We start from the raw sequence: 89,072 nt of genomic DNA, 5'->3' as shown, positions 1-89,072 counted from the left end.
GCCTGCCCAAGACCCGCTCCGGCAAGATCATGCGCCGCATCCTGCGCAAGATCGCGGAAAACGACTACGGCGCACTCGGCGACACATCCACACTCGCAGAACCAGCCGTCGTCGACGACCTCATCGAAAACAGAATGAACAAGGAGTGAGGCCCGCGCGGCACCATGCAGGGCCGCGATAAAATTAAAGCGCGACCGCCCCGGCGGTCGCGTTTCCTTTCGGATAACAGCTCATTCGGAAGACACCGCCAGCCAACCGTTCGAAACGCCTGGCGGATCGTTTACAATAGGTGAACACACGCATTTATGTCCGGATACTCGTTTCCACCCTCAACCCGGTCTTAGCCTCCGTTAATCAGCACCTCAGAATTTCCTTCCAATTCTAGCGGCATGGCTGCGAAACTGCAGAACATATGCTAAACATGATCTGGTGGGGGCGCGCTGGACGGAGCAGTGGAAATGCAACTCTCAGGCCTCTCTTTCACGAGTGCGCCGCAGGTGATGGGCCAGACACGCGGCCTGCCCGCCGTCGAGGACAAGACGGTGGATGTTCAGAAGATCAAGCCAATCCTCGACGCACGCCAACCGGAGACCCAGCTCGGGTCCCCGCAACCGCCCTCATCGTTCTGGAACACCGCGCAGGGCAAACCCGATCCGCGCAACCATAACGCGCCGCCGTCGATCATGCAGATCAAGATCAGCCAGATGCTGAACGATCAGGCGACGGAACATGCGGCCGGGCAGCCGGACGAGACGACGGAGGACACGCCGGAAGAAGCTGTCGCCGCCACCGGCGCCGCCCGACCCGCGCCCGAAGCCGCGAAGGCCAATGCCTCCGAGCACGCGATCCTGCCGTTCCCGAACCGGGAACCCGAAAAAGGCGAGGAGACCTCGCTCATGCTGCCGCAGATGCCCGAGCCGCCCGCAAGACCCGCACCCCGGGAGATCGAGGTCAAGGAGGCGCGGCCCAGCCAGGCGCAGGCGGGTTACGGCGACGCGGCCAGCATGTCGCGCAAAGACGTCTTCAGCACCTTGCCGTAGTTGTTCTTCGGCAGTTCCTCGACAGCGAAGTAGGCTTTGGGCCGCTTGAACCGCGCGATGCGGTCCAGGCAATGTGCGTCCAGCGCGGCCACGTCCAGCGCGCCGCGGCTGACCACGAAGGCCACCACGTCTTCGCCCCATTCAGGATGCGGTCGCCCCAGAACGGCGACCTCAAGCACGTCCTCATGTTCCAGCAATGCCTCCTCGACCTCGCGCGGGTAGATGTTTGTGCCTCCGGAAATGATCAGGTCCTTCGAGCGGTCCTTCAGCGTGACGTAACCGTCCGCGTCCATGCTGCCCAGGTCGCCGGTGCACAGCCATCCATCCCTGAGCGTCTTCGCCGTGGCCTCCGGGTTCTGCCAGTAGCCCGGCATGACCACGTCGCCGCGCACGAGGATTTCACCGATTTCGCCCGGTTCGGAAGCGCCGTCGATGCGCACCTCCACCGCGGATTGCGCCCGCCCGACAGAACCTAGGCGCGACCGCCAGTCCGGGTGGCTCCGGTCGCTTACCTCTCCCTTGGTCAGCGCGGTGATGCCCATCGGGCATTCGCCCTGCCCGTAGATCTGTGCGAAAACCGGACCGAAGGTTTCGGTCGCGTCGAGGATGTCGGACAGGTACATCGGCCCGCCGGCGTAGACGATCGTCTTCAGCCCCTCGCCGCGGCGGTCCGCCTCGCGCGCGTGGCGGGTCAGGCGCTGGACCATCGTCGGCGCCATGAACATGTGAGCCCGTCCGAAATGCGCCGCCAGATCGAGGGTTTCTCCCGCATTGAAGCCGCCCGAGGCCGGGAAGACGTGACGCGCGCCGGCACGGACATGCATCAGGCTATAAAGCCCGGCACCGTGGCTGAGGGGCGCCGCGTAGATCGTCGCATCCCGGCCTCCACCCGTTCGAGATCGGCCTGATAGCTCAGCGACAAGGTCATCAGCATCCGGTGGGTGATCATCACGCCCTTGGGGCGGCCCGTGGTGCCGGAGGTGTAGAACAGCCAGGCAAGGTCATCCGGCGCGCGGGCCACTGTCGGCAGAGGCGTGGCAAAGAGTGCGTCCCACTCCGGCGATCCGGCCGCCACGACGGGCACCCCGGTCACATCGGTCAGCGCCCCGGCCAGCGAAGACGTGGCCAGCGCAAGGCAGGTGCCGGAGTTCTCCATGATCCAGGCTGCCTCTCGCGCGTGGAGCTTGGCGTTGATCGGCACCACGACAGCGCCCGCGCGCCAGACGGCGAAGAGCCCCACGAGGTACTGCGGGGTGTTCTTCATGAAGATCGCCACGCGGTCGCCCGGAGCCACGCCACGCGCCGCCAGACCGCCAGCCAGCGCCGCCACCGCCGACTCGAAGCTGCCGTAGTCCGAAACGCAGTCCGTGCCGTCGAAAAGCGCGCCGCGCCCGGGGTCCCCGGCGGCGGCCCGGGTCAGCCATTCCGCTAAGTTCATGCCCGATCCTCCCTGCCCCTGATCCAAACATTAAGCGCCGAGCCGCGCAATCTGCGCCGGCGTCGCTTTTCACCGCCGCAAACCTCACCTATAAGCGCTGACAGCCTGCGCGGACCAAAGGCGCGGGCGCCATCGGCATTGGCAGCGGCAAGAGCACGGCACGAGGACGGCATGAGCAAGAACACCCACGAGACAGACGTGGCCTTCATCAAGGCCCTGGCGGAGGTCCTTCAGGAAAACGACCTGACCGAGCTGGAAGTCAAACGGGAGTACGGCGAGGACGACAGCCTGAACGTCCGCGTGTCGCGCGCGGCACCGGCGGTGACCTACGCAGCCCCGGCCCCCGCCGCGGCCCCTGCACCGGCAGCCGCCGCAGCGCCCGCAGCACCTGCCGCCGCGGCGGAACTGCCGGAAGACCCGGCGGCGCATCCCGGCGCGGTGACCTCTCCCATGGTCGGCACGGTCTACATGCAGCCCGAACCGGGCGCGCCGTCGTTCATCTCGGTGGGCGCGCAGGTCAAGGAAGGCGATACGCTCCTGATCGTCGAAGCGATGAAGACCATGAACCACATCCCGGCTCCCCGCGCCGGCACCGTCAAGCGCATCCTCGTCGAGGACGGCGCACCCGTGGAATACGGCGCCCCGCTGGTCATCCTCGAATAAACCCAAGAGGAACAGCATGTTCGACAAGATACTCATCGCCAACCGCGGCGAGATTGCGCTCCGCGTCATCCGGGCCTGCCGCGAGATGGGCATTCCCTCCGTCGCCGTGCACTCCACCGCGGATGCCGACGCGATGCACGTCCGTATGGCAGATGAAACCATCTGCATCGGTCCCGCTCCGTCGCCCGACAGCTACCTGTCGATCCCGGCGATCATCTCGGCCTGCGAAGTGACCGGCGCCACGGCGATTCACCCAGGCTATGGTTTCCTTTCCGAGAACGCCCGCTTCGTGCAGATCGTCGAAGACCACGACCTGACCTTCATCGGGCCATCGGCGCAGCACATCTCGATGATGGGCGACAAGATCACCGCCAAGGACACCGCGAAGGCGCTGGGGATTCCCTGCGTGCCCGGGTCCGCGGGCGGCGTGCCCACGGTCGACGACGCCAAGAAGATCGGGGCGGAGTTCGGCTATCCGGTCATCATCAAGGCCACCGCCGGCGGCGGCGGTCGCGGCATGAAGGTCGCGGCGGACGAGACGCAGATGGAGCGGGCCTACCAGACAGCGCGGGCAGAGGCGAAAGCCGCCTTCGGCAACGACGAGGTCTACATCGAGAAATACCTGCAGAAGCCGCGCCACATCGAGATCCAGGTGTTCGGCGACGGTCAGGGCGGCGGTGTCCACCTTGGCGAACGCGACTGTTCGCTGCAGCGCCGTCACCAGAAGGTCTTTGAAGAGGCCCCCGGCCCCTGCATCACCCCCGAAGAGCGTGCGCGGATCGGCAAGATCTGCGCCGACGCGATCTCGGAAATGGGCTATCGCGGCGCGGGCACAATCGAGTTCCTCTACGAGGACGGCGAGTTCTACTTCATCGAGATGAACACGCGTCTGCAGGTGGAGCACCCGGTGACGGAGGCGATCTTCGGTGTCGACCTCGTGCGAGAACAGATCCGCGTCGCCGCCGGTGAGAAGCTGTCCTTCACCCAGGACGAACTGAAGATCAACGGCCACGCCATCGAAGTCCGGATCAACGCGGAGAAACTGCCGGAATTCCGGCCCTCGCCCGGGACGATCTCGCACTTCCATGCGCCCGGCGGGCTTGGCGTGCGGATGGATTCCGCGCTCTATGACGGCTACCGCATCCCGCCCTACTACGACAGCCTGATCGGCAAGTTGATCGTGCATGGCCGCGACCGGCCCGAGGCTCTGGCCCGGCTGAACCGCGCGCTGGGTGAGCTGATCGTCGACGGCGTCGACACCACGGTGCCGCTGTTCCACGCGCTGCTGCGGGAAAAGGACATCCACACCGGCGCCTACAACATCCACTGGCTGGAGAAGTGGCTGGAGTCCGGCGGTCTGAAGTGATCGCATGACACGAGAGGCCGCCCCCGGGGCGGCCTTTTTGCTTGAAGCCGACTGCTGCCCGCGCAGTCCCCGTTGCCGCCAACACCCGTTTGCCGCGCCCCCGGCGATCCGTTACCGTCGGAGGCACACCTCGTCGCTTGCCCGCGGATCATGACCGTCACACCGGACCTCCTGTTGCACGCCTATCGTTCCGGCATCTTCCCGATGGCCGAACGCCACGACGATCCGGAGATCTTCTGGGTCGATCCCCGCCGTCGGGGTGTCTTGCCGATCCGGCAGTTCCACATCTCGCGCAGCCTCGCCAAACGCCTGAAACGGGAAGATTATTCCGTGACGCTGAACGCCTGCTTCGGCGGGGTGATCGACGGCTGCGCCGACCGGTCGGAGACCTGGATCAACACCGAAATCCGCCTGCTTTACGAAGAGCTGTTCGACATGGGCCATGCCCATTCGCTGGAGGTCTGGTCGCGGGGGGCGCTGGTGGGCGGCGTCTATGGCGTGTCGGTGGGCGGAGCCTTCTGCGGCGAAAGCATGTTCTCGCGGATCACCGACGCCTCCAAGATCGCGCTGGCCTGGCTGACCGACCTTCTGGGCCGGACGGGCTATACCCTGTTCGACACGCAGTTCCTGACGCCGCACCTCGCGACGCTCGGCGCGACAGAGATCACCCGGTCCGAGTACCGGCACCTGCTGGCCCGGGCGCTGATGGAGGACGCAGACCTGACGCGGGCGCCGCTGGCCTCAAGCGGCGCGGAGGTTGTGGCGCGCAACGCGGCCAACCGGGCGGAGCGGAACGTTTCCTGAAGCGGAGGGCAGCCCCCTGCCCGTCACTCCGTCGTGCAGCGCAGGACCCATACGTCGTAACGCGGGTGGTCGAGCGGGAAGAGCGCAGGCGACGAGGCCACCATCCACCCTTCGAACACCGGCTGGGCGACGCCCGCCTCGCGGATGGTGAGGAAGGCATAGGCATTGCCGGACGGGTCGCCGACCGGATAGCGGCATTCGCGCAGCACAACCTCCAGGAGGCCCATGACGTGGCTTTCGCCGTTGCGCAGGGTGAAGTCCGCCACCTTGGCGTTCAGCTTGTCGAGGCCGCGCAGAACGGCACCTGTGCCGGCATTGACCTCTTCCTGTGCCTGCGCCGCGCCGCCGAGGCACAGCGCCGCCAGTGCGGCCGCCAGAAAGGCGTTCCGGAATGTCATTCTTCGTTCCCTCCGCCGACGTACTTCAGCAGCAGCGACAGCAGGCTGACGGAGCCCTGGGTGTCGAGGATCTCGTCCCCGGCGGCAAAGAAGAACGGCGAGCCGCCCGGCGAGATTTCCACGTAGTTGCCGCCAAGCAGCCCTTCGGACGCGATGATGATCGCGCTGTCGTCGGGGATCTGGATGCCGTCCTCGACCGTCACCACCGTGTCGGCGCGGTAGGTCGTCGGATTGAGGGCGATGTCGGTGACGGTTCCCACCTTCACCCCGGCCAGCCGGACGTCGGTGCCGACGGTCACGCCCTCGATCGAACGGAAAGAGGCGGTCAGGTCATAGCCCGTACCGCCAAGCGAATAGCCCGTGCTCTGGATCGTGTAGACGCCGAAGGCCAGCGCGCCGGCCAGAACCGCCGCGCCCAGCGTGACTTCGCCGGCGGAATGACTCATTCCGGGCTCCAGGCCTCGTAATCCTGACGCTCCGCAGGATGGGCCTGGCGGATGGAGCCCTGGGGCGCATAGGCCAGCGCGGTGCCGGTCAGGTTCTCGATATGGGACTTTTCCCACGGCTTGTGCGGCAGCGGCTTTTCGCTGGGCAGGTCGTCGAAGGTGTAATGCAGCCAGCCGTGCCAGTCGGGCGACACGCGGGAAGCCTCGGCCTCGCCGTTGAAGATCACCCAGCGCTTGCCGTCGGCGCCGGTATAGAAGGCATTGCCTTGCTCGTCCTCGCCGACCTTCGTGCCCTTGCGCGCCGTGTACATCAAGGTGTTCAGGGTTGCGCCGTTCCACCAGGTGACCGCGCGCAGAAGGGTTTTGAGAATGCCCATGGACGACTCCTTCGACGTTTCAATCGCTTGTATGGCGAAACACGGGGCCAAGGTCCAGTGGCCCGGGTGACGCAGATGGCCCCTGTCTTCACCCATTTGCCAAAAATCGCTGGTGTGGCGGGGTCACCGTGGCACAGTTGGCGAAAAGATCATCGCATACGTTGCACCTCAAGCGAGCAGCCATGACCGAAATGACCCACGCGGCCGTCTGCAAGGGCGTCAAAGTGCCATCGTCTCCGTTCCTGACCGAGACGCGCATCAAGCGGATGGCAGAGGCGCGCTACGAGGGCGAGGAGATCGCCGGTGCCCTGGCCGTTGTGCGCGAAGGCGACCGTGTGCTGGAGATGGGCGCTGGCCTTGGCGTCGTGGGGGCGGTGACCGCGCTGAACGCAAGACCAGAGGCGGTGCTGTCGTTCGAGGCCAATCCCAGCCTCGTGCCGCATATCGAGAAGCTCTATGCGCTGAACGGGCTGGAAGACCGGATCGAGGTCCGCAACCAGCTGGTGATTTCCGCCCCCGACCGGCCGGAGAGCATGACGTTCCATGTCCGCAACTCCTTCCTCGGCTCATCGCTGATCGACCGCGAGGGGCGCCAGACGCGCCCGGTGGAGGTGCCGACCGTCGCCTTCGACAAGGTCCGGGAGGAGTTCCGGCCCTCTGTCCTGATCATGGACATCGAGGGCGGAGAGCTGGATTTCCTCAGCCATGCCAACCTTGACGGCATCCGTGCCTTGGTGATCGAGTTTCACCCCGACCTTTACGGCACCAGGGGCACCAAGCAGTGCAAGGACGCGCTGCGGGCGGCAGGTTTCGCGAAGGTCGAGGAGAAGTCGACGCGCTTTGTCTGGACCTGCATCCGCAAGGTGCGCCTGTCGCCGCCGCAACCGACCGAAGGGTGGTCGCGGGAAAGCGTGACTCTGGAAGGGCCGGTGGTCGTGCCGCCTGTCGCGCGCAGCCACGTGCAGGAAACGGGTGTGCTGACGCGCGAGGGTCTGCCCGTCCAACATGCCGGGCTGTGGCGGGGCCAGCGGCTGCTGACCGTGCCGCCCGCGATGCCGGAGGGCGCGGTGGAGCGCCTGCCGGGCAAATGGCTGTGGGGCGGGGTGCTGTGGCGCTACTTCCCGCATTTCATCACCGAGAGTGTCACCCGCCTCTGGGCGCTTGAGGGGATGGACCAGTCGGACTTCGACGGCATCCTGTTCGTGCCGAAGAACCCCGGCAACGACGACCCGGCGCCCGGCTTCCATCGGGCCTTCCTCGACCTGATGGGCACAAGCCTCGAGATCCGGGAAGCGCGCGTGGCGCTCAGACCGGACGAACTGGTGGTGCCGGGACAAGGGTTCGGGCTGGGCGAGATCAGCAAGGGCACGCCGGAGTTCCGTGCGGCGATGGCCGCGCGGTTCGCCAAGAAGGTGAAGGCAGAGGGCCCGGAGAAGCTTTACATCAGCCGCTCACGGCTTGGGCCGCAGCGCGGTGCCCTGCTGGGCGAGGCCGCGCTGGAGGCCCTGCTGGAGGCGGAAGGCTACACGATCTTCCACCCGCAGGAACACAGCCTAGAAGTGCAGATCGCGCACTACCGCGCCGCGAAACAGGTCATCGCGGCGGAAGGGTCGTCGCTGCACCTGTTTGCTTTTGCGGGCCGGCCGGATGCGCAGGTCGCGATGATCCTGCGGCGCAAGTCGAAGGCGACGCAGCATATCTCGACCCATATAGAGGGGTTCACCGGGGTGAAGCCGCTCTGGATCGACCATCTGCGCCGCACATGGGGCCGCATGGATACGCCGCGCAAGCGTCTGCATATCGGAGAGCCGGACTTTGCCGCGATCCAGAAGGACCTGATCGCCGGCGGGTTCATCGGCCAAGGGGACGCCTGGACGCAGCCGCCTGAGGAAGAGATGCAGGCGCTGCTTGGCCCCGACTACCAACTGGTCGACGAGGCCATGAGGATCGCAAGCTGAGGCCGCTCAGGCGAGCGCGGTCAGCTCGATCTCGATCCGGTACTTCGGGTCGATCAGGTTGCACTCGACCATCGTCGCCGCGGGCGGGTTGTCCCCGAACACCTCGGCGAGGATCGGCCAGCAGGGTTCGAACTCTGCCGCGTCGGGCAGGTAGTAGTTGACGCGCACCGCCTTGTCGAAGCCCGACCCGGCCTCTGCCAGCGCCTTGCCGATCACGTCCAGCGCCGCGCGGCATTGTTCGGTGACGGTGTCGCCCTGCCCCACGGTGCCGGCGACATGCACGAAGCCCCCGGCCACCACGGCCCGGCAATACCCGATCTTGGCCTCGAACGGGCCGCCGGAATGAATACGTCTGATGGTCACTTTGTTCTCCAGGAAAAGTGGTGGTCTCACGAAAGAGGGCGGGGAACCCCCCGCCCTTTGAAACATGTCCTGCCTGCCGAAACCTCAGCCCGCAGACGCGCCTTCCTTCTTCTGGTCGGCGTAGATCATCAGCGGCTTGGCGTCGGAGTTGACCGCCTCCTCGTTCACGACGACCTCCGTCACCTCTTCCATGCCCGGCAGTTCGAACATGGTGTCGAGCAGGATGCCTTCGAGGATGGAGCGCAGCCCCCGCGCGCCCGTCTTGCGCTGGATCGCCTTCTTGGCGATGGCGGACAGCGCATCGTCGGTGAAGGTCAGGTCGGTGTCTTCCATCTCGAACAGGCGCTGGTACTGCTTGACCAGTGCGTTCTTCGGCTGGGTCAGGATGGTGACAAGCGCGTCCTCGTCCAGGTCTTCCAGCGTCGCCACGACGGGCAGACGGCCGACGAATTCCGGGATCAGGCCGAACTTGAGCAGATCCTCGGGCTCCAGCGACTTGAAGGTTTCGCCGATGCCCTGCTCGCTGTCGTCACGCACGTCGGCGCCGAAGCCCATGGCCGATCCCTTGCCGCGCTGCTTGATGATGCGGTCGAGACCGGCAAAGGCACCGCCGCAGATGAACAGGATGTTGGTGGTGTCCACCTGCAGGAATTCCTGCTGCGGATGCTTGCGCCCGCCCTGCGGCGGAACGGAGGCCACTGTGCCTTCCATCAGCTTCAGAAGTGCCTGCTGCACGCCCTCGCCCGACACGTCGCGGGTTATGGACGGATTCTCCGACTTGCGGGTGATCTTGTCGACCTCGTCGATGTAGACGATGCCGCGCTGCGCCCGCTCGACGTTGTATTCCGAGGACTGAAGCAGCTTGAGGATGATGTTCTCCACGTCCTCGCCCACGTAACCGGCTTCGGTCAGCGTGGTGGCGTCGGCCATGGTGAAGGGCACGTCGAGGATGCGCGCCAGCGTCTGTGCCAGCAGCGTCTTGCCGCAGCCCGTGGGGCCGATCAGCAGGATGTTCGACTTCGCCAGTTCGATGTCGGAGGACTTCTGCGAATGGTTGAGTCGCTTGTAGTGGTTGTGAACCGCAACCGAGAGGACGCGCTTCGCCTTCATCTGGCCGATCACGTAGTCGTCCAGCACTTCGCAGATCTCACGGGGGGTGGGCACGCCGTCGGCCGACTTGAGGCCGGCGCCCTTCGTCTCTTCCCGGATGATATCCATGCACAGTTCGACACATTCATCGCAGATGAAGACGGTGGGACCTGCGATCAGTTTGCGCACCTCGTGCTGGCTCTTCCCGCAGAAGCTGCAGTAGAGCGTGTTCTTGCTGTCACCACCTGTATTCGTCGCCATGCTCTGAACCTTTCCCGGGTTTCCCGGTCTTCATCGTCCGCGGAGGGTCGCCGTATGCGGCCCGGACAAGCGTCTTGCGTCAATGTCCGGACAGCTTAGGCCACCCCTCCCGGCGCGACAATCCGAAATTTCGCCCCATGCCTAACGGCAACGGGACCATGCAGATCAACTGTCTGATTCTTCACCTTCGGGCACGCGGGACGTGACGATCTCGTCTATAAGGCCCCATTCCTTGGCCTTTTCGGCGTCCATGAAGTTGTCACGCTCAAGCGCGGCCTCCACCGCCTCGTAGGTCTGGCCGGTGTGCCTCACGTAGATTTCATTGAGGCGGCGCTTCAGTTTGATCGTTTCCTCGGCGTGGATCATGATGTCCGTCGCCTGGCCCTGGTAGCCACCGGAGGGCTGGTGCACCATGATGCGCGAGTTCGGCAGCGAGAAACGCATGCCCGCGGCACCGGCGGTCAGCAGGAGCGACCCCATGGATGCGGCCTGGCCGACCACGAGGGTGGAGACCTTCGGCTTGATGTACTGCATCGTGTCGTAGATCGACAGGCCGGAGGTCACGACACCGCCCGGCGAGTTGATGTACATCGAAATCTCTTTCGACGGGTTCTCTGCCTCGAGGTGGAGGAGCTGCGCCACCACCAGCGACGACATGCCGTCATGCACCGGGCCGTTCAGGAACACGATGCGTTCCTTCAGCAGGCGCGAGAAGATGTCGTATGCGCGTTCGCCGCGGCTGGTCTGTTCGACAACCATGGGAACGAGGTTCATGTAGGTTTCAACTGGGTCTCTCATCTCGGGCCTGCCTGCTGCTGCGTCATTTGAGTGTCGTATCGTCGAGGTGTTACCTGAGTCTTAGTATCGGGGTAGAGGGGCTGCAAGTGGCGGCGGGTATGTATGGCATCACGCTTGAAGCGCGGTCGCCGCCCCCTACCCTTCCGCCCGTGACCGATCATACCTTCCATCCCTCGCGTGAGGCGGCCCTTGCCGCGCTGTCGGAATTCGTGCCGCGGGCCGGCCGGACCTATGCCGAGGGCCGCAACTTCGACCATGGCCCCGGACGGCGAGACGCCGTGTCGCAGCTTTCGCCCTACCTGCGCCACCGGCTGATCACGGAGGAGGACGTGCTGCGCGCCGTGCTGGACAGGCACACGCCCGATGCGGCGTCGAGGTTCGTGACGGAAGTGTTCTGGCGCACCTATTGGAAAGGCTGGCTTGAAATGCGTCCGTCCGTCTGGACTGCCTATCGCGCCGGTCTGAGGCGGCGGTGGAACGACGTGCAGACGCAATCAGGTCTGCGCGGACGGTGGGAGGATGCCTGCGCGGGCGAGACAGGGATCGACTGCTTCGACGCCTGGGCGCGGGAACTGGCGGAGACGGGCTATCTGCACAACCACGCCCGCATGTGGTTCGCGTCGATCTGGATCTTCACGCTCGGCCTGCCGTGGGAGCTCGGCGCCGATTTCTTCCTGCGCCACCTGCTGGACGGCGATCCGGCCTCCAACACCCTGTCATGGCGCTGGGTGGCCGGGCTGCAGACGCGCGGCAAGCACTACGTCGCCACGGCGGAGAACATCGCCGAATACACCGGCGGACGCTTCCGCCCCGCACCCGGCGAATTGAACGAGGATGCGGCATCGCTCGACGGCCAGCTCCACCCTGATCCCATTGCGGCACCGGAGAGATCACGGATCGACCTGCGGGACTACTCCGCGCTGATCCTGCACATCGACGACCTGTCGCCGGACTGGCTGCTGGACGACGGTCTGACGCCGCTCGTGACCTTTGTCCTTGCCCCGCCGGAGGACGCGACACCGCTGAGGATGTCGGACCGGGTTCAGGACTTCCGCCGCGCAGCACTGGACTCGACGTGCGGGCGCCTGTCGTCCCGCCTTGGCCGCGTCGTGCCCTGTGCGGATGCCGGTGCTTTGAAGACCGCCGTCGCCGATCTGGGCGCGGCGCGGGCGGTGACACCCCATGCGCCCGTCGGGCCGGTGGCGGAGGCGCTGGCCGAAGTGCCCGCCGAACGCGCGCTCAGGCCTTACGATGCGCGGGCCTGGCCCCATGCGACCGCCGGTTTCTTCAAGTTCCGCAAGCACATCTCCGCGCTTCTGGCGGCCACGCGGGGGATCGAGGTCGTCTGACCGCCCCGGGTTGCTTCACATGCCGATCCGGCGCGGATCGACACAGACATGCGCCGCGCACTCCATCTCCAGCGTCACGTGCACAAGCCCGTGGTCGCGGCGCAGCGCGTCCTTGACCTGCGCCTTGATGGCATCCGCCCGGGACCATGCGCCCCTTTCGATGACGACATGGGCCATCAGGGCTGTCTGCTTCTCGTCGATCTGCCAGAGGTGCGCGCCGTGGACCTCCGTCACGCCGACGATCCCCTCGGCGCTTTTCAGGACGTCTTCGGGCGCCATGCGGGGTGGCGTGCCCATCATCAGGATGCGGATCACGCCACCGATCTCGCTGGCCGCGAGCCACAGGATGTAGGCGGCAATCCCCAGCGTCACCAGCGGGTCCACCCAGGTCCAGCCGAAGAGCAGGATCAGCGTACCTGCAAGGATCACCGCCACCGACCCCAGCGCGTCTGCGAGGTTGTGCAGGAAGGCGGCCCTGATGTTGACGCTGTCCTGCGCCATCTTGAAGGTCAGCCAAGCGGTCACGAGGTCCACGACCAGCGCCACCCCCGCGATGACGACAACCAGCCAGCCGGTCACCGGCTCTGGATTGAAGAAGCGCAGGACGGCCTCGTAAAGCAGGTAGAGGCCGATCACGATCAGCGTCGTCAGGTTGATGAGCGCCGCGACGACCTCTGCCCGGCCGTAGCCGAAGGTCATGTCGTCGTCGGCAGGACGCCGGGCGATCCGGCGCGCCCAGACGGCGATCAGGAGGCTCGCCGCGTCAGAGAAGTTGTGCAGTGCATCGGCGATCATCGCCAGCGAACCGGACACCAGCCCCCCGACGATCTGCGCGAAGGTCAGGAGCACGTTGACCCCGACCGCCGCCGCCATGCGACGATCCCCGGTCAACTGCTCCGGCGTGATGTGGTGGTGATGGCCGTGACCGTGTTCATGGTCGTGGTGCGCGTGATCGTGTGGCATGGCCGCAGATGGCGCCCGCGTGGCGCCGAGGTCAAGGGGAGGCTGACGGATTGGAGGGTGGGGCCAGGAAAACGTGAACGGTGTCGTCCGGATGTGGGCGTTTCGGAGCGCGGCGCCGGGTCCGAGATCCCGGACATACTGGGAGTTTAAGGCAGGCGTGCAGAGGTCTTGGTGCCCATTTTCACGCCTTGTCCGGCAGGACTGTCCTGAGACACTGGCAAGATTGGGGCGCATACGTTGGCGTCGAAATCCTGCTTTTCGTCTCAGTGGGCCACCGCGATCCGGGCGGGCAAGACTTTGGAATATTGAGATTATTGGCTGCACGGCGGTGGAATTTGTCGTTTGACGCCGTTGCGGTCAGACTCTGCCATAAGAAAAAAGGGCTGGCCCCGCATGGGGGCCAGACACCAGAAGGCTGTCATCTACAGCCAATTCGTTTCTCCCGGCGGCTTACGGATGCGCCTTGAGGTACTCGATCACCGCGTCGATTTCCTCGGCCTTGCGCAGACCGGCAAAGGCCATCTTGGTGCCTTTGACGTAGTCGCGCGGCTTGGCGAGGAAGGCGTGCAGCGCCTCGTTGTCCCAGACGCCGTCCATGCCGTCCATTGCCCCGGAGTAGCTGAAGCCGTCGACAGAAGCGATGTCGCGGTCGACCACGCCGTTCAGGACAGGGCCGGTCTTGTTCTGGGCGCCCTCGCCGACCTGGTGGCAGGCCTGGCACTTCTTGAAGACCCGCTCGCCCGCGGCGACCAGTTCGGGATCGAGCGCCGCGTCTTCTGCAGGCGCGTCACCCTCGGCCGCAGCTTCCTCGACAACTGCCTCTTCGGCGGGCGCCTCGGTCTCTTCGGGCACGGACGCGGTGTCTGCCTCCGGCTGGGCTGTGGCGGCGGCGTTGGAGTTGTTCATCTCCTCCGACGCCTCGTCGCCGCCCTGGTCGGGCGTCACGTCGAGAACCGTGGCGCGCATGGTGATCTCCACCGGGCTGTCCTTGCAGTTTTCCATGCAGGGCTCGGTCCGCCACTGGCTGTACTCGGTCTCTGCCCGGTCATCGACGATGAAGCCGTCGGCGTTGGGCATCTCGACCTCGCCCCATGTCTCGCGCGACAGCTCGAACTCGTCGTCGATGATGTCGTTGGAGTAGAGGATATAGGCCACGATGGCATAGACCTCGTCATCCGACAGCGACTGCGCGTTGCCGAAGGGCATGGAGCGATGGACGTAGTCCCAGACGGTCGAAAGGTACGGCCAGTAGGAGCCCACGGTCTTCAGCGGATCGTCGTCCGCCAGCGTGCCGTCCCCGCCCGCCAGCTTGGGCCAGTTGCCGACACCTTCCGCGAAGGAGCCGTGGCAGACCGCGCAGTTGTCCTCGAACAGAGGCTCGCCGTCGGAGGCATTGCCCGACCCGTCCGGCAGGTCGGAGCCGTCGGGGTGCACGTCGACGTTCCACGCGGCGACCTCTTCGGGCAGGGCTTCGCGGCCCAGACCGAAACGGGTGCCGGTGCGCGCCTCGTCCGCCTGCGCGCTGGCCACGAACAGACCGTCTGCCGGGGCGGCCTCTGCCTGCTGTGCCGGGGCCTCGGGCTCGGGGATCGGGGCGGGCAGCGCCGCCAGCATCGGCGGGTTCTTCGGCTGCGGTGCGACGTTGCGGTCGGCGAAGTTGTAGGCCGCCGTCAGCATCACCACGAGACCGACAGCAGTGCCGCCATAGAGTTTAAGAGACTTCGACATTTTCCGCCTCCCCGTTGGCTTTCACGTGCCAGGTCTGGATACAGTTGTTGTGGTAGATCGAGTTCAGGCCGCGCACCTCGCGCAGTTGCGCCTTGGTCGGCTGCACGTAGCCCGTCTCATCGATGGCGCGGGACTGGAGCAGCCACTCCTCCCCGTTCCAGGTAGTGTCGAGGTAGAAGCGCACCAGCGCCTTGTCGTCGCCGGGGTTGGCCAGACGCGCGGTTTCCCACGTCATGCCGCCGTCCTTCGAAACATCGACGCGGGAGATCTTGCCATGGCCGGACCATGCCATGCCTGTGATGACCACCGGGCCATGGCCGTGCTTGATCGGCGCCTGCGGGCTGGGCGAGGTCACGACGGACTTGGCGTCCATGACCCAGGTCCACTTGCGCGAGGTGCCGTCCGCCAGCGTGTCCGTGTACTTGGAGGTCTCCTCGCGGCTTTCGACGGGGGCGTCCATGACCTCGATCCGGCGGAGCCATTTGACCCACATGTTGCCTTCCCAGCCGGGAACGACGAGGCGCGCAGGGTAGCCGTGTTCCTTGCGGAGCGCCTCACCGTTGGCCTTGAAGGCCACCAGCACGTCGTCCATCGCCTTTTCCATCGGGATGGAGCGGCCGTTGGAGGAAGCGTCGGCACCTTCGACGTAGACCCACTTGTCCTTGAAGTCGCCTGCCGCGTCGAGGCCGGCCTCGGCCAGCAGCGTGCGCAGCGGGACGCCGGAATATTCCATGTTGTGGATCATGCCGTGGGTGAACTGCGCGCCGTTCAACTGCGCGCCCGCCCATTCCATGCCGGTGTTCGCGGCGCATTCGCAGAAATAGACGTGGTTCTCGCGCGGGAAGCGTTCGAGATCGTCGTAGGTGAAGACCAAGGGCTTGTCGACGAGGCCATTGATCATCAGGCGGTAGTCGTCCTTCGCCAGCTCGATCGCGCCGGAGTGGTGCCGTTCGAAGGCGCAGCCCGCAGGGGTGATCGTGCCGTCGAGCGCATGGATCGGCGTGAAGTTGATCGAGGAGATCGTGTCGGCGGTCAGCCATTCCACGTTGCGGCGGATGACATCATTCTCGAACCGGATCGGCAGACCGTAGGGCGTGGCATCGACACCGTCGCCAAGGCCGGTCGCCCAGTCCTGCACCTCTGTGATCAGCGGATCGGGGTCCGCCGCCTTTGCAGCCGTTGCGACCACGGCCCCTGCCCCCAGCGCCGCGGCGCTGGTCAGGAACTGCCGGCGCGACGGCGCGGTCTTTTCCTTGCTCATGGCATACTCCTTACGGATCATGTCATTCATCTATGTGAATGAATTGGGAGGAAAATCGGCGGGCACGCAGGCCCGCCGAAGGGGATGTCAGGCGCCGATGACCTCGACGCTGTTGTTGGGATCGAGCTTGATGGTGCCCTGCTTGCGGATGTGGCTTTCGACCACGTCCCAGATCTGCGGCCCCTCCGTGCCCTCGTTGACCGAGGCCCAGCCGGCGACGATGTAGGTCTTGGCCGGGTCGATGGCTTCGCCGGTCTTCATCAGCATCATCTCGGAGATGCGCTCGCCCTGCGGTTTGGCGATGTCGATCCGGTAGGCCAGGCCACCGATCCGCACCATGTCGCCGCCCTGCTGGTAATACGGGTCCGGGTTGAAGATGTTGTCGGCCACGTCCTCGAGGATCACCTTGATGAACTCGCCGGTCATCTCGGAGCGGTACGCCTCCCCGTAGTTCATCGAGGTGACGTTCCAGATGTCCTCGCGCGTGATGTTGTCGCCCGGGATCAGCGACGGTCCCCAGCGGACGCCCGGCGACATGGCGATGTCGGCCTCGCGCTCGGAAATAAGCGCGTTGCAGATCAGGTCGTCCCAGGTGCCGTTGAAGTTGCCGCGGCGATAGAGAAGTTCGTCGGTGGTGCCGATGACCTCTTCCAGTTCTGCCTTGAAGGGCGCGCGCTGCTCGTCGATCAGGGCCGCCATCTCGGCATCGGGTTCGATCACGTCCGAGAAGATCGGGATCAGCTTGTGACGGAAGCCCATCATCCGGCCGTCGCGCACGTCGAGGTCGACGCGGGAGACGAACTTGCCGTTGGAGCCGGAGGCGATGATGATCGTCTCGCCCACCAGCACCGGTTCCGGCAGCGCGTCATGTGTGTGGCCGGACAGGATCACGTCGATGCCGGTGACAATGGAGGCCATCTTCTTGTCCACGTCGAAGCCGTTGTGCGACAGGCAGACCACCAGCTCGGCGCCCTGTGCGCGCACCTCGTCCACCATGGCCTGCATGTTCTCGTCGCGGATGCCGAAGGAGAACTCCGGGAACATCCAGCGCGGGTTGGCGATGGGCATGTAGGGGAAGGCCTGACCGATGACGGCGATCTTCACGCCGCCCCGCTCGAAGAACTTGTAGGGCGGGAAAAGATCCGGCAGCGGTTCGTCCCATTCGGCGTCGAAGATGTTCTGGCCGAGCGCCGCGAAGGGCAGGCTTTCCACCAGCTCCTGAACGCGCTCGGAGCCCAGCGTGAATTCCCAGTGGAAGGTCATGGCGTCGGGCTTCAGCCCGTTCATGACGTTGACCATGTCCTGCCCCTCGGTTTGGTAGCAGGTGTAGGAACCGTGCCAGGTGTCGCCGCCGTCCAGCAGCAGCGCATCCGGACGCGCCGCGCGGATCGAGTTCACCACCGTGGCGACGCGGTCGAGACCGCCGACCTTGCCATAAGCCTGCGCAAGCGCAGAGAAGTCACCGGACGACAGCGCGTAATGGGAGGGAGAGCCGTCTTCGATGCCATAGAGCTTGCGGAAATCGGCGCCGGTGACGTGGGGCACCTCCCCGCGGTTCGGACCGACGCCGATGTTGATGGAGGGTTCACGGAAATAGATCGGCTTCAACTGCGCATGGATGTCGGTGACGTGGATCAGGCTGACGTTGCCGAAGGTGTCGAATTGCAGAAGCTGATCCTGGGTGAGGATCTGCTGTGCGGCCAGCCGGGACCAGTTGCCGAAGCCGGAGGCGCCGACCAGAGCCGAAGCCGCCATGGACACTTGCAGGAAATCGCGTCTTGAGATCATGGGGGAGGGTCTTTCTCTCATGACACACATGCGCATGTGTGAATAGGTTTATCAAGGGAAACCCCGCGCGTCGACCGACGCACGGGGTCAGGGTCATCAGTTGCGGACGGCCGGCCCTTCGACGGAAAGACCGTTGCCGCGCGATTTGACGTAAAGCTCCAGCGCGATGAATTCCGGCGAACCTTCGCTGTAGGTTTCGGCGCGGGTGTCGCGGATGCAGCCCTTGAAACGGTTGTGAATGCCGTTCAGCTTGGCGTTCTTCAGACGGTACGTCGGGAAACCGTTGACCTGGCCCTGGCTCAGGTGGTCGGCGCGGATGTAGTTGCCGTAGTTCTCTTCGTGGCAGGACGCGCAGGACAGGTCCAGGATGCCGGTCCGGGTGTAGTAGAGCTCCTTGCCCTTCTCCCAGTACTCGGCGGCCGGACCGTCGATGGCGACCTGCACGGGCGTGCCACGACCGACGGAGGTGATCAGCGCCTCCATGGAGACGGCATCGCCCGAGTCGTACTTCCACGCCTCGGCGCCCATGCGGTTCACCCGGCAGTCGTTCACCTGCATCTGGATGGTGCGCAGTTCGCCGGCTTCCTCGTTGAACTTCGGATAGGTCGGCCCGACCATCGCCATGCTTTCCGCCGGATCGCCGTGGCAGTCCGCGCAGGACTTGCCCTCGGACCCTTCGGCGGTGTTCCACATGTCGGTGGCCTGATCGACGAAGATCATGCCCGGGTTGTCGAAGTCGTCGGTTTCGAGTTGCTGGGTCTCGTCCGAACGGAAGTGCCAGCCCGAGATCACCTCGTCGAAGACTTCTTCGAGATGCTCCGGGGCTGGCGCCTTGGTCGTCATCTCGAGCTCACCGTTGATGGTGAGGGTATCGTCATCCGCGCCGCCCGCGAAGGCCGCCGGAGCGATCAGCAGTGCGGCCACGGCCGTCAATGCCTTGAATTTCATCACGTTCCCTCCCTGTTGACACCCCTGCCCCGTGACATGTCACAGGGCAGGGCCGTGGATCAGCCGATGGCGATCTTCTTGGACTCTTCGTAGACGGAGCCGTCGTCATCGTACCAGGTGAACTTGAACTCGCCCGCCGCCGGAACGGTCGCATCGAATTCGAAGTAGGGGTTGGTCGAGATCGCCGGCGCCAGAACGACGTCGATCACGTTCTGGTCTCCGAAGTCACAGGTAAAGCGCCAGATGATCGAGCGCGGGATGGGGTTGCCGTCGCCGTCCTTGCGCTGGCCCGATTCCATCGGGTGCGAGATCAGCGTCTTGATGGTGATAACTTCACCCTCGGACGCGCTGCTCGGGACTTTGACGCGGGGTTTAACACCGTCTGCCATTTGTCTGTCTCCTGAAAAAAAGGGGTTAGCCGCCGCAGCCGCCGATGGTGACCTTCACGGTCTTAGAGGCCGTCTGGAAGGAGCCGTCTTCCATCTTGGCGATCGCGGTCACGTCCTGCGTGCCGGCCAGGCGGATACGGGTCGACGCGACGCGGGACCCGGCCAGCGGGCCGAAACGGAAGGCGGCGACACCCGGGGTCGGGTTGCCCATGGCGAAGATCCGCACCTCGACGGCACCGGGCGCGTCGATAGAGACCGGAACGGTGTTGCCGTTCTCGGCGATCTCGGGGGCGGTCAGGTTCAGCTCGCCCTCGGCGGCGGTTGCGCCGGCAAGGAATTCTTCCGCGGAGCCGACCATCTCGGCATCGGCGGCGGCCTGAGCAAAGGCGCTGACGGGCAGCAGGGCTGCCGCGGCGGCACCGGCGCTCAGCGCCAGGGTTTCACGTCGCGTGAAGTCCATGTGATTTCTCCTATACTCGAGGTCAGCTGTCCTGAAGCGTCATCAGGAAGGCGACCACGTCCTCGATTTCCTGCGCCGAGAGGATCGGTTCGATCTCGCCCTGCGCGGCCTTACCGGTGTAACCGTCACCCGGACGGGTGAAGCCACTGGTCTTGTAGAAGGCCGGCATGACCGTGCCTTCGAACGTCATCTTCGGGTTGGCGACGATGCCGCGCAGCTCCGCTTCGGTGCGGTAGCCGCCAACGCCGTTCAGCGGCGGGCCGACTTCGCCATGGAACGGCGCATCCTCAAGCGCCGTCACCGCGTGGCAGGCGACGCAGTTGCCCTTGCCACGGTTGATCATCAGTTCCCGGCCCTTCGCCGCGTCACCCGGCGTTCCGGTCAGGGATGCCTCCACGGCACCGTATTCGTCGTAGGTCACGCTGTCGGGGGCCACGGTGTCCGCGAAAGCGGTCCCCGCCACCAGCACCGCGGCTGCCGTGATTGCTGTAAGCCTCATGTTCCCTCCCTAGGCTTTCGAGCCCGTACAAGGGCTCTACCTCGTATTGGCTGGTGTATACCGTAGGCCACCGGCCCCACACCACGCAACAACAAATTCACACTTATGAATTAATGCAGTCCTTGACAGTGGGGGCATTCCGCGCGGTGGCGGTTCAATTCCTTGATAAGTAAGGACTTTCGGCCATTCAACCTGTGGAGCGGCGATTTCCGGGGCGCCCACGCCGGGTAAATTCAATGCAGCCACGCCCGTCGAATGACCCGGATTGCTCAACCCTGGGGCCATCCGACGGCCCGTTTGTGCGGTACCGCGTACCTTCATGACGAAAGAATGTTGCCCGAAGGCGCAAACGATTCGCCCGGTCGATGCGCGGCGGCAAACCCCGACTTCAGTCGGTCATGCCGTTCGCGCGTTCCTGGATCCGGCGCGCGTGGTAGCGCTGGAAGTCCTCGCCCGTCTCGGCCTCCATCTCGTAGCGCTTCTCGGCCACCCAGGTGAACATGTCTATCGACGTGCCCTTGCCGAAGGCGCCCGGCATGACGGCCACGGCGGCGTCGATGGCGGACTGGCCCTCGGGGACCTCTTCCGGCAAAAAGACGATGTTCGGCGTGAACAGCACGCGCCACTTCCGGGCCATCTGCTTCTCGGAGAGCGCCTCGCCGTCGAGGTCGGTCACTTCGGTATCGCCATGCAGGTTCATCTGAACGACGAAGTAATTGTCGTCGATGTACTCCGACACCTCAGGGTCCGAGAACACCTCCTCGTGCATCTTCTGGCAATAGATGCAGCCGCGCTGCTCGAAGAAGATGACGAGGCGCTTGCCCTCGTCATTGGCCTCGGCCAGGTCGTCCCGCAGGTCCTTGAAGGTGTCGCGCATCCACGGCTGCTTGTGCAGCCCGTCGTCGCCCACCTCCTGCGCCAGCGCCGGCAGAGCCAGCGCGATGCCAAGCGCCGCACCGATCCATGCTTTCATTTCACGTCCTCCCAGACAGCGCGCCCGCGGGTCGAGGCCCGCAACAGGCGCATTCGACACAAGGTTCAGCTCAGCGACGTCCAGCCCGGGAATGTCTCGATCATCCACTGAGCGATCAGGTTCACCGTATCGGTCGCGATGAGAATGGCAAACAGGATCAGCATGACACCCATCACCTTCTCGACATATTGCAGCTTGCTGCGGTGGCGGGCGGTCCACTTCAGGAACGGGCCCGAGAACAGCGCAGCGATCACGAAAGGCGCGGTCATGCCGATGCCGTAGACCAGCAGCAAGAGCCCGCCGCGCCAGATGTCCCCCATTCCTGAGGCGATCATCAGGATCGAGGCCAGCGCAGGCCCGACGCAGGGTGTCCAGCCGAAGCCGAAGGCCAGCCCCATCACATACGCCCCCATTAGCGTCGTGGGTTCCGCGGTGCTTTCGACCCGGGCCTCCCGGTACAGCAGGCCGATCCGGATCACGCCGAGGAAATGCAGGCCGAAGACGAACAGGATCGCGGCGGCCACATAGGACAGCGGCTGCCTCCAGTCGGCGAAAGCCTGACCGACCGCCGTAGCGCCCATGCCCAACAGCACGAAGATCGTCGTGACGCCCGCCGCGAAGAACACGGCGGACACGATCAGGCGCTTTTGCGCGCCCGGCGGAATGCCGGCGTCGGCGCGAAGTTCAGCCATGCTGATTCCCGCCATGTAGCACAGGTAGAAAGGCACCATCGGAAGGATGCAGGGCGTAAAAAAGCTCAAAAGCCCGGCAAGCGCTGCACCGGCAAAGCTGATATCAAGCACAACCCACACCTTTCCTTGAAAAATTCACATATTCAGATTACGTTGTCCGTAAAGAGTTCGTCAATCGGTGGATCATGTCCTTTCGTCACCTTTTCATGGCAGCCTGTGTCGCCGTGCCGCTTTCGGGCGGCGCGGCGTTTGCCGAAGACTACAGGCTCGTCATGGTCGAGCAGCCGGGCTGCGCCTATTGCGCCGCCTGGGACGACGAGATCGCACCGGCCTATCCCAATACGGCAGAAGGACAATTTGCGCCACTGGTGCGCGCCGACCTGCGCGAAGGACCGCCCGAGGGCGTCACCTACGAACGGCGCGTGAACTTCACGCCGACCTTCATCCTCGTCGAGGACGGGGCCGAGATTGCCCGGCTCGAAGGCTACGTCGGGCAGGATTTTTTCTGGCCCGTGCTTGCGCAGCTGCTTGAGTCGCACACCGAGTTTACGCAACCTACTAATTGACCAGAAAGAGTCAGGAACAGGCATGGGACTACCTGTATTACGAGACGACCTGAGTGACAGCGAACTCGACGCCATCGTCGAGAAGGCAAACGCCGCGTCTGCCTTTCTGAAGGCCATCAGCCACGAGGGCCGGCTGATGATCCTGTGTCACCTCGTCTCCGGCGAGAAGTCGGTGACGGAACTGGAGGAACTGCTGTCCGCACGGCAGGCAGCGGTCAGCCAGCAACTGTCGCGGCTGCGTCTTGAGGGGCTCGTGGTTCCGCGCCGCGACGGCAAGGCGATCTACTACCGGCTGGCGGACGACAAGCCGCGCAAGATGCTTGAAACGGTCTACGAGTTGTTCTGCGGCGACGACGCAGACTGACGGCCCGACCGATGCCGCGCCGCCGCGTGGCATTTTCTTGCGAGGGCGCAGGCGGGTCCGCATAGTCGGATGATCACGTCAGGTCGGGAGGAGGACTCTGGCATGTTGGAACTTTTGGGCGAGCACCAGTTGGTCGCTCTGATCGGGCTTGGCAGCGGCATTCTGCTGGGCCTTGCAGCCCGGCTTGGACGCTTCTGCACGCTCGGCGCCATCGAGGACGCCCTGTATGGCGGCTCGACCGTGCGCCTGCGCATGTGGGGCATCGCCATAGGCCTTGCGATCATGGGCAGCTTCGCCCTCATGGCCTCGGGCCTGCTGGTCGAGAGCGAAACCTATTACCTGTCGATCCGCTGGATGCCGCTCGCCTCTATCGTGGGCGGCTTGGTCTTCGGCTACGGCATGGCGCTGTCGGGCAATTGCGGTTACGGCGCCATCGCCCGGCTGGGCGGCGGCGACCTGCGCAGCTTCGTCATCGTGCTGGTCATGGGCGTCAGCACCTTCGTCGTGCTGTCCGGCCCGCTCGCGCCCTTGCGCGGCATGCTGTTCCCCCAGGTGCCCGTCACCACCGAGGTCCCGCCGGGCATCGCACATCAGCTTGCCGCCATGTCCGGCCTGTCGGTGCCGGTCATCGGCATGACGATCGGCGCGCTGATCATGATCGGCTCGGGCGCGGCCCGCGCAGTGTGGCAGAAACCGTCTCGCGTCCTGTGGTCCGCGGCGGTAGGGCTCGCGGTCATCCTGGCCTGGGCCGGAACGTCCTGGGTGGCGCACCGCGGGTTCGAGGCGCTGCCCGTCGTCTCCCACAGCTTCGCGGCCCCGCTGGGCGACACGATCCTGTGGTGGATGACCGGCTCTGCCCGGCCCCTGTCGTTCGCGGTGGGATCGGTCGCCGGGGTCTGGGCGGGCGCCTTCATCGGGTCGCTGATCAAGGGGCATTTCCGCTGGGAAGCCTGCGAGGATCCGCGGGAACTGCGCCGCCAGATCTTCGGGGCGGCGCTGATGGGCGGCGGCGCCGTCGTGGCGCTCGGCTGTTCCATCGGTCAGGGGCTGTCGGCCTTCTCCGTTCTCGCCTTCTCGGCGCCGGTCACCTTCGCGTCGATCTTTGCGGGTGCCGCCTTCGGGCTGCGCCAGCTTATCGTAGGGTTCCAGCCCGCCGAATGACTTGTCCGGCGGGATGGCAACGACAGGTCAGTCGAAATCCCGTAGCCGCGCCACGTACCGGGCGAGCGTGTCGATCTCAAGGTTGATGCGGTCGCCGACGGCGGTCATTCCCCAGGTCGTGACTTCCTTGGTGTGTGGGATGAAGTTGATCCCGAAGGTCGTGCCGTCCACTTCGTTCACCGTCAGGGAGGTGCCGTTCAGAGCCACCGATCCTTTCGGCGCAATGAAACGGGCCAGCGCCTCGGGCGCGTCGAAGGTGACGCGCGTACTATCGCCCTCGTCCTGCATGCCCACCACGGTCGCGACCCCGTCCACGTGGCCCGACACGATATGCCCGCCCAGTTCGTCCCCGACCTTCAGCGCGCGCTCGAGGTTGATCTTGCTGCCCTCGGTCCAGCCATCGTTGCCGCCGATGTTCGTCTTCGACAGCGTCTCGGCGCTGATGTCGACCTCGAACCAGTCCGGGCCCAGCCCGATCACCGTCAGGCAGACACCGTTGCAGGCGATCGAGGCGCCCATGTCGATGGAGGCGGTCTTGTACCTGGTGCCGATCCGTGCGCGAAGATCGCCGCGGCGCTCCAGCGCGCGCACTTCGCCAACATCCGTGATGATCCCCGTGAACATGCTGCCTCCGCCGGATTCGTGAGTTTACAAAGCCTTAATTTCGCCGAACTCTTTGAATAGTTTGGCAACAAAGGCATCACATATACGGAAGGTCTCCACAAGGTCGGTTGGCACGCGACAGGGACGTTCGAAGGGCACGCATGGGCGATATGGCGAAGATCAGCAAGGGCAGCGGCGACCAGAGGGTCTTTCTGTTCCTTCAGGGACCGCACGGGCCATTCTTCCACCGGCTGGCCCAGATGCTGCGCAAGACCGGCGCGAAGGTCTGGCGTGTCGGTTTCAACGCCGGGGACCGGGCCTTCTGGTTCCATCCGAAGACCTTCCTGCCCTTCCGCGGCACGCAGGACCAGTGGCGGGCCTGGCTGATCGACCTCCTGCACGAAAAGAGAGTCACCGACCTCGTGCTGTACGGCGACGTGCGCCGCATCCATGCCGAGGCGGTGGAGGAAGCGCGCCGCCGCGGCATCACCGTGCACGTCTTCGAAGAAGGCTACATGCGCCCCTACTGGGTGACGTATGAACGCGGCGGCTCCAACGGGCACTCACGGCTGATGGACATGACCGTCGCGGACATGCGCCGCGCGCTGGAGAAGTCGGACATGGAGGCCCCCCTGCCCCCGGCGCATTGGGGCGACATGCGGCAGCACATTTTCTACGGTGCGCTCTATCATTGGTTCGTGATGTTCCGGAACGGCGATTTCCGCAACTTCCAGCCGCACCGCTCCCTGACGGTCTTCCAGGAATTCCTGCTTTACCTCCAGCGCCTGACCTTGATGCCGCTCACCTGGGCGGACCGCGTCATCGCCACGCTGCGCATCCGACAGGGCGGATTCCCCTACCACCTGTGCCTGATGCAGCTGGAGCATGACTCCAGCTTCCAGAAACACTCCCCCTTCACCACGATGCCCGATTTCCTCGGGATGGTGATCGAGGGCTTCGCGTCGGGCGCCCCCGGCCACCACCACCTCGTGTTCAAGGCGCATCCGCTGGAAGACGACCGTGCCGGTGTGCGCAAGGCGATCCGCGCGGCCGCGAAGCGCCACGGCGTGGGCGACCGGGTCCATTACGTGCGCGGCGGCAAGCTGGCGCAGCTGCTGAACGATGCGCGCACCGCCGTTACCGTGAACTCTACGGCTGCACAGCAGGTGTTGTGGCGCGGCATTCCGCTCAAGGTGTTCGGCGATGCGGTCTATGCCAAGCCGGAGTTCGTCTCCACCCAGCCACTGCCCGAGTTCTTTGCCCTGCCCTCCCGGCCCGATAACAAGGCCTACAAGGACTACCGCCGCTATCTTCTTGAAACCTCGCAACTTCCCGGCGGTTTCTATTCGGCCCGCGGGCGGCGGCAATTGCTGCGGCAAGTGGTCGACATGATGTTGGCCGGGGACGATCCTTACGACGCCTTCGAACGCGGAACCGCGGCCCCAAGGCAACAGTTGCGCGTGGTGCACTGACCCGACCGGTCCGCAAAGCTGGATTTCTTCGTCAGCAGCCTCTAACCTGTGGAAAAATCGGGGACCACAAAGGTCACCCATATAAAACCGAGGCAGACTTCAGGTCGAGGAGACCGAGCAGTGAAAAGTACCCCCTCCCGGTGGGCGAGGAGCGTCGCCATGCTGGCCGCGGTGTCGATTCTGGCATCCTGCGGCCTTCCGCGCGTTGGCCCGAACAAACGCGAAATCTTTGCAGGATCTGTTCAGAGGGAGGGTGACTCCTTCATTGTCGCGGTGAACGACCGGGTGACGCGGGCCACGGCCGTGGTTCCGGCGCTCGGCTTCTCTGAAGGCTTCCGGAATGCCTCTGTCGTCGGGTCGGACACGATCCAGCCCGGGGACACACTGGGCCTGACGATCTGGGAAAACGTCGACGATCCGCTTCTGGGCGCCGGTGGCGGCGCTACCGGCGGCAGCGGGCCGGCCATCCTCGAAGAAGTGCAGGTCGACGGCTCCGGTTTCATCTTCATTCCCTACGCTGGCCGCATCCGTGCCGCCGGGAACACGCCCGAACGCATCCGCCAGATCATCACCGCCAAGCTCGAAGACCAGACGCCCGATCCGCAGGTGCAGGTGCGCCGGCTGGCAGGCGACGGATCCACCGTCAGCCTGCTGGGGTCGATCAGCGGTCAGGGCGTCTATGCCATCGAACGTCCGACCCGGACGCTGTCCTCGATGATCGCACGCGCCGGTGGCGTCACGATCAAGCCGGAGATCGCGCAGATCAAGATCATCCGCGGCAACCGGACCGAGACGATCTGGTTCCAGGACCTCTACAAGAACCCCGATTTCGACATCGCCCTGCGCGGCGGCGACCGCATCCTGGTCGAAGAGGACACCCGCGCCTTCACCGCGCTTGGCGCGACGGGCACACAGGCGCGCGTTCCCTTCGAGGCGCAGAGCATCTCTGCCGTCGAGGCCATCGCAACCGTCGGCGGCCTGATCTCGGCCACGGCAGATCCGACCGGCGTTTTCGTGTTCCGCAACGAACCCGCGGAAATCGCCAACCACGTCCTGGGCCGGACAGACCTGGTCGGTGCACAGCGCATGGTCTACGTGCTGGACCTGACCGAACCGAACGGCATGTTCATGGCACGCGACTTCGTCATCCGCGACCAAGACACGCTCTACGTGACCGAAGCGCCGTATGTGCAGTGGGACAAGACCATCGCATCCCTGACAGGATCGCTCAGCTCGGTGGCAACGGTCACCGATATTTCCGACACGCTCAGTGGCAGCGGGGACTAACTTGAACTTACCCGAGGGACAGGGTCGCGCCGGGGAGGAAACTTCCCGGCGCCTTTTCGTTTTCGCTGCAGGCTTCCTGCGGCAGAAACAAGTGCGTCGCATTCTGGATCTTGCAGGATACCGGGTGTCGCTGGGTATGCCCGGCCCCGACGACCTTGTGGGCGTCTGGGGGCAATCGCCTTACGCCTGGCGCGGCGAACGCATGGCCGAGAGGTCGGGGGCGTCGCTGGTCCGGGTAGAAGATGCCTTCCTGCGCTCCCTCCATCCCGGTCGGCGGGGAGAGCCGCCCTTCGGCCTGCTGATCGACCGGAGTGGCGTGCATTTCGACGGCGGTGCGCCGTCCGATCTGGAGCGGCTGCTGGCGACCGAGCCGCTTGACGACCACGCCTTGCTGGAACGCGCACGGGGTGCCATGGCGCGGCTGCAGGACGGACGTCTCTCGAAGTACAGCGCCTCCGATCCGGAAGCGGAGGCCCCTGCCCCCGGTTATGTTCTGGTTGTGGATCAGACGGTTGGCGATGCCTCCGTGCGCGCCTCCGGCGGTGACCGCTCCCGTTTCCTCGAGATGCTGTTCGTCGCACGGGAAGAAAACCCCGGCGCCCGGATCGTCGTGAAAACCCATCCGGAAACGGCGCAGGGGCTGCGCGACGGCCATTTCCGAGACGAGGACGCAGGCGGCCCTGTCACGCTCTACGACGGCGATGCCAGCCCGTGGGTTCTGCTTGAAGGCGCGGTCCGGGTCTATACCCTGTCCTCGCAAATGGGGTTCGAAGCAATCGTCGCGGGCCACAAGCCGCGCGTCTTCGGGCGACCGTTCTATGCCGGTTGGGGCCTGACTGACGACGAAGAAGTCTTCCCTCGCCGCAACCGTCGCCTGACCCGTGCACAACTGTTCGCAGGCGCGATGATCCTTTACCCGACATGGTACGACCCACACCGCGACCGGCTGTGTCAGCTTGAGGATGTGATCGGCTCTCTCGAAGCCCGCACGCGCGCCTGGCGCGAGGATCGCCACGGCTGGATCGTGTCGAGCGCCCGGCTGTGGAAAAGGGGCCTTCTGCAGAAATTCTTCGGCAAGGAGAAGCGCCTGCGGTTCGAAGATGATGTGGACAAGGCTGTGGAACTTTCGCAGCAGACCGGCCGCCGCCTGATGATCTGGGCCAATGCCGGTGGCGGACGGGGCGTGCATCTGGAGGACGGCTTTCTCAGATCGCGCGGATTAGGCGCGACGTTGGTGCCGCCGCTGTCCCTCGTGCTCGATCCCGACGGGATTCACTTCGATCCGGAGACACCGTCGGCCCTGGAACACATGATTCAACGCCGCGCTGGCGGCCTGCGATCTGACCAGATCGAACGTGTCCACAGACTTATACAGGCGATGGTCTCGGGTGGCTTGTCCAAATACAACCTTTCGGGCGGATTGCCCGACCTGCCGGAAGGCCACCGCATCCTGGTGCCCGGACAGGTGGAGGACGACGCCTCCATCCTGCGCGGCAGCCCGATGGTCCAGTCGAACACCGAATTGTTGAAGCGCGCGCGCGAAGCGAACCCGTCCGCCGTCATCCTCTGGAAGCCGCATCCCGACGTCGAAGCGGGGCTGCGCAAGGGCGCCGTCGAGGATCCCATGCGATGGGCGGATGCGCGTCTGGACGGCGCCGATATCGCACAGGTTCTGGATGCCGTTGACGAAGTCTGGACAATGACCTCTCAGACCGGGTTCGAGGCGCTGCTGCGCGGTCTCAAGGTGGTGACGCTTGGCGTGCCCTTCTATGCCGGCTGGGGCCTGACCCGCGATCTGGGCCCGATCCCCGCCCGGCGGCTGAGCGGGCCGCGACCCTCGCTGGAAGCGCTCGTCCACGCGGTATTGATCGATTACCCGCGTTACCACGACCCGCACATGCGCGAAGCCTGCAGCGTCGAGACGGTCATTCACCGGCTGAAAGAAGGCCCGATCCCACACCCCGGCCCGCTCAATCGCGGCCTGTCGAAACTGCAGGGCGCGCTGGCCAGCCACACGTGGATCTGGCGGCGTTAACCTTTATTCACAGGGAATTGGTCCATCTCTCTGAGAAATAGTTATTTTCAGAGTTGTCCACAGATTTTGATATGCTTTCGGATAGGTTTTCCGATCATATAAACATCTGGCGACAAAGCACTTTTACGTCGCGGAACCCCGCCTCCAGACGTGCTGGACGTCCCCCCCTCGCTGGCAAACATCCACAAGGGTGAAACGGGGCGCATCGCGGAGCCTGTCGACCCCCAGCGCGCCTATGCCCGGATGGCCTTCGGCACCCAACGCCAGGCCCGCGGTGAACACGTGAAGTTCGTCCACGAGGTCCTGCGCCAGAAGAGATGCGGCCAGCTGGCCGCCGCCCTCGCAGAAGACCCGTGTCAGCCCCTCCTGCCCCAAAGTCTTCAGCAACGCCGCGGCATCCAGCCGCCCGCCCGCAAGCGGCACGGTGAGCAGGCGCGCCCCGATGCCTTGCCAGGCGGTCAGCAGGTCACCGCGCGCATCCGCCCCGTGGCAGAGCCAGACGGGAACGTCCTTTGCGGTGCGGGCAAGGTCGCTGAGCAGCGGCAGGTCGAGGTGGCGCGACGCCACGATGCGGACCGGAGGCCGGCTGCGGTCAAAGCCCCGGACGGTGAGGCGCGGATTGTCGGCGCGGGCCGTCCCTCCCCCGACCAGCACGGCGTCATGACTGGCGCGCAGGGCATGCACCGCATGGCGCGCCTCCGATCCGGTGATCCACTGGCTTTCGCCGGTCGCCGTGGCGATCCGCCCGTCGACGCTCATGGCCAGTTTCAGCGTCAGCCAGGGGCGCCCTTGCTCGACCCGCAGGAAGAAACCGGCGTGGTCCTGCATCGCTTCCTGAGCCAGAACCCCGGTGCGTACCTCGATACCGTTTTGCCGCAGCTTTTCAAACCCTTGCCCGGCGACCCTCGGGTCGCTGTCGGCAATCGGAGCAACCACCCGTGCGACACCGGCAGCAATCAGCGCGTCCGTGCAGGGTGGTGTCTTGCCGTGATGAGCGCAGGGTTCGAGCGTGACATAGGCCGTGGCGCCGCGGGCGGCCTCCCCAGCCATGGCCAGCGCCTGCGTTTCGGCGTGCGGGCGGCCCGAAGGCTGGGTCCAGCCCCGCCCGACGACGCGGCCCTTGCGCACGATCAGGCAGCCGACGGCAGGGTTGGGCCAGGTCTGGCCCATGCCGCGGCGGCCCAAGGCCAGAGCCTGGGCCATGAAGCGCGCGTCGGAGGCCGTCACTTGGCTGGCGGCGGCAGGTTCGGGTCGGGCCGCAGCTCGGAGACGAACTTGTCGAAGTCGTCCGCCGCCTGGAAGTTCTTGTAAACGCTGGCAAACCGGACGTAGGCCACGGTGTCGATACGGGCCAGCGTCTCCATCACAATCTCGCCGATCATCTTGGAAGGGATGTCAGTTTCGCCCATGCTTTCCAGCCGCCGCACGATCCCGGAAATCATCTGGTCGATGCGCTCAGGCTCTATCGGGCGTTTCTGTAGGGCGATCCGGATCGAGCGTTCCAGCTTATCGCGGTCGAAATCCTCGCGCCGTCCGTTGGACTTGATGACCACGAGGTCACGCAGCTGCACACGCTCGTAGGTGGTGAAACGCCCGCCGCAGGCGGGGCAGAAGCGACGGCGGCGGATCGACACGTGGTCTTCGGCCGGCCGGGAGTCCTTCACTTGGGTGTCGATATTTCCGCAAAACGGGCAGCGCATCGGCCTGTCCCCTCGTTTCTCAATGTTCCTGCCTCGGTCATGGGGTTGTTCCCCAATTATCCACAGTCACTATAGGACGGCGCCCAAGTTTTGGGTAGAGAAATAATCTTCCCCCCAGATGGTGCTGTGTTTACGCAACGCGAAGGCGTCATTCACTGGCGGGAGCGCCGAGAACGGCGGGCCGGACCTGTTTTCCCGCTTTCAGATCCGCCTCCCGCTTAGTCATCCATGCGGCAATGGCCTCCACGTCCGGATCGGTCTGTTCGATCCATTCGAGGCACCAAGCCATTTCCTTCTGCAGCGCCTCTTCCGGCACTTCGGAGAGATCGCGCGCAGGATCGTCCCAGCGCGGACCGCCCAGATAAACCGCCGCGAACATGATCTTCGCCTTCTGCGGCGGTGTTCCGTTGACCAGCAACGCCTCGTAGAACATGCGGTGCACGTCCTGCCACGCGCGGGTGCGCCACGTCGGCAGGGCATTGTTGCCGACACCGCAATAGGCATCGTGCAGTGCCGCTGCCATGAGGTATTCGCGACTTTGCCGGTCCCCGATGAGCGGCGCGAAGATCGGCGGGATCGTGGCACCGTCGGTCAGTGTCTGCCGGGGCGCGGTCCATGTCTCGCCGCTGGCGTCGATGAACTCGATCTCGTCCCGGGTGGGCAGGAAGGCTTGGTTGAACCCCTCCATGAAGACGGGCTGCCCCTGCATCTCCAGCGGCCCGCCGATGAAACGGCAGCGTGTTTCACGATCCGCAAGGTCGAGACAGGTCTGGGCGACCTGCGCTGCCCGGCGCGCGATGATCTCCGGCAAGCCGATCACCGCACCGGCAATGCCGATGGCCGCCACTGTGGCGAGGGCAAGGGAAAGACGGCGGGAGCGAGACATGAGGGGCTGTGACTGGTCCTGAAAAAGGGTCGAACGATACGCTAGCAGAGCGCGGGGAGGGATGCGATGCGGCTTTGGCGATCAAGGCGCCCGCGTGCCCCGTATTTGAAACAGGGTCCGGGCACGAGCCACCCTCAGCCCAGGTGGGCGGCCACTTGGCGTTGATGCGGTGCCGATCTGTGCTCGAACAGGTAGATCCCCTGCCACGTCCCCAGCGCGAGCCGCCCCTGCGTGACCGGGATCGTCAGGGACACGGGCATCAGCGCCGCCTTGATGTGCGCGGGCATGTCGTCGGGACCTTCGTACGTGTGAGTCAGGTAGGCCATCGAGGGATGCGTGCTGGGTGGCACGAGCCGGTCAAAGAAGGCACGCAGATCCGTCTGCACCTCCGGGTCGGCATTCTCCTGGATCAGCAGGGAGGCCGAGGTGTGCCGGACGAACAGCGTCAGCAGGCCATCGCCCCCCTGCCCGGCCCAACGCGTCACGTCGCGGGTGAATTCGTAGAGGCCGGGGCCGGTTGTCGAAATCGTGAAGGTTGTCTGCACTGATTGTCTCTGTGGTTCTGAACGAGTCGTCCTAACCTTCCTTGCATCCACGTGAACGCGCCGCAACGGCAATGGACGTGGTGCCACAAGGGAGAGGATGAATGAACGATCATACGCCGCCACGCCGGATGACCGCCGAGGATTTCGACCAGGAACTGCTGGATCTTTACGACTTCTACGCACACGGGAAGATCTCGAAACGGGAATTCCTCGATGGTGCGGCCCGGTTCGCGGTGGGCGGTCTGACAGCCGCTGCCCTGCTGAACATGCTGTCTCCGAACTATGCGCTGGCGGAACAAGTGAGCTTCAACGACCCCGACATTCTGCCGGAATACGTCATGTACCCGTCCCCCAACGGGCACGGCGAGGTGCGCGGCTACCTCGTGACCCCGGCCGGAGCTGAAGGTCCTCTGCCTGCGGTCGTCGTCATTCACGAGAACCGCGGCCTGAACCCCTATATCGAGGACGTCGCGCGCCGTCTGGCAAAGGCCGGGTTCATCGCGCTTGCGCCGGATGGTCTGACCTCCGTCGGCGGCTATCCGGGCAATGACGCAGAGGGGCGAGAGCTGCAGCAGACGGTCGACAGCAGCAAGCTGATGAACGATTTCTTCGCGGCCTACGAATGGCTTGCCGCGCATGAGGCCACGACGGGAAAGGTCGGTTGCGTGGGGTTCTGCTATGGCGGCGGTGTCTGCAATGCCCTCGCAGTTGCCTATCCCGAACTGAACGCATCAGTGCCGTTTTACGGTCGTCAGGCGAGTGCGGCGGACGTGCCGAAGATCGAAGCGCCGCTCCTGCTGCACTATGCCGAGCTGGACGAACGCATCAACGAAGGCTGGCCGGAGTACGAGGCGGCGCTCAAGGAGCACGGCAAGACCTACACGGCACACATTTATCCGGGGGTCAACCACGGCTTCCACAACGATTCAACGCCGCGTTACGACGAGGCGGCTGCGGAACTGGCGTGGGAAAGAACGCTCGCCTTCTTCAACGAGCACCTGAGCTGAAAAAGTACTGAAAGCGAAAAGCGGACGCGCCGGGAGGTGGCGCGCCCGCCAAAGGGGCAATCAGACGTCCCGGACCACGCAGGCCACGCTGGGAAGACCATCGGCTGAGGAGGCCGGAAGCGGACGACCGCTGTCCGACACGATGGGCATCTGCGCCACTTGCGCGAGCGTTTCCTGGCAGCGGGCGAGTTCGTCGGGGGACACTTCGATCTCGATCACTTCCGGCTCGACGGGTGCAAGAAACTCGGTCGCGGCGAATGCGGCCGTGGCACTTGCGGTCAGGGCGAACAGGTAAACTGGCAGCTTGTTCATCTCTTTGCTCTCCTTCGTGTTGATAACTAGGAGACGCCGGAAATGGTTCCCGCTACGCTAAAGGTTTGCATTCGAAGCAAAGAATTTCCGGATTTTTCAATCGCATCGCATGGAAACCTGCGGCGGCGCACACGTTGATCCGATGAAAGACAAAAGGACACAAGACATGAGCAAGACACTTTTCATCACCGGCGCCTCTTCGGGGATCGGGGCCGCAACGGCGCGGGCTGCGGTGGAGCGCGGCTGGTCGGTCGGGCTGTTCGCCCGTTCCGAGGACAAGCTTTCGGCACTGGCGGATGAACTCGGGGATGCCGCACTTCCCCTGGTGGGCGATGCGACCTCGCTTGAAGAACAGCGCGCGGCAATCGGCAAGCTGGTGGACCGCTTCGGCGGTCTGAACGCGGCCTTCGCCAACGCGGGCACGGGTCTCTCCGCCGCCGGGACAGAGAAGGGCGACCCGGATGAGTGGGAAACGCTGGTGCAACTGAACGTGCTGGGTCTGCTGTGGACCGTCAAGGCGGCGACGCCGGCGCTGAAGTCCAGCAAGGGCCACATGCTGCTGACCGGATCCGCCGCCGGGCGAACGCACATCAAGGGATCGGTCTATGGCGCGTCGAAGTGGTTCGTGCATGGCTACGGCGGCAACCTCGCCGAGGAAATGCGCGAATGGGGCGGACGCTGCACGGTGATCGCACCGGGCATGGTGGATACGCCGTTCTTCGACGAGGCGAAGCCGGACAAGCTGAAGCCGGAGGACATTGCCGACGCGGTGGTGTTCGCACTGGAAGCCGATCCGCGCGCCTGCGTGCAGGAAGTCTTCGTGATGCCGACCGGCTGATCCCGAGGGCACTCCGCAAAGAAAAGACGCGCCCAGCAGCGGGCGCGTCTTTTTTTCAGGGTGCCCACTCGGGCGCGCAACTTGTCATGCAACTCAGTGGGCTGTCCGGACAGCCCAGGGCGTCAGGAAAAGATCCGGGCGCCCTGCTGGTCGATCATCTGCTTTGCCTTGGCGACGGAGGCTTCGCGCGCCTCGTCTGCGTCACGGATCACGTCCGCGCGGATCAGGCGATGCGTGCGGGTTTCGCCGTCCACATCCGCCTCGATGATCGCGCAGATGCGGAACCCGCCATCTTCCGACATCGGCTGCGGGATGATGCGAAAGCCTTCGTAGTCAATGGCTTCGGCGGCGGGCTTTGGAGCCTCGCCGCCGCCGAAGAGTTTCTTCCAGATGGACATGACCGCGCCTTACTGGTCGAGGAAGGAGCGCAGCTTGCGCGACCGCGACGGGTGCTTGAGCTTGCGCAGAGCCTTCGCCTCGATCTGGCGGATACGTTCCCGGGTCACACTGAACTGCTGGCCGACTTCTTCCAGCGTGTGGTCGGTGTTCATGCCGATGCCGAAGCGCATCCGCAGAACCCGCTCCTCGCGCGGGGTGAGGGACGACAGCACGCGGGTTGTGGTTTCCTTCAGGTTCTCCTGAATGGCGGAGTCCAGCGGCAGGATCGCGTTCTTGTCCTCGATGAAATCGCCGAGTTGGCTGTCTTCCTCGTCGCCGATGGGCGTTTCGAGAGAGATCGGCTCCTTGGCGATCTTCATCACCTTGCGGACCTTCTCGAGCGGCATCTGCAGCTTCTCGGCCAGCTCTTCCGGGGTCGGTTCGCGGCCGATCTCGTGCAGCATCTGACGGCCGGTACGGACCAGCTTATTGATCGTTTCGATCATGTGGACCGGGATACGGATCGTCCGCGCCTGGTCCGCGATGGACCGGGTGATCGCCTGACGGATCCACCAGGTCGCGTAGGTCGAGAACTTGTAGCCGCGGCGGTATTCGAACTTGTCCACGGCCTTCATCAGGCCGATGTTGCCTTCCTGGATGAGGTCGAGGAACTGCGGGCCACGGTTGGTGTACTTCTTGGCGATGGAGATCACGAGACGCAGGTTCGCCTCGACCATTTCCTTCTTCGCTTGCCGGGCCTCTTTCTCGCCTTTCTGCACCTGGTTCACGATGCGGCGGAATTCGGAGATATCCAGACCCACGTACTGACCGACCTGCGCCATGTCGGTGCGCAGCTCCTCCACCTTGTCGGCGGAGCGCTCGATGAACATCTGCCAGCCGCGCCCGGACTTCTCGGCCATGCGCTCAAGCCAGTTCGGATCGAGCTCGTGACCGCGATACTCGTCCACGAATTCGCGACGGTTGATGCGGGCCTGGTCGGCCAGCTTCACCATGGCTGAGTCGATGGACATGATGCGCTTGTTGATGCCGTAAAGCTGGTCAATCAGCGCTTCGATGCGGTTGTTGTGCAGGTGAAGGCCGTTCACCAGTTCGACGATCTCGCCGCGGAGCTTCTGGTAGGTCGCCTCGTCATCGGAGTCGAAGGAGCCGTCCTCGTTCAGGGTGGCCGAGATCCGGCTGTCCTGCATTTCGGCCAGTTGCTCGTAGTCGCGGGCGATGCGGTCGAGGGTTTCGAGAACGCGCGGCTTCAGCGCCGTCTCCATCGCGGCGAGCGACATGTTGGCCTGCTCGTCGTCGTCCTCGTCATCGTCGCGGCTGATCGGGTTGCCGTCGGCGTCGTATTCCGGTTCGTCCGATTTCTGCTGTGTGCCCGTCTCGACGTTGGACGCATCCACCACGGGTTCGTCCAGTTCACCGTCCTCGCCCATCTGGCCGGAGAAGGTGGTCTCGAGGTCGATCACATCACGCAGAAGGATGTCTTCGGACAGAAGTTCCTCGCGCCAGATGGTGATCGCCTGAAACGTCAGCGGGCTTTCGCAGAGCCCGAGGATCATCGTGTTGCGACCAGCCTCGATCCGCTTGGCGATGGCGATCTCGCCCTCGCGCGACAGCAGTTCGACGCTGCCCATCTCGCGCAGGTACATGCGCACCGGGTCGTCCGTGCGGTCGAGCTTTTCGGTCGTGCCAGATCCCAGCGCGACCTCGCCGCCGCGCTTGGCTTCGACAAGATCGGTCGAGCCCTTGCCGGACTCGTCTTCCTCGGCTTCCTCGTCGTCCTCGGTCACCTGGATGCCCATTTCCGAGAGCATCGACATGACGTCCTCGATCTGGTCCGAGGACACCTGATCCGGCGGCAGAACCTGGTTGAGCTGGTCGTAGGTGATGTATCCACGCTCGCGCGCTTCGGCGATCATCTTCTTGACCGCAGCCTGCGACATGTCGAGGCTGATCTCTTCTTCCTGGTCGTCGGATTTGGCGTCTTCGTTGTCCTTGGCTGCCATGCGGCTCTCCTGATCGAAGGGGAGGACGAATCACTGATTGACCGACTCAATAGCGTCTTTGAGTGATTCGGGAACCCGTCTACCCTTATTTCTTTACCTTTTTCTCACCGAAGTGACGTCATCCGCGCCCTTTTTCGAATCGAATCGTCGCGAGAAGCGAATCAAGGGCGCTCTTTTCTTCCCGGTCGATATGGGCGCCATTCGGCCCGATTTCGAAGTCCACCTCGTTGTCGTCTTTCAGCCGGCCGATCGCTGAACGCGCCCGCGCCGCCTCTGCAAGACGCCATGTCAGGGCTTCGTCGGCCAGATCGTCGAGGTCCTCCTCCGCCTCTCTCAGTTCGGCCTTCCAGCCATGGTACGCTTCAAGCTTCGCCAGCTCCTCCGCCACGGTCATCCGCGCGAGGTCCTTTGCACCTTGGGCACGGATACATGGAACCACCGCGATATGGCGCGCGGCGAGCAGGGTTTCAAGCCACTCGGAGCCGATCCTTTCCATCGCCGCCTCGGCTAGGTCGTCCGGACGGTCGGCCATGTCGAGCAGCACGTCCTTCAGGGCAGCTAGATCGGGGTCGCGGGGCGCAAGATTCTCCAGCTGGCCGTCGAACGCCTCTACAAGGGTAGGATGACGGTAGAGAATGGCCAGAACGATCTCCTGCCGCATGACGACTTCGGCATCCTCGCCGCCTGAAACCAGCATGGAGGCCTTGGCCGTCGGGCTGGGCGGTTCGGGCGCGTTCCACTTGCGGCGGCCCCGCGCGCCCTTCCCCTTGCCGGAAAAACCGCCCTTGAACTCACCTGAGTAGCCGCCGGAAAATCCCCCGCCGTTGCCATTGCTCCAGGGCGCGGCAGGCTGCGCGCCTGCCCGGTTGTAGAGCTTGTCCAGAAGCTCCCGCACCGCCTCGCCATAGTGGCGGCGCAGGGAGGGGTCCTTGATCTTCTGCAACCGTTCGCGCAGCGCCTTATCCAGTGCGGCCCGGCGTTCAGGGCTGTCAAAGGTGCGGCCCTCCGTCTCCTGCTGCCAGAGCAGGTCGACCATCGGCAACGCCGCGTCGAGGCAGGTCCGCACCGCATCCGGCCCGTCCGAGCGGATCAGGTCATCCGGGTCCTTGCCGTCGGGCATGAGCGCGAACCGCAGTCCCTTGCCCGCCTCCAGCAGCGGCAAGGCAATGTCGATCACGCGGTAAGCCGCGCGCAGTCCGGCCTTGTCCCCGTCGAGCGCGATGATCGGTTCCGGCGACAGCCGCCACATCGCGTGAAGCTGGTTCTCGGTGACCGCGGTGCCCAGAGGCGCGACAGAGCCCTGGAAACCCGCCTCGCTGAGCGCGATCACGTCCATGTAGCCCTCGGCCACGATCAGCGGTTGCCCCCTGCCCGTCGCCTCCCGCGCGGAGCGCAGATTGTAGAGGTTGCGGGACTTGTCGAACAGCTCCGTCTCGGGCGAGTTCAGGTACTTGGCGTTGTCATCCGGGTCCATCGCCCGGCCGCCAAAGGCGATGCATCGGCCGCGGGCGTCGCGGATCGGGAACATGATGCGGTTGCGGAAGACATCGTAGGGCTCGCGCCCCTTGTCGGACGTCTTCGAGAGGCCGCAGGCCACGAGGTGTTCGACGGAGACACCCTTGCCGGTGAGCGCAAGTCGCAGGTTGTCCCATCCGGCGGGCGCGAAACCGATCTCGAACCGCTCCTGCGCGCCTGTATCCAGCCCGCGCCGGGACAGATACGCGCGGGCGTCGGTGGCCGCCTGTGTCTTCAGCTGGAACCGGAAGAACTGGACCGCCTGCTCCATGACCTCGCCCAGCACGGTGCGGCGGTCGGCTTTCTGCTTGGCCTGCGGGTCGCGGGCGGGCATTTCCATCCCGGCTTCGGTGGCGAGAATCTCGATCGCCTCCATAAAGCCGACGTTCTCCGTCTTCTGCACGAAGGAGATGGCGTCGCCCTTCTCGTGACAGCCGAAACAGTAGTAATACCCTTTCCGGTCATCGACATGGAAAGAAGCGGTCTTTTCATGGTGGAACGGGCACGGCGCCCACAAGTCGCCCTTGCCGGGTTGCGACTTGCGCTTGTCCCACAGCACCTTGCGCCCCACCACATCGGCAAGGCTCAGGCGGTTGCGGATTTCATCGAGGAAACCGGTCGGCAGACTCATGCGAGGCAGTATCCTCCGGCGGCGGGGCGATTCTCAAGGTGCCATGACAGCGATCATGACACCGGCGGCCGGAAGTGGTGTCCGGTCTTACTTGTCCAGAAGCTCGCACTGTTCGCGCGCCGCCTGACCGACCGCAGGGGTCAGCATGTTGGCAGGCAGCGTGAACACGAAGTCGGCAAGCTGGTCGGCGGCCTTGCGCTCCATCTCGGCGCGCAGGGCCGTGCGCACGTCGGCCTTGGACCGGCCATTGACGCGGCTGTCCACGGCCAGCTTGAACCAGGCTTCGGTCTGCGCACATTTTTCGAGATCGCCCTGCGCCACGACGGGTGTGGCAGCGATGGCGAAAAGAAGGGCATAAAGCGCTTTGCGCATGTCGGGCGTCTCCGCAGGCAGTTTGGAGTGGTTCTAGCCCGCCTCCCCCCGGGCGGCAACGCCTGCCATGGCGTCGGCAATTTCGTGCCAAAGGTTCCGGGCCATCGACCGGAAGGCCATGACCCTGTAGCCGCCTTCCACGCGGTGGATCAGGACGTTCATGTGGCCGCAGAGGGTCCGCGCCGTGGCATCCTCCGGGAAGGCGTTCGGGCGCAGGTCGACGGGCACCAGCCGGGCCAGAACGTCCTCTGCCCCCTCCCCCGTCAGGTCGAGCATGACCCATGCATCGGACTGGTCCGTCACCGCCGCATGAGCCTCCAGATCCGGAACGGGATCGGCACCGATCAGGAAGAAGGTGTCGCGCCCGGCCCAGATGCAAGGTCCCGACCTGCGGTTCGGCGCGGGCAGTTCGCAGCCATGAACTGCCTCCAACGCCCTGGACAGCGCCGCGCGCGCGCCCGGTTTCGGCATCAGCGCGGTGACACGGGTCATCGGTGCCTCCGACAGGGTGAACCGCCCCTTCTTCAGCGGGCCCAGCCCTTCGGCGGGGGATCTGGCATTCAGGTCAACCACGCAAGCGCCCTCCTTCCGGGTCGAAGGCCACGGGTTCGGTCACTTCGCATAGCGCGGTCACGCCCCTGAGGTGATCGACCAGCTTGACCGTTTCGCCGTGCCGGGCGCGGCCGTTCCTCAGGAACCCAAGCGCCCGTGTCTCGCCCAGGGTCGGCGAGAAACACGTCGAGGTGACATAGCCCTGATCATGGGCCCTGACCGGATCGGCCTCCCTGTCGAACAGGTGTGCGCCCGCCGGGATCAGTTTCACCTCGCCCGCCGGGCGCAGGCCCACCATCTCCTCGCGGTCCTCCATCAGGCCGGGCCGCGCCGCCAACACCTTGCCGATGCAGTCCTTCCCGGACGCGATCATCCGCTGCATCCCGATGTCGAAGGCGGTAGTCCGCCCGTGGATCTCCGCATGGGTGATGTGCCCCTTCTCGATCCGCAAGACGTTCAGCGCCTCCATCCCGTAGGCCCCGCCGTCCAGCGCCTCGGCCCGGGCCAGCAACTCGTCGAAAAGCGCCGCGCCATAGCGGGCCGGGATCGCCAGTTCATAGGCGTGCTCGCCCGAGAAGGAGATCCGGAACAGGCGCGCCGCCTGCCCGCCTATGGTCACCGGGCGGTTTGCCATGAACGGCACGCTCTCGTTGTCGATCGGCCCATCGAGGAGGCCGTTCAGGAGGTCCCGCGACTTCGGCCCGGCGATGGCGAACTGCGCCCAATGCTCCGTGACGGAGATGAAGCGCACGTCCCAGCCCTGGCAGTACGCCTGTTTCACCCAGTCGAGGTGGCGCATGACCTGCCCCGCGGCAGCGGTGGTCGTGGTCATCAGCCAGCGGTCGTCGGAGAGCCGCGCGGTGGTGCCGTCGTCCATCACGTGCCCGTCCTCGCGCAGCATCAGGCCATAGCGCGTGCGGCCCGGCACCAGAGAGGAGAAGGTGTTGGTGTAGACGAGATCGAGGAACCGCGGCACGTCCGCCCCCTGAAGCTCGATCTTGCCAAGCGTGGAAACGTCGCAGACGCCGACATGGGTCCGGACCATCAGGACCTCTCGGTCGCAGCTCTGACGCCACGAGGTCTCGCCCTCCTTCGGGAAATAGGACGGACGATACCAGAGCCCAGCCTCGATCATCGGTGCCTTCAAGGCGAGGCTCGCGTCATGGGACGTCGTGAAGCGCTGCGGCGCCAGTCCCTTGCCCGCTCCGCCGGCGCCAAGCGTGGCGATGGCGATGGGGGAATACGGCGGCCTGAAGGTGGTCGTGCCGGTCTCCGGGATATCGCGGCCGGTGGCGTCGGCAAGGATCGCCAGCGCCGACACGTTCGACGACTTCCCCTGATCTGTCGCCATGCCTTGCGTCGTATAGCGCTTCATGTGCTCGACCGAGGCATAGTTTTCCGCGGCGGCGCGTCTGACGTCCTTCACCGTCACGTCGTTCTGAAGATCGAGCCAGGCGCGCCCCTTTCCCGGTACGGTCCACAGGCGGCGGATCGAGAACGGCGCATCCTCGGCCCGGGGGACCTCCACCTTTGCCGAGAGGCCCAGCTCGGTGGCGACGGCGCGCCCGACCTCCGCGCCTTCGGCAAGGCAGGCCTGGGTGGAGAAGGCTCCGTTCGCGGCACCCGCGACCGCAAGGCCCGGAACGTGGGTCGCAGGCGGCAAGAAAGCCACAATGTCGTCGCGCCAGACGGGCCGCGCGCCGGTGTGGCAGGTCAGGTGGATCGCCGGGTTCCAGCCGCCGGACACGCCCAAGGCATCCACCTGCAGATCGTCCCGCCGGCCGTCCGGGGCACGCAGGGTGATGCCGGTCAGGTGCTTGCGGCCATGGGTGCCACAGACCTGCCATCCCGGATAGAACGGCACATCGCCCGCGCGGTTCTGTGCATCGTGGCGGCTATCGACCAGCGCCACGACGTGCAGCCCTGCGGCGGCCAGATCGCGTGCCGTGCGATGCGCGTCGTCGTTGTTGCCGAAAACCGCCACGCGGCCGCCGGGCACGGTGCCGTAGCGGTTGAGGTAGCCCCGCAGAGCAGAGGCCAGCATCACGCCCGGCCGGTCGTTGTCGCGGAACGCGATGGGCCGCTCCAGCGCGCCGCCCGCCAGCACGGCGCGTTTCGCAGCGATCCGCCAGAAACATTCGCGCGGCAGCGCGCCCGGATTGGAGATGTGAGAGGACACCCGCTCGACCGCGCCGTAGGTGCCGCCGTCATAGGCGCCCGTCACCGTCGTACGCGTCATCAGCCGGACGTTCGGCAGGTCCTGCAGCGCCCGGACCTCCGCCTCTGCCCAAAGGTGCGCGGGCTGGCCCTCGATCTCCTCGACCTCCGCCAGAAGCCGCCCCCCGAAGGAGGGACCCTCGTCCGCGAGGATCACATCCGCCCCGGCGGAGGCTGCGGCGCGGGCGGCCATCAGGCCAGCCGGGCCACCCCCGATCACAAGCACGTCGCAGAAGGCAAAAGCCTTCTCTGCCCGGTCCGGATCGGGCGCCCCCGACAGCGCCCCCAGTCCCGCCGCGCGGCGGATCGCAGGCTCGTAGAGCTTCTCCCAAAACGTTTTCGGCCACATGAAGGTCTTGTAGTAGAAACCCGCCCCGAGGAACGGCGCGAACAGGTCGTTGACCGCCAGAAGGTCCAGCGACAGCGACGGCCAGCGGTTCTGGCTCACCGCATCAAGGCCTTCGAACAGCTCCTGCGCCGTGGCGCGCGTGTTCGGGTCCGCACCGGCGCCACGCCCCACCGTCACCAGAGCATTGGGTTCCGCCGAGGTGTCGGTGAACAATCCGCGCGGGCGGTGGTACTTGAAGCTCCGGCCCAGCAGGTGCACGTCCTCCGCCATCAGCGCGGAAGCCAGCGTATCGCCCTCGAACCCGCTGTAAGCCTGCCCGTCGAAGGTAAACCCGAGCGGCCTGTCCCGGTTCACACGGCCCTTGCCTTCAATCCGCATCCTGAGGCTCCACCAGCGAGACGGCATGGATTTCGTGCGTTACAGTATCACGTTCAACGACCAGCCACGCCGTGCACCCTGCCTCGTGGTACCAGAGGTCTCGGGTCAGCCCGGCCGGGTTGTCGCGCAGGTGAAGCCAGTCCGACCACGCCTGTGAATCCCCCCCGGAGGGGCGTTCCAGCATCGAGGCCGCGCCCTGGTACGTGAATTCCCGGCGATCACGTTCGCCGCACAACGGACAGGTCAGGCGCATCCGGTCATATCCCCGATCAGGTGGCGTCCGGGACGCCGTTGCATCGGTCGGGCGTGCAGTGCCGCGCTTCCCGAACCATGCCATGTCTTGCCGATACCCAAGGTCACGCTCTCCATCCGGGTCAATGCAGGTTGTGCTGCGCGCCGGTGCCTTCTTCGTCCATCAGGCCGCGGCCCGTGGCGAAGCGGCCCAGCCGGAAACGCGCCGCCGGAGCGTGGTGCCGTCCCGTCGCGATCAGGTGTGCGAAGGAAAAGCCCGATCCCGGCACGGCCTTGAACCCGCCGTAACACCAGCCGCAATTGAGGAAGAGCCCCTCCACCCCGGTCCGGTCGATGATCGGCGAGCCGTCGGGCGACATGTCCATGATCCCGCTCCAGGACCGCAGGACCCGCGCCTTGCCGATCATCGGCATCAGCGCCATCCCCGCCTCCATCACATGCTCGACCATCGGCAGGTTTCCCCGCGCCGCGTAGGAGGCGTAGAAATCGAGGTCGCCGCCGAACACCAGCCCACCCTTGTCGGATTGCGATATGTAGAAATGCCCCATGCCGAAGGTCACCACGTGATCGAGGCAGGGCTTCAGCCCCTCTGTCACGAAGGCCTGCAAGACGTGGCTCTCGATCGGCAGGCGCATCCCTGCCATGGCCGCCACCTGCGAGGACCGGCCCGCGACCACGATGCCGACCTTTTTCGCCCGGACCGCCCCGCGCGAGGTCTGGACGCCGCGGACCCGGCCATTCTCGATGTCGATGCCCGTGACCTCGCAGTTCTGGATCAGGTCGACACCCCGCATGTCAGCGCCCCGGGCATAGCCCCAGGCGACCGCGTCGTGGCGCGCGGTGCCGCCCCGCCCGTGCCAGAGCCCGCCGTAGATCGGGAAGCGCGCGTTGTCGAAATCGAGGAACGGGACCTTCTCGCGCACCTGCTCTCGCGTCAGAAGCTCGGCGTCATCGCCCTGGTTGCGCATGGCGTTGCCGCGCCGGGCGAAGGCGTCGCGCTGACCATCGGAATGGCACAGGTTCAGCACGCCGCGCTGGCTCATCATCGTGTTGAAGTTCAGCTCCTGCTCCATCCCCTCCCAGAGCTTCAGGGAATGGGAATAGAACTCGGAATTGCCCGGCAGCCCGTAGTTCGCCCGCACGATGGTGGTGTTGCGCCCGACGTTGCCCCCGCCGAGATAGCCCTTCTCGAGCACCGCCACGTTTGTCAGCCCGTGCTCCTTGGCCAGGTAGAACGCCGTGGCCAGGCCATGGCCGCCCCCGCCGATGATGACGATATCGTATTCGGGCTTCGGATCGGGGGCGCGCCAGTGGGGCCGCCATCCGCGGTTGCCGGTCAGCCCCTCCTTCAGAATGCGCCAGCCCGAAAAACCCATGTCTGTCTCCCCGCCGCGGTGGATACCGTCGCGGCAGTCAAGCAGCGCCCGGCGGGAGTATCAATGCGTCGCACGAGAAATCCGAGAGTTTTCCACCGGATAAAGGCGCCTTGGCGACCTTCGCAGGCAAGGCGTGGCAGGCCAGCCGGTCCCGGCACGGATGGTGGGGCGGGGCTGTGCGCCGCCGCGCCCGGGATCAGCCGTCCGACCAGACGATCTGGGGGGCGAAACGCGGCCGGGTGAACCCGTAGGTATAGAACAGGTCTGCCTCGTTCAGGACCGGCAGTTCGAATGGCGGCGCGTATTGCGTTTCCGTCTCGACCATGATGACGCGCTCGTTGTGCAGCAGCGTCGGCAGGCGGTCGGTCAGGTTGACCAGATCCTCGGTGCGCATTTCGCTGAAGACACCGCGGGTCTGCGACCAGTCGCGGATATAGGCGCCTTGATTGGCATCGTAGCGCACCTGCGTCACACGCAGCGAATACGGCCCCTCGGACAGCGTCAGGAACTCCAGCAGGTCGAGCATGCCGTCGAGGTAGGCGCCGTCGATGGCCGATGTCTCACGCGAGATGGCGTCCGAGATCGTGTAGGCCGCCTTGGTGTTCAGGCTTTTCTGACGGAAGGCATCGTGCAGCGAGAACATGCTGGCCAGCACCATCAGCAACAGCGGCAGCCAGATCAGCGTCTCTATGGTGACGTTGCCATTCTCGTTGCCGGCGAAGCGGCGCAGCTTTTGCAGCATCGGCGTGGTCATGGCGGTTACCTCGGTTCCTGCACGAAGGCGGAATTGACGATCATCTGCGCGTAGCCTTCGGTATCCAGATTGAGTTCCTTGCCGAAGCCGGTGGTCGGCATCATGGGCTTGTACTTGAGGCACGCCCGCATCAGCATCAGGTCGTTGTCCTTGCCGTGCACGAAGTTGCGCACCGGACGCGGATCTTCCTGCGCATTCCGGCAATCCGGGTTCGGCTCCATCATGGTGACGTTGCGCGGATCGACCTCCACCATCTCTAGCATGAGGTTGTTCTGGCAGTCGTCGATGATCACCGCCTGGTCGCAGATGCTCAGGCGCACCTGTTCGTAGGTCGGGATTTCCCCGGTCGACAGGCGGATCTCGCGGACCACCCGGTCCACGCTGCGCTCCAGCATCGCGTGACGCAGGTTCATGTAGGCGATCTCCACCCCGGCCGCGAGGACAAGGAAGAAGATCGAGAAGTAGAAGGCGAATTCCAGGGTGGAGTTGCCGTTCTCTTCGCGGCAGAAGCGGCCAGCAAACCGGCCAAGGCGGGATGTCCGGGCAAACGAATTCATTGGATCAGCCTCAGATTGTTGATTTGCCGGGCGATGGTGTCGAACGTGTCGAAGATCTGGTCGCCCGTGACGTGGAAGAAGTGGCTGGCAGACGAGGCGCAATAGGCGAGTTCGTTGGCCGCGGCGGTGTCTGTCTCGAAGGCGATGGCAAAGATCGTCACGCCCTTCGCATTGGCCAGGTCGCACTGCGCATGCAGATTTGCGACGTTGGTTGGCGCGTCCGAGAGGTTGTAGGACTTCCCTGCCCCCTGATCGACCAGAACGGTGTCGCCGTTCCTCGGGTTCTTCGCGTCGGTGGGGCGCCACTGGTCCGTGGTCTGGCCGTCCGTCATCAGGATGATGTACTTCTCGGTCTCCGGGTCCTCCCAGGCAATCGGGCGGCCTTCGAACCGGGCGTCCACCTTGCCTGCAGCGATCAGCTCGGACAGGGCCGGCTGGTTGGCTGGATCGAGCAGCGCGAGGCCGTACTTCATCCCGTACTGCAGGCCCGTACCATCATGCAGGCGCATGCCGTTGATGAAGTTCTTCAGGCCGGTGCGGTCCGCGGAATAGTACTGGATCGCCATCTCCTCGCTCGGGCACCAGCCCCAGTCCATGGTCGGTTCGTCGAAGGCCCAGTAGTTGAAGTGCGGCACGTAGTCGGTCGACGTCGGCATCGCCGTGGTCAGGAATTCGTCGCTGTAGATCTCGACGCAGGAGGACGGCATGTTGACGTTGGTTTCCTCGGCCGGCGGGGTCTCGGTGCCGGGGTCCGTCGTCGGGTCCGGTTCGGGCGCGGGGGCCGGTTCCGGGTTCGGCGAGACATATTCCGGCTCGAAGCTTGCCCAGTCGACCCAGAAATAGGGCATGGAGTACCCGGGGAGCTTGTGATCCTTGGTGTTGTTCAAGGTCGGACCAATGTCCGATTCAGGACCGTTGAGGTCGCCCTTGACCTGGAAGTAATTCGTCTTGGACCCCGGCCCCTTTATGGACATCCCGAGGAACTGGGACGGATCGGTCAGGCTGCCGTCATAGTAGTACAGCGCCGCGACCGCGCCCTTGTAGAAGTCATCCATGTCCTTCGGCGCGCTGTCCGGGAAGTACGTGATGCGGTGGGCAACGTTGTAGATGTCGTCGCCATCGGTATCGAAGTAGAACACCACGTTGGTGATCGTGTGCGACCACGGCGGGAAGTAGTCCTCCACCGGGGCGGTCACCACGGGGTCGGTGGTCGTGGGATCGCTCGTCGTCGTATCGGTGGCGCCATCCGTGCAGGACGGGTCAGCCGCACCTTCGTCGGCGTTCTCGGCGTTGTTGTTGCACAAGGAGCCGCCCGGCGCGTCCTGGTCGCCGTTGCCCCAGCCGTTGTTGTCGTGTTTGATCTTGGGCCGCTCGCCGCGGAAGTAGTCGAACAGGATGTCGCCCGGGTTCACCTGCCCCGCAAAGGGCACGACGTTCAGCGTGGTCACGCCGTTCGAATCGTCGGTCATCACCTTGTCGACGAAAGCCTCGGCCGCCGGCTTCAGCTTGTCCATGCGGCTGTTCCAGCGCATCGACCCGGAAACGTCGAGCACGAGCGAGATTTCCACGTTGGAGATCTTTTCTTCCGCGGTGGCGAGGGCCGCCGCGGTCAGCGTGTCGATGCCGCTCATCCGGAGGAAGAATGTGTTGATGTCCGTGCTGCCGGACGCCGTGACGGTCCTGTAGTTGACGCCCTCCTCGGGCGTGACACTGTCCAGCGTCGCGGCGATCCCGGCTTTCTCGAGGTAGTCCCGGACAACCGTTTCGGAGTCCTGCATCTGGTCGAGGTCGGCAGCCGCAAGGACCGCGCGGTCCAGCGTGGATTGCATGACGGTGCGTGTGGCCTCAAACCTCATGATGTCCACCGATGCACCGGTGACCGTAAAGATCAGCAGCAATATGAAGACCGAGAAGATCGTCATATTCCCGGATTCGTCGCGGATCAGGCGTTGAAGCAGCGTATTCAGGCAGTTTGGCAGTGTCATTCGTCTTCTCCAACCGCGTAGGGTGTTCACGGCTTCGAGAATACTTGACCGGGCAATCGGGCCTATTTGCGACGATTTTAGGGTTTGTTAACCAGAATGAGGCGGTCGATGACATACTCCATATTCCTTTAGTATAGGATGCGACTATACCAGTCACTGGATCAACCTCAGATTGTTGATCTGACGCGCGATGGTATCGAAGGCGTCGATGATCTCCGTTCCCTGGACATGGAAGAAATGGCTCTCTGACGAGGCGCACAACCGCAGTTCGTCCGCATCCGCATCTGTCGTCTCGAAAGCGACGGCGAAGACGGTGACACCAAGGTCGCGGGCGAGCTGGCACTGAGTGTGCAGGTTGTCGAGGCTGTTGCCCCGCGTCGAGACAGTCGTAAAGGTCCCGATGCCCTGCGTCTCGAGCTCCGTCTCGCCGTTGACCGGGGCGAAGGGATCGAGCGGGCGATACTGGTCCGTCACCGCGCCGTCGCTCATCACGACAATGAACTTCTCCGTCTCCTCGTCCTCCCAAGCGATGGGGCGCCCGAGGAAGCGGCTGTCGACCAGCCCGGCGGCCACGAGTTCCGTCACCGCGCTGCCGGTCGCGGGATCGAGCAGCGCGAGCGCATACTTCAACCCGTACTGGATGCCCGTTCCGTCGTGCATGCGCATATTGTCTATGAATGCGGACAGCGTGGCGGCGTCGTCAGAGTAATACTGGATCGCCGTGTCCTCTCCCGGACACCAGCCCCAGTCCATCACCTCGCGGACGTAGGGCCAGAACATGAAGTGCGGCACGTAGTTGTCGGACTGCGGAAGATCGGTGTTGGCGAACTCCGCGTCGTAGATCTCCACGCAGGACGATGGCATGTTGACGTTGACTGCCTCGACCGGCGCCACCGGAGCCACGTAAGACGCCGCCCACGCTGCGAAATCGATGACGGCATAGTCGATCTCCTCGCCCGGGACCTTGCCGTTGTTCTTGGTCGGGCCGATGTCGCTGAACGGGCCGTTGCCGTCGCCCTTCACCTGGAAATAGCGGTTCTTCTCCTGCCCGCCCTTGAGCGAGATGCCGAGAAACTGGTCCGGGTGCATCAGCAGCGGATCGCGGTCGATCAGGTACGCCACGACACCCTGGTAGATATCGTCGATGTCGCGGGTCGAGCCGTCCGGGAAGTTTATGATCTTGTGCGCCCGGTCGTAGATGTCGTCGCCGTTGGTGTCGAAGTAGACGACGATGTTGGCGATCGGCTGGGGCCAGGGCGAAAAGTAGCCGCCGGTGTCCGTGGCGGTCGTGCCGGTGCCGTCGGCACAGGACGGGTCGATGGCCCCCTCGTCTGCGTTCTCCGCGTTGTTGGTGCACAGCGAGCCGCCCGGAGCGTCCTGATCGCCGTTGCCCCAGCCGTTGTTGCCCTGCTGGATCTTCGGCCGCACGCCCCGGAAGTAGTCGAACATCACGTCGCCCGGGTTCACCTGCCCGGCGAAGGGGATCAGGTTCAGGGTGGTGACGCCGGCGCTGTCCTCGGTCAGGACCTTCGACACGAAGTCCTTGGCGGCGGTGCGCGCATTGGTGATGCGGTTGTTCCAGCGCATCGACCCGGAGATGTCCATCACCAGCGAAATCTCGACGTTGGCGATCCGCTCTTCCGCGGTCGAGGCCGCGATCACAGGCAGGGTCTGCCACCCCGACATGCGCAGGAAATAGGTGTCGAGGATCAGGCCCGCATCCGCAGCGACCGTCCGGTCGTTCAGACCGGGGGTGGCGATGACGTCGGTCAGGTGTTCCGCCAGGCCCGCCTTGGTCACGTAGTCGTTCACCACCGCAACCGGGTCCTGCTGCTGGTCGAGATCGGCGGCCGCCAGCACCGCACGGTCGAGTGCCGCCTGAAGCCGTGCCCGCGTCGCTTCCTGGTACATGATGTCGACCGAAGCCCCGGTGATCGCCAGGATAAGGACCATCATGAAGGTCGAGAAGATGGTCATGGTGCCTTCCTCGTCCCCAGCGAGGTCGGCGATGAAGTGGGTGAGCCTTTTCATGCCCGGGGTCTCCTGTCCGTCTGCCAAGGTCTGTGCCCTGGCGGGTGATGACCCCGTTCTCGGGTAAGATTCGGTCAAGGCTCCGGTCAGGAATGGGGCACCGAAGCGGACTTCGCCGCGCATTTTAGAAGAAGGCGCGCGATCGTCGTCCATGCCCACGTGACAAACGGCGAGACCCGGCGAGTCTGCGCCGCGACCTTTGAAAGTGGGAAAGCAGCATTGGCAGGTCCCGCAAATCGCGGGCAAGCGCAGACTCGCTAGGGTGGCTCGACGACCGGACTCTAATCAAGGACCGGACGAAAGCGCGCAGGACGGGGGTCTGCGCGTTCGCTTGCCGTCAGCCCGCGCCTACGGCCCAAAGCCATAGCGGACCCGGGCCTGCCAGCCCGGGGTTCCGTATGTGTGATGCGGGACCTGCGCCGGTCCCGCAATGTCTCAAGACCCTGTCAGATGCCCTTCGCCGCGTAACTCCGCGCCACCCGGTCGATAGCGGTGATGTAGGCCGCCGTGCGCAGGTCGTGGACATCGTCGCGCGTGTGCCAGACCTCCTGCATGGACTGATAGGCCACCCGCATTGTGTCATCGAGGCCAGAGCGCACCAGTTCCAGCTCGTCGGCGCCCCGCAGGTACTTCTCGCGGAACAGCGGCGACAGGGACCACGTGGAGCCCATCGCCGAGTCCAGACGGTCCAGCTCGTCGAGGATCAGGGCGTGGCGCGCCTCCTCCTGCCGCCTCTGCATGCGGCCGAAGCGGATGTGCGAGAGGTTCTTGACCCATTCGAAGTACGACACGGTGACCCCGCCCGCGTTGGCATAGAGGTCGGGGATGATGACCACGCCGCGCCGGCGCAGGATGTCGTCGGCACCGGCGGTCACCGGCCCGTTGGCCGCTTCGATGATCAGACGCGCACGGATGCGCTCGGCATTGTCGGTGTTGATCACACCCTCGACAGCGGCGGGGATGAGGATGTCGCACTCCTCTTCCATCACCTTCTCGCCGTCGGCGATGGCGTTCGCCTCGTGGTAGCCGCTGACACCGCCATGTCGGCATATCCATTCGTGAACCGCGTCGACGTTCAGGCCTTCAGGGTCGTAAAGCGCGCCGTCGTGCTCCACGATGCCGATGATCAGGGCGTCGTCTTCCTCTCTCAGGAACTTCGCGGCGTGGTAGCCGACGTTGCCGAGGCCCTGCACGATGACCCGCTTGCCCGCAAGGCGGCCCGACAGACCGGCTGTGGCCAGGTCCTTCGGATGACGGAAGAACTCGCGCAGTGCGTACTGGACACCGCGCCCGGTCGCTTCCACCCGGCCCTCGATCCCGCCCGCGGACAGCGGCTTGCCGGTCACGCAGGCCTGGGAGTCGATGTCGGTCGTGTGCATCCGCGCGTATTGATCCGCGATCCACGCCATCTCCCGCTCCGACGTGCCCATGTCCGGCGCAGGCACGTTCTGGGAAGGATTGATCAGGTCGCGCTTGATCAGCTCATAGGCGAAACGGCGGGTGATCTTCTCCAGCTCTTCGGCGTCGTAGCGGCGCGGGTCGATCCGCAGCCCGCCCTTCGAGCCGCCGAACGGCGCCTCCACCAGCGCACATTTGTAGGTCATCAGCGCGGCAAGCGCCTCCACCTCGTCCTGATTGACCGTGGAGGCGTACCTTATCCCGCCCTTGACCGGCTCCATGTGCTCCGAGTGGACGGAGCGGTAGCCGGTAAAGGTCTCGATCTTGCCGCGCAGCCGCACGCCGAAGCGCACGGTATAGGTGGCGTTGCAGACGCGGATCTTTTCCTCCAGCCCCGGCGGCAGGTCCATCAGCGCCACGGCGCGGTTGTACATGAGATCCACTGACTCACGGAATGTCGGTTCTGCTGTCATGCCGCCTCTCCCGGAATGGTCGTTTCACCCCTTATTGGGGAGACAGGGTGGGATCACAATGCCCGTGGCGTGCCAGACTGTGTCGGGATGATTCAGATTTGCACACTTATGACGCGAATGCAGGACAACCTTGACGCTACCTTGCGTCGCCATCGTAGCCCAGTGCGAAACAACGGCATCGGCAGGGGCGCTTTGTCCCCGAAACCCCTTAAAAGTATAGATAATCGCATTTTAATTGGCCCAAATTTAGCCATCTTGGAACGGCATAAAAACGGCGTCCGAAAGGACAGACATTGTTCTATTCCCACCGGCTGCAAGGCCGTTTTCCAAGGTGCCCGTGATGCAGACGAAGAGATACAGGAACACGTCCAATCCCGCCATGTCGCACTCTGCGACGGAAGGCTGGCTGGGCCGCTTCCGGGCGGACACGTCCGGGAGCATGTCCTATGTCGCTCTGGCAGGCTCACTCGTCATGATGGTCTTCGGCGGCATCGGCATCGACATGATGCACGCCGAACTGAAGCGCAGCCAGGTGCAGAATACGCTCGACCGCGCCGTTCTCGCCGCAGCGAACCTCAGCAACACCCGCGATCCGCAGACCGTGGTCGAGGATTACTTCCGCGCCATGAAGCTGGAGGACACGCTGGGCGACGTCCAGACCGGCGACTCCCTCGGTGCAAAGCGTGTCCGGGCCGAAGGCAACGGCACCATCAACTCCCATTTCCTCGGCCTGATCGGCATCGACCAGCTTGATGTGCATGGCGCCGCCACTGCCGAGAACGCCACCGCACCGCTGGAAATCTCGCTGGTGCTGGACGTCTCCGGGTCCATGCAGGGCCAGAAGATCAAGGATCTGAAGGAAGCCGCAAAGACCTTCGTGCACGCGGTTCTGGGAGAAGGCGGCGACAACAGCCGCGTGACCGTCTCGCTGATCCCCTACAACGCGACGGTGAACCTGGGCGACGACCTGTCGGAACGGTTCAACCTCGACCGCTGGCACAACTATTCCTCCTGCGCGATATTCGACGCGTCGGACTACAGCTCCCTGTCCATCGACCCCGATTCAGGTCTGGAGCAGCTTGCCCACTTCGACCCCTTCGACGGCAACGCACCTGACCTGACAGACCCCTGGTGCGCCGCGGGCAACGACCTTGCGATCGTGCCGCACAGCTCCGATCCCGACTACCTCTCGGCCGTGATCGACAGCTTCGAGGCGCAGGGCAACACCGCCATCGACCTCGGGATGAAGTGGGGCCTCGCGCTGCTCGACCCTGCGGCCCGTCCGGTCATCGGCGACATGCAGGCCGACGGGCTCGTCCCGTCCTCCGCCCGTTATCGACCCTCGGACTACGGCACGCAGACGATGAAGTTCGTCGTCGTCATGACCGACGGCGAGAACACGCAGGAATACAACCTGAAGTCATGGATGCTGAACCCGACCGCCCTGTCGAACGTCTGGGTGGACGATCACGGCACGCCCGGCAAGGGCGACGACCGCTACTCGATCCGGGTCAAGGACAACTACGGCGACTCGAACGATGTCTTCTTCTGGCCGCACGCAAGCTCCTACCGCTACAAGAACGGCCCCTACAGCTGGGTGACCGGAACGGCCGCGCAGATGGTCAACGGCGTGGCGGTGGTCGGCGGCGACTCCGAGACGACGAAGGCCAAGTGCTCCAGCTACAAGGGGGCGGGCCACAACGCGGGGCAGGAAACGCTGATCGAGAACGTCCTCGGGGTGGATTACGGAACGCTGGACCTCGACGGTGACGGCATCGTCGGCGCCGAGGACGACTGCACCAGCTACCCGCCCGTCCGCCTGACCTGGCAAGAGCTCTTCGGCAACGTGAAGACGACCTGGTACGCGAACTCGTGGTACTGGCAGGCCTATGTCGATGGCCGGGTCAGCTACAACGACTACTACAACGCGTATTACTCGTGGGAAACCATCGTGAACGCGTCGCAGGCCAACACCAACCTCTCGACGATCTGCGCCAAGGCAAAGCAGCAGGACGTGACCATTTTCACCATCGGCGTCGAGGCGCCGCAGGCCGGGCTGGCCGCCATGCGCAACTGCGCGTCGTCGGCATCGCATTACTACAACGTGGACAGCAGCCAGCTGGTGGACACCTTCCGCTCGATCTCTGACGTGGTTGTGGAACTGCGCCTGACCGAATGACCCCACGGCCGGTGCTTCGCCACCGGCCTCTCCCTGAATGACCCCAATCGCGGGACTGCCCCTGGGCAACCCGTACCTGTACCTTAATCGAGGCCAAGCCCATGTTTCGCCCCCAGTTCTCTTTCCTGCGCCGGTTTCGCGCCGGCGACGATGGCTCGATGGTCGTGCCCATCGCCCTGTGGATGCCGATCTTCCTGCTCCTCATCATTTCGTCGATCGAGCTCGGCACCATCACGGTCCGCAGCACCGTCCTTGAGCGGGCGCTCGACCAGACCGTGCGGGACGTGAAGCTGGGCACCGGCCCCAACACGCACGCACAGATGAAAGAGGCGATCTGCAACCGGGCCCAGATCCTGCCCAGCTGCATGGAGACGCTGCACCTCGAGATGGTGGTGCTGGATGTCCGAGACTGGACCGATCCGCCGGAAGGCGTCGACTGCTACGACAACTCGCTGCCCGTCACGCCGCAGCGCAATTTCCAGAACGGCAAGGGCGGAGAGATGATGTTCCTGCGCGCCTGCTACAAGTTCAAGCCGCTGACCCTGATCAGCTCCTTCAACGCAGCCCTGCCGAAAGACGATGCCGGTTACGTGGGCCTCGTCGCCATGAACGCCTTCGTGAACGAACCCAGCTGAGGAGAGATGCACATGTTCCGTTCCATACTCCCCGCCCCGCTGAGACGCTTCACCCGCGACGACACCGGCTATGCCAACGTCGAGTCGATCATCGTTCTGCCGGCGCTGCTGTGGCTCTTCGGGGTCGGCTGGGTCTACTTCGATGCCTTCCACCAGCAGAGCATCAACCAGAAGGCCAACTACGTCATCGGCGACATGATCTCCCGCGAGACCGATCCGCTGGACGAGACCTACATCCAGAACGCCCACAACCTGCTGAGCGCGCTGACCCGCTCGGACACCGAGAACACGGATTTCCGCACCTCGGTTGTGCAATTCGACGCGGAGCTCAACGACTGGGATCTGGTCTGGTCGGACGCCTACGGTGCCCGCACCCGGCTGCAGAAGGCCGACCTCTACGACTATATCGACCGCCTGCCGCCCGCGATGGACAACGAACAGCTGATCCTCGTGGAAACCTGGGAGGATTACGCGCCGGTGTTCAAGGTGGGCCTCGATCCGTTCGAGATCGCGACATACAGCTTCACCAGCCCGCGCTACACCTCGCAAGTGGTGTGGGAGGGGTCGACCAGCGCCGGCGGCGGCGACAGCAATTCGGGCACCGACGGCGGCAGCTCGACCGACACCGGATCGTCCGACGGGTCTTCGGGCTCCGGTTCCGGCGGCGGGTGGAGTTTCTGGGACTGGCTTGTGGGCGCGTAACGTCCGCGCAGGAGACTACAGAAGGGCCGCGCCTCTGGCGTGGCCTTTTGCCGTTCCTGGCTACCCCTTCGACGCCAGCTTTATCGAGATCATGTCGGCGACCGGCTTCGTCGCGGAGCCTGCGGTCACGCCGCCCACCGCAACGCGACGCCCCACGCGCCACCAGAGACCGGGGCGCCACGCACGCGGCGCCGGGTCCTTCAGGATCAGCAGGAACCCGTTCGACGGCTTCGCGGCGAACATCGACCGGTCAACCCGCGCGATCTGGTCCAACCGCGCGATGACGGTGCCGTCGCTGTCGGACAGCGCCTCGTCGGTCAGGATCAGCGCATGGCCGGTAGACACCCACATCCGCGACGAGAACCAGAGCGCCACGCCGCCGAGCACCAGCAGGAACACCCGCCACAGCAGCGACTCCGGCGGCTGGGCGAAGGCGATGTAGAGCAGAAGCCCGCCCAGCAGCAGCATCGCCCCCACCCCGATCATGCGCCGGGGCGCAGAGGCTTCGATCCGTGCCAGTTCAGATGTGCTCATGATGATCCCCCGCCTGTTCCCGGTGTCATAGCGGCAAGCGGTGCCGGGGGAAAGCAGATGCCTTGCGGCGCGGCCACGGGACGACGACAATGGCGGCATGCGCTGTCGGCGCGGAGGGGACGGACATGGCAGAACTGACGGTCACGACACCCACGGGCCCGTTCACGCTGGTCGAGGCGGAGGGCGCCCTCGTCGCCTGCGGCTGGCGCCAAGGTCCGCAAGACACAACAGAGGCCACGCCCGTGCTGCAGGAGGCCGCGGCACAGCTCGATGCGTACTTCGCGGGACGGCTCACCCGGTTCGACCTGCCGTGGCGCGTCGACCGCAGTCCTTTTCAGGCAGAGGCCTGTGCCCTCATGGCCGCGATCCCGTTCGGCGAGACGATCACCTACGGCGATATGGCCAAGGCGCTTGGCGTGTCCGCCCAGGCAGCGGGCCGCGGCTGCGGCGGCAATCCCCTGCCCGTCATCGTGCCCTGCCACCGCGTGCTGGCGACAAACGGGCTTGGCGGCTTCTCCGGCAGCGGCGGGGTGGAAACGAAGGTCTGGCTCCTGCGCCACGAGGGCGCAGCGGGACTTCTGATCTAACAGAAGGCACGCGCCCACGAAAAAGGGCGAGGACACCGTCCCCGCCCCCGATCCGTTCCGAAACAAGCTGTCAGAGCGCGCCGGTCGCGCCCTTGCACTCGCCTTCCATCAGCGACTTCGCTTCGTCGATCAGCGCCTGACCATCCAGCCCCTTGCCATCCAGATCGGCGATCCAGCCGTCGTAGATCGGCTGCACGAGGTCACGCCACGGGCCGGTCTCGTCTTCCGACACGGTGATGATGTTGTTGCCGAGGTCCACCGCGACCTGCCGCGCCGGGGCGTCGGCGTCCGTCTGCGTACCGCCCGCAAAGACCGAGAAGTTCAGGCCGGAGTTGTCGTCGATGACCTTTTGCAGGTCCTCGGGCATGGAATCGTAGACGTCCTTGTTCATCGCCATGACGAAGGTCAGCGTGTAAAGCGCCGGGCCCTCGAACTCGGTGTGGTTGGACACCAGCTCCGGCACCTTGAGGGCCGAGGTCACTTCCCACGGGATGGTCGTGCCGTCGATCACGCCCTTGGACAGCCCCTCGGACACCGCCGGTACGGGCATGCCCACCGGCTCTGCGCCTGCAGCCTCCAGCAACTGGTTCACCAGCCGCGAGCCGCCGCGGATCTTCATGCCCACGAGGTCCTCGGGCGTCTGCACCGGGTTCTTGGTGTGGAACATGCCGGGGCCGTGCACCCAGGTGCCCAGCATCTTCACGTCGCCGAACTCCGTCTCTGCCATGTCCTTCTCGTACATCTTCCAGTACGCGCAGGACGCGGCGCGCGGGTCCTCGACCATGAAGGGCAGCTCGAAAACCTCGGTCGACGGGAAACGGCCCGGCGTGTAGCCGACCACCGTCCAGATGATGTCCGCCAGACCGTCGACAGCCTGGTCGTACAGTTCCGGCGGCACGCCGCCAAGCTGCATGGACGGGTAGTGGTCGATCTTGATGCGGCCATCGGAATCGGCCTCCACCTTCTCGATCCACGGCAGCAGGATTTCCTGCGGCACGGCGGCCTGCGGCGGCAGCATCTGGTGCAGGTTCAGCTGCACCTCCTGCGCCGTGGCGCCCTGTGTCATGGCCAGCGCGCACGCCGTGCCTGCAAACAGTGTCTTCAACGTCTTCATTGGATCCTCCCTGAGTGTCCTGTTCCCCGGTCCGTACGTTATCCCTGCTCTTCCGGCAGATGGATGATGAGTCCGTCAAGCGCCTCCGACACCACGATCTGGCACGACAGCCGCGATGTCGGGCGGACCTCGGCCTCGGCGAAGTCCAGCATGTCTTCCTCGATCTCGCCGCGTTCGCCGGTGCGGTCGGTCCACGCCTCGTCCACGTAGCAGTGGCAGGTGGCACAGGACATCGACCCGCCGCATTCGGCGATGATCTCGTCTATGCCGTTGTCGCGCGCCGCCTGCATGACGGATGTGCCGGGCGCGGCCTCGACCTGCTTCTTCGTGCCGTCCGCGTGGACGAAAGTGATGCTGACCATATCAGTCCTCAGTTCAATGTCACCGGAAGGTTCAGCGGCCCGCGGAATCCGAATCCGCTCCAGACCACGTCCTCGGCCTTGTTCAGCTTCATGTTGGGGAAGCGCTCGAAGATCATCGGCAGCATGATCTCTCCGACGGTCTTGCGGGCGACCTGCGCGCCCGAGCAATGGTGCGGCCCGTTGCCGAACGCCTGATGCTGCGCCTTGGCGCGGAACACGTTGTAGAGGTGGCCGTCCTCGAAGACATCCTCGTCGTGGTTGGCCGAGGCCTGGATCGTCATCAGCGTGACGCCCTCGGGAATGTCGATGCCGTCGATCTGATGCGCTTCCATCACCTTGCGCGAAGACGCCTGGATCGGAGCGACCCAGCGCACGCCTTCCTCGAAGGCATCGGTCCATGCCTCGGTGCGCCGCACCTCCTCAAGCTGGTCGGGGTTGGTCAAAAGCCCGTAGAGGATTGTCGCCAGCGCATCGCGCGGCTCGTTGATGCCGCCCCCGATAGCGATCTTGATGTTGGCGTAGATCTGGCTCTCGGGGATCGGGTCCTTTGCGTTCAGCATGATCGACATGGCGGAGTTGTTGGGTTCCGCCTTGTGACGGGCCTGGATCGAATCGAAGTAGGCGTTCATCTCGGCATTGGCCGTGTCGGACTTCGCAAAGGGCTCGTCCCGGAAACCGAAGTTGCCCGCACCGTCGATCAGCGTCTGCGACCAGCGCTGCATGTCGGCATCGCTCGCCTCGTCCAGCCCGAGGATATGGGCGAGGATGCGCGCCGCCACCGGCCCGCAGAGGTCCTTGAACAGGTCCACCGTCTCGCCGCGCGGCAGGCGGTCGAGGTAGTCGGAGGCGATCTTCGCATAAAGTTCCGCCCAGTCGGTCTTGATGACCTTGGGCGAAAACGCTTTCTGCATGGCCATGCGTTCGCGGCGGTGCTCGTCCCCGTCCTTGCGCATCAGCGTGTGCGCCTGGAAGGCACGCTCCATCGGTGTCTTCGGATCGTCGGAGCTGTAGAGCTCCGCGTTGTCCTTCACCATGCGGGTGTGCTTCGCCTTCGTCAGGAAGATGCGCCGCGCGGCGGGCACATCGACGATCGGGGTCTCCGCACGCATGCGGCGATATATGGGATAGGGATCGCGGGTCAGATCGTCCAGCGTCACCCGCTCCTCCACGGGGGCAGTGGTCATGTCTCACCTCCTCCAAGCCAGACATTGGCGGTCACAGTCTCAAAGGTGGATTGATCTGGCAATAAGATCAATTCTATTCATGGCATCAGTCAATTTGATGGAGAACGCCATGGCCGATCCGATGGGCGTGGACTTCCGGACGCTGACCCTGCTGGCGCGGGTGCACGATCTGCGCTCGTTCACCAAGGCGGCGGAAGAGCTGGGCGTGAACCAGTCGGCGGTCAGCTACACGGTCGAAAAACTGCGGGGCGTGTTCCAGGATCCGCTCTTCGTGCGGCAGGGACGGTCGATCCTGCCGACGCCGCGCTGCGACGAGATCGTGCAGGAGGCCAACCGCCTGATCGGCGACTTCAGGCGACTGACCGTGCCGTCGCAGTTCGATCCCGGCACGGTGAAGCGCAAGATCACCATCGCCTGCAACTACTACGAAAGGGTGCTCTGGGTGCCGCACATCGTGCGCGCCGTCCGGGCAGAGGCGCCGGGTCTTGAGCTCGAGATCGTCGATGCCTCCGACATCGGGCACGAACGGCTGCTGCGGAACGAGGCAGAGATGCTGATCGGTCCCTTCCAGCGCGAAACCCCGGCCTTCTACAGCAGGCGGCTCTACCACGAGGACTACATCTGCCTGATGGACGCGGGCCATCCCGCCGCCGGCGCGCCCCTGGACCTGAGGACCTACCTCGGGCTGAACCACGTTCTTGTGACCTACGGCGGGCGCTGGACTTCGCGCTACCTGCACGACCTGAAGGACATGGGCCACAGCCTGCAGGTCGGGCTGCGGGTGCCAAGCCCGGCGGGGATCGCGGAACTGGTGGTCGCCTCCGACCTCGTCGCCACCGTCCCCCGCAGGCTTGCGAGGGTGCTGGGCGACGCGGTGCATGTCGCGGACTGCCCCGTCCGCACCGAGATCACCATCGAGGTCGTCTGGACGGAGCGGAACCACCGCTCCGCCCACCATGTCTGGCTGCGCGACCTGATCCACCGCGTGGTGTCGCAGGTCGCATGAAGCCCGCTGCCTGAACAGGACCGCCGGGCGCAGGCTCAGTCGCGGCGCGGATCGCGAGGGTAGACGCCGAGGATCTCCAGCATCGAGGTGAAATAGGCCAACTCCTCCAGCGCGCGGGCCACCGGCGGGTCCTCGGGATGACCTTCGATGTCGGCGTAGAACTGCGTCGCCGTGAAGGACCCGCCCACCATGTAGCTTTCCAGCTTGGTCATGTTCACGCCGTTGGTCGCAAATCCACCCATCGCCTTGTACAGCGCGGCGGGGATGTTGCGCACCTGGAAGACGAAGGTGGTGATCATGCCGTGGTCGCCGCGCACCGTGGTGTCCGGCTCCGGCGACATCAGCAGGAAGCGCGTGGTGTTGTGGGCGTGATCCTCGATGTGCCGGGCCAGGATGTGCAGCCCGTTGATCTCTGCCGCGAGGTCGGAGGCCAGCGCGCCCACGGTCCGCGACCCGGTGCGCGCAATCTCGGCCGCGGCGCCCGCGCTGTCGGGCCAGGCCTCGCCACGGATGCCGTACTGCTTCAGGAAGGTCGCGGCCTGCGGCAGCAGCACCAGATGCGCGCGCACCACTTCGAGGTCCTCGATCGCAACGCCCGGCAGGGCCATCAGCGAAATGTGAACCCGAACAAAGGCCTCGTCGACGATTCTCAGCCCCGACTCCGGCAGCAGGCGGTGGATGTCCGCGACCCGCCCGTAGGTGGTGTTCTCGACCGGCAGCATGGCGAGGTCGGCGTCGCCGTTGCGCACGGCGGCAATCACGTCCTCGAAGGTGTCGCAGGGCAGAACATCTGCGCCCGGACGGGCCTCCACACAGGCCTGGTGCGAATAGGCCCCCAGTTCTCCCTGGAATGCGATACGTTTCGGCATGAGGCTCCCTCCCCGGTCAAAATCTTGCGTTTGCCCGGTGGGCGGGCGATTGGTCGCGGCTTCTATCGCTTGCCTAAGCCAATTGGAAGCCGTAGACAGCCGCCCGACGGATACACAATTCGAACAGGGCACCTCATGGATACGATGACAGTTACCAAGGTCGTGGGCGGCGTCTGTGGCGCTCTGCTGATCTACCTGATGGGCAAGTGGGGCGCGGAAACCCTCTACCACGTCGGCGGCGGCGGTCATGGTGAGGAGCACGCGTCGGCCTACGTGATCGAGGCGGGAAGCAGCGAGCCTGCCGAAGCAGAACCCGAAGTGCCCTTCGAGGAGCTTCTGGCATCCGCCGACGTGGGCGACGGCGAGAAGGTCTTCGGCAAGTGCCGCGCCTGCCACAAGGTCGACGGCTCCAACGCGACCGGCCCGCACCTCGACGGTGTCGTTGGCCGTGAAATCGGCTCTGTCGGCGGCTTCAACTACTCGGGCAACCTGCAGCAGGTCGGCGACGCATGGACGCCGGAGCATCTGAACACGTTCCTCGAGAACCCCAAGGGCGCAGCGCCGGGCACCACCATGTCCTTCAACGGCCTGCCGAAGGCGGAAGACCGCGCAGCCGTGATCGCCTACCTGCAATCCGTGAGCGGCTGATCCGCCTCTCCGCCTTGCACACCGAATTCAGAAGGGCCGTACCCAGAGCGGGGACGGCCCTTTTCGGTTTGCGTCACATGCCCTGACGCACCGCACACGTCCCGATCACAAGGGCGTCAAAGCAGCCCGCCGCCTGCCCAATCTCGACTTGAATGTGGTCACGCGGAACCCTTAGCTTAAATTTAACTATAATTGCCGAGACATGGAGGCGTCGGTATCCGAACGCCCCGCCGGACCGCCAAGGGAGACCACGGATGACCAGAAGACCGCCGTTCCACGTCGATCGCCGCAGTGCCCTCGGGCTCATCGGCGCCACCGCGGCCACCCCGCTTCTGCCGCGCACCGGCTGGGCGGAGTCCCACGAAATGGCCGACACCATCCGGGCGCACGGTTATTCGTTCTACGGCGACCTGAAGTATCCGGCAGACTACCCGCACTTTGCCTACGTCAACCCGGACGCGCCCAAGGGCGGCGAGATCGTCATCGGCGCGCGCGGCACCTTCGACGGCTTCAACCGCTGGGCCTGGCGCGGCAACCCGGAAACCAACTCCGGCGTCGTGGCGGAATCCATGTTCGGCGAAATGCCCTGGGGCGGCGGCCTGCCGGCGGACACGATCACCGACTCGTACTGCCTCGTCGCGCGAGAGGTCGAATACCCCGAGGACCAGACCTGGGTCATCTTCCACATGCGCGACGACGTGACCTTCCGCAACGGCGCGCCGGTCCGTGCACAGGACGCGGCCTTCACCCATAACCTGTTCATCGAGCAGGGCATCCGCTCCTACGCCCGAAGCGTGAGCGAGCGGATTTCCGGCGTCGAGGTCATCGACGACCTGACGCTGAAATACACCTTCGTCGACGGCATCTCGCGCCGGTCGCTCATCAGCCAGGTCGGCGGCACGCCGATCTTCTCCGAGGAATGGTACAAGGAAACCGGCGAGAAGCTGGACGAACCCTCCGTGCTGTCCCCGATGGCGTCAGGCCCCTACCAGGTCGCCGATTACGAGTTCAACCGCTACGTGGTCTACGAACGCAATCCGAACTACTGGGGCTGGGACCACCCGGCCAACATCGGGCGCCACAACTTCGACCGCGTCCGGTTCGAGTACTTCGCCGACGACACCGCCGAGTTCGAGGCCTTCAAGGCAGGGATCACCAACTTCCGCACCGAAGGCTCCACCAAGCTTTGGGCCACGGGCTACGAATTCCCCGCGATCCAGCGCGGCGACGTCGTCAAGAAGGAGATCCCCGACCAGTCCGCGCCCAACAACTCCGGCATCATCTTCAACACCACGCGCGAACCGCTGGACAACCGCAACATCCGGCACGCCCTCTCGCTCGCCTACAACTTCGAGTGGGAGCGCGAGTCGCTCCAGTACAGCCTGACGACCCAGCGCAAGTCCTTCGTCGAGGGACAGGAATGGGAAGCCAAGGGCCTGCCCGAGGGCAAGGAAAAGGCGCTGCTGGAAAGCCTGGGCGAGCTCGTCCCGCCGGACATGATGACCGAGGAGGCGGTGCTGCCGCATTCCTCCGACGCGCGCGACCCGATCGACCGGCGCAACAAGCGCACCGGCCTGCGCCTGCTGGAACAGGAAGGCTGGACGGTCAACGCGGACGGCAAGATGGTCAACGAGGCCGGTCAGCAGATGACGCTGAACTTCCTCGTGCTGTCGAGCTGGGACGACACCCGCAAGTCCGGGATCGAGACCTACGTGCGCACCCTGAACGACTGGGGCATCGCCGCGACCGCCGACACCGTGGACAGCGCGCAGGGCCAGCAGCGGTTCCTCGACAAGGACTACGACATGATCCACACCCGGATCCTGACGTTCGCCGCGGCCGGAACCGGGCTGAACCAGCTCTTCGGGTCGGAAACCGCCGTGGTGTCCTCCTACAACCCGGCGGCGCTGCGCAGCCCTCTGGTGGATGCGATCATCGAAGCCGCGCTCGACACCAAGACCCGCGAGGACGAGATCGCCGCACTCATGGCACTGGACCGCGCGCTCCGTTACGAGCGTATCCAGGTGGCCGCCGGTTTCGTGCCGGAATACTGGGTCGCCTATTACGACATGTTCGAGCATCCCGACGAACTGCCGCCCTACGCACTGGGTGTGCTGGACTTCTGGTGGATGAACGAGGAAAAGCACCAGGCTCTGCAGTCCAGCGGGGTTCTGAAGTAATCCGCAATGGCCGCATATATCCTTCGACGCATCCTGCTCATCATCCCCACCCTCCTGGGGATCATGATCTTCAACTTCGTGCTGGTGCAGTTCGTGCCCGGCGGTCCTGTCGAACAGGTCCTTGCCAAGATGCAGGGCCAGGGCGACGTGACGGCCGGGTTCTCCGGCGGCAGTCAGGACCTCGGCGAGGAAACCTTCGGCTCTGACAGCGACTACGTCGGCGCCCGCGGCCTGCCCAAGGAGTTCATAGAAGAGCTCGAGCGCGAGTTCGGCTTCGACAAGCCGCCGCTCGAACGCTTCCTGAACATGATGTGGAACTACATGCGCTTCGACTTCGGCGAGAGTTACTTCCGCTCGATCTCCGTCTGGGACCTGGTGCTCGAGAAGATGCCGGTGTCCATATCGCTGGGCCTTTGGTCGACGCTGATCGCCTATGTCGTGTCGATCCCGCTGGGCATCCGCAAGGCCGTCAAGGACGGGACCACCTTCGACACCTACACCTCCGCGCTCATCATCGTGGCCTATGCCATCCCCGGCTTTCTGTTCGCCATCCTGCTGCTGGTGCTCTTCGCCGGCGGTTCCTACTGGCAGATCTTCCCGCTCAGGGGGCTGACCTCCGACGGGTTCGAGAACCTCAGCTTCTTCGGCAAGATCGCCGACTACTTCTGGCACATCACCCTGCCGGTCCTGGCCTCGACGATCTCCGGCTTCGCAACGCTGACGCTGCTGACCAAGAACAGCTTCCTCGACGAGATCAAGAAGCAGTACGTGATGACCGCCCGCGCCAAGGGCGTGTCGGAGCGCAAGGTGCTGTACGGACACGTCTTCCGCAACGCCATGCTGATCGTGATCGCGGGCCTGCCTGCGGTCTTCATCGGCGTGTTCTTCGGCTCGTCGCTGATCATCGAAACCATCTTCTCGCTCGACGGTCTCGGGCGGCTCGGGTTCGAGGCGGCGGTGGCCCGCGACTACCCCGTCATCTTCGGAACGCTCTACTTCTTCGGCCTGATGGGTCTTCTGGTGAACATTCTTTCCGACCTCATGTACGTTGTGATCGACCCCCGCATCGACTTCGAGAGCCGGGAGGGCTGACATGTCTCACCAGCTCGACGCACAGGCGCAGGCTTCGGCCACGGCGGAACAGATGACCGATCTCGGCTACGAGATCCCCGAGGACAAGCGCGGCCGCTTCGCGATGTCCAACCTCAACCGCCGCCGCTGGCGCAACTTCACCCGCAACCGCCGCGCCTACTGGTCGCTGTGGATCTTCGCGGTGCTCTTCGGCCTGTCGCTGTTCGCGGAGTTCATCGCGAACGAGAAGCCAATCCTCGTGAACTACCGCGGCAGCTACTACATGCCGATCTTCAACTTCTACGCCGAGACCGACTTCGGCGGCGACTTCCGGACCGAAGCCGCCTACCGCGACCCGGAGGTGCAGTGCCTGATCGCCACCGGCGGCCTGGATGCCTGCTTCGACGATCCCGAGGGGCTGATCGTGCAGGCCGAAGAGGGCACCATCGACGACCCCGACTTCCACAAGGGCTGGACGCTCTGGCCGCTCATTCCCTACACCTACGACACGCCCGTCGAACGCTCGGGCGCGGCGCCGCTGCCGCCCGACGTGATCGGGTTCTGGAAGGGCGACGACGAGGAACGGCACTTCGGCCTCCTGCCCCCGGACAAGCGCGGCAACAACCTGCTGGGCACCGACGATGCAAAGCGCGACGTCTTCGCCCGGGTGATCTACGGCTTCCGCCTGTCGATCTTCTTCACCCTGATCGTGACCGCCATATCCTCCGTCATCGGCATCATCGCGGGCGCGCTGCAGGGCTACTTCGGCGGCTGGCTCGACCTCGTGTTCCAGCGGGTGATCGAAATCTGGGGCGCGATCCCGATGCTCTACGTCATCATCATCATGTTCGCGATCTTCGGGCGAAGCTACAGCCTGCTGATCTTCCTGATGATCGCGTTCAGCTGGACGGCGCTCGTGGGCGTGGTGCGCGCGGAATTCCTGCGTGCCCGCAACCTCGAATACGTCCGCGCGGCCAAGGCGCTGGGGGTGTCGAACAACACGATCATGTTCCGGCACATGCTGCCCAACGCCATGGTGGCGACCGTGACCTTCCTGCCGTTCCTCGTGACCGGCACGATCTCGTCGCTGGCCGGCCTCGACTTCCTCGGCTTCGGCCTGCCCGCCGCCGCACCGTCGCTGGGCGAGATGACGCTTCAGGCCAAGCAGAACCTCCAGGCCCCCTGGCTGGGGTTCACCGCCTTCACGGTCTTCGCCGTGATGCTTTCGCTGCTCGTCTTCATCTTCGAAGGGGTGCGCGATGCCTTTGACCCGAGGAAGACGTTTCAATGAGTGAACTGCTGAAGGTCCGCGACCTGAAAGTCTCCTTCCGCCAGGACGGCAAGGTCATCCAGGCGGTGAAGGGCGTCTCGTTCGAGATCGCCAAGGGCGAGACGGTGGCACTGGTGGGCGAGTCCGGCTCCGGCAAGTCGGTCACCGCCCTCTCTACCGTGTCCCTGCACGGCGAATCCGCGGTGGTCGAAGGCTCCGTCCTCTACGCCGGGAAGGAGATGGTCGGCGCATCGGACCAACGCCTGAGGGAGGTGCGCGGCAACGACATCAGCTTCATCTTCCAGGAGCCGATGACCTCTCTGAATCCGCTGCACACGCTGGAGAAGCAGATCCGCGAAAGCCTCGAACTGCACCAGGGTCTGTCGGGCGACGCGGCGCGCACGCGCATCCTCGAACTTCTCACCAAGGTCGGCATCCGAGACCCCGAAACCCGCCTTCAGGCCTATCCGCACCAGCTTTCGGGCGGGCAGCGGCAGCGGGTGATGATCGCCATGGCGCTGGCCAACGGGCCGGACCTGCTGATCGCGGACGAACCGACCACAGCACTCGACGTGACGATCCAGGCGCAGATCCTCGACCTACTGGCAGACCTGAAGTCGCAGGAGGACATGAGCCTCCTGTTCATCACCCACGACCTCGGCATCGTGCGCCGCATCGCCGACCGGGTCTGCGTGATGAAGGACGGCGAGATCGTCGAACAGGGCCGCACGTCCGAGATCTTCGCCAACCCGCAGCACCCCTACACGCAAAAGCTCTTGTCGGCCGAAAGCACAGGCGTGCCCAATCCGGTCAAGCCGGATGCCGAAGAGATCGCCAGCACCGACTCCCTGCGCATCTGGTTCCCGATCCAGCGCGGCCTGATGAAGCGCACGGTAGGCTACGTGAAGGCGGTGAACGAGGCGACCGTCGCCGTGCGCGCCGGGGAAACCGTCGGCATCGTGGGCGAAAGCGGCTCCGGCAAGACGACGCTCGCGCTGGCCATCATGCGGCTCATCAAGTCGCAGGGCGCGATCACCTATCGCGGCGAGGACGTGCGCGCCTGGTCGACCAAGGAACTGAGGCGCCTGCGCTCAGAGATGCAGATCGTCTTCCAGGACCCCTACGGCTCGCTCAGCCCGCGGATGACCTGCGAACAGATCATCTCCGAAGGGCTGGAGGTCCACGCCAAGGGCGACCGCCGCACCTTCCGGGCCGAAGTGGCGAAGGTCATGGCAGAGGTCGGGCTCGACCCGATGATGATGCACCGCTACCCGCACGAATTCTCGGGCGGGCAGCGGCAGCGCATCGCCATCGCCCGGGCCATGGTCCTGCGGCCCCGGCTGGTGGTTCTCGACGAGCCGACCTCGGCGCTGGACATGACGGTGCAGGTTCAGATCGTGAACCTGCTCCGCGACCTGCAGCAGAAGTACAACCTCGCCTACCTGTTCATCAGCCACGACCTGAAGGTCGTCCGCGCCATGAGCCACAAGGTCATCGTGATGAAGCAGGGCGACGTGGTGGAAAGCGGGCCGGCGGAACAGATCTTTGCCAACCCGCAGACCGATTACACCCGCACGCTTCTCGCAGCGGCGCTCGATACCGCCTGAGACTGGGGCTGAGCCTTCGGCGTCGGCCGGGCGTTGACCTTCTGCACGGCCCAGACCGACAGGAGCACCACGCCCGCGCCTGCCATCTGGCGCGGGCTCAGCGCCTGCCCCAGCAGCACCCATCCCAGCGTCACCGCGCTGAGCGGGCTGAGGAACCCCAGACCTGAGGCCGCAGGCGCGCCTAGGATCGTCATGCCGCGGAAGTAGATCACGTAGGTCAGCGCCCCGCCAATCAGCCCCAGCCAGACCAGCCCCGCCACCGCTTTCAGGTCGACCGCGGGCACCTCGCCACCGGCGATCAGCGCCAGCGGGATCAACAGCACACCCCCCGCCGTCAGTTGCCACGCGACGAAGGTCAGGCGGTCCACCGGCGGCGTCCACCTGAGAGTCAGCACCATGCCCGTCGCCATGCTGAGCGCGCCGACCAGCGCCGCCGCCACGCCCACGGGATCGAGCGCGGCGCCCGGCCCGAGGATCAGCAGGCCCACGCCCCCTACCCCGGCCAGCGCCGCCAGCACCGCCGCCAGCCGGAACGGCGCCCCCAGCAGCAGACTTGCAAGGACCGTGACGAAAAGCGGCTGCAAGGCGCCCAGCGTCGCGGCCACGCCCCCGGGCAGCCGGTAGGCAGCGACGAAGAGCGCGCCCCAGAAGATGGTGAAGTTCAGCGCGCCCAGAAGCGCGATCCGGCCCAGCCAGTCGCGTGACGGAAGTTTCCGGGTGACCGCCAGCAGGATCAGCCCGGCAGGCAAGGCCCGGAGCAGGCCCACCAGCAGCGGCGGCCAGCCCGGCAAGGCTTCGGTCGAGACGATGTAGGTCGATCCCCAGATGATCGGGGCCAGCGCGGTCAGCGCGACGACATTCAGGCGGGAGGACATGGCGAAACCTTTATCTTGAAGTCGAGGTATTTATCTTGGCGTCAAGATATATACGGATTGCTTGACGTCAAGATAAAATTCCGCCACCCCTCCCCGTATGGATCACGTCGACCGCATCAGGCAGCAATGGAACACCGAACGCCCCGACCTCGACGTCGGGCCGATGGTGACGCTCGGACGGATGACACGTCTGGCCCGGCGGCTCCGGCACTCTCATGAAGAGGTGTTCGCGAAGCACGGCCTGAACTCCGCGGGCTTCGACGTTCTGGCCACGCTGCGCCGGTCCGGCCCGCCCCATGCGCTGACCCCGAAGGCGCTGCTCGCCTCGACCATGGTGACCTCCGGGACGATGACCAACCGGCTCGACCGGCTGGCCGCGCAGGGGCTGGTGGAGCGTACGCCCGACCCCGCGGACGGACGCGGCACGGTGATCCGGCTGACGGAAAAGGGCCACAGCGTGATTGACGCTGCGGTCGGCGACCACGTGGCCAACCAGCACCGGCTGCTGGCGCATCTGGGCACCGAGGATCGCGCCGCGCTCGACCGGATCTTCACCCGCTGGCTGGCCGCCCTCGAAGCCGAAGAGTCCGAGGACGACACCCCCTGAAGGACGATCAGATCGCCGAACTGTGTCCGGCCTTGCTCAGGTCGTAGGCGTCGAATGTGCGCGCCACCATACGGGTCAGCGGACGGGTCTTTTCGGGCAGGTACAGGCCGTCCTCCGTGACCTCGAGCAGGTTGTCGAACGCGGCGGCGGTATCCCGGAAGGTGCGGAACAGCCACTCGCGCGAGACGCCGTAGCCGGCCACGATCTCGTTGGCATCAATGCGGAAATCGCACATCAGCGCCTCGATCAGCCGCCCCCTCAGCTTGTCCTCGCCCTTGAACGTGTGACCGCGAGATGTCGCGAAACGCCCGTCGCGGATCGCGCCGGCATAGGCCGAGGTCGAGGGCGCGTTCTGCGCATATCCCTGCGGGAACCGCGAGATCGAAGAGGCCCCCAGCCCGATCAGCACCTCCGAGGTGTCGTCGGTGTAGCCCTGGAAATTGCGACGCAGCTTGCCGGTCTTCTGCGCGATGGCCAGACCGTCGCCCGGCACCGCGAAGTGGTCGATGCCGATCTCGGCGTAGCCGTCCCAGACGAACAGCCGCCGCGCCGTCTCGAACAGGTCGAGCCGTTCCTGCGGGGTGGGCAGCATGTCCGACGGGATCATCTGCTGGCGCTTCGCCATCCACGGCACATGCGCATAGCCGTAAAGCGCCACCCGATCCGGCGCGAAGCTCAGAAGCTTCTGGACCGTCTCGGTGATCCGCGCGCGGGTCTGGTGCGGCAGTCCGAAAAGGATGTCGGTGTTCAGGCTGGCCACGCCACGCTCGCGGATCATCTCGATGGCTTTGCGCGTCACGTCATAGCCCTGCGGTCGCCCGATGGCCTCCTGGATCTGCTCGTCGAAGTCCTGCACCCCGATGGAGGCGCGGTTCATCCCGCCAGCCGCCAGCGCGTCGAGCCGCGCCGCGTCGATCTCGTTCGGGTCGATCTCGACCGAGAACTCCGCATGCTCGGCAAAGTCCGCCGTCTCGCGAATCTCCCCGATCAGCCGGGACATCATGTCGGGCGACAGCAGCGTCGGCGTGCCCCCGCCCCAGTGCAGGCGCGACAGTTTGACACCCGGCGGCAGGGCCTTCCGCAGAAGCTTCAGTTCGGCCTGCAAGGTTTCCACATAGGCTTCGACCGGCTTGGCCGTGGCTGTGCCCTGCGTACGGCAGGCACAGAACCAGCACAGCCTTCTGCAGAAGGGAACATGCAGATACAGAGATATGTTCCCGCCCTCGGGCACAGCGCCGATCCACTCGCCGAACCGGTCCGGGCCGACGTCCCCGGCAAAATGCGGGGCGGTCGGATATGAGGTGTATCGCGGAACCTTGGCGTCAAAGAGACCCAGCCGCGCGAGTTGTGTTCGTATCGCCATACGCGTACGGTTAGGCCCTGTGAGAGAGGGCGACCTTGACGCAGATCAAAAGGGGCAATCACGCCATGCTGAACGAGAGAAGTCTGACAGTTAACCAGCACTGTGACGACTGTCCGATCCGCCATCGCGCGGTCTGCGCCCGCTGCGAGTCGGACGAGCTCGAGCGGCTGGAAGAGATCAAGTATTACCGCAAGTTCGAGGCGGGCCAGATGGTGATCTGGTCGGGCGACAAGATGGATTTCGTGGGCTCCGTCGTATCGGGCATCGCGTCCCTGACCCAGACGATGGAAGACGGACGCACGCAGATGGTGGGCCTTCTCCTGCCGTCGGATTTCGTCGGACGCCCGGGCCGGACCAACGCCGCCTACGATGTGGTTGCGACCACCGACCTCGTGATGTGCTGCTTCCGCAAGACGCCGTTCGAGGAGATGATGATGCGCACACCGCATATCGCGCAGCGCCTGCTCGAGATGACGCTCGACGAACTCGACGCGGCGCGCGAATGGATGCTGGTACTGGGCCGCAAGACCGCGCGGGAAAAGATCGCCTCGCTCCTGTCGATCATCGCCCGGCGCGATGCGACGCTGAACATGCGCGGCAGCGATGCCCCCATCGTCTTCGACCTGCCGCTCACGCGCGAGGCGATGGCCGACTACCTCGGCCTCACGCTGGAAACCGTCAGCCGCCAGATGTCCGCACTGAAGAAGGACGGCGTCATCACGCTGGAAGGCAAGCGGCACGTGACGGTTCCGGACATGGACCGGCTGATGCAGGAGGCCGGCGACGATTCCGACGGTGGCATGCTTGCCTGATACGCTGAGCTTTGCCACCTGCGACGTCTTCACGACACGGCGTTTCGCGGGCAACCCCCTCGCCATCGTCGAGGGGGCGGACGGCCTGAGCACGGCGCAGATGCAAACCATAGCGCGCGAGTTCAACCTGTCCGAGACGATCTTCGTCATGGCGCCCGACGACCCGGAACACACCGCCAAGGTCCGCATCTTCTTCCCGACGGCAGAGATCCCCTTTGCCGGGCATCCGACCATCGGCTGCGCGCTGCACCTGGCCCTGAAGGACGCCCCCGAAGGCGCGTTCGAAACCCGCATCGTGCTGGAGGAGGTCGCGGGCCTCGTCCCCGTCGATGTCTGGCGCGACGACCGTGCCGCATGGGCCGAATTCCAGGCGCCCGTCCTGCCCTTCGCGCCGGACAAGGGTGAAATCCCCGAGGATGCGCTCATTGGCGAGGCGCTTGGCCTCGCGCCGCAGCAGATCGGCTTCGGCTCGCACCGCCCCGGCCTCTGGCAGGGCGGCCCGACGTTCCTTTACGTGCCGGTCAGCGACATGGACGCGCTGGCCGCCGCCCGACCGCTGGAACCCGCATGGTCGGCGATCACGGACCTCGCCGGCGTCGATTCCGCCTACCTCTATACCCCCGGCACCGCCTGCGATTTCCGCGCGCGGGTGTTCGCGCCGACCGCGGGCATCCCGGAAGACCCGGCCACCGGATCGGCCTCTGCGATCTTTGCGGCGCAACTGAAAGCCAGCGGAGCGCTGGAGGCGGACACAGCGCAGTTCACCCTGCACCAAGGCGTCGAGATGGGGCGCGCGTCGGAAATCGTCCTGACGGTGCATTCCGACAATGGCGCCCCCGGCCGCATCCTCGTGCGCGGCAGCGCCGTCCCGGTCAGCACCGGGCGGATCGTGCCGCCCGACGCATGACGCGACCCATCTCAGGCCGTTTCGGCAAAGACCGTGTCGAAGTACCCGTAGACCATGCGCTTCCCGTCGAAGGGCATGGTCATCTCTTCCCAGCGCGGGTCGCTGCCAAAGCTCTCGTGGCAACGCGTCGCCGCCGCCTTGTCGGGGAAGACGACCCAGGAAAACACGACCTTCTCGCCCGGCTCCCGCTTCACGGCCATCGGGAAGGAGGTCACCTCCCCCTCTGGCACGTCCTCTTCCCAGCATTCCCAATGCGCCGTGGCGCCGTAGTCCCGGAACAGCGGCCAGCTCTTCTCGGCGCTTTCGATGTAGGCGGCCTTGTTCTCTTCCGGCACGGCCACCAGAAACCCCCAGACGTAAGACATGCGATTCCCTCCTGTTGACACGGACCACCTTAGAGGGCATTAAGTTGATATCAACATGAAACAGCCGGATCACCAGCTTCCCTATGCGACCACCCTCGAGGTGCGTGACCGCTGCCTCTGTTTCAGGGTGCAGCGCGCGGCCCGCACGCTGGCGCGCCGCTTCGATGCGGCGCTGAAGCCCGTGGGGCTATCGAACGGCCAGTATTCCTTGCTGATGTCGCTGAACCGGCCCGAGCCGCCGCGCATGACCGACGTGGCCGATTTCCTTGCCATGGACCGCACCACGCTGACCGCGGCGCTCAAGGTGCTGGAACGCCGCGGGCTGGTGCAGACCACGCCGGACCCGAAGGACCGGCGCAATCGTCGCGTGTCTCTGACCCCCGACGGTCACGCCCTCCTGAAAGAGGCCGCGCCGATCTGGCGGGCAGAGCATGACGCGCTCGACCGGGAACTGGATGCGGACCCGACCGCCCTGCGCGCCATGATCGAGGGGCTGTCCTGACAGCCATATTCGAAAGGCTGTCCTGAGGCGGTCAGCCCCGCTCGCTCAGTGCGCCATGAACACCGGCAGCGCCGTCTGCTCCAGCATGCTGCGGGTCGCACCGCCCAGGATCGCCTCGCGGAAGCGGGAGTGCCCGTAGGCCCCCATCACCACGAGATCCGCTTCCACATCGGCGCAATGGCGCAGCAGCACGTCCGACACGCGCGGCATGGTCTTCGACAGCACGTCGATCTCAGGCTTCACGCCGTGGCGCGCCAGGTACTGCGACAGCATCCCGCCCGGGTCGGAGCGGTTCGGCCCGTGCTGCGGCGGGTCGATCACCACCACGTGCACGGTGTCCGCCTGCTTCAGCAGGGGCATGGCGTAGCGCACGGCGCGCAGCGCCTCGCTGCTTTCGTTCCACGCCAGCGCGATCCGCTTGGGGGCGGCGGTCAGCGTGACGCCGCTGCCCGGATTCACGATGACCGGCACCTGCCCGTCGAAGAGCGCGCCTTCCAGCACCGGCTCAAGCTCGATCCCGCAGCCTTCGCCGTAGGGCTTGGGCAGAACCGCAAGGTCCGAGAACCGCGCACGTGCCGCGACGATTCGGCCAAGGTCTGCCAGCTGCGCCACGCCGTGATCGACCGCCCAGCGGACGTCGGTCCTGCCCAGCGCCTTGCGCGCCGCGGCGGCAAGGCTTTCGCCCTCCGCGGACGCGCGGCTCAGGGTCTCCTGCAGCACCATCGCGTTGGCGCCAGCGTAGTAATACCCGGTCTGTGTCCGGTCCACGCCGAGGCACAGCACATCGAGATGCGCATCCATCGCGGATGCAAGGTCAGCCGCAGCGGCGATGGTGGGGTCCACGAGGTCCGCGTCGGTGATGACGGTCAACAAAGTCTTGAAAGCCATGATCAGTCTCCTGTCCGATATCCTTTCACCCTAAATGCCAGCGAATTGTCGCACTTTGACGCCGGTCAAGCTATCGCCGCCGATCCATTGATGCAGATCAAGGTCCGGTTTTCCGCCAAACGCCATGAGGGTCCCAGTCAAATAACCGCCCAAGCGGTCTCTCGAATCGTATGGGTCTGACGAAGGGACGAAACATGACCAATTACCTCAAGCTGATCGTGCTTGGGCTGATCGCGATCTTCGCCGCGATCGGGGCCAACTTTGCACGTGATGTGGCTTACCTGGTGCACGCGCTCCTCGTGATGGCGATCGCAGCGGGTCTGTTCGTCTGGGTTCTGCGGAACACGGACGAGCCGGCGAAGCCCATCGATGAAACCCAATACTTCGACGGCGTGATCCGTTACGGCGTGATCGCAACCGCGCTCTGGGGCGTTGTCGGCTTCCTTGCCGGGACATTCATCGCCACCCAGCTGGCCTTCCCGGTGCTCAACTTCGACTGGGCGCAGGGGTACATGAACTTCGGGCGCCTGCGTCCGCTGCACACCTCGGCGGTGATCTTCGCCTTCGGCGGCAACGCGCTGCTGGCGACGTCATTCTACGTGGTGCAGCGCACCTCGGCGGCACGGCTCTGGGGCGGCAACCTCGCTTGGTACGTCTTCTGGGGCTACCAGCTGGTGATCGTGCTGGCCGCGACCGGCTATGTCCTCGGCTCCACCCACGGCAAGGAATACGCCGAGCCGGAGTGGTACGTCGACCTGCTGCTGACCGTGGTCTGGCTCGCCTATCTCGCTGTCTTCGTCGGCACCATCGTGCGGCGGAAGGAACCCCACATCTACGTGGCGAACTGGTTCTTCCTGTCGTTCATCATCACCGTCGCCATGCTGCACGTGTTCAACAACCTCGCGATCCCGGTCTCGATCTTCGGGTCGAAGTCGGTGCAGGTGTTCTCGGGCGTGCAGGACGCGATGACCCAGTGGTGGTACGGCCACAACGCCGTGGGCTTCTTCCTGACCGCGGGCTTCCTCGGCATGATGTACTACTTCATCCCGAAGCAGGCCGAACGTCCCGTCTTCTCCTACAAGCTGTCGATCATCCACTTCTGGGCGCTGATCTTCATCTACATCTGGGCCGGTCCGCACCACCTGCACTACACCGCGCTGCCCGACTGGGCCTCGACGCTCGGCATGGTGTTCTCGGTGATCCTGTGGATGCCCTCCTGGGGCGGCATGATCAACGGCCTGATGACGCTCTCGGGCGCATGGGACAAGCTGCGCACCGACCCGGTCATCCGGATGATGGTGATCTCCGTGGGCTTCTACGGCATGTCGACCTTCGAAGGTCCGATGATGTCGATCCGCGCAGTGAACTCGCTGTCGCACTACACCGACTGGACCATCGGTCACGTCCACTCCGGCGCGCTTGGCTGGAACGGCATGATCACCTTCGGCGCGCTCTACTACCTTGTGCCGAAACTCTGGAACCGCGAACGCCTCTACTCGCTCTCGATGGTCAGCTGGCACTTCTGGCTCGCCACCATCGGCATCGTCTTCTACGCCGCCTCGATGTGGGTCACCGGCATCATGGAAGGCCTGATGTGGCGTGAGGTGGATGCGAACGGCTTCCTCGTGAACTCCTTCGCCGACACCGTGGGCGCCAAGTTCCCGATGTACGTGGTCCGTGCAACCGGCGGCCTGCTCTACGTCGCGGGTGCCCTCATCATGTGTTACAACCTGTACATGACCGCGCGTCGTGCGCCTGCCGTCGAGGCAAGCACCGCCGCCGCTCATGCGACTCCGGCCGAATAAGGAGGACCGGACATGAGCATTCTCAAGAAACACGCCATCCTCGAGAAAAACGTCACCCTTCTGGCGATCTTCGCCTTCCTCGTGGTGACGATCGGGGGGCTGGTGCAGATCGTGCCGCTCTTCTACCTCGAGAACACCATCGAGGACGTCGAAGGCATGCGTCCCTACACCCCGCTGGAACTGGCGGGCCGGGAGGTCTACCTGCGCGAAGGCTGCTACGTCTGCCACAGCCAGATGATCCGCCCGATGCGCGACGAGGTCGAACGCTACGGCCACTACAGCCTCGCCGCCGAAAGCCAGTACGACCACCCCTTCCAGTGGGGATCGAAGCGCACCGGGCCGGACCTTGCCCGCGTCGGCGACCGCTACTCGGACGAATGGCACGTCGATCACCTGCGCAACCCGCAGTCGGTGGTGCCTGAATCGGTCATGCCGAAGTACGGCTACCTCGAACAGCGCATGCTGGACGAGAACGCCGGCCTGGTGTCGGGGATGCTGGCCGCGGCCGACATCGGCGACATCATGAAGACGCACAAGCTGATCGGCGTCCCCTACACGGACGAGATGATCGAGAACGCGGAAAGCGACTTCATGGCGCAGATCGACCCGGACGGCGACTACGACGGCCTGCTCGAACGCTACGGCGAGGCGATCAACGTCCGCAACTTCGACGGCCAGCCGGGCATCTCCGAGGCCGACGCGCTGATCGCCTACCTGCAGATGCTGGGCACGCTGGTCGACTTCTCGACCTTCACCCCCGACGCGCACCGTTAAGGAGACATGGACATGGACACCTATTCCCTCCTCCGCAGCTTCGCCGACAGCTGGGCGCTGCTCGCCATGACCGCCTTCTTCGCGGGCGTGGTGATCTGGGCCCTGCGCCCGGGCGCCCGGCGCGCACAGGACGACGCCGCCAGCATCCCCTTCCGGCATGACGACAGGCCCGCTGCGGCGGACCGGTCCGAGACATAAGGAGGCTCACGCGATGAGCGACGACGAGAAGAAGAACATCAAGCCGGGACACGACTACGAGACCACCGGCCATTCCTGGGACGGGATCGAGGAGTACAACAAGCCGCTGCCGAAGTGGTGGCTGTACACCTTCTACGCCTGCATCGTCTGGGGCGTGGGCTACACCATCGCCTATCCGGCATGGCCGGGGATCACCGGCTCAACGGCGGGTCTCCTGGGCTTCTCCACACGCGCCCAGGTCGCCGAGGAGATTGCCCGCGTCGAAGAGATGAACGGCCCGATCAACGACAAGCTGGCCAGCGTGGAACTCGCCTCCATCTCCGCCGATCCGGAGCTTCAGACCTATGCCCGCAACGCCGGTGCGGCGGTCTTCCGGTCGTGGTGCTCGCAGTGCCACGGCTCGGGCGCCGACGGCGGGTCGGAGCCCAACGGCTACCCCAGCCTGGTCGACGACGACTGGCTCTGGGGCGGTTCGATCGAGGACATCCACACCACGATCACCACCGGCATCCGCCAGCCCACGGACGAGGACTGGCTGCGCCAGTCGCAGATGCCCGCCTTCGGCCGCGACGAGCTGCTTGAACGGGACAGCATCGACGCGGTGGTCAACTACGTGATGTCGCTCTCGGGCGAGCCGCGCGACGCCAGCCTCGTCGCCGAGGGCGAGACGGTGTTCATGGACAACTGCGCCTCCTGCCACGGCGAGGATGCGACCGGCGACCGCACGCAGGGCGCCCCGAACCTGAGCGATGCGATCTGGCTTTATGGCGGCGATTACGAGTCGCTGCACGAGACGGTCTGGAACGCCCGTTACGGCCAGATGCCCGCCTGGGGCCCGCGTCTGTCCGAAGCGGAGATCCGCGCGGTCGCAACCTACGTGCACGGCCTTGGCGGCGGCGAAGCCTCCGAGTAAGCCACTGTTCCAACGCCGATAATCATGAACCCTCCGTCCCCGTGGCGGAGGGTTTTTCCATTCCCGTTTTCGAAAAATTTGGCCGGTATCATTTACCAAATCTCAATCAGCCTCGCCGATATCTCTTCGTCAGGTCACCAGAGTACATGTCGATGAAACCCATGAACGCCCCTGTCCCGACAGCGCGCCCCCGTGGAACGGAGCTTGTCGAAGCCGTCTTCCAGGTCTGCCATGACGCCGTGGTGTTCACCGATTCCTCCGGTCGCGTGCAGTGGTGCAACCGGCCCTTCGAACGTCTCACCGGCTACCGCCGCGCCGAACTGACGGGCCGCCCGCTCGACTGCCTTTACGGCGAGCAGGAGGAATTCGGCGTCACGCACCGGCTGTCGGGCCCGCGCATGATCGGGTCCGATCACCGGGTCATCACCAGCTACCTGCGCCGCGACGGCTCCCTGATCGAGGCGGAGACATCCGGCTGGACCTTCCTCGCCCGCGACGGGGCGATCCTCGGCCACATCCGCATCCTCGAGGACCGCACCGCCGTCAACCGGCTGGTCCGCGTCAAGGACAAGCTGTTCGACATCGCCACCGACCAGGCCACCTCACCCGGTGAAAAGATCGAGGCCATGATCTCGCTGGCCTGCGAATTCCTGCACATGCCGGTGGGGCTGGTGGGCCTCTTCCGCGACGCCAGCCTGCTGGTCCTGCATGCCCGGTCGACGCTGGCACCGATCCCCGTCGGCACGCTCTTCCCGCTGGAGGAAAGCGATTGCCGCATCGCGCTCGCCGGCGACGTCCCGTTCGAGACGCACGGCACCGAGGCGGCACAGGACCATCCCCTGCTGCCGGAGATCGGGCTCAGGACCTACGTCGGCGTGCCGCTGGTCGTCGGCGGCGAAAGGATCGGAACACTCAGCTTCCTGAACCCGCTGTCGCGGCCGGGCTTCACCATCGCCGAACGGCAGCTCATCTCGGATTTCGCGCGCTTCGCCGCCCAGCAACTGGCGCAGGAACGCCAGATCGCCGCGCTGGAACGCGCCGCCACGCAGGACTGGCTGACCGGCGCGGGCAGCAGCCGTCAGTTCCGCCGCGACCTGGAAAACGTCTTCCGCACAGTGCGGCGCAACAACGCGCAGGCCAGCCTGATCCTGATCGACATCGACCACTTCAAGTCGATCAACGACGACTACGGGCACGACATGGGCGACCGCGTGCTCGCCGACGTCGCCCGCAGACTGGAGGCGGTGATCGGCGCCAACCGCCGTCTCTACCGCGTCGGCGGCGAGGAATTCGCCGTGATCCTGCCCGGCACCTGCGCCGACAGCGCGGCGATCATGGCCGAGCAGATGCGCCAGAGGCTGGCGGAGGCACCCGATCCGGTCTCCGACATGCCGGCGCTCACGGCCAGCTTCGGCGTGGCAGAGCTCGACCCCGACATCACCAGCCAGGACGCCTGGGTGAAATGCGCCGACATCGCGCTTTACGCGTCGAAGAACAACGGCCGGAATCAGGTGACCAGCAACGGCAGCATCGCCGGGGTCGCCCTGCCGGACGAGATCTGGCGCGAAGTGCAGAAAAAACATTCGAAAACGCGCAGGCAGAGCCTCGCGATTTGACTCAGGTCAAGGCCCTGCGCCGCGGTGCGGCTATGATGGACGCATAAGCTTCGGGGCCCTCCCCCCGAACGCGAAACACCCGGCGGCAAGGCCGGATGTATGGCGCCGGTGTCCTGTCCTGTTCGCGCGTTTCCTGGGACACCGGCGTCCCTTTCCCCTTCAGTTCACGCCAGCCGCACCGCCACCGGGCGGTTCTTGCGGCTGGCGCACTTTCACCAGAACAGCAGTCCAGGCACATGCCCCTTCGGAAGCGGGCGGGCCGAGCGGATGCGCCCGTCGCGGGGCACCAGCAAGCGGCTGAGGTAGATGACCGGATCAATCATCGTACCCCCTCCGGGCCCCGGCGTGGTTGCGGAAGGGCAGATCCTCCTGCGTCCACGAAAGCTTCGGCAAGGGCTCTTGCCGGGCCGTGTGCTTGGGCGCGGGCCGCACCTCCTGAAAGGTCGCTATCATCGCGGTGCGTGCAAGAATTTTGAACATGTCGCGTCTCCTGTGGTCGCGGTTTCGATACTGGAAACTTGACCCAGGACACCTTTTCATGCGAGCCAGGAATATATTCCTCATGTAAGCCAGACTTGAATATGCATTGGTCCCGCCTGCCCTCCCTCGCAGCCCTCCGCGCCTTTGCCGCCTATGCAGAGACAGGCTCTGTCAGCGCAGCGGGGGACACGCTCAACGTCAGCCACGCGGCGATCAGCCAGCAGCTCCGCGCGCTCGAGGCGCACCTGGGACTTGCCCTTCTCGACCGCTCCGGCCGCAAGATGGCCCTCACCGCCGAGGGCGACACGCTGGCCCGCACCCTGCGCGAAAGCTTCGGCCAGATCGCCACCACGCTCGAGGCGCTGACCGGCGCCGATGCAGACCGCCCGCTGCTGATCTCCACGACGCCGACATTCGCCTCCGGCTGGCTCCTGCCGCGGCTGGCAAGCTTTCGCTCCGAACATCCGGAGATCAACCTGATGATCGACCCCTCCGCCGACGTGCGCGGGCTGGAACCGGGCGGGATCGACATGGCGCTGCGCTACGGCAACGGCTCATGGCCCGGCCTCCAGTCAGAGCTTTTCGTCCGCTCCCCCATCGTGGTCGTGGCCGCGCCGGGGCTGGTCGGCGACCGGCCCATCGAAAGCCCCGCCGACCTGTCGCACCTGCACTGGCTGCAGGAGTACGGCACCAACGAGGCGACAAGCTGGTTCGCCCAGTTCGGGATCGAGCGCGACAGCGGCCTCGGCTTCACCTCCCTGCCCGGCAACATGATGCTCGAAGCGGCTCGTCAGGGTCAGGGCGTGGCGATCCTCGCCCGGGTCTTCGCCGAATCCGACATCGCCGCCGGACGCCTGCGGCTGCTGTTCGAGGACACCCGTTCGAAGGGCTACTGGATCGTCACCCGGCCCGGCGTGCCAAGGCCGCCGCTCAAGGCTTTCCTGCGCTGGCTCCAGCGCAACGCCGAGAAAACCTAGATCGCAGATTCAGAAATTGATGCAGGTCAAGGAGGTCGCGGGGCCGGTCTGTGAAAAGGCCACTCAGACAAGCCTTTAACGGAGCGATTCCCCCGTGTCCGACACCCAACCGACCTCCCTCTACGCCGGCCGCGAACCGATCTTCCCGCGCCGCGTCAGCGGAAAGTTCCGCAATCTCAAGTGGATCATCATGATCGTCACGCTTGGCATCTACTACGTGACGCCATGGATCCGCTGGGACCGCGGGCCGCAGCTTCCCGACCAGGCCGTGCTGATCGACCTCGCGGGCCGCCGCTTCTTCTTCTTCTGGATCGAGATCTGGCCGCACGAGTTCTACTTCGTTGCGGGCCTTCTGATCATGGCCGGGCTGGGGCTTTTCCTCTTCACCTCCGCGCTGGGGCGGGTCTGGTGCGGCTATGCCTGCCCACAGACCGTCTGGACCGACCTCTTCATCCTCGTGGAACGCTGGGTGGAGGGCGACCGCAACAACCGCCTGCGCCTGCACCGCCAGAAGAAGCTCGACTTCCACAAGGCGCGGCTGCGGATCACCAAGTGGGTGCTGTGGTTCCTGATCGGCCTCGCCACCGGCGGCGCATGGGTCTTCTACTTCGCCGATGCGCCGACCCTGCTGCGCGACCTCGTGACGCTGAACGCCCACCCTGTCGCCTATACGACGATGCTGATCCTGACGCTCACCACATTCTTCTTCGGCGGTTTCGCCCGCGAACAGATCTGCATCTACGCCTGCCCATGGCCGCGCATCCAGGCCGCCATGATGGACGAGGACACGCTGACCGTCGCCTACCGCGACTGGCGCGGCGAACCCCGCGGCAAGGGCAAGACCCGCGACACCTTGGGCGACTGCATCGACTGCAACGCCTGCGTGAACGTCTGTCCCATGGGCATCGACATCCGCGACGGCCAGCAGATGGAGTGCATCACCTGCGCGCTCTGCATCGACGCCTGCGACGACGTGATGGCCAAGGTCGGCAAGCCGCGCGGCCTGATCGACTACCTCGCCCTGTCCGACGAACCGCGCGAGCGTGAGGGCAACGCCCCCCGCCCGATCTGGCAGCACGTCTTCCGCGTCCGCACCATGATGTACACCGCGCTCTGGAGCCTCGTGGGCATCGGCCTCGTCTTCGCGCTGTTCGTCCGGCCCGAGATCGAGATGACCGTGGCCCCGGTCCGCAACCCGACCTTCGTGGTCCTGTCGGACGGCTCGGTCCGCAACACCTACGACATCCGCCTGCTCAACAAGCACGGCGAGGACAGGCCCTTCCGCATCACCCTGAACGGCAACGAATACCTGCGCATCCAGCTCGAAGGCACCCCCTACGAGACGGTGACCGTACCCGCAAACGAGACCTACCTGCAGAAGGTCTTCGTCGTGGCGCCGAAAGGCTCCGACCCCGCCGAATCCGAACGGACGGAGTTCCGCTTCTGGGTCGAGGACCTGACCAACGGCGACCGCGCCCACAACGACACAATCTTCAACGGGAGGGTCAACTGATGGCCGATGTCCGCAAGGAATTCCGCCTCACCGGCTGGCACGTGCTGGCAGGCTTCGTCGCAGCCTTCGGGCTCATCATTGCGGTGAACGTCGCACTCGCCGTCAACGCGGTGCGCACCTTCCCGGGGCTGGAGACCCGGAACTCCTACATCGCCTCGCAGACCTTCGACGTCCGCCGCGCCGCGCAGCAGGCGCTCGGCTGGAACATCTCCGCCACCCACGACGGCGGTCTGCTGGTGCTGAAGATCGTCGACGACAAGGGCGTCCCGGTGCAGGCCGCAAAAATGGAGGTGATCCTCGGCCGCCCCACCCACCAGAAGGCCGACCGCGTCCCGCAGTTCCGCTGGGACGGCACCGCCTACGTCGCGCGCGAGGAGCTGGCGAAGGGCAACTGGGATCTCTGGATCAACGCCACCGCGATGGACGGCACGCCCTTCGAACAACGCCTCGAAATGTATCAGCCCTGAGCCGCGAAAGCCCCCCGTCATGACCGCCACCATGCGCCCGCCCGCCTCTGCCTGCCCCGCCTGCGTCGCCGCCCCGGCGGCCCAGTCGCTGGCCGATCTCGAGGTCCCGAAAGACGCGCATATCGTCCTCTCGCTGCCGACGATCCACTGCGCCGCCTGCATGTCGAAGGTGGAGCGCGCGCTGAACGCCGATCCGCGCGTGCACAGCGCCCGCGTCAACCTGACCATGAAGCGCGTGAGCCTCGCGGGCGACACCGGGCTGACCGCCGACGACGTGATCCCGCTGGTCGAGGCGGCAGGCTACGAGGCGCATGAACTCGACACCACGGCGCTCTCGGCCACCGCGACCGACCACGCGGGCCGCGACCTCCTGATGCGCCTCGCCGTGGCGGGCTTCGCCGCGATGAACGTCATGCTGCTGTCGATCGCCGTCTGGTCCGGCGCCGCGGGCGAAACCCGGGACCTCTTCCACTGGATCTCCGCGCTGATCGTGCTGCCGGCGGTGGCCTTCTCCGCACAGCCGTTCTTCGTCAACGCATGGCGGGCGCTGGCCGCGCGCTCTCTCAACATGGACGTGCCGATCAGCCTCGCCATCCTGCTGGCTGTCTTCACCTCGCTCTGGGAAACGTCGCTCTCGGGCGAACACGCCTATTTCGACGCGGCCATCGCGCTGACCTTCTTCCTGCTCACGGGCCGCTACCTAGATCACCGCACCCGCTCCGTCGCGCGCTCCGCGGCCGAGGAACTGGCCGCCCTCGAAGTGCCCCGCGCCTGGCGCCTGACCGGGGCGGGCGAGGAACAGGTCAGCGTCGCCGACCTCCGCATCGGCGACCTGATCCGCGTCCGCCCCGGCGGCCGCATGCCCGTCGACGGCGAGATCGTGGACGGCACCTCCGAACGCGACCGCTCGCTCCTGACCGGGGAAACCCTGCCGGTGCTGGGCGCGCCCGGCACCGCCGTCAGCGCGGGCGAGGTCAACCTCACCGGCCCCCTGACCATCCGCGCCAGCGCCGTGGGCCGCGACACCTCGCTCGCCCGCATGGCCGACCTCGTGGCCATCGCGGAATCGGGCCGCTCGCGCTACACCTCGCTCGCCGACCGCGCGGCCAAGCTCTACGCGCCGGGCGTGCACATCCTCTCCGCGCTCAGCTTCCTCGGCTGGCTGGTCTACAGCGGCGACGTGCGCACCGCGCTGAACATCGCCGCCGCCGTGCTGATCATCACCTGCCCCTGCGCGCTGGGTCTCGCGGTGCCCGCCGTGACCACCGCCGCCTCGGGCCGGCTGTTCCGCAAGGGCCTGCTGATCAAGGACGCCACCGCGCTGGAACGGCTGGCACAGGTCGACACCGTGGTCTTCGACAAGACCGGCACGCTGACCGCCGGCACGCCTGAGCCGGTGAACCTCGACGCCTTCACCACCGCCGACCTTGCCATCGCCCACGCGCTGGCCGAAGGGTCCGCCCATCCGCTCTCCCGTGCGCTCACCACGGCGGCACGGGCGGCGGGCATCGCGCCCGCCCCTGTCACCGACGTGACCGAGGTCCCGGGCTACGGCACAAGCGCCATCTGGCAGGGGCGCAGGGTGCGCCTCGGCCGCGCCGCCTGGGTCGGCGGCAACGCCACCGACCAGACCGCCGCCTGGCTGCAGATCGGCGATGCGCCGCCGCAGGCCTTCCTCTTCACCGACCGCCTGCGCGACGGCGCCGCCGAGGCCGTGGCCGCCTTCCGGCAATCCGGCCTGAAGGTCATCCTGATGTCCGGCGACACCACGGCGGCGGTCGAAAGCCTCGCCGCCCGCCTCGATATCACCCAGTGGATGGCCGAGGCCCTGCCGCAGGACAAGGCCGCCCGCATCAAGGCGCTCTCCGATCAGGGCGCACACGTGCTGATGGTGGGCGACGGGCTCAACGACACCGCCGCGCTGACCGCCGCGCATGTCTCGATCTCGCCCGCCTCCGCACTGGACGCGGCGCGCGTGGCCTCCGACATCGTGCTTCTGGGCCAAAGCCTCGCGCCGCTCCCCGAGGCCGCAGCCACCGCCCGCAAGGCCGTGAAGCGCATCCGCGAGAACTTCACCATCGCCACGTGGTACAACATCGTCGCGGTGCCCCTCGCGGTGGCGGGCCTCTGCTCGCCGCTGATCGCCGCGCTGGCCATGTCGGCCAGCTCTATCACCGTCTCGCTGAACGCCCTGCGGCTGCGCTGAGACGTCCCCGAAACGGCCCGAAAGGCACACGACTGATGAATGTCCTCACCTACCTGATCCCGATCTCCCTCGTGCTGGGCGTCGCGGGCCTCCTGTTCTTCGTCTTCACGATCCGCTCGAACCAGTACGACGACCCCGAAGGCGACGCCCAGCGCATCCTTTCGGGCGACTACGACGACCGCCCGAAACAGGACTGACCGGCGAAACGCCCCCGCCCGGGACCGCCCCGCCCTTCATCTTGGCAGAAATACCTCGGGGGAGTCGCCCGGAGGGAGACGGGGGCAGCGCCCCCCCCTCCCTGCAAGACACTCACCCGGCGAGGATCATGTCCGAGGCCTTCTCCGCCATCATGATGACCGGGGAATTGGTGTTGCCGCTCACGATCCGCGGCATGGCGCTGGCATCGACCACGCGCAGCCCGCCCACGCCCCGGAACCGCATCTCGCCGTCCAGCGGCGCACTGTCGTCCGTGCCCATCCGCACGGTCGAAACGGGATGGAAGATCGTCGTCCCGATCTGCCCTGCCGCCTCCGCCAGCTCCGCCGCGCTCTCGAAATCCGGGCCCGGCTTCAGCTCCACCGGGGCGTATTTCGCCATCGGCCTCTGCGCCATGATCCGCCGCGTCAGCCGGATCGCGTCGACGGCCACCCGCCGGTCGCCCTCGGTCGCGAGGTAATTCGGCGCGATCTTCGGCGCCGTGCGGAAATCGGGCGAGGCCAGCGTCACCGTGCCCCGGCTCTCGGGGCGCAGGTTGCACACGCTCGCCGTCAGCGCCGGAAAGTTGTGCAGCGGCTGGCCGAAGGCTTCCAGTGACAGGGGCTGCACGTGGTACTCCAGGTCCGCCGTGGCCAGCCCCTCGCGCGAACGGGCAAAGGCGCCCAGCTGCGACGGCGCCATGGACATCGGCCCGGACCGGCGGAACGCGTATTCCGCCCCGATCAGCGCCTTGCCGAACAGCGAATTGGCCAGCGTGTTCAGCGTCTTGGCCTTCTCCAGCCGCCAGGCGCAGCGCAATTGCAGGTGGTCCTGCAACTCCGCCCCCACGCCCGGCGCCTCCGCCACCACGTCGATGCCGTGTTCCGCCAGCAGCGCCCCCGGCCCGATCCCGGACAACTGCAGGATATGCGGCGATCCGATCGCCCCCGCCGACAGGATCAGGTCAGACACGCAGCGCACCTCCCGCTCCGTGCCGCCCTGCTCGAAGACCACGCCCACCGCGCGCCCCTCCTCGACGACCAGCCGCTTCACATGCGCGCCGGTCTCCACCTTCAGGAAATCCTTGCGCGCCCCGCGCAGGAAGGCCTTGGCGGTGTTCATCCGCCAGCCGCCCTTCTGGTTCACCCGGAAATAGCCCACACCCTCGTTGTCGCCGGTGTTGAAGTCCTCGGTGCGCGGCAGGCCCTCGGCCTCCGCGGCGGCCATCCAGTCGTCCAGCACCTGCCAGTGCAGGCGCTGGTTCTCCACCCGCCAGGGGCCGCCTGCGCCATGGAACTCCGACTTGCCGCCGACATAGTCCTCCGACTTCAGGAAATAGGGCAGCACGTCGTCCCAACCCCAGCCGGTGAGCCCCATCTGCCGCCAGCCGTCGTAATCCGCCGCCTGCCCGCGCAGGTAGAGCATCCCGTTGATCGACGAACAGCCGCCCAGCACCTTGCCGCGCGGATAAAGCAGTTGCCGTCCGCCGAGACCCGGCTCGGCCTCCGTGCGGAAACACCAGTCGGTGCGCGGGTTGCCGATGCAGTAGAGGTAGCCCATCGGGATATGCACCCAGTGGTAGTTGTCGCGGCCCCCGGCCTCCAGCAGCAGCACCCGCCGCCCCGCATCCGACAGGCGCCGCGCCAGCACGCAGCCCGCACTGCCCGCGCCCACCACGATGTGATCCCAATTGCCCTGCATTTCTGCCCCCCTCTCTGCTCCGCCGCCACCTTGGCCCAGCGCGGGGGGCACCGCAATGTCACAGGGGCGCGTGCGTCACGGTCCCCGGCACGGGCAGGTCCGGCGACCTTGCGTCCGGGCGGGACAGACGCCCCGCCTCAGACCGGCAGCGCCGTGGTCTTGAACACCGTCTTCAGCGCAAAGGACGACTGCATCTGCGCCACGCCCGGCAGGCGCGTCAGGTACTGGCGGTGGATGCGGGCGTAATCCTCCGTGTCCTCGGCCACGACCTTCAGGATGTAATCCGCCGTGCCCGCCATCAGGTGGCACTCCAGCACGGCCGGCACCCGGGACACGGCGGTCTCGAAGGCTTCCAGCACCTCGTCGGCCTGCGCCTGCAGGGTGATCTCCACGAAGACGGTGGTCGGCAGCGCCAGCTTGCGCGCATCCAGAAGCGCCACGTAGTCGCGGATGTAGCCCTCCGCCTCCAGCCGCTGCACCCGCCGGTGACAGGCCGAGGGCGACAGGTTGACCTGTTCGCTGAGGTCCGCGTTCGACATGCGGCCCTTGCGCTGAAGCACCCTGAGGAGTCGCCGATCCGTCTCGTCCAGCGCCATATTCGAAGATTCCTCCCGCTTGCCCTGCAAACCGTCGAACAATCGTGCGCGGCGGTGCGCAAAGTTGCCCCAGTCTCGCACCCTTTTGCAAGGCTCCCATGGCATAATTGCGCACCCCAACAGGACCAAAGGCACAAAGGATCACGACATGAAGATCGGATGCCCCACAGAAATCAAACCACAGGAATTCCGCGTCGGCCTGACGCCCAACGCCGCACAGGAAGCGGTGGCGCACGGCCATTCGGTGATCGTCCAAAAAGGCGCGGGCCTCGGCGCAGGTTTCACCGATGAGGATTACACCGCCGCCGGCGCCGCGCTGGCCGACACCGCGGCAGAGGTCTTTGCCACCGCCGAGATGATCGTCAAGGTGAAGGAGCCGCAGGCCCCCGAACGCGCCATGCTGCGCGAGGGCCAGGTGCTCTTCACCTACCTCCACCTCGCCCCCGATCCGGAGCAGACCCGCGACCTGATCGCCTCCGGCGCGACCTGCATCGCCTATGAGACCGTGACCGACGACCGGGGCGGCCTGCCCCTGCTGGCGCCCATGTCCGAGGTCGCGGGCCGTCTGGCGCCGCAGGTCGGCGCATGGTCGCTGCAGAAGGCCAACGGCGGCCGCGGCGTGCTGATGGGCGGCGTCCCGGGCGTCGGCCCCGCCAGGGTGGCGGTGATCGGCGGCGGTGTCGTCGGCACCCACGCGGCGCGGGTTGCCGCGGGCATGGGCGCGGAGGTCACCGTGCTCGACCGGTCGCTCTCGCGGATGCGCTATCTCGACGACGTCTTCGGCGCGGTCTTCCGGACGCGCTACGCCTCTGCCGGGAACACCGCAGAGCTGGTGGCCGAGGCCGACATGGTCATCGGCGCCGTGCTGATCCCCGGCGCCGCCGCGCCGAAACTGGTCAGCCGCGCGCAGCTTTCGACGATGAAGCCCGGCGCGGTGATCGTCGACGTGGCCATCGACCAGGGCGGCTGCTTCGAGACCTCGAAGGCCACCACCCACCAGGACCCGATCTACGAGGTGGACGGCATCGTGCACTACTGCGTGGCCAACATGCCGGGCGCCGTTGCGCGCACCTCGACGCTGGCGCTCGGCAACGCGACGCTGCCCTTCATGCTGGCACTGGCGGACAAGGGCTGGCGCAAGGCCTGTGCCGACGACCCGCACCTGGCCGCCGGCCTGAACGTGCACGCCGGCCGGATCACCAATGCGCCGGTGGGCGAGGCGCTGGGCCTGGACGCGATCACGCCCGCGGCGGCGCTGGCGGCCTGAACGGTTTCGCCGTGCTGCGCACGGCGACCCG

The 89,072-nt window shown here is 65.5% G+C and carries 86 protein-coding genes and 1 pseudogene; 39 read left to right on the top strand and 48 right to left on the bottom strand.

What is annotated here, in order from left to right; translation table 11 throughout:
* Positions 1 to 458: 458 nt before the first annotated feature.
* Complete coding sequence (locus ACU0DV_RS08220; protein ID WP_446241255.1) at positions 459 to 1,040, top strand: hypothetical protein; 582 nt, start codon at positions 459 to 461, stop codon at positions 1,038 to 1,040.
* Here the strand turns inward: ACU0DV_RS08220 and ACU0DV_RS08215 are convergent.
* Positions 986 to 2,478, bottom strand: a pseudogene (locus ACU0DV_RS08215) (AMP-binding protein). The gene ACU0DV_RS08220 and the pseudogene ACU0DV_RS08215 overlap by 55 nt on opposite strands.
* Before the next feature lie 171 nt (positions 2,479 to 2,649).
* Between ACU0DV_RS08215 and accB the strand changes: the two are divergent.
* The 3 genes from accB (at position 2,650) to aat (ending at position 5,311) form a co-directional block, all read left to right on the top strand.
* The gene (gene accB, locus ACU0DV_RS08210) at positions 2,650 to 3,141 is read left to right on the top strand and encodes an acetyl-CoA carboxylase biotin carboxyl carrier protein (protein ID WP_100927526.1); all 492 of its coding nucleotides are present in this window, start codon (positions 2,650 to 2,652) and stop codon (positions 3,139 to 3,141) included.
* Positions 3,142 to 3,157: 16 nt separating this feature from the next.
* Positions 3,158 to 4,507: an acetyl-CoA carboxylase biotin carboxylase subunit gene (gene accC / locus ACU0DV_RS08205; protein ID WP_446241256.1), complete on the top strand. Its 1,350-nt coding sequence runs from the start codon at positions 3,158 to 3,160 to the stop codon at positions 4,505 to 4,507.
* 150 nt (positions 4,508 to 4,657) lie between these two features.
* On the top strand, positions 4,658 to 5,311 hold the full coding sequence (gene aat, locus ACU0DV_RS08200; RefSeq protein ID WP_446241257.1) for a leucyl/phenylalanyl-tRNA--protein transferase: 654 nt from the start codon (positions 4,658 to 4,660) through the stop codon (positions 5,309 to 5,311).
* A gap of 23 nt (positions 5,312 to 5,334) precedes the next feature.
* Here the strand turns inward: aat and ACU0DV_RS08195 are convergent, their stop codons facing one another.
* From ACU0DV_RS08195 to ACU0DV_RS08185, 3 genes are read right to left on the bottom strand one after another with little or no spacing between them, the layout of a single operon-like run.
* Positions 5,335 to 5,709 carry a DUF2155 domain-containing protein gene (locus ACU0DV_RS08195; protein WP_446241258.1) on the bottom strand — a complete coding sequence of 125 codons (375 nt, stop codon included), beginning with the start codon at positions 5,707 to 5,709 and terminating at the stop codon, positions 5,335 to 5,337.
* Complete coding sequence (mlaD, locus tag ACU0DV_RS08190; RefSeq protein ID WP_100927530.1) at positions 5,706 to 6,155, bottom strand: outer membrane lipid asymmetry maintenance protein MlaD; 450 nt, start codon at positions 6,153 to 6,155, stop codon at positions 5,706 to 5,708. The genes ACU0DV_RS08195 and mlaD overlap by 4 nt, the downstream gene beginning before the upstream one ends.
* Entirely contained in the window at positions 6,152 to 6,532 is a 381-nt protein-coding gene (locus ACU0DV_RS08185; protein WP_100927531.1) for an NADH:ubiquinone oxidoreductase subunit NDUFA12, read from the bottom strand. Before ACU0DV_RS08185 ends, mlaD begins: the two co-directional genes overlap by 4 nt.
* Positions 6,533 to 6,714: 182 nt before the next feature.
* Here ACU0DV_RS08185 and ACU0DV_RS08180 point away from each other — a divergent pair, with 182 nt between their 5' ends.
* Positions 6,715 to 8,490: an FkbM family methyltransferase gene (locus ACU0DV_RS08180; RefSeq protein ID WP_446241259.1), complete on the top strand. Its 1,776-nt coding sequence runs from the start codon at positions 6,715 to 6,717 to the stop codon at positions 8,488 to 8,490.
* Between the two features lie 6 nt (positions 8,491 to 8,496).
* Here the strand turns inward: ACU0DV_RS08180 and ACU0DV_RS08175 are convergent, their stop codons facing one another.
* From ACU0DV_RS08175 to ACU0DV_RS08165, 3 genes are all read right to left on the bottom strand, one after another.
* Entirely contained in the window at positions 8,497 to 8,853 is a 357-nt protein-coding gene (locus ACU0DV_RS08175; RefSeq protein ID WP_370313688.1) for a RidA family protein, read from the bottom strand.
* An 84-nt stretch (positions 8,854 to 8,937) separates the two neighbouring features.
* Positions 8,938 to 10,203, bottom strand: coding sequence for an ATP-dependent Clp protease ATP-binding subunit ClpX (gene clpX, locus ACU0DV_RS08170; protein WP_100927533.1), 1,266 nt, complete (start codon positions 10,201 to 10,203; stop codon positions 8,938 to 8,940).
* 165 nt (positions 10,204 to 10,368) lie between these two features.
* On the bottom strand, positions 10,369 to 11,001 hold the full coding sequence (locus tag ACU0DV_RS08165; protein ID WP_100927534.1) for an ATP-dependent Clp protease proteolytic subunit: 633 nt from the start codon (positions 10,999 to 11,001) through the stop codon (positions 10,369 to 10,371).
* Positions 11,002 to 11,099: 98 nt separating this feature from the next.
* Between ACU0DV_RS08165 and ACU0DV_RS08160 the strand changes: the two genes are divergently transcribed.
* Positions 11,100 to 12,350 carry an FAD-binding domain-containing protein gene (locus ACU0DV_RS08160; RefSeq protein ID WP_446241260.1) on the top strand — a complete coding sequence of 417 codons (1,251 nt, stop codon included), beginning with the start codon at positions 11,100 to 11,102 and terminating at the stop codon, positions 12,348 to 12,350.
* A gap of 15 nt (positions 12,351 to 12,365) precedes the next feature.
* Here the strand turns inward: ACU0DV_RS08160 and ACU0DV_RS08155 are convergent, their stop codons facing one another.
* From ACU0DV_RS08155 to ACU0DV_RS08110, 10 genes are all read right to left on the bottom strand, one after another.
* Positions 12,366 to 13,313, bottom strand: a complete 948-nt coding sequence (locus ACU0DV_RS08155; RefSeq protein WP_446241261.1) for a cation diffusion facilitator family transporter — start codon at positions 13,311 to 13,313, stop codon at positions 12,366 to 12,368.
* Positions 13,314 to 13,763: 450 nt separating this feature from the next.
* Entirely contained in the window at positions 13,764 to 15,041 is a 1,278-nt protein-coding gene (locus ACU0DV_RS08150; RefSeq protein WP_446241262.1) for a c-type cytochrome, read from the bottom strand.
* Entirely contained in the window at positions 15,025 to 16,302 is a 1,278-nt protein-coding gene (soxC, locus tag ACU0DV_RS08145; protein ID WP_100927537.1) for a sulfite dehydrogenase, read from the bottom strand. The genes ACU0DV_RS08150 and soxC overlap by 17 nt, the downstream gene beginning before the upstream one ends.
* Before the next feature lie 87 nt (positions 16,303 to 16,389).
* A complete protein-coding gene (soxB, locus tag ACU0DV_RS08140; protein ID WP_446241263.1) occupies positions 16,390 to 18,090 on the bottom strand; it encodes a thiosulfohydrolase SoxB in 1,701 nt (566 codons plus the stop codon).
* A gap of 96 nt (positions 18,091 to 18,186) precedes the next feature.
* Positions 18,187 to 19,038 carry a sulfur oxidation c-type cytochrome SoxA gene (soxA, locus tag ACU0DV_RS08135; RefSeq protein WP_100927539.1) on the bottom strand — a complete coding sequence of 284 codons (852 nt, stop codon included), beginning with the start codon at positions 19,036 to 19,038 and terminating at the stop codon, positions 18,187 to 18,189.
* Positions 19,039 to 19,097: 59 nt separating this feature from the next.
* Positions 19,098 to 19,427: a thiosulfate oxidation carrier complex protein SoxZ gene (soxZ, locus tag ACU0DV_RS08130; protein WP_100927540.1), complete on the bottom strand. Its 330-nt coding sequence runs from the start codon at positions 19,425 to 19,427 to the stop codon at positions 19,098 to 19,100.
* A gap of 25 nt (positions 19,428 to 19,452) precedes the next feature.
* Positions 19,453 to 19,887, bottom strand: coding sequence for a thiosulfate oxidation carrier protein SoxY (gene soxY, locus ACU0DV_RS08125; protein ID WP_100927541.1), 435 nt, complete (start codon positions 19,885 to 19,887; stop codon positions 19,453 to 19,455).
* Positions 19,888 to 19,909: 22 nt separating this feature from the next.
* Positions 19,910 to 20,386, bottom strand: a complete 477-nt coding sequence (soxX, locus tag ACU0DV_RS08120) for a sulfur oxidation c-type cytochrome SoxX (RefSeq protein ID WP_100927542.1) — start codon at positions 20,384 to 20,386, stop codon at positions 19,910 to 19,912.
* A 388-nt stretch (positions 20,387 to 20,774) separates the two neighbouring features.
* Positions 20,775 to 21,359 carry a thioredoxin family protein gene (locus ACU0DV_RS08115; protein ID WP_283982573.1) on the bottom strand — a complete coding sequence of 195 codons (585 nt, stop codon included), beginning with the start codon at positions 21,357 to 21,359 and terminating at the stop codon, positions 20,775 to 20,777.
* Positions 21,360 to 21,424: 65 nt separating this feature from the next.
* On the bottom strand, positions 21,425 to 22,162 hold the full coding sequence (locus tag ACU0DV_RS08110; RefSeq protein WP_446241264.1) for a cytochrome c biogenesis CcdA family protein: 738 nt from the start codon (positions 22,160 to 22,162) through the stop codon (positions 21,425 to 21,427).
* Positions 22,163 to 22,236: 74 nt separating this feature from the next.
* On the opposite strand from ACU0DV_RS08110, the gene ACU0DV_RS08105 reads away from it, so the two are divergent.
* The 3 genes from ACU0DV_RS08105 to ACU0DV_RS08095 all read left to right on the top strand — a co-directional run bounded on the left by ACU0DV_RS08105 (position 22,237) and on the right by ACU0DV_RS08095 (position 24,142).
* Entirely contained in the window at positions 22,237 to 22,617 is a 381-nt protein-coding gene (locus ACU0DV_RS08105) for a thioredoxin fold domain-containing protein (RefSeq protein ID WP_370313680.1), read from the top strand.
* 22 nt (positions 22,618 to 22,639) lie between these two features.
* Positions 22,640 to 22,981, top strand: coding sequence for an ArsR/SmtB family transcription factor (locus ACU0DV_RS08100; protein WP_100927546.1), 342 nt, complete (start codon positions 22,640 to 22,642; stop codon positions 22,979 to 22,981).
* Between the two features lie 102 nt (positions 22,982 to 23,083).
* On the top strand, positions 23,084 to 24,142 hold the full coding sequence (locus tag ACU0DV_RS08095; protein WP_446241266.1) for a YeeE/YedE family protein: 1,059 nt from the start codon (positions 23,084 to 23,086) through the stop codon (positions 24,140 to 24,142).
* Positions 24,143 to 24,169: 27 nt separating this feature from the next.
* On the opposite strand, the gene ACU0DV_RS08090 is transcribed toward ACU0DV_RS08095, so the two are convergent.
* Positions 24,170 to 24,766, bottom strand: coding sequence for a riboflavin synthase (locus ACU0DV_RS08090; protein WP_446241267.1), 597 nt, complete (start codon positions 24,764 to 24,766; stop codon positions 24,170 to 24,172).
* 140 nt (positions 24,767 to 24,906) lie between these two features.
* Between ACU0DV_RS08090 and ACU0DV_RS08085 the strand changes: the two genes are divergently transcribed.
* From ACU0DV_RS08085 to ACU0DV_RS08075, 3 genes are all read left to right on the top strand, one after another.
* Positions 24,907 to 26,217, top strand: a complete 1,311-nt coding sequence (locus tag ACU0DV_RS08085) for a capsule biosynthesis protein (protein ID WP_283982569.1) — start codon at positions 24,907 to 24,909, stop codon at positions 26,215 to 26,217.
* A 120-nt stretch (positions 26,218 to 26,337) separates the two neighbouring features.
* A complete protein-coding gene (locus ACU0DV_RS08080) occupies positions 26,338 to 27,504 on the top strand; it encodes a polysaccharide biosynthesis/export family protein (protein ID WP_198521812.1) in 1,167 nt (388 codons plus the stop codon).
* 91 nt (positions 27,505 to 27,595) lie between these two features.
* The gene (locus ACU0DV_RS08075; RefSeq protein ID WP_446241268.1) at positions 27,596 to 29,539 is read left to right on the top strand and encodes a capsular polysaccharide biosynthesis protein; all 1,944 of its coding nucleotides are present in this window, start codon (positions 27,596 to 27,598) and stop codon (positions 29,537 to 29,539) included.
* Positions 29,540 to 29,662: 123 nt separating this feature from the next.
* On the opposite strand, the gene ribD is transcribed toward ACU0DV_RS08075, so the two are convergent.
* The 4 genes from ribD to ACU0DV_RS08055 form a co-directional block, all read right to left on the bottom strand.
* A complete protein-coding gene (ribD, locus tag ACU0DV_RS08070; protein ID WP_446241269.1) occupies positions 29,663 to 30,766 on the bottom strand; it encodes a bifunctional diaminohydroxyphosphoribosylaminopyrimidine deaminase/5-amino-6-(5-phosphoribosylamino)uracil reductase RibD in 1,104 nt (367 codons plus the stop codon).
* Positions 30,763 to 31,239 carry a transcriptional regulator NrdR gene (gene nrdR / locus ACU0DV_RS08065; protein ID WP_100927552.1) on the bottom strand — a complete coding sequence of 159 codons (477 nt, stop codon included), beginning with the start codon at positions 31,237 to 31,239 and terminating at the stop codon, positions 30,763 to 30,765. Before nrdR ends, ribD begins: the two co-directional genes overlap by 4 nt.
* 148 nt (positions 31,240 to 31,387) lie before the next feature.
* The gene (locus ACU0DV_RS08060) at positions 31,388 to 32,125 is read right to left on the bottom strand and encodes a DUF1353 domain-containing protein (protein ID WP_446241270.1); all 738 of its coding nucleotides are present in this window, start codon (positions 32,123 to 32,125) and stop codon (positions 31,388 to 31,390) included.
* A 134-nt stretch (positions 32,126 to 32,259) separates the two neighbouring features.
* Complete coding sequence (locus ACU0DV_RS08055; RefSeq protein WP_100927554.1) at positions 32,260 to 32,670, bottom strand: secondary thiamine-phosphate synthase enzyme YjbQ; 411 nt, start codon at positions 32,668 to 32,670, stop codon at positions 32,260 to 32,262.
* Positions 32,671 to 32,771: 101 nt separating this feature from the next.
* Here ACU0DV_RS08055 and yghX point away from each other — a divergent pair, with 101 nt between their 5' ends.
* On the top strand, positions 32,772 to 33,677 hold the full coding sequence (yghX, locus tag ACU0DV_RS08050; protein ID WP_446241271.1) for a YghX family hydrolase: 906 nt from the start codon (positions 32,772 to 32,774) through the stop codon (positions 33,675 to 33,677).
* 60 nt (positions 33,678 to 33,737) lie between these two features.
* Here yghX and ACU0DV_RS08045 read toward each other — a convergent pair whose 3' ends face one another.
* Positions 33,738 to 33,989 (bottom strand): hypothetical protein, encoded by a 252-nt coding sequence (locus ACU0DV_RS08045; RefSeq protein ID WP_283982563.1) that lies wholly within the window; start codon positions 33,987 to 33,989, stop codon positions 33,738 to 33,740.
* 166 nt (positions 33,990 to 34,155) lie between these two features.
* On the opposite strand from ACU0DV_RS08045, the gene ACU0DV_RS08040 reads away from it, so the two are divergent.
* Positions 34,156 to 34,827, top strand: coding sequence for an SDR family oxidoreductase (locus tag ACU0DV_RS08040; RefSeq protein ID WP_446241272.1), 672 nt, complete (start codon positions 34,156 to 34,158; stop codon positions 34,825 to 34,827).
* Between the two features lie 122 nt (positions 34,828 to 34,949).
* On the opposite strand, the gene ACU0DV_RS08035 is transcribed toward ACU0DV_RS08040, so the two are convergent.
* The 13 genes from ACU0DV_RS08035 to ACU0DV_RS07975 all read right to left on the bottom strand — a co-directional run bounded on the left by ACU0DV_RS08035 (position 34,950) and on the right by ACU0DV_RS07975 (position 52,066).
* Positions 34,950 to 35,225, bottom strand: coding sequence for an HlyU family transcriptional regulator (locus ACU0DV_RS08035; protein WP_283982561.1), 276 nt, complete (start codon positions 35,223 to 35,225; stop codon positions 34,950 to 34,952).
* Positions 35,226 to 35,234: 9 nt separating this feature from the next.
* A complete protein-coding gene (gene rpoD / locus ACU0DV_RS08030; RefSeq protein WP_446273538.1) occupies positions 35,235 to 37,226 on the bottom strand; it encodes an RNA polymerase sigma factor RpoD in 1,992 nt (663 codons plus the stop codon).
* Positions 37,227 to 37,344: 118 nt separating this feature from the next.
* Positions 37,345 to 39,372, bottom strand: a complete 2,028-nt coding sequence (gene dnaG, locus ACU0DV_RS08025; protein WP_446241273.1) for a DNA primase — start codon at positions 39,370 to 39,372, stop codon at positions 37,345 to 37,347.
* Between the two features lie 87 nt (positions 39,373 to 39,459).
* A complete protein-coding gene (locus ACU0DV_RS08020; protein WP_100927561.1) occupies positions 39,460 to 39,744 on the bottom strand; it encodes a hypothetical protein in 285 nt (94 codons plus the stop codon).
* A 33-nt stretch (positions 39,745 to 39,777) separates the two neighbouring features.
* Positions 39,778 to 40,317, bottom strand: a complete 540-nt coding sequence (locus tag ACU0DV_RS08015; RefSeq protein WP_446241275.1) for a sarcosine oxidase subunit gamma — start codon at positions 40,315 to 40,317, stop codon at positions 39,778 to 39,780.
* The gene (locus tag ACU0DV_RS08010) at positions 40,310 to 43,240 is read right to left on the bottom strand and encodes a sarcosine oxidase subunit alpha family protein (RefSeq protein ID WP_446241276.1); all 2,931 of its coding nucleotides are present in this window, start codon (positions 43,238 to 43,240) and stop codon (positions 40,310 to 40,312) included. The genes ACU0DV_RS08015 and ACU0DV_RS08010 overlap by 8 nt, the downstream gene beginning before the upstream one ends.
* Positions 43,230 to 43,493: a sarcosine oxidase subunit delta gene (locus ACU0DV_RS08005; RefSeq protein WP_446241277.1), complete on the bottom strand. Its 264-nt coding sequence runs from the start codon at positions 43,491 to 43,493 to the stop codon at positions 43,230 to 43,232. Before ACU0DV_RS08005 ends, ACU0DV_RS08010 begins: the two co-directional genes overlap by 11 nt.
* A gap of 121 nt (positions 43,494 to 43,614) precedes the next feature.
* Complete coding sequence (locus tag ACU0DV_RS08000; protein ID WP_446269799.1) at positions 43,615 to 44,868, bottom strand: sarcosine oxidase subunit beta family protein; 1,254 nt, start codon at positions 44,866 to 44,868, stop codon at positions 43,615 to 43,617.
* 196 nt (positions 44,869 to 45,064) lie between these two features.
* Positions 45,065 to 45,622, bottom strand: a complete 558-nt coding sequence (locus ACU0DV_RS07995) for a TadE/TadG family type IV pilus assembly protein (RefSeq protein WP_370313665.1) — start codon at positions 45,620 to 45,622, stop codon at positions 45,065 to 45,067.
* 5 nt (positions 45,623 to 45,627) lie between these two features.
* Complete coding sequence (locus ACU0DV_RS07990) at positions 45,628 to 46,179, bottom strand: TadE/TadG family type IV pilus assembly protein (protein WP_446241279.1); 552 nt, start codon at positions 46,177 to 46,179, stop codon at positions 45,628 to 45,630.
* Positions 46,176 to 48,164 carry a pilus assembly protein TadG-related protein gene (locus tag ACU0DV_RS07985; RefSeq protein WP_446241280.1) on the bottom strand — a complete coding sequence of 663 codons (1,989 nt, stop codon included), beginning with the start codon at positions 48,162 to 48,164 and terminating at the stop codon, positions 46,176 to 46,178. Before ACU0DV_RS07985 ends, ACU0DV_RS07990 begins: the two co-directional genes overlap by 4 nt.
* 153 nt (positions 48,165 to 48,317) lie before the next feature.
* The gene (locus ACU0DV_RS07980) at positions 48,318 to 50,195 is read right to left on the bottom strand and encodes a pilus assembly protein TadG-related protein (protein WP_446241281.1); all 1,878 of its coding nucleotides are present in this window, start codon (positions 50,193 to 50,195) and stop codon (positions 48,318 to 48,320) included.
* A gap of 446 nt (positions 50,196 to 50,641) precedes the next feature.
* A complete protein-coding gene (locus tag ACU0DV_RS07975) occupies positions 50,642 to 52,066 on the bottom strand; it encodes a Glu/Leu/Phe/Val family dehydrogenase (protein WP_283982553.1) in 1,425 nt (474 codons plus the stop codon).
* Between the two features lie 340 nt (positions 52,067 to 52,406).
* Between ACU0DV_RS07975 and ACU0DV_RS07970 the strand changes: the two genes are divergently transcribed.
* The 3 genes from ACU0DV_RS07970 to ACU0DV_RS07960 all read left to right on the top strand — a co-directional run bounded on the left by ACU0DV_RS07970 (position 52,407) and on the right by ACU0DV_RS07960 (position 55,582).
* Positions 52,407 to 54,245, top strand: a complete 1,839-nt coding sequence (locus ACU0DV_RS07970) for a pilus assembly protein TadG-related protein (protein ID WP_446241282.1) — start codon at positions 52,407 to 52,409, stop codon at positions 54,243 to 54,245.
* Positions 54,246 to 54,346: 101 nt separating this feature from the next.
* Positions 54,347 to 54,880: a TadE/TadG family type IV pilus assembly protein gene (locus tag ACU0DV_RS07965; RefSeq protein WP_446241283.1), complete on the top strand. Its 534-nt coding sequence runs from the start codon at positions 54,347 to 54,349 to the stop codon at positions 54,878 to 54,880.
* Positions 54,881 to 54,892: 12 nt separating this feature from the next.
* Positions 54,893 to 55,582, top strand: coding sequence for a TadE/TadG family type IV pilus assembly protein (locus tag ACU0DV_RS07960; protein WP_283982550.1), 690 nt, complete (start codon positions 54,893 to 54,895; stop codon positions 55,580 to 55,582).
* 60 nt (positions 55,583 to 55,642) lie between these two features.
* On the opposite strand, the gene ACU0DV_RS07955 is transcribed toward ACU0DV_RS07960, so the two are convergent.
* Complete coding sequence (locus ACU0DV_RS07955; RefSeq protein WP_100927573.1) at positions 55,643 to 56,116, bottom strand: hypothetical protein; 474 nt, start codon at positions 56,114 to 56,116, stop codon at positions 55,643 to 55,645.
* 125 nt (positions 56,117 to 56,241) lie between these two features.
* On the opposite strand from ACU0DV_RS07955, the gene ACU0DV_RS07950 reads away from it, so the two are divergent.
* Positions 56,242 to 56,703 (top strand): methylated-DNA--[protein]-cysteine S-methyltransferase, encoded by a 462-nt coding sequence (locus ACU0DV_RS07950; RefSeq protein WP_100930828.1) that lies wholly within the window; start codon positions 56,242 to 56,244, stop codon positions 56,701 to 56,703.
* A gap of 70 nt (positions 56,704 to 56,773) precedes the next feature.
* On the opposite strand, the gene ACU0DV_RS07945 is transcribed toward ACU0DV_RS07950, so the two are convergent.
* Genes ACU0DV_RS07945 through ACU0DV_RS07935 form a run of 3 tightly spaced genes read right to left on the bottom strand, consistent with a single transcriptional unit; the run spans position 56,774 to position 59,363 of the window.
* A complete protein-coding gene (locus tag ACU0DV_RS07945; RefSeq protein WP_100927574.1) occupies positions 56,774 to 57,817 on the bottom strand; it encodes a TRAP transporter substrate-binding protein in 1,044 nt (347 codons plus the stop codon).
* Positions 57,818 to 57,855: 38 nt separating this feature from the next.
* Entirely contained in the window at positions 57,856 to 58,179 is a 324-nt protein-coding gene (locus ACU0DV_RS07940) for a 2Fe-2S iron-sulfur cluster-binding protein (protein WP_446241284.1), read from the bottom strand.
* An 8-nt stretch (positions 58,180 to 58,187) separates the two neighbouring features.
* Positions 58,188 to 59,363 (bottom strand): cytochrome P450, encoded by a 1,176-nt coding sequence (locus ACU0DV_RS07935; RefSeq protein WP_100927576.1) that lies wholly within the window; start codon positions 59,361 to 59,363, stop codon positions 58,188 to 58,190.
* A 79-nt stretch (positions 59,364 to 59,442) separates the two neighbouring features.
* On the opposite strand from ACU0DV_RS07935, the gene ACU0DV_RS07930 reads away from it, so the two are divergent.
* Entirely contained in the window at positions 59,443 to 60,369 is a 927-nt protein-coding gene (locus ACU0DV_RS07930; protein WP_446241285.1) for a LysR family transcriptional regulator, read from the top strand.
* A gap of 35 nt (positions 60,370 to 60,404) precedes the next feature.
* Here ACU0DV_RS07930 and ACU0DV_RS07925 read toward each other — a convergent pair whose 3' ends face one another.
* Positions 60,405 to 61,238 carry a prephenate dehydratase gene (locus ACU0DV_RS07925; protein ID WP_100927578.1) on the bottom strand — a complete coding sequence of 278 codons (834 nt, stop codon included), beginning with the start codon at positions 61,236 to 61,238 and terminating at the stop codon, positions 60,405 to 60,407.
* 135 nt (positions 61,239 to 61,373) lie between these two features.
* Here ACU0DV_RS07925 and ACU0DV_RS07920 point away from each other — a divergent pair, with 135 nt between their 5' ends.
* From ACU0DV_RS07920 to ACU0DV_RS07900, 5 genes are all read left to right on the top strand, one after another.
* Entirely contained in the window at positions 61,374 to 61,886 is a 513-nt protein-coding gene (locus tag ACU0DV_RS07920; protein ID WP_100927579.1) for a c-type cytochrome, read from the top strand.
* Between the two features lie 254 nt (positions 61,887 to 62,140).
* Positions 62,141 to 64,066, top strand: coding sequence for an extracellular solute-binding protein (locus ACU0DV_RS07915; RefSeq protein WP_446241286.1), 1,926 nt, complete (start codon positions 62,141 to 62,143; stop codon positions 64,064 to 64,066).
* Between the two features lie 6 nt (positions 64,067 to 64,072).
* A complete protein-coding gene (locus tag ACU0DV_RS07910) occupies positions 64,073 to 65,158 on the top strand; it encodes a microcin C ABC transporter permease YejB (protein WP_100927580.1) in 1,086 nt (361 codons plus the stop codon).
* Positions 65,159 to 65,210: 52 nt separating this feature from the next.
* A complete protein-coding gene (locus ACU0DV_RS07905) occupies positions 65,211 to 66,428 on the top strand; it encodes an ABC transporter permease (RefSeq protein ID WP_100930830.1) in 1,218 nt (405 codons plus the stop codon).
* A complete protein-coding gene (locus ACU0DV_RS07900) occupies positions 66,425 to 68,014 on the top strand; it encodes an ABC transporter ATP-binding protein (RefSeq protein ID WP_100927581.1) in 1,590 nt (529 codons plus the stop codon). The genes ACU0DV_RS07905 and ACU0DV_RS07900 overlap by 4 nt, the downstream gene beginning before the upstream one ends.
* On the opposite strand, the gene ACU0DV_RS07895 is transcribed toward ACU0DV_RS07900, so the two are convergent.
* Complete coding sequence (locus tag ACU0DV_RS07895) at positions 67,972 to 68,889, bottom strand: EamA family transporter (RefSeq protein WP_446241287.1); 918 nt, start codon at positions 68,887 to 68,889, stop codon at positions 67,972 to 67,974. The genes ACU0DV_RS07900 and ACU0DV_RS07895 overlap by 43 nt on opposite strands.
* Before the next feature lie 97 nt (positions 68,890 to 68,986).
* On the opposite strand from ACU0DV_RS07895, the gene ACU0DV_RS07890 reads away from it, so the two are divergent.
* Positions 68,987 to 69,496 (top strand): MarR family winged helix-turn-helix transcriptional regulator, encoded by a 510-nt coding sequence (locus tag ACU0DV_RS07890; RefSeq protein WP_446241288.1) that lies wholly within the window; start codon positions 68,987 to 68,989, stop codon positions 69,494 to 69,496.
* A 7-nt stretch (positions 69,497 to 69,503) separates the two neighbouring features.
* Here ACU0DV_RS07890 and hemN read toward each other — a convergent pair whose 3' ends face one another.
* Positions 69,504 to 70,859 (bottom strand): oxygen-independent coproporphyrinogen III oxidase, encoded by a 1,356-nt coding sequence (hemN, locus tag ACU0DV_RS07885; protein ID WP_446241289.1) that lies wholly within the window; start codon positions 70,857 to 70,859, stop codon positions 69,504 to 69,506.
* 65 nt (positions 70,860 to 70,924) lie between these two features.
* Between hemN and fnrL the strand changes: the two genes are divergently transcribed.
* Positions 70,925 to 71,671, top strand: a complete 747-nt coding sequence (fnrL, locus tag ACU0DV_RS07880) for a transcriptional regulator FnrL (protein WP_100927585.1) — start codon at positions 70,925 to 70,927, stop codon at positions 71,669 to 71,671.
* Positions 71,655 to 72,578, top strand: a complete 924-nt coding sequence (locus tag ACU0DV_RS07875) for a PhzF family phenazine biosynthesis protein (RefSeq protein WP_446241290.1) — start codon at positions 71,655 to 71,657, stop codon at positions 72,576 to 72,578. The genes fnrL and ACU0DV_RS07875 overlap by 17 nt, the downstream gene beginning before the upstream one ends.
* Positions 72,579 to 72,589: 11 nt before the next feature.
* Here the strand turns inward: ACU0DV_RS07875 and ACU0DV_RS07870 are convergent, their stop codons facing one another.
* The gene (locus ACU0DV_RS07870; RefSeq protein ID WP_100927587.1) at positions 72,590 to 72,943 is read right to left on the bottom strand and encodes a DUF1428 domain-containing protein; all 354 of its coding nucleotides are present in this window, start codon (positions 72,941 to 72,943) and stop codon (positions 72,590 to 72,592) included.
* Positions 72,944 to 72,998: 55 nt separating this feature from the next.
* Here ACU0DV_RS07870 and ACU0DV_RS07865 point away from each other — a divergent pair, with 55 nt between their 5' ends.
* Positions 72,999 to 73,445, top strand: a complete 447-nt coding sequence (locus tag ACU0DV_RS07865; protein ID WP_446241291.1) for a MarR family winged helix-turn-helix transcriptional regulator — start codon at positions 72,999 to 73,001, stop codon at positions 73,443 to 73,445.
* Positions 73,446 to 73,490: 45 nt separating this feature from the next.
* On the opposite strand, the gene ACU0DV_RS07860 is transcribed toward ACU0DV_RS07865, so the two are convergent.
* Positions 73,491 to 74,333, bottom strand: a complete 843-nt coding sequence (locus ACU0DV_RS07860) for a universal stress protein (RefSeq protein ID WP_100927589.1) — start codon at positions 74,331 to 74,333, stop codon at positions 73,491 to 73,493.
* A gap of 194 nt (positions 74,334 to 74,527) precedes the next feature.
* Here ACU0DV_RS07860 and ccoN point away from each other — a divergent pair, with 194 nt between their 5' ends.
* The 5 genes from ccoN (at position 74,528) to ACU0DV_RS07835 (ending at position 79,639) form a co-directional block, all read left to right on the top strand.
* The gene (gene ccoN, locus ACU0DV_RS07855) at positions 74,528 to 76,138 is read left to right on the top strand and encodes a cytochrome-c oxidase, cbb3-type subunit I (RefSeq protein ID WP_100927590.1); all 1,611 of its coding nucleotides are present in this window, start codon (positions 74,528 to 74,530) and stop codon (positions 76,136 to 76,138) included.
* A 12-nt stretch (positions 76,139 to 76,150) separates the two neighbouring features.
* Complete coding sequence (ccoO, locus tag ACU0DV_RS07850) at positions 76,151 to 76,912, top strand: cytochrome-c oxidase, cbb3-type subunit II (protein ID WP_100927591.1); 762 nt, start codon at positions 76,151 to 76,153, stop codon at positions 76,910 to 76,912.
* 12 nt (positions 76,913 to 76,924) lie between these two features.
* Complete coding sequence (locus ACU0DV_RS07845; protein WP_100930831.1) at positions 76,925 to 77,110, top strand: cbb3-type cytochrome c oxidase subunit 3; 186 nt, start codon at positions 76,925 to 76,927, stop codon at positions 77,108 to 77,110.
* A gap of 13 nt (positions 77,111 to 77,123) precedes the next feature.
* Positions 77,124 to 78,023, top strand: a complete 900-nt coding sequence (gene ccoP, locus ACU0DV_RS07840) for a cytochrome-c oxidase, cbb3-type subunit III (protein ID WP_370312133.1) — start codon at positions 77,124 to 77,126, stop codon at positions 78,021 to 78,023.
* Between the two features lie 146 nt (positions 78,024 to 78,169).
* Complete coding sequence (locus ACU0DV_RS07835; protein WP_446241292.1) at positions 78,170 to 79,639, top strand: diguanylate cyclase; 1,470 nt, start codon at positions 78,170 to 78,172, stop codon at positions 79,637 to 79,639.
* Between the two features lie 315 nt (positions 79,640 to 79,954).
* On the opposite strand, the gene ACU0DV_RS07830 is transcribed toward ACU0DV_RS07835, so the two are convergent.
* Positions 79,955 to 80,119 (bottom strand): hypothetical protein, encoded by a 165-nt coding sequence (locus tag ACU0DV_RS07830; RefSeq protein WP_446269798.1) that lies wholly within the window; start codon positions 80,117 to 80,119, stop codon positions 79,955 to 79,957.
* 101 nt (positions 80,120 to 80,220) lie between these two features.
* Here ACU0DV_RS07830 and ACU0DV_RS07825 point away from each other — a divergent pair, with 101 nt between their 5' ends.
* From ACU0DV_RS07825 to ccoS, 5 genes are all read left to right on the top strand, one after another.
* Positions 80,221 to 81,096, top strand: coding sequence for a LysR substrate-binding domain-containing protein (locus ACU0DV_RS07825; protein WP_100927594.1), 876 nt, complete (start codon positions 80,221 to 80,223; stop codon positions 81,094 to 81,096).
* Positions 81,097 to 81,190: 94 nt separating this feature from the next.
* Positions 81,191 to 82,609 (top strand): cytochrome c oxidase accessory protein CcoG, encoded by a 1,419-nt coding sequence (gene ccoG, locus ACU0DV_RS07820; RefSeq protein WP_283982532.1) that lies wholly within the window; start codon positions 81,191 to 81,193, stop codon positions 82,607 to 82,609.
* Complete coding sequence (locus ACU0DV_RS07815) at positions 82,609 to 83,076, top strand: FixH family protein (protein WP_100927596.1); 468 nt, start codon at positions 82,609 to 82,611, stop codon at positions 83,074 to 83,076. The genes ccoG and ACU0DV_RS07815 overlap by 1 nt, the downstream gene beginning before the upstream one ends.
* A 19-nt stretch (positions 83,077 to 83,095) precedes the next feature.
* On the top strand, positions 83,096 to 85,282 hold the full coding sequence (locus ACU0DV_RS07810) for a heavy metal translocating P-type ATPase (protein ID WP_446241293.1): 2,187 nt from the start codon (positions 83,096 to 83,098) through the stop codon (positions 85,280 to 85,282).
* A gap of 35 nt (positions 85,283 to 85,317) precedes the next feature.
* Complete coding sequence (gene ccoS / locus ACU0DV_RS07805; RefSeq protein WP_100927598.1) at positions 85,318 to 85,479, top strand: cbb3-type cytochrome oxidase assembly protein CcoS; 162 nt, start codon at positions 85,318 to 85,320, stop codon at positions 85,477 to 85,479.
* 112 nt (positions 85,480 to 85,591) lie between these two features.
* Here the strand turns inward: ccoS and ACU0DV_RS07800 are convergent, their stop codons facing one another.
* Entirely contained in the window at positions 85,592 to 87,178 is a 1,587-nt protein-coding gene (locus tag ACU0DV_RS07800) for a GMC family oxidoreductase (protein ID WP_446241294.1), read from the bottom strand.
* 137 nt (positions 87,179 to 87,315) lie between these two features.
* Positions 87,316 to 87,774, bottom strand: coding sequence for an Lrp/AsnC family transcriptional regulator (locus ACU0DV_RS07795; RefSeq protein ID WP_100927600.1), 459 nt, complete (start codon positions 87,772 to 87,774; stop codon positions 87,316 to 87,318).
* Positions 87,775 to 87,922: 148 nt separating this feature from the next.
* Here ACU0DV_RS07795 and ald point away from each other — a divergent pair, with 148 nt between their 5' ends.
* Complete coding sequence (gene ald, locus ACU0DV_RS07790; RefSeq protein WP_446241295.1) at positions 87,923 to 89,041, top strand: alanine dehydrogenase; 1,119 nt, start codon at positions 87,923 to 87,925, stop codon at positions 89,039 to 89,041.
* The last annotated feature ends 31 nt before the right edge of the window (positions 89,042 to 89,072 follow it).

This window comes from Sagittula sp. (assembly GCF_052825245.1).
This window is presented reverse-complemented; position numbering and strand designations above follow the sequence as displayed.

Bases quoted from the DNA above. Each gene is read 5' to 3' on its own strand.
- soxX (WP_100927542.1), bottom strand. From the start codon at position 20,386: ATGAGGCTTACAGCAATCACGGCAGCCGCGGTGCTGGTGGCGGGGACC.
- aat (WP_446241257.1), top strand. From the start codon at position 4,658: ATGACCGTCACACCGGACCTCCTGTTGCACGCCTATCGTTCCGGCATC.
- soxY (WP_100927541.1), bottom strand. From the start codon at position 19,887: ATGGACTTCACGCGACGTGAAACCCTGGCGCTGAGCGCCGGTGCCGCC.
- soxB (WP_446241263.1), bottom strand. From the start codon at position 18,090: ATGATCTCAAGACGCGATTTCCTGCAAGTGTCCATGGCGGCTTCGGCT.
- dnaG (WP_446241273.1), bottom strand. From the start codon at position 39,372: ATGAGTCTGCCGACCGGTTTCCTCGATGAAATCCGCAACCGCCTGAGC.
- ACU0DV_RS07950 (WP_100930828.1), top strand. From the start codon at position 56,242: ATGGCAGAACTGACGGTCACGACACCCACGGGCCCGTTCACGCTGGTC.
- ACU0DV_RS07835 (WP_446241292.1), top strand. From the start codon at position 78,170: ATGTCGATGAAACCCATGAACGCCCCTGTCCCGACAGCGCGCCCCCGT.
- ACU0DV_RS07800 (WP_446241294.1), bottom strand. From the start codon at position 87,178: ATGCAGGGCAATTGGGATCACATCGTGGTGGGCGCGGGCAGTGCGGGC.
- ACU0DV_RS08220 (WP_446241255.1), top strand. From the start codon at position 459: ATGCAACTCTCAGGCCTCTCTTTCACGAGTGCGCCGCAGGTGATGGGC.
- soxC (WP_100927537.1), bottom strand. From the start codon at position 16,302: ATGAGCAAGGAAAAGACCGCGCCGTCGCGCCGGCAGTTCCTGACCAGC.
- ACU0DV_RS07925 (WP_100927578.1), bottom strand. From the start codon at position 61,238: ATGCCGAAACGTATCGCATTCCAGGGAGAACTGGGGGCCTATTCGCAC.
- ACU0DV_RS08105 (WP_370313680.1), top strand. From the start codon at position 22,237: ATGTCCTTTCGTCACCTTTTCATGGCAGCCTGTGTCGCCGTGCCGCTT.
- ccoO (WP_100927591.1), top strand. From the start codon at position 76,151: ATGAGCATTCTCAAGAAACACGCCATCCTCGAGAAAAACGTCACCCTT.
- ACU0DV_RS08020 (WP_100927561.1), bottom strand. From the start codon at position 39,744: ATGCGCAAAGCGCTTTATGCCCTTCTTTTCGCCATCGCTGCCACACCC.
- yghX (WP_446241271.1), top strand. From the start codon at position 32,772: ATGAACGATCATACGCCGCCACGCCGGATGACCGCCGAGGATTTCGAC.
- ccoP (WP_370312133.1), top strand. From the start codon at position 77,124: ATGAGCGACGACGAGAAGAAGAACATCAAGCCGGGACACGACTACGAG.
- ACU0DV_RS07870 (WP_100927587.1), bottom strand. From the start codon at position 72,943: ATGTCTTACGTCTGGGGGTTTCTGGTGGCCGTGCCGGAAGAGAACAAG.
- ACU0DV_RS07920 (WP_100927579.1), top strand. From the start codon at position 61,374: ATGGATACGATGACAGTTACCAAGGTCGTGGGCGGCGTCTGTGGCGCT.
- ACU0DV_RS07935 (WP_100927576.1), bottom strand. From the start codon at position 59,363: ATGACCACTGCCCCCGTGGAGGAGCGGGTGACGCTGGACGATCTGACC.
- hemN (WP_446241289.1), bottom strand. From the start codon at position 70,859: ATGGCGATACGAACACAACTCGCGCGGCTGGGTCTCTTTGACGCCAAG.
- ACU0DV_RS07965 (WP_446241283.1), top strand. From the start codon at position 54,347: ATGTTTCGCCCCCAGTTCTCTTTCCTGCGCCGGTTTCGCGCCGGCGAC.
- clpX (WP_100927533.1), bottom strand. From the start codon at position 10,203: ATGGCGACGAATACAGGTGGTGACAGCAAGAACACGCTCTACTGCAGC.
- ACU0DV_RS07810 (WP_446241293.1), top strand. From the start codon at position 83,096: ATGACCGCCACCATGCGCCCGCCCGCCTCTGCCTGCCCCGCCTGCGTC.
- ACU0DV_RS08085 (WP_283982569.1), top strand. From the start codon at position 24,907: ATGGGCGATATGGCGAAGATCAGCAAGGGCAGCGGCGACCAGAGGGTC.
- ACU0DV_RS07825 (WP_100927594.1), top strand. From the start codon at position 80,221: ATGCATTGGTCCCGCCTGCCCTCCCTCGCAGCCCTCCGCGCCTTTGCC.
- ACU0DV_RS07815 (WP_100927596.1), top strand. From the start codon at position 82,609: ATGGCCGATGTCCGCAAGGAATTCCGCCTCACCGGCTGGCACGTGCTG.
- ACU0DV_RS07795 (WP_100927600.1), bottom strand. From the start codon at position 87,774: ATGGCGCTGGACGAGACGGATCGGCGACTCCTCAGGGTGCTTCAGCGC.
- soxZ (WP_100927540.1), bottom strand. From the start codon at position 19,427: ATGGCAGACGGTGTTAAACCCCGCGTCAAAGTCCCGAGCAGCGCGTCC.
- rpoD (WP_446273538.1), bottom strand. From the start codon at position 37,226: ATGGCAGCCAAGGACAACGAAGACGCCAAATCCGACGACCAGGAAGAA.
- ACU0DV_RS07890 (WP_446241288.1), top strand. From the start codon at position 68,987: ATGGATCACGTCGACCGCATCAGGCAGCAATGGAACACCGAACGCCCC.
- ACU0DV_RS08160 (WP_446241260.1), top strand. From the start codon at position 11,100: ATGTATGGCATCACGCTTGAAGCGCGGTCGCCGCCCCCTACCCTTCCG.
- ACU0DV_RS08115 (WP_283982573.1), bottom strand. From the start codon at position 21,359: ATGAAAGCATGGATCGGTGCGGCGCTTGGCATCGCGCTGGCTCTGCCG.
- ACU0DV_RS07830 (WP_446269798.1), bottom strand. From the start codon at position 80,119: ATGTTCAAAATTCTTGCACGCACCGCGATGATAGCGACCTTTCAGGAG.
- ACU0DV_RS07845 (WP_100930831.1), top strand. From the start codon at position 76,925: ATGGACACCTATTCCCTCCTCCGCAGCTTCGCCGACAGCTGGGCGCTG.
- ACU0DV_RS08155 (WP_446241261.1), bottom strand. From the start codon at position 13,313: ATGCCACACGATCACGCGCACCACGACCATGAACACGGTCACGGCCAT.
- ACU0DV_RS08165 (WP_100927534.1), bottom strand. From the start codon at position 11,001: ATGAGAGACCCAGTTGAAACCTACATGAACCTCGTTCCCATGGTTGTC.
- ACU0DV_RS07955 (WP_100927573.1), bottom strand. From the start codon at position 56,116: ATGAGCACATCTGAACTGGCACGGATCGAAGCCTCTGCGCCCCGGCGC.
- ACU0DV_RS07985 (WP_446241280.1), bottom strand. From the start codon at position 48,164: ATGACACTGCCAAACTGCCTGAATACGCTGCTTCAACGCCTGATCCGC.
- ACU0DV_RS08035 (WP_283982561.1), bottom strand. From the start codon at position 35,225: ATGTCCATCTGGAAGAAACTCTTCGGCGGCGGCGAGGCTCCAAAGCCC.
- ACU0DV_RS08060 (WP_446241270.1), bottom strand. From the start codon at position 32,125: ATGTCTCGCTCCCGCCGTCTTTCCCTTGCCCTCGCCACAGTGGCGGCC.
- fnrL (WP_100927585.1), top strand. From the start codon at position 70,925: ATGCTGAACGAGAGAAGTCTGACAGTTAACCAGCACTGTGACGACTGT.
- ACU0DV_RS07975 (WP_283982553.1), bottom strand. From the start codon at position 52,066: ATGACAGCAGAACCGACATTCCGTGAGTCAGTGGATCTCATGTACAAC.
- ACU0DV_RS08180 (WP_446241259.1), top strand. From the start codon at position 6,715: ATGACCGAAATGACCCACGCGGCCGTCTGCAAGGGCGTCAAAGTGCCA.
- ACU0DV_RS08090 (WP_446241267.1), bottom strand. From the start codon at position 24,766: ATGTTCACGGGGATCATCACGGATGTTGGCGAAGTGCGCGCGCTGGAG.
- ACU0DV_RS08185 (WP_100927531.1), bottom strand. From the start codon at position 6,532: ATGGGCATTCTCAAAACCCTTCTGCGCGCGGTCACCTGGTGGAACGGC.
- ACU0DV_RS07930 (WP_446241285.1), top strand. From the start codon at position 59,443: ATGGCATCAGTCAATTTGATGGAGAACGCCATGGCCGATCCGATGGGC.
- ACU0DV_RS07990 (WP_446241279.1), bottom strand. From the start codon at position 46,179: ATGAATTCGTTTGCCCGGACATCCCGCCTTGGCCGGTTTGCTGGCCGC.
- ACU0DV_RS07995 (WP_370313665.1), bottom strand. From the start codon at position 45,622: ATGACCACGCCGATGCTGCAAAAGCTGCGCCGCTTCGCCGGCAACGAG.
- ACU0DV_RS08010 (WP_446241276.1), bottom strand. From the start codon at position 43,240: ATGCGGATTGAAGGCAAGGGCCGTGTGAACCGGGACAGGCCGCTCGGG.
- ald (WP_446241295.1), top strand. From the start codon at position 87,923: ATGAAGATCGGATGCCCCACAGAAATCAAACCACAGGAATTCCGCGTC.
- ccoS (WP_100927598.1), top strand. From the start codon at position 85,318: ATGAATGTCCTCACCTACCTGATCCCGATCTCCCTCGTGCTGGGCGTC.
- ACU0DV_RS08100 (WP_100927546.1), top strand. From the start codon at position 22,640: ATGGGACTACCTGTATTACGAGACGACCTGAGTGACAGCGAACTCGAC.
- ACU0DV_RS07895 (WP_446241287.1), bottom strand. From the start codon at position 68,889: ATGTCCTCCCGCCTGAATGTCGTCGCGCTGACCGCGCTGGCCCCGATC.
- ACU0DV_RS07940 (WP_446241284.1), bottom strand. From the start codon at position 58,179: ATGGTCAGCATCACTTTCGTCCACGCGGACGGCACGAAGAAGCAGGTC.
- ACU0DV_RS08005 (WP_446241277.1), bottom strand. From the start codon at position 43,493: ATGCGCCTGACCTGTCCGTTGTGCGGCGAACGTGATCGCCGGGAATTC.
- ACU0DV_RS07980 (WP_446241281.1), bottom strand. From the start codon at position 50,195: ATGAAAAGGCTCACCCACTTCATCGCCGACCTCGCTGGGGACGAGGAA.
- ACU0DV_RS08000 (WP_446269799.1), bottom strand. From the start codon at position 44,868: ATGGGTTTTTCGGGCTGGCGCATTCTGAAGGAGGGGCTGACCGGCAAC.
- ACU0DV_RS07970 (WP_446241282.1), top strand. From the start codon at position 52,407: ATGCAGACGAAGAGATACAGGAACACGTCCAATCCCGCCATGTCGCAC.
- mlaD (WP_100927530.1), bottom strand. From the start codon at position 6,155: ATGAGTCATTCCGCCGGCGAAGTCACGCTGGGCGCGGCGGTTCTGGCC.
- accC (WP_446241256.1), top strand. From the start codon at position 3,158: ATGTTCGACAAGATACTCATCGCCAACCGCGGCGAGATTGCGCTCCGC.
- ACU0DV_RS07960 (WP_283982550.1), top strand. From the start codon at position 54,893: ATGTTCCGTTCCATACTCCCCGCCCCGCTGAGACGCTTCACCCGCGAC.
- ACU0DV_RS07865 (WP_446241291.1), top strand. From the start codon at position 72,999: ATGAAACAGCCGGATCACCAGCTTCCCTATGCGACCACCCTCGAGGTG.
- ACU0DV_RS08150 (WP_446241262.1), bottom strand. From the start codon at position 15,041: ATGTCGAAGTCTCTTAAACTCTATGGCGGCACTGCTGTCGGTCTCGTG.
- ccoN (WP_100927590.1), top strand. From the start codon at position 74,528: ATGACCAATTACCTCAAGCTGATCGTGCTTGGGCTGATCGCGATCTTC.
- ACU0DV_RS08040 (WP_446241272.1), top strand. From the start codon at position 34,156: ATGAGCAAGACACTTTTCATCACCGGCGCCTCTTCGGGGATCGGGGCC.
- ACU0DV_RS07915 (WP_446241286.1), top strand. From the start codon at position 62,141: ATGACCAGAAGACCGCCGTTCCACGTCGATCGCCGCAGTGCCCTCGGG.
- ACU0DV_RS07900 (WP_100927581.1), top strand. From the start codon at position 66,425: ATGAGTGAACTGCTGAAGGTCCGCGACCTGAAAGTCTCCTTCCGCCAG.
- ACU0DV_RS08095 (WP_446241266.1), top strand. From the start codon at position 23,084: ATGTTGGAACTTTTGGGCGAGCACCAGTTGGTCGCTCTGATCGGGCTT.
- ACU0DV_RS08195 (WP_446241258.1), bottom strand. From the start codon at position 5,709: ATGACATTCCGGAACGCCTTTCTGGCGGCCGCACTGGCGGCGCTGTGC.
- ACU0DV_RS07910 (WP_100927580.1), top strand. From the start codon at position 64,073: ATGGCCGCATATATCCTTCGACGCATCCTGCTCATCATCCCCACCCTC.
- accB (WP_100927526.1), top strand. From the start codon at position 2,650: ATGAGCAAGAACACCCACGAGACAGACGTGGCCTTCATCAAGGCCCTG.
- nrdR (WP_100927552.1), bottom strand. From the start codon at position 31,239: ATGCGCTGCCCGTTTTGCGGAAATATCGACACCCAAGTGAAGGACTCC.
- ACU0DV_RS07945 (WP_100927574.1), bottom strand. From the start codon at position 57,817: ATGAAGACGTTGAAGACACTGTTTGCAGGCACGGCGTGCGCGCTGGCC.
- ACU0DV_RS08045 (WP_283982563.1), bottom strand. From the start codon at position 33,989: ATGAACAAGCTGCCAGTTTACCTGTTCGCCCTGACCGCAAGTGCCACG.
- ACU0DV_RS07860 (WP_100927589.1), bottom strand. From the start codon at position 74,333: ATGGCTTTCAAGACTTTGTTGACCGTCATCACCGACGCGGACCTCGTG.
- soxA (WP_100927539.1), bottom strand. From the start codon at position 19,038: ATGAAATTCAAGGCATTGACGGCCGTGGCCGCACTGCTGATCGCTCCG.
- ACU0DV_RS07905 (WP_100930830.1), top strand. From the start codon at position 65,211: ATGACCGATCTCGGCTACGAGATCCCCGAGGACAAGCGCGGCCGCTTC.